Origin of the sequence: Paracidovorax wautersii, assembly GCF_031453675.1 — a bacterium.
Taxonomy (GTDB): Bacteria; Pseudomonadota; Gammaproteobacteria; order Burkholderiales; family Burkholderiaceae_C; genus Paracidovorax.
The window spans coordinates 3,749,105-3,863,727 of record NZ_JAVIZX010000001.1; the positions used below are offsets into that span (position 1 = coordinate 3,749,105).

At 67.8% G+C, this 114,623-nt stretch carries 99 protein-coding genes and 3 pseudogenes (2 of these 102 running past the window's edge); 46 read left to right on the forward strand and 56 right to left on the reverse strand.

Features of this window, described 5'->3' with window-relative positions:
* The 6 genes from ligA to QE399_RS16895 all read right to left on the reverse strand — a co-directional run.
* Positions 1-1,707, reverse strand: the 5' portion of a protein-coding gene (gene ligA, locus QE399_RS16870; RefSeq protein WP_309830502.1) for an NAD-dependent DNA ligase LigA. 504 nt of this gene lie to the left of the window's left edge; only the first 1,707 of its 2,211 coding nucleotides appear in the window; it begins with the start codon at positions 1,705-1,707; the stop codon falls past the left edge of the window.
* Between the two features lie 92 nt (positions 1,708-1,799).
* Complete coding sequence (locus tag QE399_RS16875) at positions 1,800-2,327, reverse strand: hypothetical protein (protein ID WP_309830504.1); 528 nt, start codon at positions 2,325-2,327, stop codon at positions 1,800-1,802.
* Between the two features lie 10 nt (positions 2,328-2,337).
* On the reverse strand, positions 2,338-3,453 hold the full coding sequence (locus tag QE399_RS16880; protein ID WP_309830506.1) for a cell division protein FtsZ: 1,116 nt from the start codon (positions 3,451-3,453) through the stop codon (positions 2,338-2,340).
* A 38-nt stretch (positions 3,454-3,491) separates the two neighbouring features.
* On the reverse strand, positions 3,492-7,019 hold the full coding sequence (gene smc / locus QE399_RS16885; RefSeq protein ID WP_309830508.1) for a chromosome segregation protein SMC: 3,528 nt from the start codon (positions 7,017-7,019) through the stop codon (positions 3,492-3,494).
* Between the two features lie 211 nt (positions 7,020-7,230).
* Positions 7,231-7,566 carry a YnfA family protein gene (locus QE399_RS16890; RefSeq protein ID WP_309830510.1) on the reverse strand — a complete coding sequence of 112 codons (336 nt, stop codon included), beginning with the start codon at positions 7,564-7,566 and terminating at the stop codon, positions 7,231-7,233.
* Between the two features lie 25 nt (positions 7,567-7,591).
* Positions 7,592-10,735: a bifunctional diguanylate cyclase/phosphodiesterase gene (locus QE399_RS16895; protein WP_309830511.1), complete on the reverse strand. Its 3,144-nt coding sequence runs from the start codon at positions 10,733-10,735 to the stop codon at positions 7,592-7,594.
* 398 nt (positions 10,736-11,133) lie between these two features.
* Here QE399_RS16895 and QE399_RS16900 point away from each other — a divergent pair, with 398 nt between their 5' ends.
* Positions 11,134-11,700, forward strand: a complete 567-nt coding sequence (locus QE399_RS16900; protein ID WP_309830512.1) for a hypothetical protein — start codon at positions 11,134-11,136, stop codon at positions 11,698-11,700.
* A gap of 34 nt (positions 11,701-11,734) precedes the next feature.
* Here the strand turns inward: QE399_RS16900 and QE399_RS16905 are convergent, their stop codons facing one another.
* The 3 genes from QE399_RS16905 to QE399_RS16915 form a co-directional block, all read right to left on the reverse strand.
* Positions 11,735-12,070: a DUF3325 domain-containing protein gene (locus tag QE399_RS16905; RefSeq protein WP_309830514.1), complete on the reverse strand. Its 336-nt coding sequence runs from the start codon at positions 12,068-12,070 to the stop codon at positions 11,735-11,737.
* On the reverse strand, positions 12,063-13,751 hold the full coding sequence (locus QE399_RS16910; protein ID WP_309830516.1) for a PepSY-associated TM helix domain-containing protein: 1,689 nt from the start codon (positions 13,749-13,751) through the stop codon (positions 12,063-12,065). Before QE399_RS16910 ends, QE399_RS16905 begins: the two co-directional genes overlap by 8 nt.
* An 87-nt stretch (positions 13,752-13,838) precedes the next feature.
* A complete protein-coding gene (locus tag QE399_RS16915) occupies positions 13,839-14,135 on the reverse strand; it encodes an iron uptake protein (RefSeq protein WP_309830518.1) in 297 nt (98 codons plus the stop codon).
* A gap of 274 nt (positions 14,136-14,409) precedes the next feature.
* Between QE399_RS16915 and QE399_RS16920 the strand changes: the two genes are divergently transcribed.
* The 3 genes from QE399_RS16920 (at position 14,410) to QE399_RS16930 (ending at position 20,355) form a co-directional block, all read left to right on the forward strand.
* A complete protein-coding gene (locus tag QE399_RS16920; protein ID WP_309830520.1) occupies positions 14,410-15,078 on the forward strand; it encodes a hypothetical protein in 669 nt (222 codons plus the stop codon).
* 284 nt (positions 15,079-15,362) lie between these two features.
* Positions 15,363-17,198, forward strand: a complete 1,836-nt coding sequence (locus QE399_RS16925; RefSeq protein WP_309832152.1) for an ABC transporter ATP-binding protein — start codon at positions 15,363-15,365, stop codon at positions 17,196-17,198.
* A gap of 304 nt (positions 17,199-17,502) precedes the next feature.
* Entirely contained in the window at positions 17,503-20,355 is a 2,853-nt protein-coding gene (locus QE399_RS16930; RefSeq protein ID WP_309830522.1) for a PAS domain S-box protein, read from the forward strand.
* Between the two features lie 54 nt (positions 20,356-20,409).
* Here QE399_RS16930 and QE399_RS16935 read toward each other — a convergent pair whose 3' ends face one another.
* A complete protein-coding gene (locus QE399_RS16935; protein WP_309830524.1) occupies positions 20,410-21,699 on the reverse strand; it encodes a M20/M25/M40 family metallo-hydrolase in 1,290 nt (429 codons plus the stop codon).
* Positions 21,700-22,076: 377 nt separating this feature from the next.
* Here QE399_RS16935 and QE399_RS16940 point away from each other — a divergent pair, with 377 nt between their 5' ends.
* On the forward strand, positions 22,077-22,235 hold the full coding sequence (locus QE399_RS16940; protein ID WP_309830526.1) for a DUF3309 family protein: 159 nt from the start codon (positions 22,077-22,079) through the stop codon (positions 22,233-22,235).
* A 135-nt stretch (positions 22,236-22,370) separates the two neighbouring features.
* Here QE399_RS16940 and QE399_RS16945 read toward each other — a convergent pair whose 3' ends face one another.
* The 5 genes from QE399_RS16945 to QE399_RS16965 all read right to left on the reverse strand — a co-directional run bounded on the left by QE399_RS16945 (position 22,371) and on the right by QE399_RS16965 (position 27,422).
* Positions 22,371-22,949 carry an EF-hand domain-containing protein gene (locus QE399_RS16945; protein ID WP_309830528.1) on the reverse strand — a complete coding sequence of 193 codons (579 nt, stop codon included), beginning with the start codon at positions 22,947-22,949 and terminating at the stop codon, positions 22,371-22,373.
* A 230-nt stretch (positions 22,950-23,179) separates the two neighbouring features.
* Positions 23,180-23,773 carry a cysteine hydrolase family protein gene (locus QE399_RS16950; protein WP_309830530.1) on the reverse strand — a complete coding sequence of 198 codons (594 nt, stop codon included), beginning with the start codon at positions 23,771-23,773 and terminating at the stop codon, positions 23,180-23,182.
* A gap of 57 nt (positions 23,774-23,830) precedes the next feature.
* Positions 23,831-25,288: a D-serine/D-alanine/glycine transporter gene (gene cycA, locus QE399_RS16955; protein WP_309830532.1), complete on the reverse strand. Its 1,458-nt coding sequence runs from the start codon at positions 25,286-25,288 to the stop codon at positions 23,831-23,833.
* Positions 25,289-25,426: 138 nt separating this feature from the next.
* A complete protein-coding gene (locus QE399_RS16960) occupies positions 25,427-26,413 on the reverse strand; it encodes a hypothetical protein (RefSeq protein ID WP_309830534.1) in 987 nt (328 codons plus the stop codon).
* A 142-nt stretch (positions 26,414-26,555) separates the two neighbouring features.
* Complete coding sequence (locus tag QE399_RS16965) at positions 26,556-27,422, reverse strand: LysR family transcriptional regulator (protein ID WP_309830536.1); 867 nt, start codon at positions 27,420-27,422, stop codon at positions 26,556-26,558.
* Between the two features lie 170 nt (positions 27,423-27,592).
* Here QE399_RS16965 and QE399_RS16970 point away from each other — a divergent pair, with 170 nt between their 5' ends.
* From QE399_RS16970 to mmsB, 6 genes are all read left to right on the forward strand, one after another.
* Entirely contained in the window at positions 27,593-29,116 is a 1,524-nt protein-coding gene (locus QE399_RS16970; protein WP_309830538.1) for a CoA-acylating methylmalonate-semialdehyde dehydrogenase, read from the forward strand.
* Positions 29,117-29,300: 184 nt separating this feature from the next.
* Positions 29,301-29,678: a lysozyme inhibitor LprI family protein gene (locus tag QE399_RS16975; protein WP_309830540.1), complete on the forward strand. Its 378-nt coding sequence runs from the start codon at positions 29,301-29,303 to the stop codon at positions 29,676-29,678.
* 42 nt (positions 29,679-29,720) lie between these two features.
* Positions 29,721-30,887 carry an acyl-CoA dehydrogenase family protein gene (locus QE399_RS16980; RefSeq protein WP_309830541.1) on the forward strand — a complete coding sequence of 389 codons (1,167 nt, stop codon included), beginning with the start codon at positions 29,721-29,723 and terminating at the stop codon, positions 30,885-30,887.
* A 72-nt stretch (positions 30,888-30,959) separates the two neighbouring features.
* Positions 30,960-31,535 (forward strand): MOSC domain-containing protein, encoded by a 576-nt coding sequence (locus QE399_RS16985; protein ID WP_309830543.1) that lies wholly within the window; start codon positions 30,960-30,962, stop codon positions 31,533-31,535.
* Between the two features lie 2 nt (positions 31,536-31,537).
* Complete coding sequence (locus tag QE399_RS16990) at positions 31,538-32,029, forward strand: TfoX/Sxy family protein (RefSeq protein ID WP_309830545.1); 492 nt, start codon at positions 31,538-31,540, stop codon at positions 32,027-32,029.
* Positions 32,030-32,279: 250 nt separating this feature from the next.
* A complete protein-coding gene (gene mmsB / locus QE399_RS16995; protein ID WP_309830547.1) occupies positions 32,280-33,176 on the forward strand; it encodes a 3-hydroxyisobutyrate dehydrogenase in 897 nt (298 codons plus the stop codon).
* A gap of 144 nt (positions 33,177-33,320) precedes the next feature.
* On the opposite strand, the gene QE399_RS17000 is transcribed toward mmsB, so the two are convergent.
* Positions 33,321-34,256, reverse strand: coding sequence for a GSU2403 family nucleotidyltransferase fold protein (locus QE399_RS17000; protein ID WP_309830549.1), 936 nt, complete (start codon positions 34,254-34,256; stop codon positions 33,321-33,323).
* A gap of 88 nt (positions 34,257-34,344) precedes the next feature.
* Positions 34,345-34,914 (reverse strand): retropepsin-like aspartic protease family protein, encoded by a 570-nt coding sequence (locus tag QE399_RS17005; protein WP_309830550.1) that lies wholly within the window; start codon positions 34,912-34,914, stop codon positions 34,345-34,347.
* Positions 34,915-35,069: 155 nt separating this feature from the next.
* Between QE399_RS17005 and QE399_RS17010 the strand changes: the two genes are divergently transcribed.
* Entirely contained in the window at positions 35,070-37,346 is a 2,277-nt protein-coding gene (locus tag QE399_RS17010) for a TonB-dependent receptor family protein (RefSeq protein WP_309830552.1), read from the forward strand.
* Positions 37,347-37,407: 61 nt separating this feature from the next.
* Here the strand turns inward: QE399_RS17010 and QE399_RS17015 are convergent, their stop codons facing one another.
* Entirely contained in the window at positions 37,408-38,331 is a 924-nt protein-coding gene (locus QE399_RS17015) for a LysR family transcriptional regulator (protein WP_309830555.1), read from the reverse strand.
* A 110-nt stretch (positions 38,332-38,441) separates the two neighbouring features.
* On the opposite strand from QE399_RS17015, the pseudogene QE399_RS17020 reads away from it, so the two are divergent.
* Positions 38,442-39,335, forward strand: a pseudogene (locus tag QE399_RS17020) (MBL fold metallo-hydrolase); the annotation flags it as partial.
* Positions 39,329-40,084, forward strand: a complete 756-nt coding sequence (locus tag QE399_RS17025) for a DsbA family protein (protein WP_309830556.1) — start codon at positions 39,329-39,331, stop codon at positions 40,082-40,084. The pseudogene QE399_RS17020 and the gene QE399_RS17025, both read left to right, overlap by 7 nt.
* A 143-nt stretch (positions 40,085-40,227) precedes the next feature.
* Here the strand turns inward: QE399_RS17025 and QE399_RS17030 are convergent, their stop codons facing one another.
* The 8 genes from QE399_RS17030 to QE399_RS17065 all read right to left on the reverse strand — a co-directional run bounded on the left by QE399_RS17030 (position 40,228) and on the right by QE399_RS17065 (position 48,453).
* Positions 40,228-41,220, reverse strand: a complete 993-nt coding sequence (locus QE399_RS17030; RefSeq protein WP_309830558.1) for a Bug family tripartite tricarboxylate transporter substrate binding protein — start codon at positions 41,218-41,220, stop codon at positions 40,228-40,230.
* 146 nt (positions 41,221-41,366) lie between these two features.
* On the reverse strand, positions 41,367-42,422 hold the full coding sequence (locus tag QE399_RS17035; RefSeq protein ID WP_405043828.1) for an SMP-30/gluconolactonase/LRE family protein: 1,056 nt from the start codon (positions 42,420-42,422) through the stop codon (positions 41,367-41,369).
* Positions 42,423-42,548: 126 nt separating this feature from the next.
* A complete protein-coding gene (locus QE399_RS17040) occupies positions 42,549-43,649 on the reverse strand; it encodes a lactonase family protein (protein WP_309830560.1) in 1,101 nt (366 codons plus the stop codon).
* A 29-nt stretch (positions 43,650-43,678) separates the two neighbouring features.
* Positions 43,679-44,974, reverse strand: a complete 1,296-nt coding sequence (locus tag QE399_RS17045; RefSeq protein ID WP_309830562.1) for a TRAP transporter large permease — start codon at positions 44,972-44,974, stop codon at positions 43,679-43,681.
* Positions 44,975-44,978: 4 nt separating this feature from the next.
* The gene (locus QE399_RS17050) at positions 44,979-45,467 is read right to left on the reverse strand and encodes a TRAP transporter small permease (RefSeq protein WP_309830563.1); all 489 of its coding nucleotides are present in this window, start codon (positions 45,465-45,467) and stop codon (positions 44,979-44,981) included.
* 165 nt (positions 45,468-45,632) lie between these two features.
* Positions 45,633-46,598: a TRAP transporter substrate-binding protein gene (locus QE399_RS17055; RefSeq protein ID WP_309830566.1), complete on the reverse strand. Its 966-nt coding sequence runs from the start codon at positions 46,596-46,598 to the stop codon at positions 45,633-45,635.
* An 86-nt stretch (positions 46,599-46,684) separates the two neighbouring features.
* Positions 46,685-47,635, reverse strand: coding sequence for an SMP-30/gluconolactonase/LRE family protein (locus QE399_RS17060; protein ID WP_309830568.1), 951 nt, complete (start codon positions 47,633-47,635; stop codon positions 46,685-46,687).
* 5 nt (positions 47,636-47,640) lie between these two features.
* Complete coding sequence (locus tag QE399_RS17065; RefSeq protein WP_309830570.1) at positions 47,641-48,453, reverse strand: NAD-dependent epimerase/dehydratase family protein; 813 nt, start codon at positions 48,451-48,453, stop codon at positions 47,641-47,643.
* Positions 48,454-48,519: 66 nt separating this feature from the next.
* Between QE399_RS17065 and QE399_RS17070 the strand changes: the two genes are divergently transcribed.
* From QE399_RS17070 to QE399_RS17095, 6 genes and pseudogenes are all read left to right on the forward strand, one after another.
* Entirely contained in the window at positions 48,520-49,314 is a 795-nt protein-coding gene (locus QE399_RS17070) for a FadR/GntR family transcriptional regulator (protein ID WP_405043831.1), read from the forward strand.
* Between the two features lie 291 nt (positions 49,315-49,605).
* Positions 49,606-50,571 (forward strand): Bug family tripartite tricarboxylate transporter substrate binding protein, encoded by a 966-nt coding sequence (locus tag QE399_RS17075; RefSeq protein WP_309830574.1) that lies wholly within the window; start codon positions 49,606-49,608, stop codon positions 50,569-50,571.
* 66 nt (positions 50,572-50,637) lie between these two features.
* Positions 50,638-51,550, forward strand: a pseudogene (gene kdgD / locus QE399_RS17080) (5-dehydro-4-deoxyglucarate dehydratase).
* A 188-nt stretch (positions 51,551-51,738) separates the two neighbouring features.
* Positions 51,739-52,200 (forward strand): nuclear transport factor 2 family protein, encoded by a 462-nt coding sequence (locus tag QE399_RS17085; protein WP_309832156.1) that lies wholly within the window; start codon positions 51,739-51,741, stop codon positions 52,198-52,200.
* Between the two features lie 113 nt (positions 52,201-52,313).
* Positions 52,314-53,309 (forward strand): 2-hydroxyacid dehydrogenase, encoded by a 996-nt coding sequence (locus QE399_RS17090; protein WP_309830576.1) that lies wholly within the window; start codon positions 52,314-52,316, stop codon positions 53,307-53,309.
* 142 nt (positions 53,310-53,451) lie between these two features.
* Positions 53,452-54,195, forward strand: coding sequence for a lectin (locus tag QE399_RS17095; RefSeq protein ID WP_309830578.1), 744 nt, complete (start codon positions 53,452-53,454; stop codon positions 54,193-54,195).
* Between the two features lie 134 nt (positions 54,196-54,329).
* On the opposite strand, the gene QE399_RS17100 is transcribed toward QE399_RS17095, so the two are convergent.
* Positions 54,330-56,558, reverse strand: coding sequence for an NADP-dependent isocitrate dehydrogenase (locus QE399_RS17100; RefSeq protein ID WP_309830580.1), 2,229 nt, complete (start codon positions 56,556-56,558; stop codon positions 54,330-54,332).
* 83 nt (positions 56,559-56,641) lie between these two features.
* The gene (gene icd, locus QE399_RS17105) at positions 56,642-57,901 is read right to left on the reverse strand and encodes an NADP-dependent isocitrate dehydrogenase (protein WP_309830581.1); all 1,260 of its coding nucleotides are present in this window, start codon (positions 57,899-57,901) and stop codon (positions 56,642-56,644) included.
* Positions 57,902-58,089: 188 nt separating this feature from the next.
* Between icd and QE399_RS17110 the strand changes: the two genes are divergently transcribed.
* Positions 58,090-58,344, forward strand: a complete 255-nt coding sequence (locus QE399_RS17110) for a hypothetical protein (RefSeq protein WP_309830583.1) — start codon at positions 58,090-58,092, stop codon at positions 58,342-58,344.
* Positions 58,345-58,474: 130 nt separating this feature from the next.
* The gene (locus tag QE399_RS17115) at positions 58,475-58,963 is read left to right on the forward strand and encodes a DUF192 domain-containing protein (protein ID WP_309830585.1); all 489 of its coding nucleotides are present in this window, start codon (positions 58,475-58,477) and stop codon (positions 58,961-58,963) included.
* A gap of 115 nt (positions 58,964-59,078) precedes the next feature.
* Here the strand turns inward: QE399_RS17115 and QE399_RS17120 are convergent, their stop codons facing one another.
* The gene (locus QE399_RS17120; RefSeq protein WP_309830587.1) at positions 59,079-59,660 is read right to left on the reverse strand and encodes a superoxide dismutase; all 582 of its coding nucleotides are present in this window, start codon (positions 59,658-59,660) and stop codon (positions 59,079-59,081) included.
* 167 nt (positions 59,661-59,827) lie between these two features.
* On the reverse strand, positions 59,828-61,168 hold the full coding sequence (gene xseA / locus QE399_RS17125; protein ID WP_309830589.1) for an exodeoxyribonuclease VII large subunit: 1,341 nt from the start codon (positions 61,166-61,168) through the stop codon (positions 59,828-59,830).
* Positions 61,169-61,529: 361 nt separating this feature from the next.
* On the opposite strand from xseA, the gene QE399_RS17130 reads away from it, so the two are divergent.
* The 6 genes from QE399_RS17130 to adk all read left to right on the forward strand — a co-directional run bounded on the left by QE399_RS17130 (position 61,530) and on the right by adk (position 65,750).
* A complete protein-coding gene (locus QE399_RS17130; RefSeq protein ID WP_309830592.1) occupies positions 61,530-62,171 on the forward strand; it encodes a MotA/TolQ/ExbB proton channel family protein in 642 nt (213 codons plus the stop codon).
* Between the two features lie 36 nt (positions 62,172-62,207).
* Positions 62,208-62,633 carry an ExbD/TolR family protein gene (locus QE399_RS17135; RefSeq protein WP_309830594.1) on the forward strand — a complete coding sequence of 142 codons (426 nt, stop codon included), beginning with the start codon at positions 62,208-62,210 and terminating at the stop codon, positions 62,631-62,633.
* Between the two features lie 3 nt (positions 62,634-62,636).
* A complete protein-coding gene (lpxK, locus tag QE399_RS17140; RefSeq protein ID WP_309830596.1) occupies positions 62,637-63,644 on the forward strand; it encodes a tetraacyldisaccharide 4'-kinase in 1,008 nt (335 codons plus the stop codon).
* A gap of 112 nt (positions 63,645-63,756) precedes the next feature.
* Entirely contained in the window at positions 63,757-63,939 is a 183-nt protein-coding gene (locus tag QE399_RS17145; RefSeq protein ID WP_309830598.1) for a Trm112 family protein, read from the forward strand.
* 96 nt (positions 63,940-64,035) lie between these two features.
* A complete protein-coding gene (kdsB, locus tag QE399_RS17150; protein WP_309830600.1) occupies positions 64,036-64,827 on the forward strand; it encodes a 3-deoxy-manno-octulosonate cytidylyltransferase in 792 nt (263 codons plus the stop codon).
* A gap of 266 nt (positions 64,828-65,093) precedes the next feature.
* Positions 65,094-65,750 carry an adenylate kinase gene (adk, locus tag QE399_RS17155; protein WP_309830602.1) on the forward strand — a complete coding sequence of 219 codons (657 nt, stop codon included), beginning with the start codon at positions 65,094-65,096 and terminating at the stop codon, positions 65,748-65,750.
* Between the two features lie 73 nt (positions 65,751-65,823).
* On the opposite strand, the gene QE399_RS17160 is transcribed toward adk, so the two are convergent.
* Positions 65,824-66,831, reverse strand: a complete 1,008-nt coding sequence (locus QE399_RS17160) for an asparaginase (RefSeq protein ID WP_309830604.1) — start codon at positions 66,829-66,831, stop codon at positions 65,824-65,826.
* 84 nt (positions 66,832-66,915) lie between these two features.
* Here QE399_RS17160 and lexA point away from each other — a divergent pair, with 84 nt between their 5' ends.
* From lexA to QE399_RS17175, 3 genes are all read left to right on the forward strand, one after another.
* On the forward strand, positions 66,916-67,590 hold the full coding sequence (lexA, locus tag QE399_RS17165; RefSeq protein WP_309830606.1) for a transcriptional repressor LexA: 675 nt from the start codon (positions 66,916-66,918) through the stop codon (positions 67,588-67,590).
* Positions 67,591-67,834: 244 nt separating this feature from the next.
* On the forward strand, positions 67,835-68,260 hold the full coding sequence (locus QE399_RS17170) for a hypothetical protein (protein ID WP_309830608.1): 426 nt from the start codon (positions 67,835-67,837) through the stop codon (positions 68,258-68,260).
* Between the two features lie 541 nt (positions 68,261-68,801).
* Positions 68,802-69,455: an alternative oxidase gene (locus QE399_RS17175; RefSeq protein ID WP_309830610.1), complete on the forward strand. Its 654-nt coding sequence runs from the start codon at positions 68,802-68,804 to the stop codon at positions 69,453-69,455.
* A gap of 143 nt (positions 69,456-69,598) precedes the next feature.
* Here the strand turns inward: QE399_RS17175 and hrpA are convergent, their stop codons facing one another.
* Positions 69,599-73,720 (reverse strand): ATP-dependent RNA helicase HrpA, encoded by a 4,122-nt coding sequence (gene hrpA, locus QE399_RS17180; protein ID WP_309830612.1) that lies wholly within the window; start codon positions 73,718-73,720, stop codon positions 69,599-69,601.
* A 645-nt stretch (positions 73,721-74,365) separates the two neighbouring features.
* Here hrpA and QE399_RS17185 point away from each other — a divergent pair.
* From QE399_RS17185 to argA, 3 genes are all read left to right on the forward strand, one after another.
* Positions 74,366-75,526, forward strand: a complete 1,161-nt coding sequence (locus QE399_RS17185) for a porin (protein ID WP_309830614.1) — start codon at positions 74,366-74,368, stop codon at positions 75,524-75,526.
* Between the two features lie 34 nt (positions 75,527-75,560).
* Positions 75,561-76,553, forward strand: coding sequence for a Bug family tripartite tricarboxylate transporter substrate binding protein (locus tag QE399_RS17190; RefSeq protein ID WP_309830616.1), 993 nt, complete (start codon positions 75,561-75,563; stop codon positions 76,551-76,553).
* A 162-nt stretch (positions 76,554-76,715) separates the two neighbouring features.
* A complete protein-coding gene (gene argA, locus QE399_RS17195; protein WP_309830618.1) occupies positions 76,716-78,062 on the forward strand; it encodes an amino-acid N-acetyltransferase in 1,347 nt (448 codons plus the stop codon).
* Between the two features lie 17 nt (positions 78,063-78,079).
* On the opposite strand, the gene blaOXA is transcribed toward argA, so the two are convergent.
* Positions 78,080-78,886, reverse strand: a complete 807-nt coding sequence (gene blaOXA / locus QE399_RS17200; RefSeq protein ID WP_309832158.1) for a class D beta-lactamase — start codon at positions 78,884-78,886, stop codon at positions 78,080-78,082.
* 20 nt (positions 78,887-78,906) lie between these two features.
* Positions 78,907-79,812: a class A beta-lactamase gene (gene bla / locus QE399_RS17205; RefSeq protein WP_309830620.1), complete on the reverse strand. Its 906-nt coding sequence runs from the start codon at positions 79,810-79,812 to the stop codon at positions 78,907-78,909.
* 112 nt (positions 79,813-79,924) lie between these two features.
* On the opposite strand from bla, the gene QE399_RS17210 reads away from it, so the two are divergent.
* Positions 79,925-80,791 (forward strand): LysR family transcriptional regulator, encoded by an 867-nt coding sequence (locus QE399_RS17210; protein WP_309830622.1) that lies wholly within the window; start codon positions 79,925-79,927, stop codon positions 80,789-80,791.
* A 126-nt stretch (positions 80,792-80,917) separates the two neighbouring features.
* A complete protein-coding gene (gene trhO / locus QE399_RS17215) occupies positions 80,918-82,570 on the forward strand; it encodes an oxygen-dependent tRNA uridine(34) hydroxylase TrhO (protein ID WP_309830624.1) in 1,653 nt (550 codons plus the stop codon).
* 194 nt (positions 82,571-82,764) lie between these two features.
* Here the strand turns inward: trhO and QE399_RS17220 are convergent, their stop codons facing one another.
* From QE399_RS17220 to QE399_RS17255, 8 genes are all read right to left on the reverse strand, one after another.
* Positions 82,765-83,295, reverse strand: a complete 531-nt coding sequence (locus QE399_RS17220; protein WP_309830626.1) for a disulfide bond formation protein B — start codon at positions 83,293-83,295, stop codon at positions 82,765-82,767.
* A gap of 150 nt (positions 83,296-83,445) precedes the next feature.
* Positions 83,446-84,570: a sulfate/molybdate ABC transporter ATP-binding protein gene (locus QE399_RS17225; RefSeq protein ID WP_309830628.1), complete on the reverse strand. Its 1,125-nt coding sequence runs from the start codon at positions 84,568-84,570 to the stop codon at positions 83,446-83,448.
* Between the two features lie 25 nt (positions 84,571-84,595).
* Positions 84,596-85,504 (reverse strand): sulfate ABC transporter permease subunit CysW, encoded by a 909-nt coding sequence (gene cysW / locus QE399_RS17230; RefSeq protein ID WP_309830630.1) that lies wholly within the window; start codon positions 85,502-85,504, stop codon positions 84,596-84,598.
* On the reverse strand, positions 85,501-86,397 hold the full coding sequence (gene cysT, locus QE399_RS17235; protein ID WP_309830632.1) for a sulfate ABC transporter permease subunit CysT: 897 nt from the start codon (positions 86,395-86,397) through the stop codon (positions 85,501-85,503). Before cysT ends, cysW begins: the two co-directional genes overlap by 4 nt.
* 3 nt (positions 86,398-86,400) lie before the next feature.
* Entirely contained in the window at positions 86,401-87,411 is a 1,011-nt protein-coding gene (locus tag QE399_RS17240; RefSeq protein ID WP_309830634.1) for a sulfate ABC transporter substrate-binding protein, read from the reverse strand.
* A gap of 252 nt (positions 87,412-87,663) precedes the next feature.
* Complete coding sequence (locus QE399_RS17245) at positions 87,664-88,242, reverse strand: RBBP9/YdeN family alpha/beta hydrolase (protein ID WP_309830636.1); 579 nt, start codon at positions 88,240-88,242, stop codon at positions 87,664-87,666.
* Between the two features lie 221 nt (positions 88,243-88,463).
* On the reverse strand, positions 88,464-89,183 hold the full coding sequence (locus QE399_RS17250; protein ID WP_309830639.1) for a hypothetical protein: 720 nt from the start codon (positions 89,181-89,183) through the stop codon (positions 88,464-88,466).
* 180 nt (positions 89,184-89,363) lie between these two features.
* Positions 89,364-90,302: a LysR family transcriptional regulator gene (locus QE399_RS17255; protein WP_309830641.1), complete on the reverse strand. Its 939-nt coding sequence runs from the start codon at positions 90,300-90,302 to the stop codon at positions 89,364-89,366.
* Positions 90,303-90,432: 130 nt separating this feature from the next.
* Here QE399_RS17255 and QE399_RS17260 point away from each other — a divergent pair, with 130 nt between their 5' ends.
* Positions 90,433-91,080, forward strand: a complete 648-nt coding sequence (locus QE399_RS17260; RefSeq protein ID WP_309830643.1) for an FMN-dependent NADH-azoreductase — start codon at positions 90,433-90,435, stop codon at positions 91,078-91,080.
* A gap of 173 nt (positions 91,081-91,253) precedes the next feature.
* On the opposite strand, the gene QE399_RS17265 is transcribed toward QE399_RS17260, so the two are convergent.
* The 4 genes from QE399_RS17265 to QE399_RS17280 all read right to left on the reverse strand — a co-directional run bounded on the left by QE399_RS17265 (position 91,254) and on the right by QE399_RS17280 (position 95,474).
* Positions 91,254-92,009 carry a sulfurtransferase gene (locus tag QE399_RS17265; RefSeq protein WP_309830645.1) on the reverse strand — a complete coding sequence of 252 codons (756 nt, stop codon included), beginning with the start codon at positions 92,007-92,009 and terminating at the stop codon, positions 91,254-91,256.
* 83 nt (positions 92,010-92,092) lie between these two features.
* Positions 92,093-92,947, reverse strand: a complete 855-nt coding sequence (locus QE399_RS17270; protein ID WP_309830647.1) for a MinD/ParA family protein — start codon at positions 92,945-92,947, stop codon at positions 92,093-92,095.
* 10 nt (positions 92,948-92,957) lie between these two features.
* Complete coding sequence (locus QE399_RS17275) at positions 92,958-93,701, reverse strand: GGDEF domain-containing protein (protein ID WP_309832160.1); 744 nt, start codon at positions 93,699-93,701, stop codon at positions 92,958-92,960.
* Between the two features lie 90 nt (positions 93,702-93,791).
* The gene (locus QE399_RS17280) at positions 93,792-95,474 is read right to left on the reverse strand and encodes a SulP family inorganic anion transporter (RefSeq protein ID WP_309830649.1); all 1,683 of its coding nucleotides are present in this window, start codon (positions 95,472-95,474) and stop codon (positions 93,792-93,794) included.
* A gap of 184 nt (positions 95,475-95,658) precedes the next feature.
* Here QE399_RS17280 and QE399_RS17285 point away from each other — a divergent pair, with 184 nt between their 5' ends.
* The 3 genes from QE399_RS17285 to QE399_RS17295 all read left to right on the forward strand — a co-directional run bounded on the left by QE399_RS17285 (position 95,659) and on the right by QE399_RS17295 (position 97,717).
* The gene (locus QE399_RS17285) at positions 95,659-96,120 is read left to right on the forward strand and encodes a BON domain-containing protein (protein WP_309830651.1); all 462 of its coding nucleotides are present in this window, start codon (positions 95,659-95,661) and stop codon (positions 96,118-96,120) included.
* Between the two features lie 60 nt (positions 96,121-96,180).
* Positions 96,181-97,419: a PLP-dependent transferase gene (locus tag QE399_RS17290; RefSeq protein WP_309830653.1), complete on the forward strand. Its 1,239-nt coding sequence runs from the start codon at positions 96,181-96,183 to the stop codon at positions 97,417-97,419.
* 100 nt (positions 97,420-97,519) lie between these two features.
* On the forward strand, positions 97,520-97,717 hold the full coding sequence (locus QE399_RS17295) for a hypothetical protein (RefSeq protein WP_309830654.1): 198 nt from the start codon (positions 97,520-97,522) through the stop codon (positions 97,715-97,717).
* Positions 97,718-97,792: 75 nt separating this feature from the next.
* Here the strand turns inward: QE399_RS17295 and QE399_RS17300 are convergent, their stop codons facing one another.
* A complete protein-coding gene (locus QE399_RS17300; RefSeq protein ID WP_309830655.1) occupies positions 97,793-98,458 on the reverse strand; it encodes an arylesterase in 666 nt (221 codons plus the stop codon).
* 13 nt (positions 98,459-98,471) lie between these two features.
* Here QE399_RS17300 and QE399_RS17305 point away from each other — a divergent pair, with 13 nt between their 5' ends.
* Positions 98,472-99,188 (forward strand): ABC transporter ATP-binding protein, encoded by a 717-nt coding sequence (locus QE399_RS17305; RefSeq protein WP_309830657.1) that lies wholly within the window; start codon positions 98,472-98,474, stop codon positions 99,186-99,188.
* Positions 99,189-99,270: 82 nt separating this feature from the next.
* On the opposite strand, the gene QE399_RS17310 is transcribed toward QE399_RS17305, so the two are convergent.
* The 4 genes from QE399_RS17310 to QE399_RS17325 form a co-directional block, all read right to left on the reverse strand.
* The gene (locus QE399_RS17310) at positions 99,271-100,161 is read right to left on the reverse strand and encodes a pirin family protein (protein ID WP_309830660.1); all 891 of its coding nucleotides are present in this window, start codon (positions 100,159-100,161) and stop codon (positions 99,271-99,273) included.
* Complete coding sequence (locus QE399_RS17315) at positions 100,158-100,604, reverse strand: OsmC family protein (protein ID WP_309830662.1); 447 nt, start codon at positions 100,602-100,604, stop codon at positions 100,158-100,160. Before QE399_RS17315 ends, QE399_RS17310 begins: the two co-directional genes overlap by 4 nt.
* Positions 100,605-100,657: 53 nt before the next feature.
* Positions 100,658-101,212, reverse strand: coding sequence for a flavodoxin family protein (locus QE399_RS17320; RefSeq protein ID WP_309830664.1), 555 nt, complete (start codon positions 101,210-101,212; stop codon positions 100,658-100,660).
* 117 nt (positions 101,213-101,329) lie between these two features.
* Positions 101,330-102,031, reverse strand: a complete 702-nt coding sequence (locus QE399_RS17325) for a pirin family protein (protein WP_309830666.1) — start codon at positions 102,029-102,031, stop codon at positions 101,330-101,332.
* A 105-nt stretch (positions 102,032-102,136) separates the two neighbouring features.
* Between QE399_RS17325 and QE399_RS17330 the strand changes: the two genes are divergently transcribed.
* The 5 genes and pseudogenes from QE399_RS17330 to QE399_RS17350 all read left to right on the forward strand — a co-directional run bounded on the left by QE399_RS17330 (position 102,137) and on the right by QE399_RS17350 (position 107,258).
* Positions 102,137-103,075, forward strand: a complete 939-nt coding sequence (locus QE399_RS17330) for a LysR family transcriptional regulator (protein ID WP_309830669.1) — start codon at positions 102,137-102,139, stop codon at positions 103,073-103,075.
* 87 nt (positions 103,076-103,162) lie between these two features.
* On the forward strand, positions 103,163-104,263 hold the full coding sequence (locus QE399_RS17335; protein ID WP_309830671.1) for an NAD(P)/FAD-dependent oxidoreductase: 1,101 nt from the start codon (positions 103,163-103,165) through the stop codon (positions 104,261-104,263).
* A gap of 159 nt (positions 104,264-104,422) precedes the next feature.
* Positions 104,423-105,391, forward strand: a pseudogene (gene gluQRS, locus QE399_RS17340) (tRNA glutamyl-Q(34) synthetase GluQRS); the annotation flags it as partial.
* A gap of 6 nt (positions 105,392-105,397) precedes the next feature.
* Positions 105,398-106,168: a tRNA (guanosine(46)-N7)-methyltransferase TrmB gene (gene trmB / locus QE399_RS17345; protein ID WP_405044139.1), complete on the forward strand. Its 771-nt coding sequence runs from the start codon at positions 105,398-105,400 to the stop codon at positions 106,166-106,168.
* Between the two features lie 37 nt (positions 106,169-106,205).
* Positions 106,206-107,258, forward strand: a complete 1,053-nt coding sequence (locus QE399_RS17350) for a GGDEF domain-containing protein (RefSeq protein WP_309830673.1) — start codon at positions 106,206-106,208, stop codon at positions 107,256-107,258.
* Between the two features lie 131 nt (positions 107,259-107,389).
* On the opposite strand, the gene alaS is transcribed toward QE399_RS17350, so the two are convergent.
* The 5 genes from alaS to QE399_RS17375 all read right to left on the reverse strand — a co-directional run.
* Positions 107,390-110,026 (reverse strand): alanine--tRNA ligase, encoded by a 2,637-nt coding sequence (gene alaS, locus QE399_RS17355; protein ID WP_309830675.1) that lies wholly within the window; start codon positions 110,024-110,026, stop codon positions 107,390-107,392.
* Positions 110,027-110,143: 117 nt separating this feature from the next.
* Positions 110,144-111,430, reverse strand: a complete 1,287-nt coding sequence (locus QE399_RS17360) for an ABC transporter substrate-binding protein (protein ID WP_309830676.1) — start codon at positions 111,428-111,430, stop codon at positions 110,144-110,146.
* A complete protein-coding gene (locus tag QE399_RS17365; RefSeq protein ID WP_309830678.1) occupies positions 111,427-113,025 on the reverse strand; it encodes a sensor histidine kinase N-terminal domain-containing protein in 1,599 nt (532 codons plus the stop codon). Before QE399_RS17365 ends, QE399_RS17360 begins: the two co-directional genes overlap by 4 nt.
* Positions 113,022-113,735, reverse strand: a complete 714-nt coding sequence (locus QE399_RS17370) for a response regulator transcription factor (protein WP_309830680.1) — start codon at positions 113,733-113,735, stop codon at positions 113,022-113,024. Before QE399_RS17370 ends, QE399_RS17365 begins: the two co-directional genes overlap by 4 nt.
* A 1-nt stretch (position 113,736) precedes the next feature.
* On the reverse strand, positions 113,737-114,623 hold the 3' portion of the coding sequence (locus QE399_RS17375) for an adenylate/guanylate cyclase domain-containing protein (protein ID WP_309830682.1). It continues 67 nt past the right edge of the window; the window shows 887 of its 954 coding nt (coding positions 68-954); its start codon lies beyond the right edge, outside the window — the gene reads right to left on this strand; the stop codon is at positions 113,737-113,739.

The following is a 114,623-nucleotide window of genomic DNA, read 5'->3' on the forward strand; positions in this document are numbered from 1 at the left end:
CGGCAGCGTCGTCTGCTTGGACTTGTCCAGCGCGGCCAACACGTTCTGCGCGGACTTCTCCGCCATGCGGTCGAGTGCGGCCAGTGACGTGAGGCCCAGCCGGTACAGGTCGGGCAGCGTGCGGATGACGTTGCCTTCCACCAGCTGGTCCACCAGCTTGTCGCCCAGGCCCTCGATGTCCATCGCCCGGCGCGCGGCGAAGTGCAGGATGGCCTCCTTGCGCTGCGCGGCGCAGAACAGGCCGCCCGAGCAGCGGTGGTTCATCTCGCCCGGCTCGCGCACCACGGCGCTGCCGCAGATGGGGCACTGGCGTGGCATGCGGAAGTTGGGCACATACGGTTGACGCGGCGCGGCGCGCGTGGCGTCTGGCACCGTTCCATCGGCAGCGGCGGCTTCATCGACCAACGCATCAGAGCCAGCCAACTCCTTGGCTACCGGAACCAGGGCGGCAGGCACGGCGCCCACCACCTCGGGAATCACGTCCCCCGCGCGGCGCACGATGACCTGATCGCCCACGCGCACGCCCTTCTTGCGGATCTCGAACAGGTTGTGCAGCGTGGCGTTGGTGACGGTGACGCCGCCCACGAACACGGGCGCCAGCCGCGCCACGGGCGTGAGCTTGCCGGTGCGGCCCACCTGCACGTCGATGCCCTCCACGCGGGTGACCATCTCCTGCGCCGGGTACTTGTGCGCCACGGCCCAGCGCGGCTCGCGGGTGACGAAGCCCAGCTGCCGCTGCAGCGCCAGGCTGTTGACCTTGTAGACCACGCCGTCGATGTCGTAGGGTAGCTGGTCGCGGGAGGCGCCCACCTCTTGGTGGAATGCTACCAATTCTGCAGCACCCTGCACAGTCCGTACCTGGGCTGCAACCGGAAAACCCCATGCCTTCAGCTGCTGCAGCATGGCGTAGTGCGTGGCGAAATCCGGGCCGCCCTCCGCCGCCGGCGTGATGTCGCCCAGCCCGTAGGCGAAGAAGCTCAGGGGCCGCTGGGCGGCAATGCCCGAGTCGAGCTGCCGCACCGCTCCGGCCGCCGCATTGCGCGGGTTCACGAAGGTCTTGCCGCCGGCCTCGCGCTGACGCTCGTTGAGCGCATCGAAGTCCGCCCGGCGCATGTAGACCTCGCCGCGCACCTCCAGCACCGGCGGCACGCCGTGCTTCTTGCCGGTGGGCAGCGTGAGCGGGATCTGCCGGATGGTGCGGATGTTGTGCGTCACGTCCTCACCCACCTCGCCGTCGCCGCGCGTGGCGGCCTGCACCAGGCGGCCGTTCTCGTAGCGCAGGCTCATGGCCAGGCCGTCGAACTTGGGCTCGGCCACGTACTCGACGGGCGGGGCATCGGCGGGGAGCTTCAGTTCGCGGCGCACGCGGGCATCGAAGGTCTCGGCGCCGGTCGCCTCGGTGTCCGTCTCGGTGCGGATGCTGAGCATGGGCACCTGGTGGCGCACCGGCGTCAGCCCTTCCATGACGGCGCCGATCACGCGCTGCGTGGGCGAATCGGGTGTGACGAGATCGGGGTGTGCGGCCTCCAACGCCTGCAGTTGCTGGAACACGCGGTCGTATTCCGCATCGGGCACGGTGGGCGCATCCAGCACGTAGTACTGGTGCGCCCAGGCATTGAGCTGCGCGCGCAGTTCTTCGATTTTGATAGCTGCCTGCGCTTGCCCATCCTGCGCTGGAGCCGAAAAAAGGTCTAAGTTATCGGCCATGGCCTGCGGTCCTTGCGCCGCCGGCCCAAGCGTCGGCGGCGTTCATCATGTCATCAGGCAGCCCGCCAAGCAGGCCGGGCTGCGGCAGTGGATCAGTAGTCGTCGCCCCGGATCGAGGCAAACGCCGTGGGCGGCTCTTTCACGGTGACGGGGACGCGCGCCGGCATCTGGCGCTGCACAAAGTCGACGATGCGCTCGTCGTGGCGCCCGTAGCTCACCTGAAAGCGCACGGGCTCCCCGTGGCGCCGCTCGAAGACGAAGTGGCGGCGGAAGGCATCGCCCAGCACATTCAAGGCCTTCACCTCGCGCAGGTTCACCTCCACCTGCTGCGGCATCAGCCGGGAAGGCAGTGCGAAGAAGGCATTGCCATCGTGGATGCGCACCACCGGCCTGCCCCGTGGGCCAAACCTGCGGTTGTCGGCCCATTCGCGCCAGCCCAGCCAGGCGGCGATGGCCAGATAGACCACTCCCATGCCGTAGAGCTGCCCGAAGGCGATCACGCCCACGCCGGCCACTGCCAGCACGGTGGACTTGATCACGGCCAGACGGCGCTGGCCCGCCCGGTACAGGGCGCCGTCGTGCGCCACCAGCGGCGGCATAAAAAAGTCGCGCAATGCCATGCCGCGCTCCTCAGCTGAACACGCGCCGCGCCAGCGCGGAGCCCGCCGACAGTTCGCGGCTGTCCAGCTTGTCGTAGAGCAGTTCCAGATCGGCGGCGATCGGGTCCATCGTCATGGCCGGCAGCGGCGTGCCGTTCTGGTCGCAGAGCACGCCATCCATGGCCTGGCCCAGCGCCGCGGCCACGTCCCGCAGCTGCTGGAAGGGCTGTTCGGTACGGTACACCTGCGCCACGTCCAGGCTGAGCGTGATGTCGCGGATGGCCGACTGCTCAGGATCGTCCGACAGCGCGGCCTGGGTGTCGTAGGCCAGGGTCAGCACAGGCGGCAGGCCCGGGCCGCTGGCCGCCGGCAGCACCAGGCGGCCAGGGATGGCACCGGGCGTGAAACCCTGGCGCACCGCGTTCTGCTGGACGTAGCCGGGGCTCCAGGCGGCATGGCGGGCGCGCAGCACGAAGTTCAGTTGCGCATCGTGTTCGCTGGCGAACTGGTCCAGCTCCCGGGCGCGGGCCACTTCGTGCAGCATCTCGGGAAAGTCGGCAGCGGCGTTGATGGCGTCGGCAAAGCCCTGGGCCTTGACGACGAATTCGGAGAACTCGATCTCATTGAGCGCTCCCACGCGGTTGGCCAGCTGCACGCCGGCCTGGAAGTGGGTGTAGCGCTGGCCCGGCACGGGCGTCTCCCATTGCTGGCTGGCGTCGTTGAAGCCCTCGATGGCGAAGGGCTTGCTCCCGGCGCGCCGCGTGGGCGGCAGCGCGGCCAAGGCGGCGTCGCCCGAGACCTGCTGCTCGGCCACCAGGGGCGCGATGGCATCGATGAGCGGGTCCAGCCCACCGCGGCGCTCGGCCGGCGGCACGGGCAGCCGCAGCGCATCGTCCAGGTCCACCGCATGGCCGTCGAGCGACGGCTCCGCCTCGCCCCGCTCCTGCATCGCGCTGCCCTCGGGGAGCGGCCCGCCTCCTGCGTCGAAGGCCGGCTCCTGGCGCAGCGTGGGCTCGGCCGAGGCATCGGCCTCGTCCGGACGCGCCCGCTTGGGCGCATTGCGATGGGTGGACCAGGCGTTGTAGGCGACGATCACCGCCAGCACGACGCCGCCCGCGATGATGAGACCGAGTTGGAAGTTGCTCATGGGATCGGAAGGTGTGGATGCGTTGGAGGAGAGACCGCTCAGGTATCGGCCATCGACAGGGCGGACTCCATGTCCACCGCCACGATGCGCGATACGCCCTGCTCCTGCATGGTCACACCGATGAGTTGTTCCGCCATTTCCATGGCGATCTTGTTGTGGCTGATGAAAAGGAACTGCGTGCCGCTGCTCATGCTGGCCACCAGCTTGGCATAGCGTTCGGTGTTGGCGTCGTCCAGCGGCGCATCCACCTCGTCCAGCAGGCAGAACGGCGCGGGGTTGAGCTGGAAGATGGCGAACACCAGGGCGATGGCCGTGAGCGCCTTCTCGCCGCCCGACAGCAGGTGGATGGTCTGGTTCTTCTTGCCCGGCGGCTGCGCCATCACCTGCACGCCGGAGTCGAGGATCTCGTCGCCCGTCATGATGAGGCGCGCCTGCCCGCCGCCGAACAGTTCGGGGAACATGCGGCCGAAATGGCCGTTCACCGTGTCGAAGGTGCCCGACAGCAGGGTGCGCGTTTCGGCGTCGATCTTGCGGATGGCGTCTTCCAGCGTGGTCATGGCCTCGGTCAGGTCGGCCATCTGGGCATCGAGGAAGGTCTTGCGCTCGCGTGCCAGGTTCAGCTCGTCGAGCGCGGCCAGGTTCACGGCGCCCAGGGCGGCGATCTCGCGGTGCAGGCGGTCGATCTCGCCCTGCAGGCCGCCGATGCGCACATTGCCTTCGGCGATGGACTGGGCCACGGCCGCCAGATCGGCCTGGGCATCTGCGAGCAAGGTGGTGTACTGCTCCAGGCCCAGGCGCGCGGCCTGCTCCTTGAGCTGGAATTCGGTGATGCGGGCGCGCAGCGGATCAAGCGCGCGCTCCAGCTGCATGCGGCGCTCGTCGCTCGCCCGCAGCTTGGCCGTGAGGTCGTCGTACTCGCTGCGCTGGGCGCCGAGCGCCTTCTCGCGCTCCATCTTCAGCTCCAGCGCCTGCTGCAGCCCGCCCTGCGCGGCCGCGGCGGACAAGCGCCCCATTTCCTCGCGCGCCCTCTCCTGCTCGTCGGCCAGGGCCGTGGCCTGCTGGCGCGCGGTGTCGATGGTGCGGGCCAGTTCGCCCCGGCGCGCCTCCAGGCTGCGCTGCGAGAACGTCGCCTCCTGCGCCTGGCGCTCCAGCGCGCGCTGCTGCTCGCGGCATTCGGCCAGCTTGCGCTCGGCGCCGATCACGTGCTCGTCCAGCTGGGCGTGGCGCTCCTGGCTGTCGGCCAGCTGCATGTCCAGCTTCTCGAAGCGCGCTTCGGCGCCCACGCGCCGCTCCTGCAGATCGGACAGCTGGGCCTCGACCTCGGCCAGATCGGCGCCGATCTGCTCACTGCGGGCCCGGGTCTGCTCGGCCAGCTGCGTCAGGCGCAAAGTCTCCACCTGCAGTTCGTGGGCGCGGCCCTGCGCATCGGTCGCCTCGCGGCGGGCGGCCACCAGGCGCTGCGAGGCGTCGGCATAGGCCGCCTCGGCGCGCACCAGGGCCGTGCGGGACTCTTCGGCGATGAGGTGCTGGGCGCGCAGCTCCTTCTCCAGGTGTTCGATCTCCTGCGCCCGCGCCAGCAGGCCGGACTGCTCGGAATCCTGGGCGTAGAAGCTCACGCCGTGGGGACTGACCGCATGGCCGCTGGCCACATAGACCACCTGGCCGGGCTGCAACTGGGCACGCAGCGCCAGGGCCTCTTCCAGCGAGGCGGCCGTGAAGCAACCGTGCAGCCAGTCGACCAGCACGGCGCGCAGACCGGCATCCTGCAGGCGCAGCAGGTCGGACAGGCGCGGCAGCGCGGTGCTGCCGCCTTCCGGCGTGCCGGCCGGCGGCGGGCTGTAGAAGGCCAGGCGCGACGGCGGCGCGTCGTTGCCGCCGGCCCCCAGGAAGCCGCGCACCATGTCCAGACGGCCGACTTCCAGCGCGCCCATGCGTTCGCGCAGGGCGGCCTCCAGCGCGCTTTCCCAGCCGGGCTCGATGTGGATGCGGCTCCACAGGCCTTGCAGTCCGTCCAGCCCATGCTTGGCCAGCCAGGGTTGCAGCTTGCCATCCGTCTTGACCTTCTCCTGCAGCGCCTTGAGCGCCTCCAGGCGGGCGGACAGCTCTGCCTGGCGCGCGCTCTCGGCATTCACCGCCTGCTGCCGCGTGCGCCGGTCGTCGTCCAGCTGCGGCACGGATTCCTGCAGCTCCGCCAGACGGGCCTCGGCGGTTTCGGCAATCTCCTGCGCCTCGGCCAGCTGTTCGCGCAGGCCGTCCAGGCGCGCTTCATCGGGCGCCGCCAGCGCGTTGCGGTCGGTGCGCAGGCGCTCGTAGCGCACATCCAGCGCACGGCTTTGTTCGTCGATGCTACGCTGCTCGGCGGCCAGCACCTGGATCTGCTGCTGCACCTGTACCACCGTGCCGCGTTGGGTGTTGGCCTCGTGCTGGGCGCGGCGCAGGGCTTCTTCCAGATCGGGCATCTGCTGGGCCTGCTCCTCCACCTGGGCGGCCAGCAATTCGGCGCGTTCCTCGGCGTCCACGCCGGTGGCGGCCAGGTTCTCCATCTCGGTCTCGGCCTCTTCCTTGCGGGCGGACCACTGGGCGATCTGCTCGGCCAGCTGGGCCAGGCGGGTCTCCACACGCTGGCGGCCTTCGACCACGTAGCGGATCTCGGCCTCCAGCTTGCCCACTTCCGCGGTCGCCTCATAGAGCCGGCCCTGGGCCTGGTTGACCAGATCGCCCGCGGCGTAGTGGGCCTGGCGGATGGTTTCCAAATCGGACTCCACCGCGCGCAGGTCGGCCATGCGCGACTCGAGATCGTTGACGGCCTGCAGTCCCTCGGTGCGCACGCGGGCCTGCTCGGCCTCGGCGTCGGTCCGCTTGAGGAACCACAGCTGGTGCTGCCGGAGCGTGACGTCGGCCTGCAGCGCGTTGTACTTGGCGGCCACCTCGGCCTGCTTTTCCAGACGCTCCAGGTTGGCGTTGAGTTCGCGCAGGATGTCTTCCACGCGCGTCAGGTTCTCGGCCGTGCCGGACAGGCGGTTCTCGGTCTCGCGCCGGCGCTCCTTGTACTTCGAGACGCCCGCGGCCTCCTCCAGGAACAGGCGCAGTTCCTCGGGACGCGATTCGATGATGCGGCTGATGGTGCCCTGGCCGATGATGGCGTAGGCGCGCGGGCCCAGCCCGGTGCCCAGGAACACGTCCTGCACATCGCGGCGGCGCACCGGCTGGTTGTTGATGAAGTAGCTGCTGTTGCCTTCGCGCGTGAGCACGCGCTTGACGGCGATCTCGCCGTACTGGCTCCACTGGCCGCCCGCGCGGTGGTCCGCGTTGTCGAAGACCAGTTCCACGCTCGCACGGCTGGCCTGCTTGCGGCTGGTGGTGCCGCTGAAGATCACGTCCTGCATGGACTCGCCGCGCAGTTCGCTGGCCTTGCTCTCCCCCAGCACCCAGCGCACGGCGTCCATGATGTTGGACTTGCCGCAGCCGTTCGGACCCACCACGCCCACCAGTTGGCCTGGCAGCATGAAGTTGGTGGGCTCGGCGAACGATTTGAAGCCGGCGAGTTTGATGGAGTTGAGACGCACGGGTCAGCGATGGGCGAAGAAAAGCGTGGCGCTAGGGAAGTCCTGATGTCGGTCGTGCGGCACGCGGGCTACGGGCCCGCAGCGCACGTGGCAGGTGGGGATGATACCGTGGCGCCGCCCGCCTTCCGCTGCCAGCACGGCGCAGGGGCATATGGAGCCAAATCAGCCTCTAGCGCTTGCTGTACTTGCGCAAGCAGCTATCGAAACCATATCACCCCGCGCTGCGTGGCGCGAAGGCGATGATGGCCATGCCGGCCAGCGTGACCCCCACGCCCACCACGTCCCACAACCCGGGCCGGATGCCGTCCACCAACCACAGCCAGGCCAGGGCCACCGCCACATACACGCCACCGTAGGCGGCATACACCCGGCCGGCAGCCGCCGGATGCAGCGTGAGCAGCCAGGCGAAGAGCGCCAGGCTGGCCGCCGCCGGCACCAGCAGCCAGGCGCTGCGGTCCTGCCGCAGCCACAGCCACGGCAGGTAGCAGCCGACGATCTCGGCCACGGCGGTCACCAGGTACAGGGCGAGGGTCTTGAGTCCAGGCATGGGCAAACGGGTCCATCGCGGCGCGTCAGGCCGTGGCGGCGCCGGCGCGTTCGGCCACGAGCGCCTCGAAGGCCGGTGCCACGAGCGGCGGACTCAGCAGATAGCCCTGCCACGCATGGCAATGGTTGCGCTCCAGGAAGGCGCGCTGGGCTTCGGTTTCCACCCCCTCGGCGATCACGCGCAGGCCCAGGCTGGTGCCCAGGCCGACGATGGTGCGGGCGATGGCGGCGTCGTTGGGGTCGGTGAGCACATCGCGCACGAAACTCTGGTCGATCTTGAGCTCGTCCAGCGGCAGCCGCTTGAGGTAGGCCAGCGAGGAATAGCCGGTCCCGAAATCATCGAGCGAAAAACCGACGCCGTAGGCGCGCAGCTGGGCCATCTTGGCGATGGTGTCTTCCACGTCCTGCAGCAGCAGGCCCTCGGTCAGCTCCAGCTTGAGGCGCCGGCCGTCCGCGCCCGTGCTGGCCAGCGCCGCCAGGACCTGGGCGACGAAGCCGCTCTGGTGGAACTGGCGCGGGCTGACGTTCACGGCCAGGCCCAGCGTTGCCAGGCCGGGCTGGTGGGCCCACTGGGCGAGCCGCTCGCAGGCGGTGTGCAGCACCCATTCCCCCAGCGGCAGGATGAGTCCGCAGTCCTCGGCCAGTGGAATGAACTCGGCCGGGGAGACGAAGCCCTTGAGCGGATGGCGCCAGCGCAGCAGCGCCTCGGCCCCGGTGATGCGGCCCTGCACCACCTGCGGCTGGTAGAACAACTCGAACTGTCCCTGGGCCAGGCCCGCCCGCATGTCGGACTCCAGCGCCGCGCGGGCCTCCACCAGCGCCTGCATCTGCGGATCGTAGAACTGCAGGGTGTTGCGGCCCGCGGCCTTGGCCTGGTACATGGCCAGCTCGCCGCGCTTGAGCAGCTCTTCGGCCGACTCGCGCTGGCCCTGGAAGATGGCGATGCCCATGCTGAGCGTGCTGTGGTGCGCCTCGCCGTCGAGCACGAAAGGCTCGCGCAGCGCCGCCAAGATGCGCTGGCCCGCCTCTTCCGCCCGCGCGCCGGCTTCCTGCGGGGTGTCGTCCAGATCCTCCAGCACCACCACGAACTCGTCGCCGCCATGGCGGGCGACGGTGTCCTGGCCCTGCAGGCAGCCGCGCAGGCGCAGCGCCACCTCGCGCAGCAAGGCATCGCCGCGGTCCAGCCCGCGGGTCTCGTTCAGGGTCTTGAAGTTGTCCAGGTCCAGCATCAGCACCGCGCCGCAGCGCTGGCGCCGGGCGCTCACGGCCAGGGCTTGCTGCAGCCGGTCGAGCAGCAGGCGGCGGTTGGGCAGCCGGGTGAGCGGGTCGTAGTACGCCAGGGAATGGATTTCCTGCTCCGCGGCCTTGCGCTGGCTCAGATCCACCATGGTCACCAGGTGGTCCTCGCCGAGCATCACGCCCGAGACCTCCACGGTGCGGATCTGTCCATCGCGCCCGGTGAGCATGTATTCGCCGGGCGCGATGGAGCCGTCGCCTTCCTGCGCGGCCGTGCGGGCGCGCTGCCACTCGCCGCGCGCGACGGCACGGCGGTCCGGGTCCGGGAAGGCCAGGCGCCACCAGCTGTCGGCATTGGGCGCGACGTCTTCCCCGTAGCCGCAGATCTGAAGGTAGCGTTCGTTGCGGAAGCTGATGGTGCCGTCCTTCTGAACGAGGCACACCCCGACCGGCATGCGCAGCAGGATGCCGCGCAGGCGCTGCTCGCTGGTGCGCAGGGCCTCCGCCATCTCCTTGCGGGCCGTGATGTCCTGCACCACTGCGATGTGGAACTCGGAGCCGCCGCCCGGCATGCGCATGGGCGACACCGTGAGCTCTGCCCAGACGACATGGCCGTCCCGGTGCAGATAGCGCTTCTCCATGTGGAACTCGGGAATCTCGCCGCTCGCCAGGCGCCGCGTAAGGTCGAGATCGGCCCCTAGGTCGTCGGGATGCGTCAGGTCCTGAAAGCGCATGCGCTGCAGTTCCTCGACGCTGTAGCCCATCAGCTGGCTGAATTTCTCGTTGACGCGCACCAGCTGGCCCGTGTCGGTCCGGGTCTGCGCCACGCCGACGGCGGCCTGGCGGAACACGGTGCGAAAGCGCTCCTCGCTGTCCTGCAGCGCGCCGCCCGCCACGCGGACGTCGTTCAGCGCCTGGGCCCGGCGCAGCACCAGCAGCGTCACCAGGGCGGTGAGCAGTGCCGTCACCACCAGCCCGCCCAGCGCCAGCAACCAGGGCAGCTGACGCTCGGAGGACGACAGGAAGTCCGACAGCGGCTGGAAGCTCAGGCGCCAGCGGCGGCCGCCGGCGTCGATCTCGCTGTCCAGGCGCGCGGACGAATACACCGTGCCGGTGTCGCGCGGCAGCAGCGTGCTCGGCGTGGCCGCGGGGGCGTCGACGGAACCCAGATCCTCCAGGCTCAGGGCCACGCCCTTGAGATAGCCTTCTTCGCGCAGCGAGCCGACCATGTCGTGGGCGCGGATGGTCGCCCCCACCGCGCCGATGAAGCGCGGCGCGCCGCCGGGCGTGTCGATGAACACCGGAACGCGGATATTGAACCCCGTGCGGTGCTCCCGCTCCTGCACCAGGTCGAAGGGTGCGGACATGGCGATCCGGCGCGTGTCCCGGGCGCGCTGCAGCGACTCCAGATTGGCGGGCTGCGAAACGATATCCAGGCCCAGCACCCCGTCGTTGCCGGTACGGGGCCAGAGATAGTCCACCACGTAATGCTCGGGCCGGTCGCCAGCCGGGTGGATCGCGAAGTCAGGGTACAGCCGGCCGTCTGCCGAGGCATCGGTGCGCGCCCGCGCCTCGAAGGCGGCCTTGGCCGACGCGGGCACATAGCGTGTGAACGCCACGTTGCGCACGCTGCCGCGGTAGCGGGTCAAGTCGAGGTCACGCGCCACGCGCTCGAAATCGCGCCGGTTCAGGTCCGGATTGATGGTGAAGAGGTTGGCCAGGCCCGTCAGCAGCTCGGTATGGGCGCCGAGCCGCAGCTGCAGCGCATCGGAGAAGGACCGCGCCTCCTGCGTGAACCGCACCTGCGCCATGGCGGAGACGGAAGTGGACTGCTGATGCCACAGCGCATAGGTGGCGGCCAGGCCCGCCAGCGCAACGATCACGCCCGGCATCCAGTGCCAGAACGATGGGCGCGGCGTAGAAGAAACCGTCATTGCGGGGAGTCAGGCCTTGGCGAGAACCAGCGCCTTACCTACCACGCGGGGCACCGGGAATTCAAAGAAGGGTCCAAGGATAGCGGCAATTGCAGAAGGGCCAGGGCAAATACCGCAGCCTGGAAAGAAAAAGAAAACAATGGAACTGCAGGCCGCGATAAGCGTTGCCTTCTTGCTATTGGAATGAGAGCAACGCCAGGCAGCGTACTCACAGGCCCGGACCGGCAGCAGGCGGAGTACCCGCTGCAAGCGCCGCAACGGCAAGCCCGCCGCGGATGGGCTATCGTCACGTGCTCGTCGGATGGTGATCGCCCAAGCCCCCCTTAGGTGACCCACGGAGCCCTTCCTGCCACACTTTGCGCCGGACCGACCCAGCTCAGGCACGGAGGTAAGTGACGATGACGGCGCGCAATCTGCTCTTCATGGCCCTGCCGCCGCCGGCCGTGCGCGAGGCGTTGCTGAAGCAGGTGCGCCTGAACCGGTGGGATCACCGGCTGGGCGGTGCGATGTTCCCCGCCTGCAACTGGCACCAGTCCCTCTCCGGCCTACATGGCGCCACACCGGAAATGCGCTCGTGCATGCTCCGCGCCGGAGCGAAGGTGGCTGCGCACGCCTGCACACTGCTGCTCGACGAGATGACCAGTGAGGCGCACGGCAGCACGTGGTACTGGACCTTTCGGGCCCGGGCCCGGCCGCCGGGGTTCGGGCCGCTGCTGGCCTCCGTCGCCGCGGCCCTGGCCGCTGAGGGCATCGAGACCCTCTCAAGCCATACCCCGCACGTGACGCTGAGCTACTGGGCGCCAGAACCGCTGGGCACATGGCGGATGGAGCCCATTCCCTGGACGCTGACCGAGCTTCGGCTGGTGGTGAGCGGCGGCCATCCCTACACTTACAAGACACTGGGCCAATGGCCGTTGCTGCCTGCGCGGGACAATCCACCGCCAGCGCAGGCGGCACTCTTCTAGGCGCGCAACCTGTCCAAACGCCTGAAGCAGCGCCTCAGGCGGCCGGGGCCCGACCCGCCCCCACCCAGGCCACCAGCGGGCGCAGCACGCGCGGACGCCACGACAGCGTGAAGGCGATGCCAAGCGCGGCGCCCGCCAGCGTCATGAACCACACCAGCGACGCCATCGAAGCGTGGTCGACCGCCAGGCACAGCAGCAGTGAGGTGAACAGTCCCAGACCGCCCAGCCAGCGCAGTTGCACAACCGTGCGCCGCGGCAATGGATCGGTGCCGCGCGCCTGTTCCCAGTGCACGTCCATCGACAGCGCCAGCCAGCCCATGGCGGCGATGTTGGCCGCCACGGCGGCAGCGAGCAGCAAGGTGTCAGGCACGGGCAGTCTCCACGGAACGACGGGCGGGATCAACGGCACGCCCGGGAGCGGCGGGCGCGCGCTGGGAGCGCCGGCGGAGCGTGCGCGCCGCCAGCACGGCAACGGCGGCGCTGGCCAGGATGGCCAGGTCCACACCGGCCACAGGCCAGTAGCCGTTACCGATGGTGCGCAGCAAATGGTCGCCCGTGGTCGCCCAGTTGAGCAGCACCGCCGCAACGGCGAGCACAGCCACGGCCCAGCATTGCTCGGCCCATGCCGGCGCCATGCGCGCCTGGGCCACGGGCGCGGTGCGCCAGATGCCGTGCAGGAAAGCCAGCACCCAGGCACCCCAGAAAACATACTTTTCCCAATCGCCGCGGGCGGGCAGGTCCAGCGGCAGGAGCCGGTTGCCGATCAACATGGCGAAGGTGGCGATCAGCATGCCCGTCACCGTGGACACGGCGAAGGCGTCGACCCAGCGAGAGCCGCTCACGCCCTGCTTGGCGTGCTGCTTCTTGCGCTTCTCGACGAAGAAGATGAAGCCGGTGGCGATGCACACGCAGCCCGCCAGCCCGCCCAGCACATACAGCCAGCGCAAGAGCCAGTGGCGGAAGTGCTGCAGGTGCAGCCCCGTGAGGAAGGTGTTGACGCTGGCCACGGCCGTCTGTGGCGGGTCTTCGCGCAGCACCTCCCCGGTGGACGCCTTGAAGTGGATGCCGTTGCCCACCAGGGCGATACGGTCCGTGCCGGCGCGGTACACGCTCACATAGCTGTTGGCGTCGCCCACGTGCTGGACGTTCAGGAAGCCCACATCGCCGGCCATGCCCTGCGCGGCCCAGCGGCGCTGGGCCTCGGCCACCATCGCATCTACGGAAGCGAGCGGGCCTGCCACGCCGGCGCGGTCGTGCGGCAGGCCGGTCTCGGCCGCCTCGTGCTTTTCATGCAGTTCATGCAGCGGATGCAGCTGGGTGTGCGTGACGGGGAAGTAGACACCGCCGAAGATCACCAGCCCCGAGAACGCGAAGATGAAGTGGAACGGCAGCGCCACCACGCCCGTCAGGTTGTGCAGGTCGAGCGCGCTGCGCTGCGTGTGCTTCTTCGGTCGGAAGGTGAACAGCTCACGGAAGAGCTTGCGGTGCATGACCACGCCGCTGACCAGCGCCACCAGCATGATGAGCGCGGCGAAACCCACGATCCACATGCCCAGGTCCTTCCAGTGGAAGTTCAGGCTGTAGTGCATGGGGTAGAAGAACTGGCTGCCGATCTTCAGGTGGTCGTCCGGCAGCGACTGGCCGTTGCGCGGGTCGATGGTGCGGTTGCCCCAGACGCTGTCTTCAGGGTCTTTCGCGTTGGGCAGCTCGTAGCTCGAGAACAGGCCCAGCACCGGGTCGCGGTGGGTGGTGTAGGCGCCCCAGCTCTTGGTCACGGGGAAGGTCTCGGCCATCGGGCCGTTGACGCGGCCCTTGGCCAGTTCGATGGCCTGCGGGCTGGGCTTCATGTCTTCGAATACCGGCTTGAGCACCTGGTCGAATGACGGCATGGGCTGCGGCTCGAAACGGCTGGCCGGAATCGCCCAGCGGTCGATCTCACGGTCGAACACCGACAGCGAACCGAAGAAGAACACCACCATGAGCACGAAGCCCAGCACCAGGCCGAACCAGGTGTGGAGCCAGGCCATGGACAGCCGGAAATTCTGGAACACGGGGCGGGACTCCTTAAGGGGCAGCGGCGGCGGAAAGACGAGGAGAGGAGGACGGGGTTCGGCGCAGCGGCGCGTTCGGTGCAGCGGCTAGACCAGGGCCTGCTGCACCAGCCAGGCCGCGCCGGTCATGAACGCGCCGCCGCCTGCCAGCACCAGCCAGACCCGGCCCACGCTCTTTGCGCAGAAGGCCCACAGGAAAGCCACCAGGAAGATGAGAAAGCCCAGGATGTAGCCCAGCGCCTCGGCGTCGTGGAATTCCATCTGCGCCGCAAAGCCCACCCCCACCAACAGCGCGATGAACCCCCAGGTGAACGCATAGCCGCCGAGGACCCCCGCGCCAATGCGGGAGACGATGTTCAACGGGGTGACTGCTGGGGTGGCCATGGCTTTAGAAACGGGAGTGATTCGCAATTATGCCCTCCGCTGCGGCCATTTCTGGTTTGCCCCTGTGCGCAGAATCTGTTCAAGGTCTTTTCGGGGATCGCCTTGCGTCGGAGCCCGGCAAGAGGCTTGCACGCCCCCGAAAAGAACTTGAGTCGGTTCCCAGAGGTCGGCCCCCCAGACCTTTCTGGGGTCTTGGCACATGCCGCACGGGTGCTGGCGATATGCTGGTGTTTCGCCCGCCCAGCACCCGTCATTCATTCCCTGAACCCGTCCCATGCGCGTCCGCTCCCGCCCTCTCATCGTGCTCGCAGCCGCAGCGCTGCTGGGAGCGGTCGCTCTGGCCGGGTGGGCCTTTGCCAGATTGCATTCCGCCAACGAGCAGGTGGCCCAGTTGCAGCAGGAGGTGACCTCCCGTACCGAGCAATTGCTGGGTTACACGCGCTACACCAGCTACCTCACGGTGGGCCAGCAGTCGCTGGCCGAGCAGATGAAGCTGCTCACGGCCACGGTGGTGCGGGAGGAAGGCGCCACGCAGATCGTCGAGAAGTCGGTCCTGGGCTTGGCGTCCACCGGTGTGGTCGCCATCTGGTACACGGCCGAGTACGCCTTCGGCTACGACCTGCGGCCGGGGCAGTACGAGCTGCGCCCCACCGCCCAGGGCTTGGAAGTGCACCTGGCGCGCCCGGCCCTGGTGGCGACGCCGGCCATCAGCCAGTTGCGGCACCGCGTGCTGAGCGGCGGCCTGCTGACGGACGACAAGGGCGCCGTCATCCGCCTGCAGCAGGAAGCGGCACGGCGGGCCGAAACCCAGGGCCGCGCCCTGGCCGCCGATCCGGCCGTGCTCGCCCTGTGCGAGAAAAGCCTGACCAGCTTCCTTGCCGACTTCCTGGCACGCCAGCCCGGCGTGCGGGCGGTGCCGCGCATCACGGTGGTGTACCGCTGAGAACCTGGTCACGCCCCCGCGATGCGGCAGCGATAGCCGAGCGATTGCGAGGATGGGAAACGCGGCAGACCTCGCCAGGCAGAGCGATGCAGCGCGCGTAGCTTGTTCAGCACAGCCCCAAGTCCCGGCGGGCGTTGCGCCAAGCATGCGGCCGGTACCGGGATTGCGGGTGGTCACGCCCGCCACGTCATCCAAGGCCTTGCACCAATGTGGGGCTCTGCCGCGGCGCGGAGCATCGCCCTGCGCGGGACCGTACCATCGGCGCCCAAGGAGTGAGCCCCGTGTTGTTCCGGTTTTTTGAAAAGCGCGTCCCCCCCTACCCCGCCGACGAACCCACCCTGCCGCCGAAGGCCTTCATGCCCTTCGTCTGGGCGGGCACGCAAGGCTTGCGCGGCTATGTGCTGGGAATGGCCGGTCTGTCGGCCGCCATCGCGGTGTACGAAGCGCTGCTGTTCGCGGTGCTCGGGCGCGTGGTGGACTGGATCTCGCAGGGGCCTCCGGCGCAGTTCTGGGCCGAGCGCAGCGGCATCCTGACCTGGATCGCCGGCATGCTGGTCGCCAGCATCGTGCTGGTGGCAGTGCAGACCAGCGTGAAGCACCAGACGCTGGCCATCAATTTCCCCTTGCGCCTGCGCTGGAACTTCCACCGCCTGATGCTGGGCCAGAGCATGGCCTTCTATGCCGACGAGTTCGCCGGGCGCATCACCACCAAGATCATGCAGACGGCACTGGCCGTGCGCGACATGATCTTCACCACCACCGACGTGGTGATCGGCATGGGCGTGTACCTGGTCACCATCCTCGTGCTGGCCGCGGGCTTCGACGTGCGCCTGCTGGTGCCGTTCCTCGTCTGGATCCTGTGCTACGCGGCGGCCTGCTGGTACTTTGTGCCGCGCCTGGGCAAGGTCGGCAAGGCGCAGGCCGATGCACGCTCGGTGATGACCGGGCGCATCACGGACGCCTACACCAACATCGCCACCGTCAAGCTGTTCTCGCACACGCACCGCGAGGCCGAGTTCGCGCGCTCTGCCATGGATGCGTTCAAGCTCACCGGCTATGCGCAGATGCGGCTGGTGAGCCTGTTCGAGATCGTCAACCACACGCTGGTGGTCGGCATGATCCTGGGCGCCTGCGGCTCCGCGCTGTGGCTGTGGTCGCAGGGCCAGGTGGGTGCCGGCGCCGTGGCCGCCGTCACCGCCATGGCGCTGCGGGTGTCGGGCCACGCGCACTGGGTGATGTGGGAGATGACCACGCTGTTCGAGAGCGTGGGCACCATCCAGGACGGTATCAACACCCTGACCAAGCAGCGCACGGTGGTCGACGCGGCCGACGCCCGCCCGCTGACCGTGCCGCGCGGCGAGGTGCGCTTCGAGCACGTCACCTTCGGCTACCAGGGAGGCAAGCCGGTGATCGACGACCTGAACCTGGTGATCCGCCCGGGCGAGAAGATCGGCCTCATCGGCCGCTCCGGTGCGGGCAAGTCCACGCTGGTCAACCTGCTGCTGCGCTTCCATGATGTGCCCGCGGGCCGCATCCTGATCGACGGCCAGGACATCGCCCACGTCACGCAGGACAGCCTGCGCCAGCACATCGGCATGGTCACGCAGGACACCTCCCTGCTGCACCGCTCCATGCGCGACAACATCCTGTACGGCCGGCCCGACGCGACCGAGGACGATCTGCACGCCGCCGCCCGCCGGGCCGAGGCGTCGGACTTCATCGCCACGCTCACCGACCTGCAGGGCCGCACGGGCTACGACGCCCACGTGGGCGAGCGCGGCGTCAAGCTCTCCGGCGGCCAGCGCCAGCGCGTGGCCATTGCCCGCGTGATGCTGAAGGACGCGCCCATCCTGCTGCTGGACGAGGCGACCAGCGCGCTGGACTCCGAGGTGGAGGCCGCCATCCAGCAAAGCCTGGACACGCTGATGCAGGGCAAGACCGTGATCGCCATCGCGCACCGCCTGTCCACCATCGCGGCCATGGACCGGCTCATCGTGCTCGATGCCGGCCGCATCATCGAGGAAGGCACGCACGCGCAGCTGCTGGCCCACGGCGGTGTGTACGCGCGGCTGTGGGGCCACCAGAGCGGCGGCTTCCTGGGCGAGACGGCGGAAGACTGAGCAGCGCGGCGGCCGGCCCGCGCCGGGCCGCGAGGGGTCTGCACGCCGTCCACTGCGCTATGCATACGCTAGCAGGCTGCGCTTGCCCCGCCTGCAACTGCGGCCCGTTTCAATCGGAAACCGTTTGCTACGGCGGGCGGGTTGCTCTCATTATTGATATGCGGTAAGCGGCGCAGCGTATCCGCCGCTTTGGCGCCTTCGCGCCGGCGCAGAGGTAGGACAAGGCCGCACGATGCGGGCCGGAACGCGGTTTTTACACGCTCGGCACCTAAACTTCGCGCTCCGGTCATCTGCCCATTCACCCATGTCCAGCCTGCCCATCCAGCCTTCCGAGATGCCGCCCTTCCTGCGGGGCGGCAGCATCATGGGAGGCCTGATCGCCGAGGTCGACTGGGCCGCCACGGCACTGGGCCCCCTGGAACAGTGGAGCCCGTCGCTGCGTGGCACCGTCGCGCTCATGCTGCGCGCCGATGTCCCCATGGCACTGCTGTGGGGCCGCACCGGCGTCATGCTCTACAACGACCCGTACATCGACATCGCCCACCAGCGGCACCCGGTGTGCCTGGGCGTCTCGGTCTTCGACGCGTGGCCCGAGGTGGCGGGCTTCAATCAACGCGTGATCGAACACTGCCTGGCCGGCCGCACCCTGCGCTACACCGACCAGGAGTTCACCTTCCTGCGCCGCGGCACGCCCGAGCAGGTGTGGCTGGACCTGAACTATTCCCCCGTTCCCGATGAGGACGGCGAACCGGCAGGGGTGCTGGTGCTCCTCACCGAAACCACCGAACGCGTGCGAGCCGACCAGCAGGCGCAGAACGAGCGCGAACGCCTGCGCCATATGTTCGCGCAGGCACCGGGCTTCATGTGCCTGCTCTCCGGGCCCGAGCACGTGTTCGCGCAGGCCAACACCGCCTACATCCAGCTCGTGGGCGGCCGTGATGTGATCGGCCAGCGGGTGCGCGACGCGCTGCCCGAACTGGCCGGCCAGGGCTTCCTGGAGGCGCTGGACACGGTCTACACCACCGGCGCGCCAATCCACGGCGAAGGCCGCCCCGCCCTGCTGCAGCGCGAGCCCGGCGGGCCGCTGGAAACGCGGTACGTGGACTTCGTGTTCCAGCCCATGCGCAACGACGACGGTTCGGTGGTGGGCATCTTCGTGCAGGGCTCAGACGTCACCGAGCGCCACAGCGCGCAAGAGGGCTTGCGCCTGAGCGAAACGCGGCTGCGCAGCCTGGTGCAGGCGATGCCGCACCCGGTCTGGAACGCCGGCGCCGATGACCAGGTGTTCTGGGTCAACGACCGCATGGCCCAGGCCACGGGTCTGGCGGCGGAGCAGCTGCTGGGCGAAGGCTGGGCCGCCATCGTCCACCCGGACGACCTGCCCGCCGTGCAAGAGAGCTGGGCCCAGTCCCGCGCCCACGGAACAACGCAGGAAATCGAATGGCGCATGCGCTGCGCCGACGGCAGCTACCGCTGGCACCTGGCACGCTCGGTGCCGGTGCGGGGGGAAGACGGGCAGGTGCTGAACTGGGTCGGCACCCACACCGACATCGACGACCAGAAGTCCGCCGCGCACATGCTTGGCAACCTGAACCAGCTGCTGGAGCAGCAGCTGGCCGAGCGCACCGCCGACCGCGACCGCATGTGGCAGCTATCCACCGACGTGATGGTGGTCACCGACCTGGGCGGCCACGTGCTGTCGGCCAACCCGGCCTTCACCCGGGTGCTGGGCTGGACCTCCTGCGAACTGCTCGGCCGCGAGCTGTGCTCCCTCCAACACCCTGACGACGCCCAGCGCAGCCTCGAGCTGTGGAACGCGCCCAACCCCTGCCCCACCACGCTGCGCTGGGAGAGCCGCTACCGCCACAGCGACGGCAGCTACCGCACGCTGGAATGGGTGGCCGTGCGCGATGCCCACTACATGCACGGCGTGGGCCGTGACGTGACGGCCGACCGGGCCGCCGCGGCCACGCTGCGCCGCACCGAGGCAGCGCTGTACCAGGCGCAGAAGATGGAAACCGTGGGCCAGCTTACCGGTGGCGTGGCACACGACTTCAACAACCTGCTGCAGGTCATCTCCGGCAATCTGCAACTGCTGTCGCGCGTGGCGAAGCTCGACGATCGCTCCAGCAAGTTCGTGTCGAACGCGCTGTCGGGGGTGCAGCGCGGGGCCAAGCTGGCCAGCCAGCTGCTCGCCTTCGCCCGCCGCCAGCCGCTGGAGCCGCGCGCCGTCCACCTCGGCCGTTTCATTGCCGGCATGGAAGAGATGCTGGGCCGCACCCTGGGCGAGGCGGTGGAGATTTCGACCGCCAGTGCCCCCGATCTGTGGCATTGCGCCGTCGACCCGAACCAGGCCGAAAACGCCGTGCTCAACCTGGTGCTGAACGCGCGCGACGCCATGCCCCAGGGCATGGGCCGCATCACGCTCACGGCTGCCAATGCGCACCTGGACGAGGCGGCCGTGCGCGCGCACCCGGAGCTGCAGGCCGGCCCCTATGTGATGCTGTCCGTGGAAGACAACGGCAGCGGCATGGCGCCCGACGTGCTCGCCAAGGTGTTCGAACCCTTCTTCTCCACCAAGCCAGACGGCAAGGGCACGGGCCTGGGCCTGTCCATGGTCTACGGCTTCGTGGCGCAGTCGGGCGGCCACATCGCCATCGACAGCGTGGAGGGCCAGGGCACGACCGTGCGCCTGTACCTGCCATGCACCGACGCACCGCCCGAGGAACCGGCCCCGCTGCCCGTGCCCGACGACACGCTGGGCACCGGCACCATCCTTGTGGCCGAAGACGACGAGGCCGTGCGCCAGGCCGTGGTGGAGATGCTGTCGCACATGGGCTACCGGGTGCTGCAGGCCCGCGACGCGGCCTCGGCGTTGGCCATCGTGGAGGCCGGCGAGTCCATCGACCTGCTGTTCACCGATGTGGTCATGCCCGGACCGCTGCGCAGCCCCGAACTCGCCCGCCGCGCCCGCGAGCGGCTGCCCGGCCTGGCCGTGTTGTTTACCTCGGGCTACACCCGCCAGGCCATCGAACACGACGGTCGACTGGACGCCGGCGTGGAGCTGCTCAGCAAGCCCTACACCGAAGAGGCCCTGCGCCAGCGAGTCCGCACCGTGCTCGCCCAGCAACGCGCGATGCCGCCGCAATCGGCCTGACGGCAAGGCCGCCGGCGCCCGTGCCGGCCCAGCGCTGCACAGGCGCGCTGGCCGTTACTTCAGCTTGCCCGTGGACAGATCCATGATCATGCGCGTGGCCAGGTACAGGCGCGGCACGATGGTGTTGATCTGCACGTACTCCGCATCGTTGGAATGCGCGCCATAGCCCGACAGGCCCATGCCCTCCACCACGGCGCCCTTGGTCTTCAGCGCCGCAAAGGCCGCGTCGGTGCCGCCCCCCGTGGCCTTTTCCACCACGTTCAGCGACATGCCCAGCTCTTGGTAGATGGTCTTGCCGTAGCCGGCGATGCGGCGGGAGGCGTCGGTCGCTTCCAGCGGCGGGCGGCGCACCTCGAACTTCAGGCTCACCTTGGCGCCGGGCACCACGGTGGTCTTGATCTTTTCCTGCAGTGTCTTCTCCAGGCCGTCGAAGTCAGCGACCTTGAGCGCGCGCGCGTCGGCCTGGGCCGTGGCTTCGGCGGGGATCACATTGCGGTTGGTGCCGGCCTTGGAGACCGTCCAGTTCAGCTTGAGGCCCTGATCGGGCTTGGACAGGTCCTTCATCTGCACCAGCTGGTGCGACAGCTCGTACAGCGCATTCACGCCGTCTTCGGGCTTGGCGCCCGCGTGCGACGACTTGCCCTGCACCGTGAGGTAGGCCGAGCCGATCCCGCTGGTGGCCAGGCGCAGCGTGCCATCGGTGCCGCCGCCCTCGAAGGAAAACACGGCATCCTGGTCGGCCGCCACGCGGGTAATGGTGCTGCGCCAGCCGGGCGAGCTGATTTCCTCGTCGCCGTTGATGAGCACCGTGAGCGTGCCGTAGTCCTTGAACTTCAGCTGCTGCAGCATGGCCACGGTGTGCAGGATCAAAGCAACGCCCTGCTTGTCGTCGGCAATGCCCAGCCCGTAGGCCTTGTCACCGTCGATGCGGAAGGGCTGGTCCTTCAGCATGCCCTTGAGGTAGACCGTGTCCATGTGGGCGATCAGCATGATCTTCTTGCTGCCCGTGCCCTTGAACACGGCCTGTACGGCCGGGCCCACCTTCTCGGGCGTGTCGTCCAGCTTGTAGATGTCGGAGGTCTGCAGCACCTCAGCCGTGCCGCCCAGTTGCTTGAGCTGGCTGGCGATGCGCTCGGCGATCTGGTTCAGGCCCTCGATGTCCTTGCTGCCCGATTCGATATGCACGAGGTCGCGCAAGGTGTCCAGCAGCGGCTGCTGCTGCTTCTGGGCCAGGGCGTGCACGTCCGCAACCGGGGCCGACTGCGCCATGCCGGCCAGCAGCGCCAGCGCCAGCGAGACCACCAGCGGGCGGACGAACGAAGGGAGGGAAGTGGTGGTGTGCATGGGCGGCGGTCCTTTGGAGGGGAAAAGCGTTGAGTATGGCTAGCTGCAACGACTATTGCAGCCAGGCAAGCCAATCGCAATATCTATGCCAAAAACGTCTCCCACCCAAGTTCTATAAGCGCAGCTACACATTCGATAGCGCATGCCGTCACGCACGTGTCAAACCGGTGCGAGCGAACACAGCAGCGGACGTACCGGCCCTGCACCTTGCTGCGCCGTTCGACGCGTCCCACGCCCCACGTCGGAAAACGCTGACGCCGCCGCAGGCCCACGGACTGCCAACCATCCAGGGGCGCCCTCGAACAATGCACCCATCCGTTTGAATTGGTTCACACGGTGGAATTCACAACGAGTCACAACGAACAAAGGAACTCACCATGTCGATCTCCCTGCTGCTGCTCATCATCCTGATCCTGATCCTGATCGGCGTGCTGCCCACCTGGGGCCACAGCCGCTCGTGGGGCTACGGTCCCAGCGGCGGTATCGGCCTGGTGGTGGTGATCCTGCTGATCCTGCTGCTGATGGGACGGATCTGACCCTGACCGGGTGGCGCCACCACGGCGCTCGCCCGGTCCGATGTACCCAAGCAAAACGGCGCCGTCGGCGCCGTTTTTGCGTGCGGGGATAGCCTTAAGCGGTAGGCCATTCACAGGATGCAATGTGTCCCCGGCTCAGGCCACCCGGCGGGTGTGTGCGTCGGCAAAAGCGGTGGTGAACTGCGCAAACTCCTGCGCGCTGACCTCGCCATTGGCATCGCCCGGGCGGTCCATCAGCCGCATCAGCGCCTGAGAGAAATCGGTCTGCCCCTGGCTGCCCCGCGTCTGGGCCAACCCCTTCAAGAACTCCGCCTGCGTGATCGTGCCGTCCTGGTTGGCGTCGAAGCCGGCAGTCAGCGCGGCCTTCTCTTCCTCGGACGCGCCGAAGCCGGCCAGCAGCTCCTGGAAATCTTCCTTGGACACCGCGGCCGCGTTGGCGTCCCATGCGGCACCGCCCTCGGTGCGGGCCGGCCCGACAAACGGCGTCTTGGTCAGCGAGCCCTGCAGCGGGCGTGACGCCACGGCGATGCCCCGGTCCGCAAAACCGGCGATGGTGGCCGCATCCTTGCTGAGGGTGAGCACCGCGGACGGGCCGGCCTCGGCGGCATCACCCGCACCGCGCGCACTGGCAGACGGGGATTTGGCGTTGCCCGAGGACACGTTGTTGAAGACGGTCGAGGCCAGCGTCAGCAGGCCGGAAACGAGAGGGGTCATGGCAGCAGCACTCCTGCATCGGAGCAACCCCGCGGCCGCCTGCACCACGCAGGCACGGACCGGGCTCACCCCGTCGCCAAGGGTAGTAGGAGCCGCCAGCGCTCAGTGGCCGGAAAAGCCGCCGCTTCACCGGTCTGATCCACGGACCGGTGGTCGGTCGCCTGTCGCAAAGCGGCGTGGGCACCGAACGACCGGGCGGAGCCGCTGTGCCGCCCGTTCACGCCAACCGATCAGGCCGCCACATCCAGCGCCTGGGCTGCCACCAAGGTCACCCGGGGCCCGAAGCTGGAGATGTTGGGCAGCGTGGCGTTGTGGTGCGCAATCACCTGCTGCGGCGTGATGGCTGCATTGCCGGCCGAGGTGTGGGCATCCGCCACGAGCGTGACCGGGTAGCCCAGCGCCAGCGCCTTGCGCACGGTGGTGTCCACGCAGAACTCGGTGTGCATGCCGCACACCACCAACTGGGTCACTCCGTTCGCCAGCAGCTGGTCTTGCAGGTCGGTACGCAGGAAGGAGTCCGGCGTGGTCTTGCGCACGCGCAGATCGGAGGCTTCGATCTGCAGCCCCTGGGCCAGCTGCCAGTCCGCCGAACCGTGCTCAAGGTAGCCCGGCTCCTCAGACTCATGCTGGATGAAGACGACCGGCCGCCCCGCGGCCCGCGCCTTGGCCGTCACCCCGTTGATGCGCTCGATGGTGCCAGCGCAGTCGTGCGCGGCATCCGGGCCTTCGCACAGGCCCTGCTGCATGTCGATCACGAGGATGGCCGTGTTGCCCGCCGTGGGGGCGTCAGCCGCGGGAGTGGGAGGTATGGTCGTCGAAGTCATGGAAGGCATTGCACCATGAAACCCGCCATCCTCTAGCGCGCCCCACCCGCGGTGGCCTCAACGCTCCACCGGCAGCGCCGCAGCAGCATGAGGTGCCTCACCTGCCGGCGCACCGCCCTGCCCCCGCCGGCGCACGAACTGGTAGGCCACGGCCAGCAGCACGAACCACAGCGGCGTGACGATCAGCGCCTGCCGCGTGTCGGCCTCCAGCGCCAGCAGGCCCAGGATGAAGACGAAGAACACCAGGCACGCACCGCACATGAACACGCCGCCCGGCATCTTGTACTGGGACGCCGCATGCAGCGCCGCGCGCTGGCGGCGGTAGCTGATGTACGACAGCAGGATCAGCGACCACACGAACATGAAGAGGATGGCGGACACGGTGGTCACCAGCGTGAACGCCTCGACCAGATCCGGCACCACCCACATCAGGAAGGCGCCCGCCAGCAGACAGATGCACGAGAACAGCAACCCGCGCGACGGCACGCTGCTCGCCGACAGGCGGCCGAACGACTTCGGCGCATCGCCCTTGAGCGCCAGCCCGAACAGCATGCGGCTGGTGGAAAACACCCCACTGTTGGCCGACGAGGCAGCCGACGTCAGCACCACGAAATTGATCACGCCCGCAGCCGCCGGCAAACCGGCCAGCACGAACAGTTCGACGAACGGGCTCTTGCCCGGCACCACATCACGCCACGGCGTGACGGCCATGATGGCGATCAGCGCCAGCACGTAGAACACGATGATGCGCACGGGGATGGAGTTGATGGCGCGCGGCAGCGTGCGCTCCGGGTCCTTCGCCTCGGCCGCCGTGGTGCCCACCAGCTCGATGCCCACGAAGGCGAACACCGCGATCTGGAACCCCGCGAAAAAGCCCATCACGCCATGCGGAAACATGCCGCCGTCATTCCACAGATTCGCCAGGCTGGCCGTGCGGCCTGCAGGCGACTGGAACGCCGTGCCCACCATGTACAGGCCGGTACCCACCAACGCCACGATGGCCACGATCTTGATCATGGCAAACCAGAACTCGATCTCGCCAAACAGCTTCACCGTCAGCAGGTTGAGCGACAGCAGCAGCCCGACACAGCCCAGCGCCGGCGCCCACTGCGGCAACGTCGGGAACCAGAACTGCGTATAGGCCGATATCGCGATCACATCGGCGATGCCGGTGACGATCCAGCAGAACCAGTACGTCCACCCCGTGAAGAACCCCGCCCACGGCCCCAGCAGATCGGCCGAGAAGTCGATGAACGACTTGTATTGCAGGTTGGACAGCAGCAGCTCGCCCATGGCCCGCATCACGAAGAACAGCATCACGCCGATGATCGCGTAAACGAAAACGATGGACGGGCCGGCCAGACTGATGGTCTTGCCCGAACCCATGAACAGGCCCGTGCCGATAGCACCTCCGATGGCGATGAGCTGGATATGGCGGTTGGTGAGATTGCGCTGCAGGTCGTCGGGGGAAGCGACGTGCGAGCCCGGGCCGGATGGCGGGGCTGGGTGGGACATGGGGAGACTCCGTCAGGTCTGGCGAAAAACTAGTAATCCTAGGCTAAAAAATCGCCGAATTTACTTTATGAAAAAATCGAGCCCCAATCATACGACACGTGAAAACCAAAAAATGCGAACTGCGACTATGACATACAGTCATTTCAAATAGTCGGACGGATTTTCAGAAAACTCAACCTCCAGAGAATTAGCTCTTGCCCACATAAATACCGTCGGCACCATCCAAATCAACAAACAAAATACAAACAACACTCCAACACCATCAACATATAACTCACCCCCACAGTCCGAAATTGTGTTAAACACCGCCATAAACAACGCAAATAAAGCAATCTCTATTACAACAATAAAAACGGAATTTGAATGCTCCCGCAGGTGAGTATAGGTATCACGAACATCTCTGGCGCCCTTCATTCTACGGGCTTTAAAAATTTTCGCATAAAACGCAAAGAAAGCCTCTCTTTCATGCAGCAATCTATACAAAACAAAATATTGCCCAATGAGTATCCAAAAAACCGGCAAAGAAAGGACCCACCACTGCCGACTTGTTTCACTCAATCCTGCACCAAAGAAATCGAAGACGCGACCCAAAAATCCCCAAAAAAATAGACACCAAATGACAATAAATAAGAGAAAAGCGAAACGAGGGTGCGTCTTATCAACCGGCTTATCGTTCTTTATCAAAGTCAAAAACATTGAAAATGTCGATGCCGCTATTGCAATTCGCTCCAGCACCGGATTCCTACCCAACCTGTCTACGCCAATCGCCAACATAAAAATGCACAACACAATCCATGCAAACCAAAAATGACGCGAATGCCCATCAAACCATCCTCGACGATACCGTCCGGCGTGCAATACAGTTATTGGTGTGCTTGCTATATAACAAAAACCCAAACCCAAAATTGCTACAAGCAAAACAATGGAGCTCCAGTCCGGCTTAATCGATGTAAGTCCAGGTCCCGACAGATAGCCCAATAAGCGTCCAATAATTTCGAGCTTTACCCCAACAAAAAGAACACAAGAACACCCGACGATAAAACCCAAAAAATACCTCACCAAATAGGACTCCCACCATCGAGTGCTTGGTATTTCCGCGGAATCACTTTTCACAGCGCCGTTCACAATATTTATTGATCTAAATTTTTTCATTTCAACCAAAGAAACATATAGGAAATTCGAATGGCAAAAAACGAAACAGCAGAACTCGTTCAGTGCGCAACAGATGCTTACACAAATACCTTACGCCAATCTTGTAGTGCCATGCTCAGTAAGTAAATCCTGTTTTTAAGAATTCCCACACCGCCTGCATCCGCGCTTGGTGCTTTGCCTCCCCCGGCATGCTCATCCAGAACGTGCGCGTGAAGTTCGCCTCTTCCGGCAACACCCGCGCCAGCTCCGGGTCCCGGTCCGCGAGAAACGCCGGCAACACCGCCAGCCCAGCCCCTGCCCGCACCGCCTCGTACTGCGCCGTGATACTGGTGCTGCGAAAGGCAAACCGCTCTGGCGGGTGCAAGGCATCCAGAAACTGCAGCTCCTTGGTGAACAGCAGATCGTCCACATAGCTCACGAAGGCGTGGTGACGCAAATCATCCCGCGTGCGGATCAGGGGGCGGCGGGCCAGGTACTCGCGCTGGCCGTAGAGGTGCAGCGTGTAGTCGGTCAGCTTGGTGACGATGACGGAGCCGCGCGTGGGCCGCTCCAGCGAGATGACGATGTCGGCCTCGCGGCGGCTCAGGTGCAGCATGCGCGGCAGGGCCAACAGGTCGATGGTGAGGCCGGAGTGTTTTTGCGTGAACTGGGCCAGGTGGGGGGCGAGGATGAGCGTGCCGAAGCCTTCCGTGGCGCCCACGCGCACCACGCCCGTCGGGCCGCCGCTGGCATCGGGCACCGCGCGCTCCACGCCGAGCACGGCGGTCTCCATGGCTTCTACCGCCGGCAGCAACTGACGACCGGCTTCGGTCAGGCGGTGGCCGCCGGCCTCGCGGGCAAAAAGAGCGGCGCCCATCTGCTTTTCCAGCGCCTGGATGCGGCGCGCGACCGTGGTGTGCTCCACGCCCGCGCGGCGCGCGGCGGCGGCCAGCGTGCCGCTGCGGGAGAGTTCGAGGAAGTAGCGCAGGTTGTCCCAGTCCATGGCGTGTTCTCCTTCTTGGCTCATTCATTCAAGCCACTTGCCGTGCAAATTTGCAAAGACTGATTGCATGCGTAGCTATTGCCCCGGCAATTTCGCACGGCTAGTATGCCTTTTAGCCCTGCAAGCCTGCCGGGCCGCAGACATCCATGACCGATGCAGGAGACAAACCCATGAACGCCCCCCAATCCACCGCCGTGCTGGCGCCCACCGTCAAGCTGCTGATCGGCGGCCAGTTCGTCGAATCGAAGACCACGCAGTGGCGCAATGTGGTGAACCCCGCCACGCAGGAGGTGCTGGCCCGCGTGCCCTTCGCCACGCCCGAGGAGATCAATGCGGCCGTGGCCTCGGGCAAGGAGGCGTTCAAGACCTGGAAGAAGACGCCCATCGGCGCGCGCTCGCGCATCTTTCTCAAGTACCAGCAGCTGATCCGCGAGAACATGGCTGAGCTGGCCGCGCTGCTCACGGCCGAACAGGGCAAGACCCTGCCTGACGCCGAGGGAGACGTGTTCCGCGGCCTGGAGGTCGTGGAGCACGCCAGCGCCATCGGCAACCTGCAGTTGGGCGAGCTGGCCAACAACGTGGCCAATGGCGTGGACACATACACGCTGATGCAGCCGCTGGGCGTGTGCGCGGGCATCACGCCCTTCAACTTCCCGGCCATGATTCCGCTGTGGATGTTCCCCATGGCCATCGCCACGGGCAACACCTTCGTGCTCAAGCCCTCCGAGCAGGACCCGATGGTGACCATGCGCCTGTGCGAGCTGGCGCTGGAAGCCGGCGTGCCCGCGGGCGTGCTGAACGTGGTGCACGGCGGTGAGGATGCGGTGAACGCCATTTGCGACCACCCGGATATCAAAGCGATCAGCTTCGTGGGCTCCACCAAGGTGGGCACGCATGTGTACAACCGCGCCAGCCTGAACGGCAAGCGCGTGCAATGCATGATGGGCGCGAAGAACCACGCCATCGTGCTGCCCGACGCCAACAAGGAGCAGACGCTCAACGCCCTGGCGGGCGCGGCCTTCGGTGCCGCCGGCCAGCGCTGCATGGCGCTGTCGGTGGTGGTGCTGGTGGGCGAGGCACAACAGTGGATTCCGGACCTGGTCGCCAAGGCCCAAACGCTCAAGGTGAGCGGCGGTACCGAAAAGGGCACAGACGTGGGCCCGCTGGTCTCCTGCGCTGCCAAGGACCGGGTCGAGGGCCTGATCGAGCGCGGCATTGCCGATGGCGCCACGCTGGAACTGGACGGCCGCAAGCCGCAGGTGGCCGGCTACGAGAACGGCAACTTTGTCGGCCCGACGGTGTTCAGCGGCGTGAAGCCCGGCATGAGCATCTACGAGCAGGAAATCTTCGGCCCCGTGCTGTGCCTCGCGGCGGCGAAAGACATCGACGAGGCCATCGCGTTCATCAACGCCAACCCCAACGGCAACGGCACGGCCATCTTCACGCAGTCGGGCGCGGCGGCGCGCAAGTTCCAGGAAGAGATCGACGTGGGCCAGGTGGGCATCAACGTGCCGATTCCGGTGCCGGTGCCGCTGTTCTCGTTCTCGGGCTCGCGCGCTTCCAAGCTGGGCGACCTGGGGCCCTACGGCAAGCAGGTGGTGCTGTTCTACACGCAGACCAAGACGGTGACGGCGCGCTGGTTCGACGACAGCACGGTCAGCCACGGTGTGAACACGACGATTAGTTTGAAGTGACATCCCCCTGAGCGGCTGCGCCGCTTCCCCCTTCTCTCGCGCTGACGCGCGGGAAGGGGGACGTAGCCAGCGCGGCGGGGCGGCCCTTGCGCGGCTGCCGCTGGCTTTGGGCCGCGCCAGTAGCGCCGGGCAGTGGTACAAGCGAAGGATGGATATTTCCAATACCCCCAAGCGATGGGTGCTGATGGCAACCGCGACCACCGCCCTGCTCTGCAACGCAAGCGTCCACGCCCAGGCCGGCGCGGCCTGCAAGCCCGACGGCACGGTGGCCGAAACCAATGCCTGCGCGGTGCAGACCTTCCAGAAGACGGACACGGACATCTCCATCCTCTACGGCGACGTGATGCGTGCCCTGTCGGCCCACGAACGGCCGCAGCTGCGGCAGGAGCAGGCCGCCTGGCAGCGCGAGCGGATCATGCTGTGCAAGCAGAGCACGCAGGCCACCGAATCGGCGCCCGAGTGGCCGCGCCTGTACCACGCCTGCCTGACGGCAGAGACCGAGGCACGGCGCAAGGGCCTGATGCGCTGGCTGACGCTGGACCATCCGTCGGCCAGGCCCTGAACCGCGCACCGGCTACCCACAACAACGAGATGGAGACGATCCATGGACTTTGAGCTGACCGAAGAGCAACGCGCCTTTGCCGAGACGGCCCGCGACTTCGCCCGCGCCGAGCTGGCGCCGCACGCCGCCGAGTGGGATGCAGAGGGCATCTTCCCGCGCGAGGCCATCGGCAAGGCGGGCGAGCTGGGCTTTTGCGGCCTGTACGCGCCCGAGAACGCCGGCGGCCTGGCCCTGCCCCGGCTCGACGCCACGCTGGTCTTCGAGGAGATGGCGGCCATCGACCCCTCCACCACCGCCTTCATCACCATCCACAACATGGCGACGTGGATGCTGGGCACCTGGGCCACCGATGCGGTGCGTGACCACTGGGGTCCCCTGCTGACCAGCGGCGAGAAGCTCGCCAGCTACTGCCTGACGGAGCCGGGCGCGGGCTCGGACGCGGCCTCGCTCAAGACGCGGGCCGAGCGGGTGGGGCATGAGTACGTCATCAACGGTGCCAAGGCCTTCATCAGCGGTGCGGGCAGCACCGACGTGCTGGTGCTCATGGCCCGCACGGGCGCGGCCGATTCCGGTGCGGGCGGCATCAGCGCCTTCGCCGTGCCGGCGGATGCGCAAGGCATCCAGTACGGCAAGAAGGAAGCCAAGATGGGCTGGAACAGCCAGCCCACGCGCACCATCAGCTTCGACAACGTGCGCATCCCGGCCGACCACCTGCTGGGGCGCGAGGGCGAAGGCTTCAAGATCGCCATGAAAGGCCTGGACGGCGGGCGCATCAACATCGCCACCTGCTCGGTAGGCGCGGCCCAGGGCGCGCTGAACGCTGCGCAGCAGTACATGCAGGACCGCAAGCAGTTCGGCAAGGCCATCGCCAGCTTCCAGGCGCTGCAGTTCAAGCTGGCCGACATGGCGACCGAGCTGGTCGCCGCGCGCCAGATGGTGCGGCTGGCCGCCAGCAAACTCGACGCCGGCGCGCGCGACGCCTCCACGTACTGCGCCATGGCGAAGCGCTTCGCCACCGATGCAGGCTTCAACGTGGTGAACGAGGCGCTGCAGCTGCACGGCGGCTACGGCTATATCCGCGAATACCCGCTGGAGCGCCTGCTGCGCGACGCCCGCGTGCACCAGATCCTGGAGGGCACGAACGAGATCATGCGTGTCATCATCGCCCGGCGCATGCTGGACGGCGACGCGCCGGAAGCCATTCGCTGAGACAAATTACTACTCTTTGATAGCTATCTGCGCTTGATACATAAGCGCCAGAGTCTGATTTCATTCAAACCCATGGCCGCCGCCCCGCTGCACACCACCGTCCTGGCCGTCCACCGCGACGCCGCGCACCAGTTCTCCAAGGAGACGGTGCCGGCCATCGTGCTGGAGGCCGGTCTGGGTGTGGCGGGCGATGCCCACCACGGCCGCACCGTGCAGCACCGCTCGCGCGCCAAGGTGGACCCGCACCAGCCCAACCTGCGGCAGGTGCACCTCATCACCGCATCGCTGCTGAGCCACCTCGTGGACCAGGGCTTCGTCGTGGCGGCGGGCGAGCTGGGCGAGAACATCACGCTGCAGTCCGCCCCCGGGCTCCAGTGGGAGGAACTGATCGCCCTGCCCGTGGGCACGCAACTGCACTTTGCGCAAGGCGCAGTGGTCGAGCTGACCGGCCTGCGCAATCCCTGCAGCCAGATCGACCGCTTCCAGCGCGGGCTGATGGCCGCCATGCTGGACAAGGACGCGGCCGGCAACGTCGTCCGCAAGACGGGCGTGATGGGCATCGTGCTGGCGGGCGGCACCGTGGCCGGCGGCGATACCGTTCAGGTCGTGCTGCCCGCTCTGCCCCACCGGCCCATGGAGCGCGTGTAGCGATGCCGGCCCGCCCGCTCTCCGACGAGACGCTGCACCTCATCGACGCCGTGCGCGACGGGCTGGCGCAGCGCTGCGGCGCGGCGGCGCTGGAAGAGCGCACGCTGTTCGGCTGCTGGGCCTTCTTCGTTCAAGGCAAGCTGTGCATCGGCGTGAAGGGCGAGGACCTGCTGGTGCGCCTGCCGCCCGAACGGCACGGCGAATTCCAGGAGATGCAGAACACGCGCGAGCTGTCGCCCGGCGGCGGCATGCAGGGCTACTTCTGGGTCGAGCCGCACGGCTATGCGCGCAGCGCGCAGTGGGCGTTCTGGCTGGACGAGGCTGTGGCGTACAACCCGCGCGCCAAGGCCAGCCCCAAGCGCCGGCCGGCGGGCACGGCCCCCGCCGCAGCCGGCGCTACGCCACGCAAGGCGACGGGCAGCGTCCGCCAGAAGAAGCCGTCCGCACTACCCACGGGCCCGCGCCGCCACAGCATTTTCGAGGCCGACGACTGAGCGCCCCGCAGCCGGCCCCACGCTTGCCCATCTATCTACACCATGCCTCTTCGCACCGTCCGCCTCGGCAGCCTGCACGCAGCGGGCGAAGGCGCGCGCATCGGCACGGTGCGGCGCACAGGTGCGGGCGCCAGCTGCTGTAGTTCAAACCATTTCGGCCTGCAGCGCTTGATCTACCTGCGCAGGCTGCTATCAAGAACATAAGCACCACCCTCCAAGCAACCATTTACCCACCAAAAGGAGACAACACATGAAGATCGCATTCATCGGCCTGGGCAACATGGGCGGCCCCATGGCCATCAACCTGCACAAGGCCGGCCACGACGTCAGCGCGTTCGACCTGTCCAAGCCCGCCTGCGAGAAGGTCGCGGCCGACGGCGTGCGCATCGCGGCCGACGCGGCCAGCTGCGTCAGCGGCGCCGAGGTCGTCGTCAGCATGCTGCCCGCCAGCCCGCATGTGGAGGCGCTATTTCTGGGCAACGGCCAGCAGCCCGGCCTGCTGCCGCTGCTGGCGGCCGGCACGCTGGTCATCGACTGCTCGACCATCGCCGCAGCCACCTCGCGCAAGGTGGCCGAGGCGGCGAAGGCGCGCGGTATCGCCTTCATCGACGCGCCGGTCTCCGGCGGCACGGGCGGCGCCATTGCCGGCACGCTGACTTTCATGGTGGGCGCCGAAGCTGCCGACCTGGAACGCGCCCGCCCGTTGCTCGAAAAGATGGGCGCCAACATCTTCCACGCCGGCAGCGTGGGCGCCGGCCAGACGGCCAAGATCTGCAACAACATGCTGCTGGGCATTCTGATGGCCGGCACCAGCGAGGCCATCGCCCTGGGCGTGGCCAACGGGCTGGATCCGAAGGTTCTCAGCGAGATCATGCGCCGCAGCTCCGGCGGCAACTGGGCGCTGGAGAAGTACAACCCCTGGCCCGGCGTGATGGAAGCGGCACCGGCCAGCAAGCAGTACGCCGGCGGGTTCGGAACCGACCTGATGCTCAAGGACCTGGGCCTGGCCCAGGAGAACGCCATGGCCGTGAAGGCGTCCACGCCGCTGGGCGGGCTGGCGCGCAACCTGTACGCATCGCACAGCCTGGCCGGGCACGGGGCGCTGGATTTCTCCAGCATCCTGTTCTCGGTGCAGAAGAAGAGCTAGGGACTGTTCACACTAGTTGTGCCAGATGCGTTGCGATGCCCATGGGCATCGCAACCCGAAGGGAAGGCCTCCCGAAGCCCGGTATTTGCCGTCCTGCAACGGGTCGGAACAAGGCCGCCCGGGAACAAGCCGGGCGCAGGCTCTTCAAGGCAGATAGCCGTCCAGCAGTTGCTGCACGGCATCCGCCTGCAGGACGTCCCGCCGCCGCTTGAGCGGATCGCGGTCTCTCTGCGTAGCCATCCAGCGTTTGAACTGGACAAACGTGGCGGGGTCGACAGTGTTCATGCGCGCCATGCTGCCATTGGTCGCCACGACGATGGCCGAAAAGCCCGGAGAGTCGAGCAACACGCTGGCGCGGCGGGCCTGGGCGACCCAGAAGTCTTCATCGTCCTCGCTCAGCTTGATGGGATGCGGGTCATCCGCTGTACGTTCGCGGCGGATGATGTCTACTTCAAAGCCGTCGCTGTTGACGGCGGTGTATTGCTGGCTTCTGCGAATGCGGAAACTGCGATCCACCTTCTTGAGAACACCCAGCATGGAGCTGTCGACACGCGCCAGTTGGGTGGCGAACTGGATCCGCTTGCGCGTGTCCCACAGCAGGTCGATATCGCGGGTGGCCAGTGCGTCCGAGTCCAGCCGCACGCCCGCTGCCGCCTCGTACGCATACAGCGCGTGCGTGCCGACCACGCGAAAGTGGGGGCTGAGCCGGGTGTCCGACAGGCGCGCCAGAAGGCTGGTCACCAATGGATCGACCCGGCCCACGCGCAGCGCCCGGTTCAACCGCCGGTGCTGTTCCAATGCGGCCTTGAGGCCTGCCATACGCTCCGCGCTGTCCTTCTTGCGTTGCATGAAACGCTCGTAGATGGCTTCGTTTTCGGGGCTGATCGCACCCAGACTGGTTTCGCCCCCCGAAGACGTGGTGCGGACAAGATAGCGGGTTTCCGGCGACGATGCCGGCCCTGCATGCCAGTACATGCCGCCACGCAGTTGCGCAGCCTCCTGCTGGGCCTCTTCCCAGGCCTCAAAGGTGGCGACGGCATCGATGTACTGCCGCGCGGCAGCGGCATTCAGATCCTGCATTTCGGTATTTTCTACACTAATTTGAATTTATACCGAAAATCCAATTGAAACAATGACTTAATTTGACCATAGATGCGCATCCGCGCCCTTATCGCGGATGCAGCACCATCCTGTCGCTCTTGATCTCAACGTCGAAGTGCCGCAGGAAGTTCTGGCCCAGCAGCGCGTCACCGTCCTCGTCGCCGGTGTAGCCGGTGCCCACGCGCAGGCCGGAGACCACCAGTGAGCGCACGGCCACCGAGTCGGCCGTGGTGACCCAGCCCTCGCGCGTGCCGTTGGCCGTGCGGAACGTGGTGCGCTCGCCGCCCGACAGGCCGGCCTTGCGGGCCAGCGCGTCGGTCACGCTGACCAGGCTGGCGCCCGTGTCCACCAGGAAGTTCACCGGCTGGCCGTTGATGCTGCCGGACACGCGGAAGTGCCCGTCGCGGTGGCGCGGAATGACCAGCGCGCCATCGGCCTGCACCTGGCTGGCGGCAGGCCGCTGCCAGTGCTGCATGGCCAGGTAGAGCGCGCCCATCACCACCAGCCAGAAGGCCAGGATGCCCAGCGTGCCTGTGCGAGCGAAAGCGCGGGTGCGACTCGCACCGGCCTCTTGCGCGTCTTCCACCTCGGCGGCGCGTGGGGGCGGCTTGCGCCAGCGATCGGGAAGATTGCTCATAGGGTGCGGATGGATGAATGAGAGGGCGGGCGGGGCCGCGGGCCTCAGGAGTATGGCAAAGGTGGCACGCCGCTCTGCGTAGGAGGCCGGCGTTCCCTGCCCGCGGGTGATCGGCTGACAGCGCGGCCCATGCGGTTGCGATACTCTGCGCCCCCATGCTCCAGACCACCACCAGCGCCCCGGCGGCGCCTGCCGCCTGCGTGCGGCCCCAGCCCCCCGCGCCGCGCGCCCACCGCAATCCCCTCCGCCCCCCGTTCCGTGCCGCGCTGGTCTACGGCTGCGCCCTGGCGGCGGCCGGTGCCACCGCTTTTCCCGCCGCCGCACAAAGCGACGACGCCGCCACGGTGACGACCACAGCCGCCGCATCCAGCGGCGGCGCCCTGCCCGCCGTGCAGGTGCAGGGCAGCGCCGAAGCGCAGCGCCGCTTCGACGCCGCCGCCAGCCACACCAGCGTGGCGGTGGATGGCTTCACCGCGCCCACGCCGCTCGTCAATCTGTCGGAACTGCTGGCGGGCCAGGCCGGCGTGGTGGCGCTGGACCGGGGCAACTACGCGCAGGATCTGCAGATCGCCGTGCGCGGCTTCGGAGCGCGTTCCACCTTCGGCGTGCGCGGCGTGCGCATCCTGGTGGACGGCATCCCCGCCACCATGCCCGACGGCCAGGGCCAGGCCGCCACCGCACAGCTGCAGTCCGCCGCGCAGGTGGACGTGCTGCGCGGCCCGCTGGCGCAGCTCTACGGCAACGCCGCCGGCGGCGTGTTGCAGGTGACGACGCGCGAGCCGCGCGAAGGCACGGGCGGGCTGAGCGGCGCCCAGGTGGGCGTGGCCGCGGGCTCGTCCGGCCAGCGGCTGCTGGATGCCTCGCTCGACTTCGGGGACCGCACGCTGGGCGGGCTGATCGATGTGTCGCAGTTCGAGACCGACGGCTGGCGCGACCACAGTGCTGCGCGGCGGGTGCACCTCAACGGCAAGCTGGTGGCCCGCCCCAGCGCGGACACGAAGATTACCGCGCTGGTGAACCTGTACGACCAGCCCAAGGCGCAGGACCCACTGGGCCTGAATCGTGCCCAGTTCAACGCCAACCCGCGCCAGGCCGCCAGCGTGGCCGATACCTTCGACACGCGCAAGTCCGTGGCGCAGAACCAAGTGGGCGTCGTGCTGGAGCACCAGTTCAACCCGGCCGACAGCGTGCGAGTGCGCGCCTATGGCGGCACGCGTGACCTGCGCCAGTACCTGTCTTTCAGCGGCGCCGCGGTCAACAGCGCCGGCGGCGTGGTCGACCTGGACCGCGACTACTACGGCCTGGGCCTGGCCTGGACGCACGCCACGCGCATGCCCTCGGGCCTGCCGCTGACCTGGACGGTGGGCCTCGACGCCGACCGCTTGGCCGAGCGGCGCCAGGGCCTGGTCAACAACAACGGCACGGCGGGCGACCTGCGCCGCAACGAGCGCGACCAGGCCGGCAACACCGACCTGTTCGCCCAGGTGGACGCCTGGATCGCCCCCACCCTGCGCGCCGTGGCCGGCCTGCGCGCCAGCCGCGTGCGCGCCGAGGTGGACGACCGCTACATCACCGCCGCCAACCCCGACGACAGCGGCAGTCGCAGCTGGCGCCAGACCAGTCCGGCACTGGGCCTCGTCTGGGCCGCGACCGAGCAATTGAACCTGTACGCCAACGTGGGCCGCGGATTCGAAACGCCCACGCTGGCCGAGATGGCCTACAGCGCCGGCAACACCGGCCCCAACTACGCGCTGGGCGCCTCGCGCAGCTGGCAGTGGGAGCTGGGCGCCAAGTGGCAAGGCACGTGGCAGGGTGTGCCGCAGCGGCTGGACATGGCGTGGTTCGACGCACGCAGCCGCGGCGAGATCGTGCCCGCGGCCACCGTCAACGGACGCACCGTGTTTCAGAACGCCGACAACGTGAGCCGCTGCGGCTTGGAGCTGGCCTGGAGCGCGCAGGCCGGGGCCTGGACGCCGCGCGCCGCCTACACCTATCTGGACGCCTTCTTCGGCAGCGCCTACACCGGTGCCGGCGGCGCACAGGTGCCCGCCGGCAACCGCCTGCCGGGCACGGCCCGCCATGTGGCGCAGCTGGCGCTGGATTACGCCCCCACGGCGGCGTGGCAGCTGGGCGCCAGCGTGGACCTGTCGGGCAAGGTGTTTGCCGACGACCGCAACACCGAGTCCGCCCCTGGCTTTGCCGTGGTGGGCTTGCGCGCGGGCTACACGCTGCGCGGCCCTGCGAGCGGCGGGCAGACAGGCGGCGGCAAGGAAGCGGGGAGCGCCCCGCGCTGGCAGCTGTGGGCGCGGCTCGACAACCTCTTCGACCGGCGCTATGCGGGCTCGCTCATTGTGAACGACGGCAACCAGCGGTTCTTTGAGCCGGCGGCGGGGCGGCGCATCATGGTCGGCCTGCGGGCACAGTTCCTGTAGCCGCCGCAGACTTCGAGCAAAAATGGCCTCCAGCGCTTATGCATCAAGCGCAAGCAGCTACTCAAACCATAGCAAATGATGCGCCGGGTGCCTGCCCGGGCGCGGCCTCGCCCCAGGCCTGGGCCAGAAAGTCCAGCATGCTGCGCAGCGTGGCCGGCAGCCGCTCGCGCGAGGCGTAGAGGCCGTAGATGCCCATGGCGGTGGGCTGCCGTCCCGGCAGCAGCGCCACCAGCTGGCCGGACGCGATGTAGGGCGCGGCCGAGTACACCGGCTGCAGGCTGATGCCGGCGCCCGCCAGCGTGGCGTGCAGCAGCACCACGGACTCGTTGGCGCTCAGGTTGCCGCCCACCGGCACCTCGTCCGCGCCCTGCGCATCGTCAAAGCGCCACAGGCTGCGGCCGAAGTACGAATACGTGAGGCAGTTGTGCACGGCCAGGTCGTGCACGCCCTGCGGCGTGCCGCGCGCGGCCAGGTAGGCGGGCGCGGCGCACACCACCGAGTCGCACCGGCCCAGCGGCCGGGCAATGAGGCCCGGGTCCAGCGCGTTGGTGATGCGGATAGCCAGGTCGATGCGCTCCTCCACCAGGTTCACCGTGCGGTTGCTGATCTGCAGATCGACCGCCGTGTGGGGGTAGCGGCGCAGGTACTGCGCCACCAGGGGCGCCAGGCGGGCCTCGGCCAGCGACTGCGAGCAGGCGATGCGCAGCATGCCCCGCGGCTCGTCGGCCTGGGTGTCCGCCGCGGCGGGCATCTGCCCGGCCAGCGCCAGCAGCTCGCGGCAACGCGCCAGCGTGGCCTCGCCCGCGGCGGTCAGCCCCAGGCGCCGCGTGGTCCGGTGCAGCAGGCGGGCACCCGCCCAGTCCTCCATCTCGGCCAGGTAGCGGGTGACCATGGCGCGCGACATGTCCAGCGCCTCGGCCGCGCCGGCCAGACTGCCCTTGTCCACGATGGTGGCGAAGACCTGCGCGGCGGTGATGCGGTCCATGATTTGTTCGATCCATGCAATTCAACAGGCCGAATTCTGGGGTTTTTTGATCGATCCGTGCAATCTACAGTCGCTCCATCGTTCGAAAACCCCTGGAAAGGTCTGCTGCCATGTTCCGTCGCACCCTGCTGCTGTCCGCCCTCGCCGCCTCGGCGGCCCTGCCTGCCGCACCCGCCTTCGCCGCGGCCCCGCCGCTGCGCCTAGAGGTCTTCAACCCCGGCGCGGCCTCGCTGTTCCCGGTCACCTCGGTGCTGGTCACCGGAAAGCGCGACGCCGTGCTGATCGACGCGCAGTTCCAGCGCAACGACGCCGAGGCGCTGGTGCAGAAGATCCGCGCCAGCGGCAAGCGCCTGACCACCATTTACATCAGCCACAGCGATCCGGACTTCTACTTCGGGCTGGACGTGGTGCATGCGGCCTTCCCGCAGGCCCGCATCGTCGCCACGCCGTCCACGCTGGCGGCCATCCGCGCCTCGCGCGACGGCAAGATTGCGCACTGGGGCCCCATCCTCAAGGCGAACGCGCCGCAGGCGCTGGTCGAGCCCCAGCCCCTGAAGGGTGACCACCTGCTGTTGGAGGGCCAGAAGCTCCAGGTGGTGGGACTGGACGGCCCGACGCCCGCGCGCACCGTGCTGTGGATCCCTTCGATCCGCGCCGTGGTGGGTGGCGTGCCGGTGTCGGCCAACATCCACCTGTGGGTGGCCGACACGCAGACGCCGGCCCAGCGCATGTACTGGCAGCAGACGCTGGACGGCATCGATGCGCTGCAGCCCCGCACGGTGGTGCCCGGCCACTACCTGCCCAACGCCGACGGCAGCCTGCCGCACACGCCGGCCTCCGTGCAGTTCACGCGGGACTACCTGCGCGCCTTCGACGCCGAGGCCGCCCAGGCCGCGGACTCGCGCGCGCTGGTCGCTGCCATGCAGCGCCGCTACCCGCAGTTGGGCGAATCGGCCTCGCTCGACCTGAGCGCCAAGGTCATCAAGGGAGAAATGCAATGGCCGAAGTGATCGCCCTGCCCCACGGCGCCACGTTGCACTACATCCACGACCCGCTGTGCGGATGGTGCTACGCCGCCGCGCCGCTGGTGGAAGCCGCGCGCCACGTGCCCGGCCTGGCGGTGCGCTGGCATGCCGGCGGCATGATGGCCGGCCCCGGGCGGCGCGGCATCACGCCGCAGTGGCGCGACTACGTGATGCCGCACGACCGCCGCATCGCGGCGCTCACGGGCCAGCCCTTCGGCACCGCCTACTTCGACGGCCTGCTGCGCGACACCACGGCGGTCATGGACTCCGAGCCGCCCATCACCGCCATGCTGGCCGCCGAAGCCCTGCACCCCGGCAGCGGCGGGCTGGACATGCTGCACCGGCTGCAGACGGCGCACTACGCGCAGGGCCGCCGCATCGCCGACAGCGACGTGCTGCATGCCCTGGCGGCCGAGGCCGGCTGGGATGCGGCAGCGTTCGCCCTGGCCCTGGCCCAGGCGCAGGGCGAGCCCACGCAGCAGCACATCGCACGCAGCCGCCAATGGCTGCGCACGGTGGGCGGCCAGGGCTTTCCCACGCTGGTGCTGGAAGCGGCCGACGGCACGCTGGAGGTGCAGGACCTCTCGCCTTGGCTCGGTCAGCCTGCGCGGTGGCAGCACCACCTGGCGCAGTGGGTCGCCGAGCAGCGCCGGGAGGCAGCCGCATCCGCACCGGGAGCGACGCCCGCCCTGGTGTGCACGCCTGGCGAAGGCTGCGGGCCCGCGTAGCCGCAGCTGCGGGCCGACGCAAAAAAGCCCGCTGCGCACGGTGGCGGCAGCGGGCAATTCACCTCCGGACAAAACGGGGTGCCGGCGGTAGGCGCCCAGGGCCGATGGCCCCTGCGCCTGTGCCGGCCGGGGCCGGGGCCGGGTCAGTCGACCTTGATGTTGGCCGCCTTGATGACCTGCGCCCACTTCTCCACTTCGGCCTTCTGGAAGGCGGCGATCTGCGCGGTGGTCAGGTCGGCGGGCTCCATGCCGAAGCTCTTCAGGCGGCTTTGCATGTCGGGCTGGGCCAGGATCTTGCGGATCTCGTCGTGCAGGCGCGTGACGATGGGCGCGGGCGTGCCGGCCGGCACGAAGATGGCCTGCCACGACTGCACCTCGAAGTCCTTCAGGCTGGCCACGCCGGACTCGGCCACCGTGGGCACATCGGGCATGGACGACAGGCGCTTGGCCGAAGTGACGGCGATCGCGCGCAGCTTGCCGCTCTGGATGTGCGGGGCCGCCACCACGGTGGTGTCGAACATCATGTCCACTTGGCCGCCGATCACGTCCTGGATGGCCGGGCCGCTGCCCTTGTAGGGCACGTGCGTGAACTTCACCCCCGACTTGTACGACAGCAGCTCCAGCGCCAGATGCTGCGAAGTGCCCGTGCCGGCCGATGCCGACGACAGGCCGCCCTGGCGGCTCTTGGCAGCGGTCAGCACGTCCTGCAGCGTCTTGTAGGGGCTGCTGGCGGCCACCACCAGCACCACGGGGTTGGTGCCGATCAGCGTCACGGGCGCGAAGGACTTGATCGGGTCGTAGCCCAGCTTGGGGTACAGGCTCACGTTGATGGCGTGCGAGCTGATGGTGCCGCCCAGCAGCGTGTAGCCGTCCGGCGCGGCGCGCGAGGCGATCTCAGACCCCACGCTGCCGCCGGCCCCGCCCTTGTTGTCCACCACCACCGTGGTGCCCAGCACCGGCCCGAGCTGCTGGCTGATGAGGCGGCCCAGCGTGTCGGTGGTGCCGCCCGCGGCGAACGGCACCAGGTAGGTAACGGTCTTGCCCGTCGGCCAGGCGCCCTGCGCGGCCGCCGGCAGCGCCCAGAGGGCTCCGGTGGCGGCGAGCACGGCGGTGCCGATGAGGGATCTGCGTTGCATGGTGGATGTCTCCTGAGATGTGAAAGAAAAGAAAAAGAAACAGGGAAAAAGAAATCGGGGTGGCTGCAGGTGCAGGCCGCCAGCCCCGGCTGCGCTCGCAGACGAGCGAGGCCGGGTTGCGGCGCAGCGGACGGCGGGCAGCGGGCTCAGACGGCTCCGCGCACCTCGACGTACAGCGCGTAGATCGAGTGGCTGCTGGCCATGAACAGCCGGTTGTTCTTGGCACCGCCGAAGCACAGGTTGGCGCAGCGTTCGGGCAGGCGGATGTGGCCGATGGCCTTGCCTGCGGGGTTGAATACCATCACGCCGTCCAGGTCGGCGGCGACGGAATCGGCCCCGCCGTTGCTGCCCCAGCCGGCCCAGATGTTGCCGTCTTCATCGATCTTGAAGCCGTCCAGCGCGCCCGTGGTGCTTTCGACCACGACCGTGGGGTTGGCCAGCCCGCCGCGCGCCGTCACGTCGTAGCGCTGCAGCTGGCGGCGGCCTTCGGCGGTGCGGGCCACCAGGTACAGCTGCTTCTCGTCGGGCGTGAAGGCCAGGCCGTTGGGGAAGCGCGCTTCCATCACCCGGTCCAGGCGGCCGTCCGGGTCGATGCGGTACAGCGCGTGCGGAAGCTCGGACTGCGCCTTGTCGCCCTCCCAGTGGCCACCGATGCCGAACGGCGGGTCGGTGAACCAGATCGAGCCGTCCTTCTTGCAGACGATGTCGTTGGGCGAGTTCAGGCGCTTGCCCTCGAAGCGATCGGCCAGCACGGTGATGCTGCCGTCGTACTCGGTGCGGGTGACGCGGCGCGTCAGGTGCTCGCAGGCCAGCAGCCGCCCCTGGCGGTCGCGCGCCAGGCCGTTGGAGAAGTTGGACGGGTTGGGGAACACGCCCGTCTGGCCCGTGGTCTCGTCCCACCGCATGATGCGGTTGTTGGGAATGTCGGACACCAGCAGGTAGCGGCCGTCGGCCACCCACACCGGGCCTTCGGCCCAGCGCAGGCCGGTGGCGATCTGCTCCACGCTGCTGCTGAACAAACGGTACTTGGTGAAGGATGGATCCAGCACCTGCACGGCCGGGTCGGGGTAGCGCTGGTTCGGCTTGAAGTCGAAGGCCTGGGCCTGGGCCACGCCCGTGGCAGTGGCGGCCAGGGCACCGGCCATGAAGCGACGGCGCGAAGCAGCGCCGGCGGGGGTCTGGGGGGCGTCAGCATGGGGCATGAAGGGTCTCCTCTGGTTCATGGATGGGCCACGCGAAGGGCGCGGGCGCACCCGGGTGGCAACGTTGTCAAAATGCGCTGCGCCGGCGGGGCGATGGCGGTCCGCCCCGCTTGGGTCAACGCACGTTCAAGGCAGATCGACGATTTCGACCCAGTTGGGGTTCTTGCCCGCAGGGAAGCGCTGCGGCGTGCCCGGCACGCCCGTGGCGGGATCGATGGGGTGCACGGACACGCTGTGCGACTCCTGGCCCGCGGCGATCAGGAAGCGTCCCGAACTGTCCACGGCGAAGCCGCGCGGCGTCTTCTCGGTGGGCACCTGGGCCAGCAGTTGCAGCTGCCCGCTCGCCGCATCCACGCGGAAGGCCGACAGCGTGCTGGACGTGCGTTCCGACGTGTACAGCGTGCGGCCATCAGGCGACAGGTGCAGGTCTGCCGCCCAGGGCTTGCCGGTGAAGCCGGCAGGCAGCGTGCTCAGCCGCTGCAGATCGCGCAGCGCGCCGCGCGCCGCGTCGTACTCCAGCACGTGCACGCTCGCGTCCAGCTCGTTGAGCAGGTACATGCGGCGCTGGGCCTTGTCCCAGGTGAAGTGGCGCGGGCCGGCCTTGGCGGGCGTGATCGACGTCAGGGCCGGGTCGTTGGCGGTCAGCTGGCCGGTGTCGGGGTTGAACCGCCAGCTGGAGAGGTTGTCGCCCCCCAGGCTGGTGGCGAACACGTAGCGGTTGGCCGCGTCGGCATGGATGGCGTGTGCGTTGGGCGAGGTCGGAATGTTCTGCACCACGGGGCCGGCCTGGCCGTCCACGCCGATGCGGTTGACGGTGATCTTGTTGCCGCCGTACGAGGCGGCGAACAGCCAGCGGCCCGTCGCATCGGTGTCGATGTTGGCCATGCTGTCGGCCAGGGGGGACTCGCCCAGTTTGCGCAGCCGGCCGTTCTCCGGGTCGATGGCCAGGCTGACCACGCGGTACGGCTGCGAGCGCAGTGCCACGTACAGCGTGCGCTTGTCGGGCGACACGGCCATGGGCATGGCCTGGCCGCCCAGCGGCACCGTGTCGGCATGGCGCAGCGCGCCGGCCGCATGGTCGAGCTGGTAGACCGACAGGTCCTGGCTGTCGGCGTTGGACACATACACCCAGGTGGAGGGCTGCGTGCCGGTGCTGCCGCAGGCCACCAGCAGCGCCGCGGCGGCGGCCACGGGCACGAGGGTCTTGAGGAGGAAACGAGCGGTCATGGAAAACCCACTTTCTCAGCGCGTAGCTGTCATTTGACGACCATGAAGAGGCTGGGCAGCCAGGTGGAGAAGGCCGGCACGAAGGTCACCAGCCCCAGCGCGAAGATCAGCGCCCCGTAGAACGGCCAGATGGTGCGCATCACCGTGCCGACCGATACGCCCCCGATCGCGCACCCCACGAACTGCGTGGTGCCCACCGGCGGGGTGTTCAGCCCCAGCGCGCAGTTGATGAGCATGACGATGCCGAACTGCACCGAGGTCATGCCGTACTCCTGCGCGATGGGCAGGAAGATGGGCGTGCACAGCAGGATGGTGGCGGCCATGTCCAGGAACGTGCCCAGCACGAACAGGATGATGTTGATCAGCAGGAACACCATCCAGGGCGTGGTCGTCACTTCGGCCAGCATCTTGCCCGTCAGCTCGGCCACGCCGTACAGGCTGATGAGGTAGCCGAAGGTGCTGGAGATGCCGATCAGCAGCAGGATCACGCCCGTGGTGCGCACGGCCTTGGAGGCCGCCTTGATGAAGTGCTCCCACTTGAGCGACTTGTACAGAAAGATCGTGAGACCCAGCGCGTACAGCACCGCCACGGCCGCCGATTCGGTCGCCGTGAAGATGCCCGACAGGATGCCGCCCAGGATGAGCACCACCACGAACAGCCCCGGCAGTGCCGCGGCGAACGAGCGCGCCACGATGTCCCAGCCCGGGAACGTGCCCTTGGGGTAGCCGCGCTTCACGGCCACGGCGTAGGCCGCCACCAGGTTGGAGATGGTCAGCACCAGCGCCGGCACCAGCGCGGCGAGGATCAGCGCCGCGATCGACACCTTTCCGCCCGCGGCCAGCGCGTAGATGATGATGTTGTGGCTGGTGGGCATGAGGGCGCCGACCAGGGCCGCATGCGTGGTCACGTTGACCGCGTAGTCGGCGTGGTAGCCCTCCTTCTTCATCATCGGGATCATCACCGCGCCCATGGCGGACACGTCGGCCACCGGCGAGCCCGAGACGCCGCCGAACAGCGTACAGGCCACCACGTTGGACATGCCCAGCCCCCCGCGCACATGGCCGATCAGGTTGCGCGCGAAGTTGACGATGCGGTCGGCAATGCCGCCGTACAGCATCAGCTCACCGGCGAAGATGAAGAACGGAATGGCCAGGAACGAGAACACGCCCATGCCCGAGGTCATTTGCTGGAAGCCGACCTCCAGGGGCAGGCCCTCGTACAGCAGGGTGGCCAGGGCCGACAGGCCGATGGAGAACGCCACCGGCACGCCCAGCAGCAGGAACAGCGTGAACGACACGCTCAGGATCAGCAATGGAACGGTCATGACTTCAGCCCCAGGCAGGTTCGACTTCGCGGCCTTGGGCCAGAGCGATGATGTGTTCGATGGAAAACAGCGTGATCAGCGCGCCGGCGATGGTCGCCGGCACGTACTTCCAGCCTTCGGAGATGCCGAGCGTGGGCAGCTTGTAGTCCCAGACGGAGCCGGCCAGCGAGGCGCAATTCCAGGCCATGGCCAGGCCGAACACCAGGATCAGCGCGTGGATGAGGTATTCCATCTTGATGCGCAGCCAGTCGGGGGCCAGCACCAGGAAGGACTCGAGACCGATGTGGCCGGCGTCGCGCACGCCCACGGCCACGCCGAACATGGTCACGTACAGCACCAGCAGCAGGGCCAGGCTTTCCGCCCAGGTGGGCGTGTTGTTGAGCACATAGCGGCCGAACACCTGCCAGCTCACCGCGCAGATGACGGCGACCAGCCCGATGATGCCCAGCCACATGCACAGCCGCGCCAGGGTGCGGCAAATCTTGGTATACATGGTTTTATGATTAAAAAGTGGCTCTAGCGCTTATTCAGCAAGCGCAGACAGCTATCAAATTTGATGCATTGACGCACCGGCGCAGGCGGCCGGCGGGCCCGGCGGCGCCCCACGTCCGACAGGAACGCGGGGCGACGCCGTGGGCACGCCAGCCGGCCGGAGCCGTTACTGCGTGTCCTGCACGCGCTTGACCATGTCCTTCAGGCGCGCGTCGGTGATGAACTTGTCGTACACGGGCTTCATGGCGGCCTGGAACGGCGCCTTGTCGACCTCGATGATCTCGGCGCCGCCGGCCTTCACCGTGGCCAGGGCCTTGGCTTCGCGCTCGGCCCACTGCTTGCGCATGTGGGGCACCGACTCCTTGGCGGCCTGGCGGACCCAGCCCTGCTCCTCGGGCGAGAGGCGGTCCCACGCGCGCTTGGAGAACAGCAGCATCTCGGGCGCCATCGAATGCTCGGTCTTCGAGAAGTACTTGGCCACCTCGAAGGCGCGGGCGCTTTCGTACGTGGGGTAGTTGTTCTCGGCCGCGTCGATCAGGCCGGTCTTCAGGCCCGTGTACACCTCGCCCATGGGCATGGGCGTGGCGTTGGCGCCCATGGCCTCCAGCATGCTCACCCACAGGTCGGACTGCTGCACGCGCACCTTCAGGCCCTTCATGTCGGCCAGGCTCTTCACCGGCTTCTTGGCGGTGAACATCGAGCGCGCACCGCTGTCATAGAAGGCCAGGCCCACGAAGCCCTGCTTCTCGCAGGCCTTCAGGATCTCCTGCCCCACGGGGCCGTCGAGCGACTTGTGCATGTGCTCGACCGACTTGAACAGGAACGGCATGGTGGGCACCAGCGTCTCGGGGCAGATGTTGTTCATCGCGCCCACGTTGATGCGCACCATCTGCAGCGCGCCGATCTTGGTCTGCTCGATGGTTTCCTTCTCGCCGCCCAGCGCGCCGTTGGGGTACACGCGCACGGTGTGCTTGCCACCGGACAGCTGCTTGAGCCGCTCGCCCATGAATTTCACCGCGGTGACGGTGGGGTAGTCGTCGGGATGGATGTCCGCGGAGCGGAACTCGGTGGCGTGCGCCCCGAGCGCGGCGATGCTGGCCACAACGGCGGCCACGAGGGTCTTGAGTTGCATGTGTCTACCTCTTTCTCTTCTCTGTTGGAATGGTGGATGGCGGCGGGGCAAGTGGACTCGTGATGCTGCGCCCCGCCGCAGACACGCTAGGCGTGCTGCTTGAACCCCGGCTCTGCCAAGCCCTGGGTGCCCGGGCGCAGCGCGAACACGCCGCCGGCCAGGGGTTGGTCGGCCAGATCCACGCCGGCAGGCCGGATGGACGTGACATAGAGGGTGTCGAGCCGCGGCCCGCCGAAGGCGCACATCGCCGGCTTCTTCACGGGCACTTCCAGCGAGCGGTCCAGCCGGCCGTCGGGCGTGAAACGGTGCACCAGGCCGGCATCGTTGCCGCAGATCCAGTAGCCGCCGTCCACGTCGATGGCCGCGCCATCCGGGCGGCCCGGCAGCGGCTTCATGTCGGCGAACACCCGGCGGCTGTGGGGCGTGCCCGTGTCGGTGTCGTAGTCGAACGCCCAGATGGTCTGCACCTGCGGATGCGAGTCCGACAGGTACATCGTGCGGCCGTCGGGGCTGAACGCGATGCCGTTGGGCACGATCAGCTCGCCCAGCAGCAGATCCACCGGCGCGGCGCCGGCCGCCGCTTCGGCAGCACCGTAGCGGTAGACCTTGCCCACGCGGGCGGCAGCGCCCATGTCCAGCAGCATGGTGCCGGCGACGAAGCGGCCCTGCCGGTCGCAGCGCCCGTCGTTGAAGCGCATGCCGGCAGCGGCGTGCGCCACCGCCGCCAGCGGGCGCGCGGAGAGGGCGTCCACCGGCCCTGCCCCGTCAGCAGCGGGCAGCGACAGCAGGAACAGGCCGCTCTCCAGGCCCGCAATCCATTGCCCGGGCGCACCTTCGCAGGCGGCCATGCAGGCCAGCATCTCCGGCGCCCGCCACTGGCGGTGCTGCCCGGCGGCATCGACTTCGCCCGCGGACCAGCGGTGCAGCAGGCCCTGGGGAATGTCGGCCCAGTACAGGGCTTGTTCGGCGGCTCGCCAGACCGGGCTTTCGCCGGTGGCGCAGCGGGCGTCCACAACCAATTCGGCAAGGCTGCCCATGGTGCTCAGCCCTCGAAAGGTCCTTGGGCGGTGAACGCGCCGCCCTGGTACACGGCGGCCGGATCGGTCGCCGCGGGCGCCGGCTGGGCCTCGACCTTGGCGCGGAACGGCTCCGAGCTGTCCTTGGGCGCGTAGCCGAGATGGGCCGCGGCATGGTTGTCCCACCACAGGTCGCGGTTGGCCGAAGCACCGTAGACCACCGTGTGGCCGACATCGGGCGTGAACAAGGCCTTCTCGACCAGCTGCGTCAGGTCGTCGTAGCTGAGCCAGGTGCTCATCATGCGACGGTCCTTCGGCTCGGGGAACGACGAGCCGATGCGCAGGCTGACGGTCTCGATGCCGTAGCGGTCGAAGTAGAAGCTCGCCATGTCCTCGCCGAACGACTTGGACAGGCCGTAGTACCCGTCGGGCCGGCGGCGCGCGTTGGCGTCGATGCACTCGTCCTGCTTGTAGAAGCCAATGACGTGGTTGGAGCTGGCGAACACCACCCGCTTGACGCCATGGCGGCGGGCGCCCTCATAGATGTGGAAGATGCCTTTGATGTTGGCTTCCAGGATCTGTTCGAACGGCCGTTCGACGGACACGCCGCCCAGGTGCACGATGGCGTCGCAACCCTGCACCAGGGCGTCGACGGCGGCCTTGTCGGCCAGATCGCAGGGCACCACTTCCTCGCCCGCGCCGGTGGCAGGCGCCATGGGGGCGACATCGGAGAGGCGCAACACGTCGGCCAGGGGGCGCAGCCGCTCCCGCAGAACGACGCCGAGCCCGCCGGCGGCGCCGGTCAGCAGAAGGCGATGGAGACGGTTTTCTGGGTGCATGGAGGATTCGCTAGGCACAATTGTTATAAGTTGTCGTACAACACGCAGGGGATTATCATCAGACTCATGAGCACGCTGCCAAAGGGATTACCCGCATACCCCCACGGGGCCGAATTGACGGTCGGCACAGCCGTGCCGGTCGCCCCCCCCGTGCGCCGCGTGCGAGGCTTGGCCAACGTGCTGGTGGAAAACGTCAGCGCACAGATCCGCGACCGCCTGCTGACCCCTGGGGACAAGCTGCCCACCGAGTCGGAACTGATGCGCGCACACGACGTCAGCCGCACGGTCGTCCGCGAGGCCCTGTCCAAGATGCAGGCCGCCGGCCTGGTGGAAACGCGCCACGGCATCGGCACCTTCGTGCTGCCGCCGCGCACCTCGGGCGTGTTCCGGCTGGACCCGTCCGAGCTGGCCGCCTCGGTGGATGTGCTGGCGGTGCTGGAACTGCGCATCAGCCTGGAAACCGAATCCGCCGGCCTCGCCGCCCAGCGCCGCACCGACGAGCAGTTGCACGCCATGCGCGACGCCCTGGATGCCTTCGCCCGCAACGTGGCGGAGCACGGCGACACCGTGGCGCATGACTTCCGCTTCCACCTGCACATCGCCAAGGCGACGGGCAATCCGTATTTCGCGGACATCATGAACCACCTGGGCACCACGCTCATTCCGCGCACCCGCATCGCAGCTATCAGCAAGACCGACCCCGGCAATGCCTACCTGCACCGGGTGAACCGAGAACACGAAGAGATCTACATGGCCATCGCCCGCCAGGACCCCGAGTCGGCGCGGGCCGCGATGCGCATCCACCTCACCAACAGCCGAGAGCGCCTGCGGGCCGCGCAAGAGGCCGCTAAGGTCAGTTGATCTACGCGCCTCGGCGCGCACCGCCAGGGCACCACGCCCGGGCGACGGAGAGCGGGCCTTGGCAGCCGCGAATATGCCGCGCGGTGGTTAGGCGTGCGGGCCGCTGACCAGTGAAATCGGCCAGTCTTCGAGGTTCGAAAGGCCGGGTGACCATGCCGCTATCCCACTCGTCGCCGCTGCCGACGCCTTAAACCGCAGTCATCGCACCACAACCCCGGGCCAACCCTATTGCATCTCCAGGATTTTCAGTTGTATGATGACTTACAACATAACCTCCCAAGGAGACATTGGATGACCACCACCCGCCGCCTCGCACTGCTCGCCGGTGCCGCCCTGTTGTGCTGCAACGCCATGGCCCAGACCGCCTGGCCTGCCAAGCCCATTAAGCTGATCGTGCCCTACCCGCCGGGCGGCAGCTCGGACATCATCGCCCGCTCGATCAGCCAGCCGCTGTCCGAGGCGCTGAAGCAGCCTGTCATCGTGGAGAACAAGCCCGGTGCCAACGGCAACCTGGGTGCGGACTTCGTCGCCAAGGCCTCGCCGGACGGCTACACCCTGCTGTTGTGCGACGTGGGTGCGCTGGCCATCAGCCCGTCCGTCTACACCAAGCTGCAGTTCGACCCCTCCAAGGACCTGCGCGGCGTGACCATGCTGGCCTATTCGCCCCACCTGCTGGTGGTGCATCCCTCGGTCAAGGCCAACAACCTGAAGGAACTGATCGCCCTGTCCAAGACGTCCGATCTGAACTTCGCCGTGACAGCCACCGGCAGCGCCCCTCACCTGGCAGGCGTGGCGCTGGAGCGTGCCAGCGGCGCCAAATGGCAGTACGTGCCCTACAAGGGTGGCGTGACCGCCATCCAGGACACGGTCGCCGGCCAGACGCAGATCCTCATGAACGGCATGCTGGCCACCTGGCCCCATGTGCAGAGCGGCAAGCTGAAGGTGCTGGGCGTCTCCAAGCCCACGCGCATGCCGCTGATCGGTGACGTGCCCACAATTGCCGAGCAAGGCATCACCGGCTTCGACTCCGGCACCTGGCAAGGCATCCTGGCGCCCAAGGGCACGCCAGATGCGATCGTCCAGCAGGTCAACAGGGCGCTGATCTCCGTGATCCGCTCGGCCGACATCCGCTCGCGCCTGGCCGGCCAGGGCGCAGAAGTGGTCACCATGACGCCGCAGGAACAGGATCAGTTCTTCGCCAAAGAACGCGCACGCTGGGCCCAGGTGGTCAACGCCGCCCAGATCCGCCTGGACTGATTTCCCGCTCTTCCATAACAACAAAGCCCCCTTTCGTTTTTCCCTCCTCTCTCTACGGACCGCGCTATGCAACCTCAAGAACTCAAGACCATCATGGGCTCCGGCCTGCTGTCCTTCCCCGTCACCGACTTCGACGCGCAAGGCAACTTCAACGCCAAGTCGTATGCTGCCCGCCTTGAATGGCTGGCACCCTACGGCGCCAGCGCGCTGTTCGCGGCCGGCGGCACGGGCGAGTACTTCTCCCTGTATGGCGATGAGTACAGCCAGGTCATCAAGACGGCCGTAGACACCTGCCGCGGCAAGGTGCCGATCATTGCCGGCGCCGGCGGCCCCACCCGCACCGCCATCGCCCATGCCCAGGAAGCCGAGCGCCTGGGCGCCCACGGCATCCTGCTGCTGCCGCACTACCTGACCGAAGCCGGCCAGGAAGGCCTGATCGAACACGTGGCACAGGTGTGCAACAGCGTGAAGTTCGGCGTCATCGTCTATAACCGCGACCGCACCAAGCTCACGCCCGAGTCGCTGGCCATCCTGGCCGAGCGCTGCCCCAACCTGATCGGCTTCAAGGACGGCGTGGGCAACATCGAGACGATGTCCTCCATCTTCATGAAGATGGGCGACCGCTTCTCCTACCTGGGCGGCCTGCCCACGGCAGAGGTCTACGCCGCTGCGTACAAGGCGCTGGGCACCCCCGTGTACTCGTCGGCCGTGTTCAACTTCATCCCCAAGACGGCGATGGACTTCTACAAGGCCGTAGCCACGGACGACATGGCGACGCAGCACAAGCTGCTCAAGGAATTCTTCAATGCCCTACCTGAAGATCCGCAACCGCGTCGAAGGCTACGGCGTCAGCATCATCAAGGCCGGCGCCAAGATCGTCGGCCACGATGCCGGCCCGGTGCGCGCCCCCCTGTCCGATCTGAAGCCTTCCGAAGTGGAAGAGCTGAAGGCGCTGATCGACAAGCTCGGCCCCCAGTAAGCCGCCACGAAGGCCGCACACTGAATTGACAAAGGTCGCCCCGGCGGCCTTTGTCGTTCACGGCGTGCGGCCGGCAGTCATCGCCAGCCGCCTCGGACGTGCACGGGCGGCTGGCGTGGTTCGTCCGGGCACGCGTTCTTTCTTCATCCACCAATTCACAGACAACAGAGGAGATAAAGATGATGATGATGATCCAGCGAAAGGTTTGCGCGGCGGCTGCCGCCGTGGCACTGCTCGTCCTGAGCGGCTGTGCCACGTCCACGGCCGGCTCTGGCGCCTCGGCGGAACAGGCCGTGGCCACCGCCTCGGAACGCCTGCGCATCGCCATGATCGACCCCACCCCGGCGGCACTGGGCCAGCTGGTGGCCGATGACCTCAGCTACGGACATTCGGGCGGCCGTGTCGACACCAAGAGCAGCTTCATCGGTGATCTGGTCGCCGGCAAGTCCGACTTCGTGACCATCGTCATCACGGACCAGACCGTCAAGGTGGTGGGTGATACCGCCATCGTGCGTCACACGTTGACCGCCGACACCAACGACTCGGGCAAGCCGGGCAAGGTGCAGATCAAGATCCTGGGCGTCTGGCAGAAGCAAGGTGCCGACTGGAAGCTGCTGGCCCGCCAGGCGGTGCGCCCGCCCGCCGCCTGACGGGCACGCTTCCCCGGCGGCGTCTCGTCTGCTGCCGCGGATCCAGGGCTGCCATCGCGCAGCCCTTTTTTCTTCCTTCTCCGCTGTTCTCATTTTCCACCGTACCGCACGCCATGAGCTCACCCTCGCGCCCCCGCCTGCTGCAGATCGCCCGCCTCCCACTGCCCGTCCTCGAAGCCGACCTGGCGCAGCAATACGACGTCTCGTGCCTGGCGGACCAGGCCGATCCCGCAGCGTTCCTCGCGGAGCATGGCGCATCGTTCTCGGGTCTCGTCACCTCGGCACCGGTCGGCGCACGCAACGACGTGCTGGCCGCTTTGCCCCATCTGCGCGTCATCAGCAGCTTCGGTGTGGGTTTCGACGCGCTGGACATTCCCTATCTGCAGTCGCGGGGCATCCAGGTGGGCTACACGCCCGACGTGCTCAACGACTGCGTGGCCGACCTGGCCTTCGCCCTGATGCTCGATGTGTCGCGCGGTGTATCGGCCAGCGACCGCTTCGTGCGCGGGGGCGGCTGGTCGGCGGGGCGCTTCCCGGTCCAGACGCGTGTGTCGGGCAAGCGCCTGGGCATCGTGGGCCTGGGCCGCATCGGCCAGGCCGTGGCAGAGCGGGCCCAGGGCTTCCGCATGGAGGTGTCCTACTTCAACCGGCGCCCCGTCCCCGGCAGTCCGTACCGCTACGCCGAATCGGTGGTGGAGCTCGCCCGCTGGGCAGACTACCTGGTGCTGACGGTGGCGGGCGGCGCCGGCACGCGCCATCTGGTCAACCGGGCGGTGCTGGATGCCCTCGGCCCCCAGGGCTTTCTCGTCAATGTGGCCCGTGGCACGGTGGTGGACGAGACGGCGCTGGTAGACGCGTTGTCCGAACGCCGCATCGCCGGCGCAGGCCTGGATGTGTTCGAGCACGAGCCTCAGGTGCCGGCCGCGCTGCTCGCACTCGACAACGTGGTGCTGACGCCGCATGTGGCCAGCGCCACCCACGAGACCCGCCGCGCCATGGCCGATACGGTGCTGGGCAACCTCCGGTGCTTCTATGCCACCGGTACGGTACGCGTTCCGGTGCCGGGCTCCAGGGGCTCCGCAGCCGCTGCCGGCCAACAGCAGGGCTGAGCGGCACGGCAGCGGTGTCGCAAGGCGATTCCGTGCAAGTGCAAGCATTGGCAATAAGTGGGAGCGCGCGTCGCATCCCAGCCGCAGGCGCGAAGGCCGGGGCCACAATCGCGTGGATTTGCAATTGCCCTACGGAGAATCCATGCGCATGCGCCCTACCAACGCCGCCACTCTCAGCCTGCTCGCCGGCACGCTGGCGCTGCTGCAGACGACGCCGGTCCATGCACGGGAATTCGGCGTCGAACTGCAAGCCCAAGGCGGCTACCAGTCCTATCCGCTCCCGGAAGGCACGAACCATGTCGAACTTGAGCAGCCGTTGTCCGATGGCTGCCGCCTCAACCGGACCTGGGGCTACGACCTCCGCTCGCGCACGCTCTGGGTGAGCGGGGGCTGCGGCGCGCGTTTCCGCATCTATACCCAGGACCGTCCGGGCCGCTATGGAGGGTTCGGCGAGGCGCCGGACCGGTACGGCGAACCCTATCCCTATGGCGCGCCCGCCGTTGTCGCACCGCCCGGCGGCGGCCAACTCCTGCGTGGGCAGAACGGGCTGTGCCTGGACGTGGCCGGCGGCCTGCGCGCCGGCAACCCGCTCATCGCGTACCGCTGCGCGGGCGGCGACAACCAGCGCTTCACGTGGACACCTTATGGCGAACTGCGCGCCGGACATCTGTGCCTGGATGTGGAAGGCGGAAGCCAGCGCGAAGGGGCCCGCGTGATCGCCTGGGAGTGCCGCGACCAACCCAACCAGAAATGGGCGTGGGACCGCGGCTCGATCCGGAGCCAGTACACCGGCATGTGCCTGGACATCCAGGGCGGGCGCGCACGCTCCGGCCAATCCGTGGTGATGTGGCCCTGCTCGGGGTCCGCCAACCAGCGCTGGAATTAAAAAAACCCCCGGATGCCAGCGCGTCCGGGGGCTTTCTCATCAGGTGGAGCGTGCTCCGCGCGGCCTGCAAAGGCCGACATGCTGGCAGACACCATGGGCACCGCAAGGTGCCGCACGGCCAACCAGCCGCCCGCTCAGGCAGCCAGGATGCTGTTGAGCGTCTTGCTGGGGCGCATCACGGCGGCCAGCTTGGCATCGTCGGTCTTGTAGTAGCCACCGATGTCCGCGGGCTTGCCCTGCACATCAGCGAGTTCCTTCACGATCGCCTGCTCGTTCTCCGTCAGGGCCTTGGCCAGGGGAGCGAAACGCTGCTGCAGCGCGGCGTCTTCCGTCTGCGCGGCCAGTTCCTGGGCCCAGTACATGGCCAGGTAGAACTGGCTGCCGCGGTTGTCCAACTGACCGGTCTTGGGCGACGGGTTCTTGTTGTTGTCCAGCAGCTTGCCGGTTGCGGCGTCCAGCGTCTTGGCCAGGATCTTGGCCTGGGCATTGTTTTCCTTCAGCCCCAAGTCTTCCAGGCTCACGGCCAGGGCCAGAAACTCGCCCAGCGAATCCCAGCGCAGGTGGTTCTCTTCCACCAGCTGCTGCACGTGCTTCGGAGCCGAACCGCCCGCACCCGTTTCGTACATGCCGCCGCCGGCCATCAGGGGCACGATGGACAGCATCTTGGCACTGGTGCCCAGTTCCATGATGGGGAACAGATCGGTCAGGTAGTCGCGCAGGATGTTGCCCGTGACCGAGATGGTGTCCAAGCCGCGGATCACGCGTTCCAGCGTGTAGCGCATCGCGCGCACCTGGCTCATGATCTGGATGTCCAGGCCGGCCGTGTCGTGGTCCTTCAGATAGGTCTTGACCTTCTTGATGACCTCGTTTTCGTGCGGACGGTACGGGTCCAGCCAGAACACGGCGGGCATGCCGGAGTTGCGGGCGCGGGTCACGGCCAGCTTCACCCAGTCGCGGATCGGGGCGTCCTTGACCTGGCACATGCGCCAGATGTCCCCCTGCTCCACGTTCTGGCTCAACAGCACTTCGCCCGTGGCGAGGTCGACGATGTTGGCCACGCCGTCTTCCGGCACCTCGAAAGTCTTGTCGTGCGAGCCGTATTCCTCGGCCTGCTGCGCCATCAGGCCCACGTTGGGCACGGTGCCCATGGTCTTCGGGTCGAAGGCGCCGTGCCACTTGCAGAAGTTGATGATCTCCTGGTAGATGCGGGCGAAGGTGGACTCGGGCATCACGGCCTTGGTGTCCTTCAGGCGGCCATCGGCGCCCCACATCTTGCCGCCGTTGCGGATCATCGCCGGCATGGACGCGTCCACGATCACGTCGTTGGGCGAATGGAAATTGGTGATGCCCTTGGCCGAATCGACCATGGCCAGCTCGGGGCGGTGTTCGTGGCAGGCGTGCAGGTCGCGCTTGATCTCGTCCTGCTTGGCGCTGGGCAGCGCTTCAATCTTGTTGTACAGATCGACCATGCCGTTGTTGACGTTCACGCCCAGCTCGTCGAACAGCTTGCCGTGTTTCTCGAACGCTTCCTTGTAGAAGATGCGCACGCAGTGGCCGAACACGATGGGGTGCGAGACCTTCATCATCGTGGCCTTGACGTGCAGCGAGAACATCACGCCCGTCTTGTGCGCGTCGTCGATTTCCTTCTCGTAGAACGCGAGCAAGGCCTTCTTGCTCATGAACATGCTGTCGATGATCTCGCCGGCCTGCAGGGCGACCTTGGGCTTGAGCACCGTCGTCTTGCCGGACTTGCCGATCAGTTCCATCTTGACGTCGCGCGCCTTGTCGAGCGTGATCGACTTTTCGCCATGGTAGAAGTCGCCATGGTGCATGTGCGAGACGTGCGAACGCGATGCCTGGCTCCACTCAGCCATGCTGTGCGGGTTCTTGCGGGCGTATTCCTTCACAGCCTTGGGGGCGCGGCGGTCGGAGTTGCCTTCGCGCAGGACAGGGTTCACCGCCGAGCCCGTGCACTTGTTGTAGCGCGCACGGATTTCCTTTTCCTCGTCCGTCTGCGGGTTCTCGGGGAAGTCAGGAATCTTGTAGCCCTTTTCCTGCAGTTCCTTGATGGCCGCCTTCAGCTGCGCGACCGACGCGCTGATGTTGGGCAGCTTGATGATGTTGGCTTCGGGCTTCAGCGTGAGCTTACCCAGTTCGCTCAGCGTGTCGGGCACGCGTTGCTCTTCGGTCAGGTAGTCGGGAAACTGGCCCAGGATGCGGTTGGCCACAGAGATGTCGCTCGTGTCCACCTTGACGCCCGCAGGTTCGACGAACTTGCGGATGATGGGCAGGAAGGAAGACGTCGCCAGCAGCGGGGCCTCGTCGGTCAGGGTGTAGATGATGGTGGGCTGCTGGGTACTCATTGAATCTCCTGTAATGGCGCGAGGCCTTGGGATGCTAGGGAAACGAAGGTGCGCGGGGCCGGCGGCCGCGGGCGCACCGGAAATCACATGTTCTCGATCATGACCTTGCCGAAGCCGGAGCAGCTCACCTGCGTGGCGCCCTCCATCATCCGCGCGAAGTCATAGGTCACCTTCTTGCTCAGGATCGACGCCTTCATCGACTGGATGATGAGATCGGCCGCTTCAGGCCAGCCGATATGGCGCAGCATCATCTCGGCCGACAGGATCTCCGAGCCCGGATTGACGTAGTCCTTGCCGGCGTATTTCGGCCCGGTGCCGTGCGTGGCCTCGAAGATGGCCACGGAGTCGGACATGTTGGCGCCGGGCGCAATGCCGATGCCGCCGACCTGCGCAGCCAGCGCGTCGGACAGGTAGTCACCGTTGAGGTTCAGCGTGGCGATCACGCTGTACTCCGCAGGGCGCAGCAGGATCTGCTGAAGGAAGGCGTCGGCGATGCTGTCCTTGAGCGTGATGTCCTTGCCCGTGCGCGGATTCTTCAGGCGCATCCAGGGGCCGCCGTCGATGAGTTCGGCGCCGAACTCCTTGGCGGCCAGGGCATACGCCCAGTCACGGAAGCTGCCTTCCGTGAACTTCATGATGTTGCCCTTGTGCACCACCGTCACGCTGGGCTTGTCATGGTCGATCGCGTACTGGATCGCCTTGCGCACCAGCCGCTCCGTGCCTTCGCGCGACACCGGCTTGATGCCGATGCCGGACGACTCGGGGAAACGTATCTTCTTGGTGCCCAGATCGTTCTGCAGGAACTGGATCAGGCGGCGCGCCTTCTCCGACCCCGCCTCGAACTCGATGCCGGCATAGATGTCTTCCGAGTTCTCGCGGAAGATCACCATGTTGGTCTTGTGCGGCTCCTTGAGCGGAGAAGGCACGCCGTCGAAATACTGGATGGGCCGCAGGCACACGTACAGGTCGAGCTCCTGGCGCAGCGTGACATTCAGCGAGCGGATGCCGCCACCCACCGGCGTGGTGAGCGGGCCCTTGATGGACACCACATGCTCGCGCACGGCCTGCAGGGTCTCGTCGGGCAGCCACACATCGGGGCCGTAGACGCGCGTGGCCTTCTCGCCCGCATAGATCTCCATCCACTGGATCTTGCGGCGCCCGCCGTAGGCCTTGGCCACGGCGGCGTCCACCACCTTCAACATGACCGGGGTGATATCCACCCCGGTGCCGTCGCCTTCGATGAAAGGAATGATCGGCTGGTCGGGCACATTCAACGTCAGATCGGCATTGACTGTGATCTTCTGGCCTTCGGCCGGCACTTCGATGTGCGCGTAACTGGTCATGGAAACGGCTTTCTCCGATGAATGGCTGAGGAGCCCCTCGACACGCAGGCAGGCTGTCTACAGCCGGTCGATTCTAGCGACAAAAAAATAGCACCTTTCCTGTCAACGCCGCGCGCGCAACTGCCGTTGAAAGCGGGCTTCGCGGCTCCTCGCGGGCGCCCACCCGAACCATCAAGGAAATGGCATATATGAAAAAACTCCTCGCTGTCCTGGTCTCCGGTCTGTTCGCTGCAGGTGCGTTTGCACAGGCTCCGGCAGCACCCGCTACTCCTGCCACCCCTGCCGTGACCGCAGCCCCTGCCGCCGCTGTCGCCGCACCCGACGCCGCGCCCGCCCCCACGGCCAAGGCCAAGAGCGCCAAGAACAAGCACGCCAAGGCCACCAAGAGCCACAGCAAGAAGGTCGCCAGCAAGAAGACCAAGAAGTCCAAGGCCACGGCCTGATCGCCCTGCGATGACGGCCTGCGCCGTCCGTGATGAAATAGCCCGCCTGTGCGGGCTTTTTCACGCCTGCGCCCTGTTTTTCCCGCGCCGGTGCCCCTACCGACGACCAGCCGACCACGAAACCGATCCGATGACTGCTTTGCGCCCGTTTGCATTTGCTCCCCTTCGCCACCTGCTGCGCGCCTGCGCGGGGCTGGCATTGGGGCTCGCCACTACCGGCCCGGGATGGGCCCAGGAGGGACCGCAGCTGCAGTTGCAGCGCGTGGAGATCGTCGCGGGCATGCACCGCATCGACGCCCAAGTGGCCGTGGCACCGCAGGAGCGGCAGATCGGCCTCATGCACCGCAAGGAGATGCCGCAGCAGGAAGGCATGCTGTTCGTGTTCGAGCAGCCGGCCACGCAGTGCTTCTGGATGAAGAACACACTGCTGCCGCTCACGGCCGCCTTCGTGGCGGACGACGGAACCATCGTGAACCTGGTGGACATGAAGCCGCAGTCGCTCGACTCCCACTGCTCCGCCCAGCCGGTGCGTTACGTGCTGGAGATGAACCAGGGCTGGTTCGCCAAACGGGGATTGAAGGCCGGCTTCCGCCTGGCCGGCGCGCCTTTCAGCCGCTGACGGCGGTGCTGCGCGGCAACCAGCGCGCTCGCCCTCAATGTCCAAAGAAAAAACGGCCCCGCGGGGCCGTTGTGCTTTGCGTGGGCGCTTGGCGCCCGCCGCTCGCCGCCTTCGCTCAGGCGAAGTTGGATTCGGCGAACTTCCAGTTCACCAGCTTGTCCAGGAAGGTTTCCACGAACTTGGGACGCAGGTTGCGGTAGTCGATGTAGTAGGCATGCTCCCAGACGTCCACCGTCAGCAGGGCCTTGTCAGCGGTGGTCAGGGGCGTGCCGGCGGCGCCGGTGTTGACGATGTCGACCGAGCCATCGGCCTTCTTCACCAGCCAGGTCCATCCGGAGCCGAAGTTGCCCACGGCGCTCTTGACGAAGGCTTCCTTGAACGCGGCGTAGCTGCCCCACTTGGCGTTGATGGCATCGGCCAGCGCGCCGGTCGGCTCGCCGCCGCCGTTGGGCGCCATGCAGTTCCAGAAGAAGGTGTGGTTCCAGATCTGGGCCGCGTTGTTGTAGATGCCGCCGCTGGACTTCTTGATGATTTCTTCGAGCGTCATGCTCTCGAATTCGGTGCCCTTTTGCAGGTTATTCAGGTTCACCACGTAGGCGTTGTGGTGCTTGCCGTGGTGGTACTCCAGGGTTTCCTGGCTGTAGTGCGGGGCCAGTGCGTCGATCGCATAGGGCAGCGGTGGCAGGGTATGTTCCATGGTGAAGTCCTTCGTGGGTTGAAATTCTGAAAACGGTTGCGCACCCGCGCGGCACAGCCGTCGCGGGCGAAAGGGCATTGTAGAAAGTTATAGCAGCCGCCGCTGTAAGCGATGGGCGACTCCCCTGCCGCAGGGGGGCCAAGCGGCCGAGCCCCGCGGCGCCGTCACTACAGGAGCCGGCGCTGCGACACAGTCAGGTCGATGGCCCCTTCTGCCATGGTCGCCACGACGGCATCGCCCGGCTGCACCTGGGCGGGCCGCACCACCGGCTGGCCGGCCACGTCGGTGAGCAGGGCGTAGCCACGCTGCAGCACCAGCCGTGGATCCAGCAGCTCCAAGCGCAGCGCCGCCCGCTCGACGCGGTCCGCCCGCTGCTGCAGGTTGCGCGCCACGCTTTGAGGCAAATGTGCCTCCAGCGCGCTCTGCGCTTGCGCAAGCCGCTGCGTTTTCAATAGCACCGCATGGCGTAGCCGCTGCGCCAGGCGCGCCAGCTGCAGCTGTTGGCGTCCCACCAGGCCCGAGGGCCGGCCCAGCCGCTGGGCGACATGGTCCAGCCGCTGGTGGCGCTGGTCGAGCTGGCGCTGCACGCCGTCGTCCAGCCGGTCGCGCAGCAGCTCCAGCGCCCCCAGCCAGACCGAGCGCGGCTGCGATACCAGCTCAGCCGCCGCGGTGGGCGTGGGCGCGCGCAGGTCGGCGCAGAAATCGGCAATGGTGAAGTCGGTCTCGTGCCCCACGCCGCTGACCAGCGGGACCGGGCTCTGCACGATCATGCGGGCCAGCTGCTCGTCATTGAAGGCCCACAGGTCTTCGATGGAGCCGCCGCCGCGCACCAGCAGGATGGCGTCGATAGGCGGAGCATCCGGCACCGGCGCATGTGCCGAATCGCCCTCCAGCCCTTGTCCCTGCTGCGCGAGGCGATACATTTTCGATAGCGCCGCGCAGAGCGACGCCGGCGCCTGCGCGCCCTGCACCAGCGCGGGCACCAGCACCACGGGAATGTGCGGCACGCGCCGGCGCAGGGCCGTGACCACATCGTGCAGCGCGGCCGCGCCGGGCGACGTGACCAGGCCGATGCCGCGCGGCATCAGCGGCAGAGGCCGCTTGCGGTCGGCATCGAACAGGCCTTCGCCTTCCAGCTGCGCTTTCAGCCGCAGGAACTGCTCGAACAGCGCGCCCTGCCCGGCCCGCTGCATGCTCTCGACGATCAGTTGGAGATCGCCCCGCGCCTCGTACACGCCGATACGCCCGCGCAGCTCGACCAGTTCGCCGTCGCGCGGCTGAAAGTCTAGCAACGTGGCGGCCCGGCGGAACATGGCGCAGCGGACCTGCCCCTGCCCGTCCTTGAGCGTGAAGTAACAATGCCCGCTGGACGCGCGCGAGAAGCCGGTGATCTCGCCGCGCACCGCGACGGGGTTGAAGCGGGCCTCCAGCGCGTCAGCAATGGCGCGGCACAGCGCCCCGACTTCCCAGATTCGCGGCGCCACGCCTGGGTTCGGGCGGTCAAACACAGGCCACCTGCGCCTTCCCGGGCCAGGCCGGCACCGCGGTAGTCCACAGCGCGGAGCGAGCGGGAGCATTGCGGGCCGGCCCCGCGGCATGCCCCGCAAAGCCACAGAGGCACGTGCAAGTCATTGATTTCAAACAAATTTCCGGTGCGCGATTTTTCATCAATCTGTCAAACGCGTGATCCGGCGCCGCTTTGGAGCACTTGCCCCATCGGTTGCCCACTAAGTTATCCACAGGAACTGTGGGAAGAATCCGACGCGAAGCGCCCGTCTGCAGCAAGGTGGCAAGACATCCGCGCTTGCGGCGGTGGCCGGTGCCGGCTAGGCCATAATCGCCCGTTGCCTTTTCCGTGCGGAGTGAGAATTGCTGTCGATCATACAAGCCGCGGGCTGGCCCATCTGGCCCCTGATTGCCTGCTCCATCCTGGCGCTGGCCCTGGTCTTCGAGCGCTTCACGGCCCTGCGCACCGCGCGCGTGGCGCCGCCCAAGCTGCTGGACGAAGCCATCTCCGTCTCCTCTCGCGCCGTGCCTTCGCCGGACGTGGTCAACCAGCTTGCGCAGAACTCCGCACTGGGTGAGGTGCTGGCCACCGGCCTGCGCACGCTCAACAGCCATCCTCAAAGCTCCGAGGCCGATCTTCGGGCCGCCATGGAAGGTGCCGGCCGCGCCGTCGCCCACCGCCTGGAGAAGTACCTGAGCGCGCTGGCGACCATCGCCTCGGCCGCGCCGCTGCTGGGCCTGCTGGGCACGGTGATCGGCATGATCGAGATCTTCGGCTCGCAGGCGGGTGCCGGCGGCGCCGGCCAGGCCATGGGCGGGGGCAACCCGGCCCAGCTGGCGCATGGCATCTCGATCGCCTTGTACAACACGGCCTTCGGGCTGATCGTGGCGATCCCGGCGCTCATCTTCTGGCGCTATTTCCGCAGCCGCGTCGATGCCTACCTGCTGACGCTGGAACTGGCTTCCGAGCAGTTCCTGCGCCACATCAGCCGGCTGCGCAAGTAACCACCACCTAGTGAAGAAGAGGAAGAGCGCGCGGCCATGAACTTCCGTCCCCGTCCCAAAGAGGAACCGGAGATCAACCTGATCCCGTTCATCGACGTGCTGCTGGTCATCCTCATCTTCTTGATGCTGTCGACCACCTACAGCAAGTTCACCGAACTGCAGCTCACGCTGCCGGTGGCCGACGCCGAACAGCAGCGCGACCACCCCAAGGAAGTGATCGTCTCCGTGGCCGCCGACGGCCGCTACGCCGTCAACAAGACCGCGCTCGACGGCAAGAGCACCGACGTGCTGGCGCGCGCTCTCTCGGCTGCGGCGACCGCCGGGCGCGACAGCGTGGTAATCATCAGCGCCGATGCGGCGTCGCCGCACCAGGCGGTGGTGACGGTGATGGAAGCGGCCCGCCGGGTCGGACTGTCGCAGATCACCTTCGCCACGCAATCCTCGGCCGGCGCGCGCCGCTAGCGCATGGCAGAGGCAGCGCTGCAGCGCGCCTGGAAGCACCGCGGCCCGCTGGCCGTGGCGCTGTGGCCCCTCTCCCTGCTCTACGGCCTGCTGGCCGGCACGCGGCGGTGGCTCTACCGAGCCCGAATTCTGCGCAGCGAGCGCCTGCCCGTGCCTGTGATCGTCGTCGGCAACGTGATCGCCGGCGGCGCAGGCAAGACACCCGTGACCCAGGCGGTCGTGCGGCACCTGCAAAGCCGCGGCTGGCAGCCCGGCATCGTCTCGCGCGGCTATGGCCGCCGCACCACCGACTGCCGCGAAGTGCTGGTGGACAGTACCGCCGCCGAGGTAGGCGACGAGCCTGCGCTGCTGGCCCGCAGCACGGGCGTGCCGGTGTTCGTCGCCGCACGCCGCGCCGATGCGGGCCGCGCCCTGCTCGCGCGGCACCCCGGCACCGACGTGATCGTGTGCGACGACGGCCTGCAACATGGGGCGCTCGCGCGCGACGTGGAGATCTGCGTCTTCAACGACGATGGCATCGGCAACGGCTGGCTGCTGCCCGCGGGCCCGCTGCGCGAGCCCTGGCCGCGCAAGGTGGACCTGGTGCTTCACGCCGGCACCCGTCCGCCTGGCGGCGCCGCGCCCGGCTTCGCGCTGCGCCGCGTGCTTGCACCGTGGGCCCTGCGAGCCGATGGCACGCAGGTGCCGCTGCAGGCCTTGCAGCAGGCGCCGGGCTGGCACGCCGTGGCGGCCATTGCCCGCCCACAGGACTTCTTTGCCATGCTGCGGGCACAGGGCGTGCCCCTGGCGCAGACGGAAGCACTGCCGGATCACTACGATTTTGATAGCTGGATACGCAATCAGGACGGGCGCCATGGGCTGATTTTCACCGAAAAGGACGCGGTCAAGCTCTGGCCACGCCATCCGGACGCGCTGGCCGTGCCGCTGCAACTGGAGCTGGACCCGGCCTTCTGGCCCGCGCTGGACCGCCGACTGGCAACCGCCGGCGCACCGCGCCCCGCCGCGGCGTGAACAGGGTCTCGGCCCGCGCTCGCCCCCCCGCCCACTGGCTATCATCCCAACCCCTGACAACCCCCGCCCGAGAGCACACACGCTGCCTTCCGCGCACCACCGGACCCACCGCATGGACCCCAAACTGCTTGAACTGCTGGTCTGCCCCGTCACCAAGGGCCCTCTTTCCTTCGACCGCGAGCGTCAGGAGCTGGTCTCGCGCAGCGCCCGGCTGGCCTACCCCGTCCGCGACGGCATTCCCGTGCTGCTGGAAAACGAGGCACGCACGCTGACCGACGCCGAACTCGAAGCTTGACGCCCCCCAACGCCAGCCGAACGATCCGCCGCCTGCGGACCGCTTCCTGCGCTTTCCGCCCGCAGGGCTGCGCCCTTCACCCTCTCTTCACTGGCCATGAGCACCGCACTGCCTCCGTTCACCGTCATCATCCCCGCGCGCCTGGCCTCCAGCCGCCTGCCGAACAAGCCGCTGGCGGACATCGCAGGCCTGCCCATGGTGGTGCAGGTCGCGCGCCGCGCTGCCCGCAGCGGCGCCGCCCGGGCCGTGGTGGCGGCGGACGATGAACGCATCGTCGAGGCGTGCCGCACCCATGGCGTGGAGGCGCTGCTGACCCGCAGCGACCACCCCAGCGGCAGCGACCGCCTGGCTGAGGCCTGCGAGCTGCTGGGCCTGGAAGGCGACGACATCGTGGTGAACGTGCAGGGCGACGAGCCCCTGATCGACCCCGCCCTGATCGATGCGGTCGCAGCCCTGCTGCCCCTGCGCAGCGACGCCAGCATGGGCACGGCGGCCCACGCCATCCACGCACCGGAAGATGTGGCCAACCCCAACGTGGTGAAGGTGGTGCTGGATGCACGCGGGCTGGCGCATTACTTCAGCCGCGCGCCGATTCCCTTCGCGCGCGACCACGCACCCGGCAGCGCGTGGTGGCAGGCCCAGGCCGCAGCGCCAGCCCTGCAGGGCTTCGCGCCGCTGCGCCATATCGGCCTGTACAGCTACCGCGCCGGCTTCCTGCGCGAGTTTCCGCTGCTGGCTCCCGCTCCCACGGAGACGATTGAGGCGCTGGAACAGCTGAGAGCGCTGTGGCACGGCCACCGCATCGCCGTGCACGTGACCGACGCGGCACCCGGGCCTGGAGTCGACACCCCCGCCGACCTGGAACGCGTGCGCGCCATGATGCGCTGATGCACAGGCGCTGCACCACCGCGCACCAGGAGGCCTTTGCCGCTCCGGGACGATGCCCCACCCGTGTGCCCGATGCGATGGTCACCGCCGTCCACCGCCGCGCGATGCGGTGCCGGGCGCCGTACCACCGCCACGCGTCACCCGTGTGACGGGCGTCAGGTCCGCGCGGGGATCGCATGCTATCCTCGCCCGCGACCAAGAGCACACGCCCGGGCCTGCATGCGCCCAGCCATCGTGCCGCCGAATTCAACATTAAGAGGACTTCCATGAGATTGATTCTGCTGGGCGCCCCCGGTGCCGGAAAGGGCACGCAGGCGACCTTCATCTGCCAGAAATACGGCATTCCGCAAATCTCGACCGGCGACATGCTGCGCGCCGCCGTCAAGGCCGGCACGCCCCTGGGCGTCCAGGCCAAGGCGGTCATGGATGCCGGCCAGCTGGTCAGCGACGATCTCATCATCAACCTGGTCAAGGAGCGCATCGCCCAGCCCGACTGCGCCAACGGCTTCCTGTTCGACGGGTTTCCCCGCACCATCCCCCAGGCCGACGCGCTGAAGACGGCCGGCGTCAAGCTCGACTACGTGCTCGAGATCGATGTGCCCTTCGATGCCATCATCGAACGCATGAGTGGCCGCCGCTCGCACCCCGCCAGCGGCCGCACCTACCACGTGAAGTTCAACCCGCCCAAGGTCGAAGGCAAGGATGACGTGACGGGCGAGGAGCTGATCCAGCGCGAAGACGATAAGGAAGACACCGTCAAGAAGCGCCTGGACGTCTACAGCGCGCAGACCCGACCGCTGGTGGACTACTACTCCGGCTGGGCCGCCCAGGACCCGGCGAACGCGCCCAAGTACCGCAAGATCAGCGGCACCGGCAGCGTGGAAGACATCACGCAACGCGCCCTGCAGGCCCTGGCAGGCTGACCGGGTGCGGCGCCGCCAGCCGGCGGCGACCACACCTCTCTTCGACGCCCCGCCCTGCGGGGCGTTGTTGTTTTCAGCCGGCCGCGGGCCCCTGCGCTGTGCGACGCGTCCGGTACAGCTCCAGCCACAGCGCGATGCGTGCCTTCACCGGGCTCAGTCCCTGCGCATCGACAGGCAGGGCATCCGTCGGCCTGGCAAGCACGCGGCCCAAGGTGCAGCGCGTCGTCACCCGCACGGCCACGCCCGCGGCCTGCGCGCGCAGCAAGGCAGCCTCCAGCGCGTGGTGCAGCGTGCCGTTGCCCGTGGCCGCCACCACCAGACCCGCCACGCCGTCGGCCACCAGCAGATCCACCACACGGCCATCGGCGCCGGAATGGTTCATGACGATCTCGACGCGCGGCCAGACAGGCAAAGCGGAAGGCGCCGCGGTCCCTTCAGAGGAGCCACCCGTGACGCCCGGGCCCAGGGCGGCGTTCACCGGCCAGGCGTGCGCCATGCGCACCCGCCCCTCCTCCACCCAGCCGAGCGGCCCCTGCTCTCCCGAGTCGAACGCATCGATGCGATAGGGATGCACCTTGCGCACCGAAAGCGCGCCGTGCACGGCGCCGGCCGCCACCACCACCACGCCACGGGCGCCGGGCATGGCGGCCACGGCCACCGCATCCAGCAGGTTCTGCGGGCCGTCCGGCACGAGGGCCGTCGCCGGCCGCATGGCGCAGGTCAGCACCACGGGCTTGCGCGCATCCAGCAGCGCATGCAGGAACCAGGCGGTCTCTTCGATCGTGTCGGTGCCGTGCGTGATGACCAGACCCGCAACGGCCGGATCGGCCAGATGGTGCGCGCAACGGGCGGCCAGCGTCAGCAGCACGTCGAACGGCATGTCCTTGCTGTCCACCTGCGCCACCTGTTCGGACACCAGCGCGCCACCCGCCAGCGCCGCCAGGACGGGGACGGCATCCAGCAACTGCTGCACACCGACCTGCGCCGCGGTGTAGCCGATGTTGTCGCCCGCATTCGCCGCCGTGCCGGCGATGGTCCCGCCGGTGCCCAGCACCACAATTTTTCCTGCGCCCACTTGCATCCCTTAAAAAACTGGTAAAAAATACAGGTACTGGATTAAAAAACAGTCCAGCCAGCCCACTCTTTGAACGCACTGGAACACCCCATGCTCGACAGTCCCAAGCTCACGGCCCGCCAGCAGCAGATTCTGGACCTGATCCAGACCGCCATCGCCCGCACCGGCGCGCCGCCCACCCGGGCCGAGATCGCCGCAGAGCTGGGCTTCAAGTCGGCCAACGCGGCCGAAGAGCATCTGCAGGCCCTTGCCCGCAAGGGCGTCATCGAGCTGGTCAGCGGCACCTCCCGGGGCATCCGGTTGCGCAGCGATACGGTTCGCTCCATCAACGCCGCCCGCGGCACCCAGTTCCATCTGCCCATTCCCGGCCTGTCGCAGCTCGTGCTGCCCTTGGTCGGCCGCGTGGCGGCAGGGTCTCCGATTCTCGCCCAGGAACATGTGGACCAGAGCTACACCATCGAGGGCAGCCTGTTCCAGCACAAGCCCGACTACCTGCTCAAGGTGCGCGGCATGTCCATGCGCGACGCCGGCATCATGGACGGCGATCTGCTGGCCGTGCAGTCCACACGCGACGCGCGCAACGGCCAGATCATCGTGGCCCGCCTGGGCGACGACGTGACGGTCAAGCGCCTGCGCCGCACGGCCAGCGCCATCGAGCTGCTGCCCGAGAACCCCGACTACCCCGTGATCACCGTCCACCCGGGCGAACCGTTCGAGATCGAAGGCCTGGCGGTCGGCCTGATCCGCAACACCATGCTCATGTAGGCGTCCCCGCAGCGCGCCGTAGGTGGCGGGCGTCTGGTCGGGTGGAGGCCGAGTGCGGTAACCGTACTCAGTTCCCACCGGTCAACCCTGCGGCATCGCGCTGTTCGCAAATCCTGCCTGTGTTCAATCCTCCTGGCTGAAGCAAGTGGGCCATCGAGAGAAATCTCCCTGGGCGGTACGAACCCGGGGCGGTGGAACTCGCTCGTCCGCATGCCCAGGCATCAGCAACCGCTGGAGTTTTCACATGGCAATGGCCTTGCTCACCATCTCTTCCCTCTCTCAACCTGTGCGCGCCCTGGGCCGCTGGTTCAGCCGCAATCTGCCGAATGCCGGCAGCCAGGCGAAGCGCACCTCTCCCCCGGCTGCCAGCGCACTGCGGCCTGCCACGGCGCAGCACGGTCCGGGGGTTCACCGGCCAGGTCTGTGGATGGCGTTGCCCGGCTCATGCGTCGCTACCGACGGACGCTCCCGCGCTGCCGCCAATGCCGAACGCTTCGGTACGCCGGCGCCCATTGCCACGCTGCGGCCCGCCGCGTCCCCACGCCGTACGGTGCGCGTGGTACGGCACACGAACGCCGGCGATCCCAGCCGGCTCATGATCTCAGGCCGCATGGCCGACGTCTGCGCTGAACTGGACCGGCTCGTCGCGCGCGAAGCGGCCCAGCGGTAAGCCACCGCCTCCACCCGCGCTGCCCGCTGCGCGTCGCTGGCTGGCTGGTTGCTGGTCGGTCGAAGCGGAAGTCGGGCCACCGGGCCGCTCTGCAGCCCTGCAGTCCGCAGTGAAGCGGCCCCGCAAGCAGCATGCCGGCCCCCCATCGCCCCGACGCGATGCCGAGCGCACGGACGCCAACAGCCGATCAGGCCTGCATCCGGTCCAGCGTGACGGGGCTCTTCCAGAACGGCTTCACGGTGAAGCCACCGCCCGCATACCAGCCTCGCTCCCAGCCACGGTCCGCTTCTGGCGCTGGCTCTGGCTCTGTGCTAGCCCCAACGGAGAGCCGCATCGGCCTTCGCCTGTGACTTCGCTGCGCGGTCTCATCGCTTTGCTGCTTTGCTTTGCTGCTCCGTCGTTGTGCCGTGGTCAGCCTCCACCGCCTGAGTCACTTTGCCCCATTGAGCGGTCGCAATAAATATTCATAATCGATGCATGTTTAAGCGGCGCGATAGACATCTTTGAAGCAGCGTCAAAGCCCAGACCACGAAAGACCGGTATGACCGACTCCACCTCTCCCCGCCCTCTTGAAATCCACCACCCTGTCTCTGGCCTCTCGGACCGGATCGCCCGGGGCACCACCTTGGCCCTTCGCTTTTTGGCGGACACCTTCTTCGCCAAGCGCTACGGCAACCGCGCCATCGTGCTCGAGACCGTTGCGGCGGTGCCCGGCATGGTGGGAGGCATGCTGGTCCATCTGCGCTGCCTGCGCTGGATGATCGACGACCACGGATGGATCCGCACCTTGCTCGACGAGGCGGAGAACGAGCGCATGCACCTGATGGTGTTTTTGGAGATCGCCAAGCCCAACTTGTTCGAGCGGTTCGTGATTCTGACGGTGCAGGCCCTCTTCTTCGTCTTCTTCTTCGCGCTCTACCTGTTCTCCTCCCGCACGGCGCACCGTCTGGTGGGCTATTTCGAAGAAGAAGCGGTCGTCAGCTACACGCGCTACCTGGCTGAAATCGACGCAGGGCGGGTGGAGAACATCGCGGCGCCGCAACTCGCCATCGACTACTGGCATCTGCCCGCCCAGGCCCGCCTGCGTGACGTCGTTCTGGCGGTGCGCCTGGACGAGGCGGGCCACCGCGATGTCAACCATGGGTTCGCCGATGTCCTCGCCCGCGGTGACAAGCTCGGGTCGGTCGCGCACTGAGACGGACCACGGCCACCGCCCGCAGCGCGGCACGGTGTCTGGCGGCCATCGCCGGGCGCACGCCGCAGGAGTGACGGCGCCGGGTGCGCGCCGGCAGAGGCGCCCCTTTCAAGCGAGCCCGTCCGCCCCGGTTGCGCCGCCGCTCAGCTGTTGAGCTGCGCCCACAGCTTGTCCAGCCGCTTCACGCTCACGGGCTGCGGCGTCCGCAGCTCCTGGGCGAAGAAGCTCACGCGCAGTTCCTCCAGCAGCCAGCGCAGCTCTTGCATGCGCACATCGACCGCGCCTTTGCGCTCTGCCACCAGGCGCCAGTAGCGCTGCTCCTGCGGGCGCAGTTCGGCCAGCTTGGCCGCATCGCGGGCCGGGTCTGCGCGGTATTTGTCCAGGCGCAGGGTGATGGCCTTGAGGTAGCGCGGAAAGTGCGCCAGCTGGGCCCACGGCGCCGCGGCGATGAATGTCTTGGGCATCAGCCGCTGCAGTTGCTGCTGCGCGTCCTGCGTGGCGTCGGGCGCATTCTTGGTGTCCTTGATCTTGCGCACGGCGGCGGCGTACTCTACCAGGATGGTGCCCGCCAGGCGGGCGACCTCGTTGGCGATCAGCGTCAGCCGGCCCCGGCCCTCGTCCACCCGGCGCTTGAAGTCGGCCTCGTTGGTGGGCAAGGGGTCTTGCAGGAAGGCGCGGTCCAGCGCCACGTCGATGATCTGGGCGCGCAGTTCTTCCTGCGTGCCCAGCGGCATGTAGGCCACGGCCATCTTCTGCAGATCTGGGATGTTCTTTTCCAGGTACTTGAGCGCATCCTTGATCTGCAGCGCGAAGAGACGCCGCAGCCCGGCACGGTGCTTGGCCGCGGCCACCTCGGGCTCGTCGAACACCTCGATGGTCACGGCGTCGCCGCCGTCGATGAGCGCCGGAAAGCCGATCAACGTCTGGCCGGCCTTGCGGATCTCCATCAGCTCGGGCAGTTCGCCGAAGGTCCACGCGGTGTAGCGCGCGTCGGCCCTTTGCGCGACCTTTTCCGCGGGCGCCGCCGTGCGGGCGGCCCCCGCAGGCGAAGCGCCGGCGGGCTTGCCTGACGCTATGCTTTTAGTAGCTTCATGCGCTTTTCCACCCTCAGATTCACGGTCTTTCGTATCTGAATTGCCCTGTACACCAGCGCCTCCAGCTATCTTTAATGAAGCAAGCGCCTGGAACGCGCCGCGCGCCTTGGCGCCCCACTCGGCCTTCAGGGCCCCCAGGTTGCGGCCATGGCCCAGCTGGCGACCGTGCTCGTCCACCACGCGGAAGTTCATGAACAGGTGCGGGCTCAGCATGTCGAGCTTGAAGTCCGCCCGCTTCACGTCGAGCGAGGTTTCATCGCGCACCTGCTTGAGCAGCGCGTCCACCAGGCTGCCGTGGCCGAAGCGCTCGGGCGCGTTGAACAGCTCCGCGATGCGCGCCGCGCTCTCGGGCAGCGGCACGAAGCGGCTGCGCGGGCGCTGCGGCAGGCTTTTCAGCAGCGCCTGGACCTTGGCTTGCAGCATGCCGGGCACCAGCCACTCGCAGCGCTCTTCGCTGACCTGGTTGAGCACGAACAGCGGCACGGTCACGGTGATGCCGTCGCGCGCATCGCCGGGCTCGTGCAAATAGCTGGCGGCGCAGTCCACGCCACCCAGGCGCACGGTCTTGGGGAAGGCGTTGCCGGTGATGCCGGCCGCCTCGTGGCGCATGAGCTCTTCGCGCGTGAGCTTGAGCAGGTCGGGGTTACCGCCCGCCGCATCGCGGTACCAGGCCTCGAAGCCCGCGCCCGTGCACACATCCGCCGGCAGCTGTTGGTCGTAGAAGGCGTAGATGAGTTCGTCGTCCACCAGCACGTCCTGGCGGCGCGACTTGTGCTCCAGCTCTTCCACCTTGGCGATGAGCTTATGGTTGGCGGCCAGAAAAGGCAGCCGGGTCTCCCACTGCCCGTTCACCAGCGCTTCGCGGATGAAGATGTCGCGCGCGGCGTACGGGTCGATCTTGCCGAAATTCACCCGCCGGTTGTTGTAGATGACGATGCCGTACAGCGTGGCACGCTCCAGCGCCGAGACCTGCGCGGCCTTCTTCTCCCAGTGCGGGTCCAGCATCTGCTTCTTCAGCAGGTGGCCGCCGATCTGCTCGATCCACTGCGGCTCGATGGCGGCGATGCCGCGGCCGAACAGGCGCGTGGTCTCTACCAGCTCGGCCGCCACGATCCAGCGCCCGGGCTTTTTGTTCAGGTGCGCGCCCGGGTGCTTGTAGAACTTGATGCCGCGCGCGCCCAGGTACCAGTCTTCCTCGTCGCTCTTCACGCCGATGTTGCCCAGCAGGCCGGCCAGCATGGACAGGTGGATCTGCTCGTAGCTCGCGGGATTCGTGTTGAGCTTCCAGCGGTGTTCCGTCACCACGGTCAGCAATTGCGTGTGGATGTCGCGCCATTCGCGCAGCCGGCGGATGCTGATGAAGTTCTGCCGCAGCAGCGACTCGTACTGCCGGTTGCTGAGCTTGTGCGTGGGTTGCTGAGCCGCTGTGACTGCGGCCGTGTCCGCCGGTTCATGCGCGGCCGTCAACCGCTGCGCCACGGGCAGGCTGGCCTGCGCGCGCGTACCCTGCTTCGCGGCCTTGATGGCGGCGTCTTTCTGCGCGCGGGCCGAAGGCAGCGTGGGCACCCCGCCGCGCGCCTCGTTGATCCACTTCCACAGCTTCAGGTAGCCGCTGAATTCGCTCTTCTCGTCGTCGAACTTGGCATGCGCCTGGTCCGCCTGCTGCTGCGCCTCCAGGGGCCGGTCGCGCACGTCCTGCACGCTCAAGGCGCTGGCGATCACCAGCACCTCGTCCAGCGCCTGGCGGTCGCGCGCTTCCAGAATCATGCGGCCCACGCGCGGGTCCAGCGGCAGGCGCGACAGCTCCACGCCCATGGGCGTGAGCTCGTTGGCGTCGTCCACCGCGCCCAGTTCGCCCAGCAATTGGTAGCCGTCGGCAATCGCGCGGCCCGACGGCGCCTCGATGAAGGGGAACTGCGACACGTCGCCCAGGTGCAGCGACTTCATGCGCAGGATGACGCCGGCCAGCGACGAGCGCAGGATTTCCGGGTCGGTGAAGCGCGGCCGGCTGTTGAAGCCCGCCTCGTCGTACAGGCGGATGCAGATGCCGTTCGCCACGCGGCCGCAGCGGCCGGCGCGCTGGTTGGCCGCGGCCTGGCTCACGGGCTCGACCAGGAGCTGCTCCACCTTGCTTCTGAAGCTGTAGCGCTTGACGCGCGCGGTGCCGGCATCGATGACGTATCGCACGCCCGGCACCGTGAGCGACGTCTCGGCCACGTTCGTGGCCAGCACGATGCGCCGGCCCGTGTGGCCGTCGAAGATGCGGTCCTGCTCGGCCTGCGACAGGCGCGCGAACAGCGGCAGCACCTCGGCATTGCGCATCACGGGCTGGTGCGCCAGGTGCTTGCGCAGGTGGTCGGCTGCCTCGCGGATCTCGCGCTCGCCGGGCAGGAAGACCAGGATGTCTCCGCTGGCGTTGCCCGCCCAGAGTTCGTCCACCCCGTCGGCAATGGCCTCGTTCAGCCCGTAGTCGCGCGAATCCTCGAACGGGCGGTAGCGCTGCTCGACCGGGAAGGTGCGGCCCGACACGTAGATGATGGGCGCGGGACCTTTGGTGGACTCGAAGTGCTTGGCAAAACGGTCTGCATCGATGGTGGCCGAGGTGACGACCACCTTCAGATCGGGCCGGCGCGGCAGGATCTGGCGCAGGTAGCCCAGCAGGAAGTCGATGTTCAGGCTGCGCTCGTGCGCCTCGTCGATGATGATGGTGTCGTAAGCCTTCAGCAGCGGGTCGGTCTGCGTCTCGGCCAGCAGGATGCCGTCCGTCATCAGCTTGACCGAGGCATCGCGCGACAGGCGGTCCTGGAAGCGCACCTTGAAGCCGACCACGTCGCCCAGCGGCGTTTTCAGTTCTTCGGCGATGCGCTTGGCCACGCTGCTGGCGGCAATCCGGCGCGGCTGCGTGTGGCCGATGAGCTGGCCCTTGGTGCCCGGTTTGGCGTTGCACTTGCCCCGCCCCAGCGCCAGCGCGATCTTGGGCAGCTGCGTGGTCTTGCCGGAGCCCGTTTCGCCGCAGACGATGATCACCTGGTGCTGCTGCATCGCAGCCATGATTTCGTCACGCTTGCCCGATACGGGCAGCGACTCGGGGAACTCGATACGCAAGGGGGCGGTGGTGGCGCGCTGCGGTGCGCCGGAAGGCGCGGAAGAGGATGGCACGGATTCGGTCATGAAGGACGGCATTATCCAAGTCCGCCTACCCCGGCGTGCGCGCGGCCGCAGTTGTCACGCCGGCCATCGGACTTTAGGGCCGCAAGCGCATGCACCCGTTTGCGGATCTGCAGACCTAGAGCTTCTACCAACACACTCCTTCAAAAATAAAAATAGACTCTATCCGTTAGCCACATTAACGATGCGCCGACGAAATCAATTGTCATGATACAGCGGGCGCGCAAGCCCAGCGCAGCGTGGCACAAAGGAGCCAGGATGACAGCTTCAGCGACTCCGCAGGCATCACGAAGACGGCGCCCTACGCGCCTGACGGCACCGCCCCCTTCGGCGGGGACACCGCACGCAGGCCGATGTCGGCGCTCAGACGGCGCCATGCGGATGCGTGACGCCTGATCGGACCCCGGGCGAGCCACGCCGGCGACACCTGAGCCGCGGCGCCCATCCAGTCCGCGCAAGGGCCCCACAAGGCCCCATCAGGCGCGGGTGAACACACCGACCACCACCTCAAACCGGGCACAGCCCACGGTTTGCGCCCCACCTACGGAAGGGCCGGCCCTCCGGCCGCCCCAAGCCGTGACCTGCAGCGCCGGCGCCGTCGCGCACGGCATGGACGACTGTTTGCCCCCAGATCGCAAGGAGACTCCCATGACCCCGAAGAGACAGCTGAGGCGCCGCTGGTGTGCGGCCCTGGTAGGCACCACCGCCACGTTAGCCGCCCATGCTCAAACCGCCCCGCCTCCCGCGCCGCCATCGGGCGTGAATGTGTATGGGCTGGTGGACATCGGCGTGGAGCGTGTGAACAACGTGGGCGCCAGCGGCAGCGGGCTGACCCGCATGCCCAGCAACACCGGCTCCCTGCCCTCCCGCCTGGGGTTCCGTGGCAGTGAGGACCTGGGCGGCGGCCTGCGCGCCGTGTTCACGCTGGAAATGGGTTTCGCCCCTGACCAGGGCACGCTGGCCCAAGGGGGCCGTGGCTTCGGCCGGCAGTCGTTCGTCGGGCTCGCAGGGCCCTGGGGGACCGTCTCCGCAGGCCGGCAGTATTCGATGATCTTCCTGTCGATGCAGGACGCGGACGTGATCGGCCCGGCCGTGTACGCACTGGGCTCGCTCGACAGCTACATCCCCAATGCGCGCGCCGACAACGCCATCGCCTACCGAGGCACCTTCAGCGGACTGACGCTGGGCACGCAATACAGCTTCGGCCGCGACACGGTGAACTCGGGTCCGAGCCCCGTGGGCACCAACTGCGCCGGAGAAAGCGCGGGCGACAGCCGCGCCTGTCGGCAGTGGTCCGCCATGGCCAAGTACGACAGCGCCCAATGGGGAGCGGCCGTGGCCTACGACCGCCAGAACGGGCGCAACACGGCCTCTGCCACCGACATCGTCTTCGGCAACCTGAACCGCAGCGACCGCAGCGATGAACGTCTGGGCGTGAACGGCTACGTGAAGTGGGCCGGCGCCAAGTTCGGCGGCGGCGTCATCCGCCGGGACAACGACGGCGATGTGGCCAAGCCACGCAGCCACCTCTGGTACGTGGGCGCGTCCTACCCGTTGACGGGCGCCCTGACCTTGGACGGCCAGTACCTGCGGCTGAACTACCGGGCGGTGGACGATGCGGATTCGCAGATGCTGGTGGCCCGGCTCGTCTACAGCCTGTCCCGGCGCACCGCGGCCTACGTCCAGGTGGGCCACATCCGCAACGACCGGCGGGCCGCCGTGTCGGTGAGTGGGGGCGCCGCCGGCAGCACCCCTGCCGTCGGCGCATCGCAGACCGGTCTCAATGTGGGGTTGCGCCATGCCTTCTGACGCACATCCCCTGTCGGACCTGCGAGGTGCTTCCATGGCGCAACGCCGTCTTTTCATCCAGGCGCTCGGCTCGGCCGCCGCACTCGGGGGCTTCGCTCCCTGGACCGCGCAGGCGCAGTCGATGGACACCGCCCGGGTCGTGGTCGGTTTTCCGCCGGGCGGCACGGCCGATGTGCTGTCCCGCCGCGTCGCCGAGCGGCTGGCGCCTGCGGGCTACGTGCGCAGTGCCGGGCTGGTGGACAACAAGAGCGGCGCCGGGGGGCGGATTGCGGTGGAGACCGTGAAAGCCGCAGCGCCCGACGGAGCGACCCTGCTGCTGACGCCGCACTCGGTCCTGACGGTGTATCCCGGCATCTACCCCAAGCTGTCGTACAAGCCGTTCGAAGACCTGACGCCCGTGGCGCTGGGTGGGACGCTGTCGCACGCACTGGCCGTGGGGCCCATGGTGCCGGCCAGCGTGAAGAATGTGGCCGACTTCCTGGCCTGGGCGAAGGCGCACCCGAAGGACGCCAGCTACGGCTCGCCGGCCGCGGGCTCGATTCCGCACTTCATCGGCGCCCTGCTGTCCAAGCACAGCGGGATCGATCTGCGGCACGTTCCCTACCGGGGCTCGATTCCGGGGGTGACCGATACGGTGGGAGGCCAGATCCCTGCCATGGTCACCCCCGTGGGCGACTTCATTCCCAACGCCAAGAGCGGCAAGCTGCGCATCCTGGCCACGTCGGGGCCGCAGCGCACGCCGTTCACCCCCGACGTCGCCACGTTCTCGGAACAGGGCTTCGACTACATCCGCTTCGACGAGTGGTACGGCTTCTACGCACCGGCGCGCACCCCGGCGGCCGTGGTGTCCGCCGCCAGCGCGGCCATCAACAAGGCCTTGCAGGACAAGGTGGTCATCGACAGCCTCGCCACCTTTGGCGTCATTGCGGGCGGATCGACGCCCGCAGAGCTGGGCGCGATGACGCACCAGGAGTCCGAGCGGTGGGCGCCGATCGTCAAGCAGATCGGTTTCACCGCCGAGTCGTGAGGCAGCCCGGCCGGCGGGCACGGGCGCGGCCCTCCGCCGCCCCCGGCTTCGCGGGCCCCTCTGCCGCAGCCGGGGCCATGGCCGCTGTCACCCGCAGCCACTATCATTCGGCGCTTGCCCCGCACTGCACTGCGGCCCGCCCTGCCCGCTCGACCGTTCTCCATGTCCGCTGTCTTCAACTTCACCTTCGTCCCCTGGTTCCGGTCCGTCGCGCCTTACATCCACAAGTTCCGCCACCAGACCTTCGTGATCGGCCTCACGGGCGAGGCGATCGCGGCGGGCAAGCTGCAGAACATCGCGCAGGATCTGGCCATGATCCAGGCGATGGGCGTGAAGATCGTCCTGGTGCACGGCTTCCGGCCGCAGGTCAACGAACAGCTGCGCGCCAAGGGGCATGAGGCCAAGTACTCGCACGGCATCCGCGTGACCGACTCGGTGGCGCTGGATTGCGCGCAGGAGGCCGCAGGACAATTGCGCTATGAGATCGAGGCGGCCTTCAGCCAGGGCCTGCCCAACACGCCCATGGCGGGCTCCACAGTGCGGGTGATCTCGGGCAACTTCCTGACGGCGCGGCCCGTGGGTATCGTCGATGGCGTGGATTTCCAGCACTCCGGCCTGGTGCGCAAGGTGGACACGGCGGGCATCCGCCGCTCGCTGGAGATGGATGCACTGGTGCTGCTGTCGCCGTTCGGCTTCTCGCCCACCGGCGAGGCCTTCAACCTCAGCATGGAAGAAGTGGCGACGTCGGTGGCGATCTCGCTCAAGGCGGACAAGCTGGTGTTCGTCTCCGAGGTGCCGGGCATCCGCACGCAGCCCGAAGCACCCGAGAGCGACGACAACCCCATCGACACCGAGCTGCCGCTGGCCCTGGCGCGCCAGATGCTGGCCACCCTGCCCCCGGCGCAGAAGCCGACCGACACCGCGTTCTACCTGCAGCACTGCGTGAAAGCGTGCGAGGCCGGCGTGGAGCGCAGCCACATCATTCCATTCGCGGTCGATGGCGCGCTGCTGCTGGAGATCTACGTGCACGACGGCATCGGCACCATGATCGTGGACGAAAAGCTCGAAGAGCTGCGCGAGGCGACGCCCGACGACGTGGGCGGCATCCTGCAGCTGATCGAGCCGTTCGAGAAGGATGGCACGCTGGTCAAGCGCGACCGCACCGAGATCGAACGCGACGTGGCCAACTACACCATCATCGAACACGACGGCGTGATCTTCGGCTGCGCCGCGCTCTACCCCTACCCGGAAGCCGCCACGGCCGAGATGGCCGCCGTGACCGTGTCCCCGCAAAGCCAGGGCACGGGCGACGGCGAGAAGCTGCTCAAGCGCATCGAGCAGCGCGCACGCATCATGGGCCTGAAGAGCATCTTCGTGCTGACCACCCGCACCATGCACTGGTTCATCAAGCGGGGCTTCCAGCCGGTGGACCCGGACTGGCTGCCCGAGGCCCGCAAGAAGAAATACAACTGGGACCGCAAGAGCCAGGTGCTGGTCAAGAAGCTGTAGGACCACCGGGCTGGCGCTCAAGGCGCGAGAGTGGTGACCAGAGAGGCCCAGTCCTGCTTCAGCGCATCGCGCACGCGCAGACCATGGGGCGTGTCGTGCACCTGGGTGTCTTGCGCCAAGCGCGCAAAAGCCAGCACACGCCCGCCGCGCACCGCCCAGCCCACAAACCAGCCGTAGCCGCGCGCCGTGTCGGACACGCCATCGGCCCTGCGCGGAAAGGCCGTACCGGTCTTTCCGTGCACCTGCCAACCCCCTGGCCACGGCCCTATCGCCGTGATTTGCGCCGTCATCCGCACGGCCTGCGCGCTGACGGGCAATTCCCCCTGCACTAGGCGACGCAGAAAAGCGACCTGTTCACGGGCAGAGACCTGCAGCGATGAACTGATCCAGGCCCGGTCCAGACCGTTGTTGCGACCCGCATCGCCTGACAGGTCTGCATTCCCATAACCGAAAGCCTGCACATAACGCTGCAGCGCAGTGGCCCCCACTGTATGCGTCAAGCGCTGCGAAAACCAGACCACCGACCACTGCATCCAGCGCGCAGGGTCTGCAGGCAGCAACCAAGCCGGGCCGCCCCAATCTGGATCACCCGGCCGAAACTGGAAAGTTGGCGCATGGGCGTTCTGCAGCACACCAGCGTCAAAGCCGATCAGACTGAGCGGGATCTTGAAGGTCGATGCTGGGGTCACGCGGGTGTCGCAGCCCCCTTGCTCCACCACCGTCCGGCCGCTGTGCGCATCCACGATGAGTGTGCAAGCCAGACGCTGCGCGTGGGCCGCAAACACGCCTAGCAACAGGCCGAGGCTGACCCCAGATCGCAGCAGCGCCCGGCACCGGCCTCCGCTCACGCCCCCACCGCCTGCACCACGTGGCGCGCCACCTGGGCGATGGCGGCGTCGCGCACCTCCGGCGCCGCCGGCACGCCCGTCATGTAGCAGGTCACCAGCACGGGCGCGCCGCCGCCCGGCGGCCACAGCACGCCGACGTCGTTGGACGATCCGTTGGCCCCCGTGCCCGTCTTGTCCCCCACCTTCCAGCCGGGCACGCCTGCGCGCAGGCGCTTGTCACCGGTCTTGCTGTCCACCAGCCACTGCGTCAGGATGGCGCGCGACGCCGGAGACAGCGCATCCCCCAGCACCAGCCTGCGCATCGTCTGCAGCATGGCGAGCGGCGTGGTGGTGTCGCGCGGGTCGCCCGTCAGGGCCTCGTTCAGCCCGGGCTCGTTGCGGTCGAGCCGGGTGTGCGTGTCGCCCAGCGCGCGGACGAAAGCGGTGAACCCAGCGGGGCCGCCGTGGCGCGCCAGCAGCAGGTTGGCGGCCGTGTTGTCGCTCAGGGTGACGGTGGCCTCGCACAGCTCCCCCACGGTGATGCCGCCGGCGCCGGTGTGCTTTTCCGTCACGGGCGAGTGAGGCACCAGCGCGCTGGCTTCGTAGTGCACGCGGTTGACCAGCGCCTCCTGGCCGCGGTCCACACGCTCCAGCATCCAGCCGGCCAGCACCAGCTTGAAGGTGCTGGCCATGGGAAAGCGCTCATCCTGCCGCCAGCCAGCCGCACGGCCGGTGCCGGTGTCCAGCACCGCCACGCCGAGCCGGCCGCCCTGCAAGGTGGATTCGACGGCCTGCAGTGCGGTGCGCCAGGTGCTGTCGCCGTGGACAGCCGCCGCGGCCGGGGTGGCGGACCACGCTCGGGGCATCGCGGCCAGCAGGCCCAGCCCGGCCATCAGCTCAAAGGAAAATTGGCGTCTTTTCATTATGTCGGTCCTCGGGTGAAAGTGATGGACCGAACGATAGAGGGCGGCAGGCCTTTGCACCAGCGACAATAATCGCGGCGAACCCCAAGAAAAACTGATTACTCCCGCTGCCATGCACCTGCCCCTGAATGCCTTGCGCGCCTTCGAGGTCTCCGCGCGCCACCTCAACCTGACCCGCGCGGCGCAGGAGCTGAACGTGACCCAGACGGCCGTGAGCCAGCACATCCGCAATCTGGAGGACCGGCTGGGCACCCCGCTGTTCCGCCGCCTGCCGCGCGGGCTGGCGCTGACCGACGAGGGCCAGGCCCTGCTGCCCGTGCTGGCCGAGTCCTTCGCACGCATCGCGCAGGCGCTGGAGCGCGTGAGCGACCGCCGCCCGCGCGAGGTGCTGACCGTGGGCGCGGTGGGCACCTTCGCCGTGGGCTGGCTGTTGCCGCGTCTGCGCGACTTCCAGCAGGCCCACCCGTTCGTGGATCTGCGCCTGCTCACGCACAACAACCGCGTCGATCTCGCCGCGGAAGGGCTGGACTACGCCATCCGCTTTGGCGACGGCGCCTGGCACGGCACCGAAGCCGACCGCCTGCTCGACGCGCCGCTCTCCGCCATGTGCGCCCCCGCCATCGCCGCGCGGCTGCGCGCCCCGGCCGATCTGGCCCGCGAATCGCTGCTGCGCTCGTACCGGGCCGACGAATGGGCCACCTGGTTCGCCGCAGCCAGCGTGCCCTGCCCGCTGGTGCGCGGCACGGTGTTCGACTCGTCGCTGGCGCTGGCGGAAGCCGCGGCCCAGGGCGCCGGCGTGGCACTGCTGCCGCAGCGCCTGTTCACCCGGGAACTGCAGCAGGGCCGGCTGGCACAGCCTTTCGGTACCGAGATCGCGCTCGGCGCGTACTGGCTCACCCGGCTCAAATCGCGGCCGCCGGGCGCGGCCATGGAGGCGTTCCGCTCCTGGATGTTGGCGGCCTGCGCGCAGGAAGCCTGAAGCGATTGCTACCAAATTCATAGCTAAATGCGCTTTATCCACGGGCGCCAGAGGTATATTTCATTCAAATTCTCAGGCGCTACGCTGCAACGGCACCTGGGTGCCGGCCGGTATCATCGGCGCCCCATGTCCGCCCCCTACCTGACTGCCGCCCTCTACCAGTTCGTCGATTGGCCCGACTACGCCGCGCTGCAGCCGCCGCTGCAGGCCGTGTGCGATGCCCATGGCGTGCGGGGCACGTTGCTGCTGGCCCCCGAAGGCATCAACGGCACCATCGCCGGCCGGCCCGAGGACGTGCAGGCGGTGCTGGCCTGGCTGCGCAGCGACGCGCGGCTGGCGCAGCTGAAGCACAAGGAAGCCTGGGGCGACCGGCTGCCGTTCTACCGCATGCGGGTGCGGCTCAAGCGCGAGATCGTCAGCCTGGGGGTGCCCGGGCTGAACCCCGCCGCGCAGGCCGGAACGTACGTGAAGCCGCAGGACTGGAACGCCTTCATCGACGACCCCGACGTGGTCGTGATCGACACCCGCAACCACTACGAGGTGGGCATCGGCGGCTTCGAGCGGGCGGTGGACCCCGGCACGCGCAGCTTCACGGAATTTCCCGCATGGGTGGAGCAGCAGAGCGCGCCGGGCGGCGTGCTGGCGGGCAATCCACGCGTGGCCATGTTCTGCACCGGCGGCATCCGCTGCGAGAAATCCACCGCGCTGCTCAAGTCGCGCGGCTTCGACGAGGTCTACCACCTGGAGGGCGGCATCCTCCAGTACCTGGAGACCGTGCCGCGTGAGGACAGCCGCTGGCAGGGCGAGTGCTTCGTGTTCGACGAACGCGTCGCTGTGGGCCACGGCTTGGAACCCGGGTCGCACAGCCTGTGCCGCTCCTGCCGCATGCCGCTGTCCGCCGAGGACCGCGACACGCCGCAGTATGTGCAAGGCGTGAGCTGCCCCTACTGCCATGGCACCCGCAACGAAGCGGAACTGCAGGCGCTGGCGGAGCGAGAGCGCCAGATGAAGCTGGCCGCGCAGCGGGGCCAGGAGCACATCGGCGCACGGCTGGACAGCGCTCCACCCCGCCCGGCCGCGGTCGCAGCGCCTGCGGCACTGCAGGGCCCGCAAGCTGCGCCCGCTGGCGATCGGCCCGTGCTGTACTCCTTCCGCCGCTGCCCTTACGCCATGCGCGCCCGGCTGGCATTGGCCGTGAGCGGCACCACCTGCGAGCTGCGCGAGGTCGTGCTGCGCGACAAGCCGGCCGCCCTGCTCCAGGCGTCGCCCAAGGGCACGGTGCCCGTCATGGTGCTGCCGGACGGCGCCGTGCTGCAGGAAAGCCTGGACATCATGCTGTGGGCCCTGGAACAGAACGACCCGCAGCGCTGGCTGCAGCCGACCCACGGCACCCGTGACGACATGCTCGCCCTCATCGCCGACGCCCAGACGCGCTTCAAACCCGTGCTGGACCGCTGCAAGTACCCGAACCGCTATCCCGATGCCGATCCGGACCGGGCCTGGGTAGAGGCGCAGTCCTGGCTGCTGGCGCTGGAGGAGCGCCTGTCGCAGACGCCCCATCTGCACGGCACGCACGCCGCGCTGGCCGACATGGCGATCGCGCCCTTCGTGCGGCAATTTGCGGGCATCGATCCGCAGCGCTGGGAGGCCGGCCCCTGGCCCCAACTGCGGCGCTGGCTCGCCGACTGGCAGCAAGGCAGCCTGTTCACGCGCACCATGGAAAAGTACGCGGCCTGGCGCGAAGGCAGTCCGGTGGTGCTGTTTCCACCCGCCGCCTAATTCGGCCTTTCGCTTTTGCCGATCAGAAAACGAAAGCCATGGCACGCGGCGTGAACGCATGTATGGCCGCCGCGCTGTGCCTCCATCACCCCGCCGCGCTGGGCGTCCACCGTATGAAACGACACAGGGCGCCGTGAGCGCCCTGTCATGCAAGCAGATCGGCAGGCCGCCTGGTAGGCGGCGCCGGTTTCCGTTCAGGCGGCAGCCAGGCCGTCGCGCCGATGGCCGCGCCCCGCACGCACGAGCAGCACCACCAGAACGACGGCCATCGCGACGAAGCACAGGAACGACCAGTTGGCGATGGAGCCGCCCAGGAAGGTCCAGTCGATGGCCGCGCAGTCGCCCGAGCCGCGGAAGATCATGGGAATGGCGCGGCCGATGGGGAAGTGCTCGATCATTCCGTAGAAGTCACGGCCACACGTGGCGATCTCGGGCGGGTACCACTGCAACCAGGACTGGCGTGCTGCCACGAAGGCACCGAAGCCCGAGGCGACCAAGGCCAGCACCGCCCACGACATCCACCAGCCTTTTGTGCCTCTGACGCCCGCCAGTGCTGCGAAGACTGCTACACCAATGAGAGCATAGCGCTGCACGATGCACATGGGGCAAGGCTCCAGACCCACCACGTGCTGCAGGTACATGCCAAACGCCAGCATGGCCACGCAGGCCACGCTGATCAGCGCCAGCACGCGGCGCGGCGCGGTATCCAACCAGTTCAACACCATTTTTTCCCTCATCCAATAACCGCCGTCCGAGATGTGCCCCTCCCCACCAAACCGGCGCGCCCCCAGCCAGCAGACGGCCAGCAAGGGCCGCCCCGCAGCAAAGGCCGTCGTCCCCCTGGGGGGAAGACGCGAAGCGGCTCAGGGGGGAAGTTAAATCCCGGCGGCTTGATCGAGAAACACGCGGGCGCGGCGTGGGGTCACCACCAGCGTCTCACCCTCTTTGAAACCCAGCTCCCTGAACTCGGACGCGGGGATCTGCGCTTCGATCAGGGATTCCGGGGACGCATTGTCCGCTGGTTTGTGGTCGTCGGCCGGAATAAGTTCCAGCCGCGCGATGGGGCCCACGACGATCGCGCGCGAGAGCTGCGCCACGATGCCGCGCGGCCGGCCGGCAGAGTCCACGCCCTCGCCCGGCGAGTAGCGGCGCACGTCCAGGTCGTGGGGGCGCACATAGGCGAACGCCTTGGCATCCTGCGCGTCGGCATGCTCGGGCGAATCGATCTGCACGCCCTCGACATGCACCAGGCCTTCGTGCGCGCGGCCGCGGAACAGGTTCACATCGCCCAGGAAACCGTAGACGAACGGGCTGGCCGGCTGGTCCCACACTTCCTGCGGCGAGCCGCTCTGCTCGATCCGACCCTGGTTGATGACGACCACGCGGTCGGCCACCTCCAGCGCCTCTTCCTGGTCGTGCGTGACGAAGATGGAGGTGACGTGCAGTTCGTCATGCAGCCGGCGCAGCCAGCGGCGCAGTTCCTTGCGCACCTTGGCGTCCAGCGCGCCAAAGGGCTCGTCCAGCAGCAGCACCTTGGGCTCCACCGCCAGCGCACGCGCCAGGGCGATCCGCTGGCGCTGGCCGCCCGACAGCTGCGACGGGTAGCGATCGGCCAGCCAGTCGAGCTGCACCAGCTTGAGCAGGTCGGTCACCTTCTGCTTGATCGCGGCCTCGCTCGGGCGTTCGCTGCGCGGCTTCACGCGCAGGCCGAAGGCCACGTTCTCGAACACCGTCATGTGGCGGAACAGGGCGTAGTGTTGGAACACGAAGCCCACGTTGCGCTCGCGAACGTGCACATCGGTGGTGTCTTCGCCGCTGAAATGGATGCTGCCCACGTCGGGCGTCTCCAGGCCGGCGATGATGCGCAGCAGGGTGGTCTTGCCGCAGCCCGAGGGGCCGAGCAGCGCGATGAGTTCGCCGGACTGGATGTCCAGGCTCACGTCGCGCAGCGCCTGGAAGTCGCCGAACTGCTTGCTGATGTTGCGGATTTCAATGCTCATGGCTGTAGGCTCTTTTCAACGCAGTTCACTGCGGTGCGGCGGCCGGCGTGGGCCGCTCAGGGGGCAAATTGGCAGCGGCCTTGCGCTCGCGTTCGCTCTGCCACTCGGCGAAGGACTTGATGACCAGCGTGACCAGCGCCAGTAGCGCCAGCAACGAGGCGGCGGCGAACGCGGCCACCGACTGGTACTCGTTGTAGAGAATCTCCACGTGCAGCGGAATGGTGTTGGTCTGGCCGCGGATGTGGCCCGACACCACCGACACCGCGCCGAACTCGCCCATGGCGCGCGCGTTGCACAGGATCACGCCGTAGAGCAGGCCCCACTTGATGTTGGGCAGCGTGACGTGCCAGAAGGTCTGCCAGCCCGTAGCACCCAGCACGATGGCGGCCTGCTCCTCGTCGTTGCCCTGCGCCTGCATCAGCGGAATCAGCTCGCGGGCGATGAACGGGAAGGTCACGAACACGGTCGCCAGCACGATGCCGGGCACGGCGAAGATGATCTTGATGTCGTTGGCCTGCAGCCAGGGGCCGAACCACCCGTTGGCGCCGAACACCAGCACGTACATCAGGCCCGCCACCACCGGCGAGACCGAGAACGGCAGATCCACCAGCGTCGTCAGAAAGGCCTTGCCGCGGAACTCGTACTTGGCAATGGCCCAGGCCGCCGCCACGCCGAACACCAGGTTCAGCGGCACGGCGATGGCCGCGGTGATCAGCGTGAGCTTAATGGCCGACCAGGCGTCGGGTTCGCGCAGGCCGGCCAGGTACGCATCGACACCCTTGCGCAGGGCCTCGGTGAACACCGCCGCGAGCGGGAGCACCAGGAACAGCAGCAGGAAGAGCAGCGCGATCGTGATCAGCGTCCACTTGACCCACGGCGCCTCGGTCGTGCCTGCCTGGGCGCGGCGGACGGTACGGGAATGCGTCGAACTCATGCCGGGGCTCCCGCATGGCGGCGCTGCCAGGCTTGCAGCGCGTTGATGATGAGCAGCAGCACGAAGGAGATGGCCAGCATTACCACGGCGACCGCCGTGGCGCCCGCGTAGTCGTACTGCTCCAGCTTGCCGATGATGATGAGCGGCGTGATTTCCGAGATCATGGGCATGTTGCCGGCGATGAAGATCACCGAGCCGTACTCGCCGATGGCACGGGCGAAGGCCATGGCAAAGCCGGTCAGCAGCGCGGGCGTGATCGATGGCAGGATCACCTTGGTGAAGGTCTGCAGCCGCGTGGCGCCCAGGCTGGTGGCGGCTTCTTCAAGTTCCTTCTCGGCATCTTCCAGCACCGGCTGCACCGTGCGCACCACGAAGGGCAAGCCGATAAAGATCAGCGCGATCACCACACCCGCCGGCTTGAAGGCCAGCTGGATGCCCATGGGTTCCAGGTACTGGCCCAGCCAGCCGTTGCCGGCCAGCAGCGCGGTGAGCGAGATGCCGGCCACTGCCGTGGGCAGGGCGAACGGCAGGTCCACCAGCGCATCGACGATCTTCTTGCCCGGGAAGCTGTAGCGCACCAGCACCCAGGCGATCAGCAGCCCGAACACCAGGTTGACGAGCGCCGCGATCAGCGAGGCGCCGAAGGTCAGCCGGTACGACGCCAGCACGCGCGGCGCGCTGATGGCCACCCAGAACTGGTCCCAGGTCAGCGTGAAGGTCTTGAAGACCAGGGCCGACAGCGGGATCAGCACGATGATGCTGAGGTAGAAGATCGTGTAGCCGAGGGTGAGCCCGAAGCCGGGCAGCACCCGCTTGCCCCCACCCCGGCGCGTGCGCGCAGCACCGGGGGCCGCAGCGCCCGGCTGCGGCCTGACAGAAGACACCGTCGACATGGATCAGCGGCCGCCGGGCGTGTAGAGCTTGTCGAACTGGCCGCCGTCGTTGAAGTGCACCTTCTGCGCCTCACCCAGCGAACCGAAGTACTTGGCGACCGTGAACTGCTTGAGCGGCTTGAACAGGTCGGCATGCTTCTTCAGCACCGCCTCGGACCGGGGACGCAGCGCGTGCTTCGCAGCGATCTCCTGCGCCTCGTCGGAGTACAGGTAGTCGAGGTAAGCCTTGGCCAGCGGGCCGGAATTCTTCTTGGCTACCGTGCGCTCGACGATGGCGACGGGGTTTTCAGCGACGACGCTCACCGACGGGTACACCGCATCGACCTTGCCCTTGCCGAACTCACGGTCGATGGACAGCACCTCGGATTCGAAGGTGATCAGCACGTCGCCCGTGTTGCGCTGCAGGAAGATGCTGGTGGCATCGCGGCCGCCCTTGCCCAGCACGGGCACATTCTTGTAGAGCTTGCCGACGAACTCCGCCGCCTGCGCGTCGGTGCCACCGTTCTCGCGCACGTAGCCCCAGGCCGCCAGGTAGGCATACCGGCCGTTGCCGCCGGTCTTGGGGTTGACCACGACCACCTGCACGCCAGACTTGATCAGGTCGTCCCAGTCCTTGATGTTCTTGGGGTTGCCGTTGCGCACCAGGAACAGCATGGTCGAGGTGGTGGGCGAGGCGTCGTTGGGAAACTTCTTCGCCCAATCCTTGGCCACCACGCCGTTCTGCGCCAGGAAGTCGATATCGGTCGTCGTATTGAACGTCACCACATCGGCATCGAGCCCGTCGTTCACGGCGCGGGCCTGGGCGCTGGACCCGCCGTGGGCCTGGTCTACCTTCACGTCCTTGCCGGTCGTCTTCTTGTAATGGGCGACGAACGCTGCGTTGTAGTCCTTGTAGAACTCCCGGGCCACGTCGTACGACACGTTGAGCAAAGTGCTCTGGGCAGCAGCCGCGCCGCTGGCGGCCAGGACCAAAGCGGCCAAAAGGGTCTTGAGCGGAGTCGTCTTCGAGGTCATGGGTGGCATCTTCCACGTAGCTAAGTTGCAAGCGATTGTGGAGAGAGCCGCTTAAAACGCAAAAGAATATATTTTTGTTAATTAATCGATTGCAAGAATAAGCAACGGCGCTTGACGTCCGACGCCGCTGTGGCTGAGCGCAAGTGCCTGGGCTCAGACCAGACAAACCGCGCCGTCGTAAGAGATAAAAATGGGCTGTAGCGATTGCCTGCAAAGCGGATGATGCTATTTAAAAAATAGCATCTGCCCCATTCAAGCCGCCGAGCGCAGTGCACCCTGCGTCGGGCTGGACCAGTCGATCTGGTCCACCAAGGATTGCAGCAGGGCCCAGCCCAGGGGCCATTCGCCGTGGCCCGACTCGACGTTGATGTGCCCCGCCTGCTGCAGGCGCACGAACTCGCTTCCCCAGGCGCGGGCATAGGCCCCCGCCAAGCGTACGGGGCAGTACGGGTCGTTGCTACTCGCCACCAGGATGCTGCGGTAGGGCAGGACCGCATAAGGAACCGGAGCGAAGTCGCTCAGGACCGCTCTCCGCTCAGGGTCTGCAGGCGCCACCAGCAAAGCCCCTCGTACGCGCGCTGCGGCCTCTGCGCCCATGTGCGTGGTCGCGATGCAGCCCAGGCTGTGCGCGACGATCACCACCGGGTGGGGTGCGTCCAGAACCGTTTGTTCGAGCGTTTCCACCCAAGCGCGGCGCGTCGGGGTCATCCAGTCGTCCTGGCGCACGCGGATCGCGTGGGGCAGGCGCTCTGCCCACAGGCTTTGCCAGTGGCCGGCACCCGAGTCGCGCCAGCCAGGCACCACGACGACGGAAGTCTGCGGCTCCGTCATGCCGAGCCCTTCGAACCGTCGCAGAAGCTGAAACTGCGCGGATCAGGCCTGCCGACAGAGGCGTGACAGCGAGGCTCCAGATTCTGCTGACACGCAGATGGACTACAGGGGGCTGAAACAGCCATGGTGATCGCTCCTTTGCATGCAGGCATCGAGCGATTCTTCTCCCACCCCTTCAAAACCCAAACGAATATATGGTTCTGAATTAATGAAGAATTGATCTATTTAACGGGAGCAAGAGGAGCGCGCGGCGTACCCTGCAGCAGCACAAAGACCTGGCGTTGCGCCGCAACCAGGGCGATGTACGCAAACATCTCTGCCCATTCCTCCATGACCAGCGCCTGATCCAGCAAGGCATGCGGTAGCGCCACGCCCAGATGCCCTTCCGCGTAGGTGCTCAACACCCCGGCAAGCACCAACACCGCGAGCTCGGCCCAAGCGAACTGCGGCGAGCGCAACAGTTGCAGCACGACCCGGTACGCCCTGCAGCGCACGAAGATCCAGGCACACCCCGCCAGGACCATCGCGGCCAGCGGATACACCGCGGGCTTGTACCAAAGCACCGAGGAGGAATACACAGGACCGTCCTCCGAAAACCCGACCGGCGGCAGAAACACGGCACCCCAGCTCATCTCACGCGCCGCGAGCAGACACCACACCGGCACCAGCACCAGCGCCAAGCCCTTCACGGCGCGCCCAGGCCCGTCGTTCCCAACCACCTGCCGCGCAAAAACCGCAGCCATGACGGCCCCTGACAGCAGCACCACCACCTGCAGATCCTCCAGCCAGCCGTTCTCCCATCCGAAGGACACGGGCAGCAGCCGGGCCGCGGGGTAGCTGAGCGCCAGCCCCAGCAGCATCAGCACCAGCCATGCCCGCCGCCACCGCAGGGCTTGGGGCGAAACCTGGAAGGAAGCGGGAGCCAGTGGAGTGGCGTTCATGGAGCAGAGTCGGGAAAGGGATGAAATCAGGACGCGTTTGCCAGCGCGATCCTGCCGAGAAACCAGCCTGGGAACCAAGGCGATTAAGGCCGCAGACTGCTTCGTCTACAAATCAGACTGCACAGTCGCATGGGTTCACAGTGTATGCCAGGCAGGTAAACCCAGTGTGTACAGGGCCCGTCACTCCGGATTGCGTGCGCTCCCACCCAGAGCCACCAAATCACTATGCCCTGGGACCTTCTCCCCCAGGAAATCCAGGAATCGCCGGACGGAAGGCGCCAGTCCGCGCCGGGAAGGGAACACCGCGTGCACGACTCCGCGCGGAGTGGACCATTGCGGAAGCAGGCGCACCAACCGGCCTTCGTTCAGTTCGGCCTGGCACATGTAGTCCGGCAGCCAGCACATCCCCGTGCCGGCCACGGCAGCGAGCTTGAGCGTCAGCAGATCGTCGGCCACATAGCGCGGCGACAACTGCACGACTTCTTCGCGCCCGTCGGGGCCGATCAGGCGCAGGCTGCTGCGGCCATCCGCGGCCGACATGGCCATGCTGTCCAGACGCGACAGTTCGGCCAGCGTCTCTGGCGTGCCCCGGCGCGCCAACAGGTCGGGGCTGGCCACCAGCACCTGTCTGGCGTCGTCCAGGCGCTTGACGACCATGCTGCCACTGTCTTCGAGGTTGGCGCGCACCCGCAGGGCCACGTCGATGCCCTCTTCCACCAGGTTCACGACCCGGTTGGTCACCTGCATCTCCACGCGTACCTGCGGATGGCGCTCCAGGAACACCGGCATCAGTTCTGCCAGGACAGTTTGCGCGAGCGTGACAGGACAGGTCACGCGCACGGTGCCACGGGGCTCCGTCTGTACCTGCGCCACGGTGTCGGCAGCAGCCTGCGCGGCCTCGCGCATGGCCTGGCAGTGGCGCAGGTATGACTCGCCGACCTCCGTGAGCGAGAGCTTGCGCGTCGTGCGCTGAAGCAGGCGCACCCCCAATTGCGCTTCGAGGTCCGAAACGCGCCGCGAAAGACGCGACTTGGGAATGCCCAGTGCCCGGCCGGCTGCCGCGAAGCCGCCGCGTTCGACCACCTCGGCAAAGTAGAGCATGTCGTTCAGGTCTTGCATGGACACCCCTGCCTATTAATCACATCAATGGAACGATCTATCGTATCCGAGCGGTCTTATCGACCGATCATCAATACAGCACAATTCAATCAACGCCACGATGCTGTGGCCCCATTTCAGGAGAACTTCCATGCAACTGCTGCACATCGATTCCGCCATCACCGGCACCGTATCCGTTTCCCGCCAGCTCACGGCCCAGACCGTCGCCGCCTGGTTGGCCGCTCACCCAGGCACGCAAGTCCAGTACCTGGACCTGGTCACCCAGGCTCCAGGCCACTTCACCATGGATGCCATGGCACCGCGCACCGGCCAGACCGAAGGTCTGAGCGAAACCCAGTTGCGCGAGAACGCCGTATCCGAGCAACTGGTGAGCCAGTTTCTGGCCGCGGATGTGATCGTGGTCGGCGCGCCGCTGTACAACTTTGGCATCCCGTCGCAACTGAAGGCCTGGATCGACCGGATCGCCCAGCCGGGCCGCACCTTCCGCTATACCGCCACCGGACCGGAAGGCCTGGCCAAGGGCAAGACCGTGATCGTGGCATCGACACGCGGCGGCGTGTACTCCACCAGCGAAATGGGCCGCGCCATGGAGCACCAGGAGAGCTACCTGCAAACGGTGTTCGGCTTCTTTGGAATTACCGACGTGCGTTTCGTACGGGCTGAAGGCGTTGCCATGGGACCCGACGCGAAGGCCCTGGCTCTGAGCAGCGCCGAGCGTGACATCCAGGCCCATACGGCCATTTCGGCCAACCAGGGCGCGATGACGCAAGCAGCCTGAGAACGGCTTTTCCGTAGGGCGGCCCGATGGCCACGCACGCAGGCGTGGCCATCAGGCTTTTGGCTTTGACCGGATGGGCTACGAACAGCTAACCGCCACCTCACGGTCCGGCAGCCCGGTTCCTCGATCGCACCGCCTAAGCATGTGGAACTGCTAAACGCGCAGCGGTCCGCCTACTTCAAAGGGGCAGCACCAGGGCCGTCCACGGAGAGGTCCGCCCCCAGTACCCGGCGTTCGTCGAACACGAAACACCCGCCGTGGTAATGCGCGCCATCGGTCTGCTCGAAGTACTTGAGGATGCCGCCTTCAAGCTGATAGACGTGCTCCACGCCCTCTTCGCGCATCAGGATGGCGGCCTTCTCGCAGCGGATGCCTCCGGTGCAGAAGCTCACCACCGTCTTGCCTGCCAATTCGGCCTTGTGAGTCCGCAGCGCCGGAGGAAAGTCGGTGAATTTCTCGATGCGCCAGTCGATCGCCTGATCGAAGCTGCCATGGTCCACCTCAAAGGCATTGCGGGTGTCCAGCGTGACGACCGGTCGGCCGTCGTCATCGCGCCCGGCCTCCAGCCAGCGCCGCAGGGTGGGGGCATCCACGGACGGAGCCCGGCCATTGGCCGGACGGATGGTCGGGTGGTCCATGCGGATGATCTCGCGCTTGACCTTCACCAGCATCTTGCGGAACGGTTGCGTGGCCGACCAGCTCTCCTTCGGCTCCAGCAGTGCGAACCGGGAGTCCTGCTTCAACAGCGTGACGAAGCCACGCACGGCCTCTTCCGGACCGGCCAGAAAGAGGTTGATGCCCTCTTCCGCGAGCAGGATGGTGCCCTTGAGCTCCATGGGCACCGCCCGCTCATGGAGCACATCGCGCAGCTCGGCAGCGTCCGGCAGCGGAACAAAGAGATAGCTGGAGATATTGAGAATGTCGTTCACGGCAAGGAGCCGGCTGACAGGACGGCCACGGCCCGGCACAAGCCGCCGCCACCCCGGGCTGCGCCTTGCCCGGCCGCAGGCCGTCAGGTCACCGGGGTCAACAAAGTGGATTCGATCTTGTTGGCCAGCTGGGCGATGGCCAGCGCGGCTGGACAGCCGGGCATCTGCATCAGCAATAACTGCCGGCGCATGACGGCATCGCGGACCGATGTGTCGGCCGGAATGTCGCCCATGTGAATCAGCCGCATGGGGCGACCGGACTCCGTGCTGACGAACCGGTCGAGCACCTGCTGCAACTGGCTGGTGATAGCCCGTCCATCCCCCGGGCGCGCCGCCTGGTTGACCACCATGCGCACATGGTGGCGCTTTTGCTGCGTGGCCATCACTTTGATGGCGGCGTAGGCGTCGGTCAGCGAGGTGGGCTCGGGCGTCGCCACGACAAGCACCTCGGAGGCCAGGGAAATGGAGAACAGCACGACGTCTGAAATACCGGCACCCGTGTCCAGCAGCACCACGTCGTAGCGCGGCGCCAGGGTCTGGATGACATGCAGGAATTCATTGCGCACCTCAGGCGTCAGGCGCGAATACTCCACCATGCCGGAACCCGCGAGCACGACGGAAAAACCGCCCGGGGCTTCGATCACCGCATCTTCCAGATGGGCCTTGCCCGTGAACACGTCGTGCAGGGTGATCTTGGGGTGCAGGTTCAGCACCACGTCCAGGTTGGCCAGGCCCAGGTCCGCGTCCAGCACGAGAACGCGGTGGCCCCGCCGTGTGAGGGCGGCGGCCAGGTTGGCGGAAACAAAGGTTTTGCCCACGCCGCCCTTGCCGCTGGTGATGGCAATGATGCGGGCGCCGGCCGGCGCGGAGGCAGGAGGAGGCGCAGGCATGTGCGGGCCGGCAGGGGTGGTGGGTTGGGGGGACAGCGCGTCGGTCATCTCTGTGCTTTCAATAGGCGCTGCCTGTGGAGGAGGAATCCATGGTCGGGGGCAGATCGCCCCAACCGGACGGAGTGTATAGCGGCCCGAACAGCAGGCTCTTTTCTTCTGCGGTCACGGTACTGTCTGGCTGATCTTCAATGCTGACGCGGTTGCGCCCCGCCATCTTCGCCTTGTAGAGCTGGCTGTCGGCACGCTCGGTCCAAAGCAAGGTCGTGCTGCGGATCCACTGCAGGGCGAACGCGCCGCCGATGCTGACGGTAACGTGCAACTCTACCGAAGGAGAAATGCGGATCGGCGTGCTCTCCACCGCCTTGCGGATGCGTTCGGCCACGACGCGGCCAAAGCCGGCTTGGCAGGCAGGCAGCACCACGGCGAACTCCTCGCCTCCGTAGCGCGAGAGCGTGTCCATGGGGCGGACGCAGACGTTGAGCGTCCGAGCCACGGACTGCAGGACGATGTCTCCGGCCAGATGGCCATAGGTGTCGTTGACGCGCTTGAAATTATCGATATCCAGCATGAGCAGCAGCGCAGCTTCGCCGGCCCGGGACACGCGGTCGATCTCGCGCTCCAGGACGGTACGGAAATGGCGTCGATTGGCCAGCCCCGTGAGCGGATCCTTGAGTGAAAGTTCACACAGGCCGTCGATCAGGCTTTGCAGATACCGCATTGGAATGTCTTCGCACAGCGATGCCTCCGAACCCAGCGACTGCGCAACGAGGGCATGCGCTGTCGAAAGGCGCAGATCGCGCATGTTCACGAATTGGGGGGTCGCGGATTCAGTCACAAAATGCAACAAACAGGTGTCCGTAGAGTGTATCAGCGCCGCCCGCATTCCTAGGCTTCAAGACGATGCATTGGAATGCAAACTGTGTAGCGCCACCAGCGCTTCCGCGTCGGTGCGGTAGAGCGCCAACCCGGCGTCGCGGACCAGTGCACCGGAGCGGCGCAGGACCTGCTCCACCGGCAGCTTGATGCCGCTGACATGCAGCACACCGCCCGCTGCACGTATCAGGGACCGCAGCCGCATGAAGGTCTCGACACCGGTCACATCAATGCGGTTGATGGGCAGCGCGAACAGGCACACATGCCGCAGGTCCGGCCGCTCGGCCAGACGCTCGGATACCCATCGTTCCAGCGCAGCAGAAGAGGCAAAGTCCAATTCGGCGTCCAGGCGCAGTGCGAGCAAGCCCGGAGCAAGTGCCGGCAATTGCCACAGGTGACGATCCCGCAGGCTGCCGTCGGGGTGCATGCCAACCTCGATGATCCTCGGGTGCAGTCGCTGATAGAGAAAGTGGCTGAGGTTCATCACCAGCCCCACCAGCACACCCCAGTACATCCGAGGTGCTGTCGCCAACGTCAGCAGGAAGGTGATGCCACCGATGGCGGCCTCGACCCGCGACACGCGCCACAGGCGGAGCATGCTCGCAGGCTTGATCAGCCCCGTCACCGCCGTCACCACCACGGCCGCCAGCACCGACTGGGGAACGTGGTAGAGCGCCGGGGTGAGCCACAGCAGCACCGCCAGCACCAGGGCCAGCGCAAACAGCGTCGCCCATCCGCTGCGGGCACCGGCGTACAGATTGATGGCCGACCGCGAGAACGAGGCGCTGGTGGCGAAGCTGCCGCACAGCCCGGAGCTGATCTTGGCCATGCCGTGCGCGATGAGATCCTGGTTCTCGTTCCAGCGGGTACCGCCCTGCTGATGCTCGACCTTGGCACTGGAGGCCGTCTCTAGAAAGCTCACCAGCGTAACGACCAGCACCGGCATGAGCAGCGCGCCGAACTCGTCCCACGACAGCCAACCCGGCCAGTACGCCGTGGGCAGGCCCGCCGGCAGGTGTCCCACCACTGCGCCATGCGCATCGGCATAGCCCAGCGCCCAACTCGCCAGCGCCGCCAGCCCGACGATCACGATGGCGGCAGGAAACGTGGACCGCCAGCGGCGGGCCGCCACCAACAGCCCCAGGCTTGCCAAGCCAAATGCCAGGGCCGTGAGGTCGAAGTGGTGCACCGAGGGGCTGACGGCCAAGGCATGCCATGTGGTACGCAACCCGAGCAGCGCGGGTAACTGGGACGCCAGGATCAGCCATGCGGCCGCCTGGGTGAACCCGTTGAGGACAGGTGAGGTCACCAGATTGAGCAGCCAGCCGAACCGCACCACCCCTAACGCAAGTTGCAGCAGGCCGGACAACAGCGCCATCCATGCCGCCAAGGCCACCCACTGCGCACTGCCGGGCTCAGCCATGCCCGTGAGCGACGCGCCGATCAACAGGCTGGTCAGCGCCGTCGGGCCGACACCGAGCCGCGTGGATGAACTCCACAGTACGGCAACCAAGGCGGGAACCAGCGAGGCGTAGATACCCGTGATCAAGGGCATGCCGGCCAATGCGGCATAGGCCACGCCCTGAGGCACCAGCATCAGCCCTACGGTCATCCCTGCCCAGAATTCGCCTGCCAGCAACGTGCGGTTTGGCCGTGGCCACGCGAGGAACGGAAACCAGCGATGCAGGGCGCGCATATTCATCCGGCGATTGTCGCTGCGTCTCCCCAGTTCGCATGAACGATGCCGCAGGCAATCCATTCCATTGAGACCGCTGGCGCTCCATCAGCGGCTGGGGTTGTCCTACGGCAGCTTCGGCCGCGTCCGACCCACGCCCTCCCGCTAGCCCCCTACAGTCCGCACCATCGCCCACAGCAAGGAGAACCCCATGGAAGGTAGCCCTCAAACGCAGCAACGCCCTGCGTCCCGCGTGATCGGCATGATGGCCGTGCTGGCACTGGCCGGCGGGCTGGTGGCGTGCGACAAGAACGATGGGCAGACCGCCGGACAGCGGCTGGACTCGGCGGTCCAGAAGACGGAGCAAACGGCGGCCGATGCGCAGCGCAAAATGGAAACGGCTGCCGACCGAGCCGGCTCCGCCACCCGGGACGCGGCAGCCAAGGCCCTGGCTGTCATGGACGATGCAGGAATCACCACCAAGGTCAACGCAGGGCTGGCACAGGACCCTGACCTGAGCGCGGTGAAGATCGACGTCGACACCCGCAATGGCATCGTGACGCTGAACGGACCTGTGAAGTCGGCTGAGGCACGCGAACGGGCGGGCAAGATCGCCCAGGGGGTCGAGGGCGTGAATTCGGTGGTCAACCAGCTGACGGTCAGCGCCGGTTGATCCTGCGAGGCTCCCGGGGCGCCGCGTGGTGGCGCCCCGTGCGGCGCTAACATGCGGCGCATGACAGCCCCGAATCCTTCTTTCAGCAGCACCACCACACATCTCATTCACCACGGGTACGAGCCTCCCGCCGGCTTCGCGGCTCCCCAGCCCCCGGTCCACAAGGCATCGACCGTGATCTTTCCCAACGTGGCTGCCATGCGCGCCCGCGAGTGGAAAGACAAGTCCAGCTACACCTACGGTCTGCATGGCACACCGACGACCTATCAGCTCGAGGAACGCCTGGCCACGCTGGAAGGTGGACTGCAGTGCCTGCTCGTTCCGAGCGGCCTTGCGGCGATTGCGAATGTAGCCCTGGCCCTGCTGCGTACCGGCGACGAAGTACTGATTCCAGACAATGCCTATGGGCCGAACAAGTCCCTGGCGGAAGTCGAGTTGCGCCATTACGGGATCCGTCACGTGGTCTATGACCCGCTCGACCCTGCCGACCTGGAGGCGAAGATCACGTCCGCCACCAAACTGGTGTGGCTGGAGGCAGCGGGCTCCGTGACGCTCGAATTTCCCGACCTCATCGAGCAGGTGCGCATCTGCCGGCGGCATGGTGTGACCACGGCGCTGGACAACACCTGGGGCGCCGGCCTGGCCTTTGCCCCGTTCGATCTGCTGGGCGACGGGCAACTGGGGGTGGACATCTCGGTGCACGCCCTCACCAAGTACCCCAGCGGCGGGGGCGATGTACTCATGGGCAGCATTACCACCCGCGACCAGCCGCTGCACCTGCGCATCAAGCTGACGCACATGCGGCTCGGCCTGGGTGTGGGCGGCAACGATGTGGAAGCGGTGCTGCGCTCCCTGCCGAGCGTAGCGCTGCGCTACCACGCCCACGATGCAGCGACGCGGAGCCTGGCGCGGTGGATGAAGGGACAGCCCGGTATCGCCCAGGTGCTGCATCCGGCCCTCGAAGACTCACCCGGCCATGCGCACTGGAAGCAGCTGTGCGGGAAATCGAATGGCGGCACCGGCGCTGCCGCAGGCCTGTTCAGCGTGGTGATCGATCCGCGCCATGGACAGCAGCAGATCGACGCCTTCTGCGACGGGCTGCGCCTGTTCAAGATCGGCTACAGCTGGGGCGGCCCCATGAGCCTGGTGGTGCCGTACGACCTGCCGTCGATGCGCAGCGGACCGTCCCATCACCTGAAGCCGGGTACGGTGGTGCGCTTTTCCATCGGACTGGAGGCCGTGGACGACCTGCGCTACGACCTCGCGCAGTCGATGGCCCGCGCCTTTGCGGTTGCCTGAACGCTCACGCGCCGCCCCGGAAGGCCGGTAATTACGGACCCGCGACCGATCCGACGTGCCCCATGCTGTTACATTGATCCATCACTGAGAAGGACATACCTTGGCAACACCCAACTACGGCTACGAAAAACGCCAGCGCGAACTCGCAAAGAAGAAGAAGAAGGAGGAAAAGCTGCTGGCCAAGTCACAGCGCAAAACCGACGATTCCCACCCTGGACAAGAGTCTTCGGACGATGCGCCTATCAGCGATCGCGGCCATGACGGCGCTACCGCACCGGGGAGCGACAGCCAGGCCTGATGCGGCGTCTTCAGGCAGCGTCTCGGCTCGGCCGGCTCCGGCCTGCGCCAACCGCAGTCGCTCAGCGCAGGCCCGTCATGGCAGCAGCTTGCGCAGTTCCGGCCACACGTTGGCCAGCATGATCGGATGCGCATCCGCCCGCGGGTGGATGCGGTCCGGCTGGAACATGCGGGTCGGGTCCGGACCGTCCGCCACCCCCTTGAGGAGGAACGGGACGACAGGCACCTTCTGCGAGGCGGCCACCGACGCAAACAGCCCGGAGAAGCGCCGGGCGTAGTCGGTGCCGTAGTTCGGTGGTACCTGCATACCCACCAACAGCACCTTGGCCCCAGTCTGCTGAGCCGCGCGGGTCATGGCCACCAGGTTGTCCTCGGTGTTTTTCAGCGGTAGCCCGCGCAGCGCGTCGTTGCCACCCAGTTCGATCACTACATGCGTGGGCCGGTGCTGCGACAGCAGGGCAGGCAGGCGCGAACGGCCGCCCGATGTCGTGTCGCCGCTCACGCTCGCATTCACAACCCGGGCCGCAATCTTTTCATCAAGCAGCCGCTTTTCCAGCAGTGCCACCCAGCCGGTCCCGCGGGCGAGCCCGTACTCGGCGCTCAACGAGTCCCCCACCACCAGGATGACCGGCGATGCCTGCGCGCCCTTGCTCTGTGCCAGGGCGGGCGTAGAGCAAAGCCCCGCGAGCAGGCCGACTGAAGCTGCCAAGATAAAGTCACGCCGACGCTCTGTCCGATTCACTGCTGAACTCCTCATGTCCGATCATTCCTCCGTGCCGCTCCAGCCCCATGATTCCGCCGCCACCGCCATCATCGCGGTGGAACATGTGCACAAGTCCGTGACGGACTCCACGGGCACGCTCGACATTCTGCGGGATATCGATTTCCGCCTGGCGCCAAGGGAAACCGTGGCCATCGTCGGGGCATCCGGGTCGGGCAAGAGCACCCTGCTCTCGATCGTGGCGGGGCTGGACACGCCCACACGGGGGACGGTGCATCTCGATGGACAGGACCTGTTTGCACTCAGCGAGGATGAGCGTGCCGCGCTGCGCGCGCAGAAGGTCGGCTTCGTCTTCCAGAGCTTTCAGCTGATGGCCAATCTGACCGCACTGGAAAACGTGATGCTGCCGCTGGAGCTCGCCAACCGGCGGGACGCACGGCAATTGGCCGCGGACATGCTCGGCCGCGTGGGCCTGGGCCAGCGGCTGGGCCACTACCCGAAGGTGCTCTCCGGCGGGGAACAGCAGCGGGTGGCGCTGGCACGGGCCTTCGTGGTGCAACCGGCGGTGCTGCTGGCCGACGAACCTACCGGCAGCCTGGATTTCGCCACGGGCGAGACGATCATGCGGCTGATGTTCGACCTGAACCGTGAACTCGGCACGACCCTCGTGCTCGTCACCCATGACCGCGGCATCGCCGACCAGTGCGAGCGCCGGATCACCATCGAAGCGGGACGGATCGCACCGCATTGACGCTGGCCTGGCCTCGCTCTACGCGCCAGGCCCGGCGATCGGCCCTGGTCGCAAGCCATCCGCCGTGGGTGCCTGAGCAACCTCAGGGCTTAAAGCGGCGTTCGGGCAGCGGAATCCAATCCGTCTCGCCCGGCACCTGGCCCATCGCCTGGTCTTCCCAGTCCTGGGCCGCCTGCACGATGCGGTCCTTGCGACTGGAGACGAAGTTCCACCACATCTGCCGCGGCGCGTCGAGCGCGTCGCCGCCGATCACCATGCAACGCGCACCGGAGTCGCCCGTGGCCTCCAATGCCGTGGCCTCGCCCGGACGCAACGTGGCCAGGGTGTGTTCAGCGATGGGCTCGCCATCCAGCGCCAGCGCGCCGGACACGGTGTAGACCGCCATCTCCTGCGCCAGCGGCGGCAGCTCCCATCGCGCGCCCCGCTCCAACTGCACGTCGAGGTACAGCGTGGGCGACAACGTGGCGACCGGAGACACCTGGCCGAATGCCTCGCCGATCAAAACGCGCACGCGGCTGCCCTGGGCCTCGACCACCGGGATATCCCTGGCGGGCGTGTGCACGAAGGTTGGCGCGGTCTCTTCGTGCGCCAGCGGCAGCGCGGTCCAGAGCTGGATGCCGTGGTTCACGTAGGTACTTGCCGCCAACGACTCGGGACGGCGCTCCGAATGCACGATGCCGCGGCCGGCCGTCATCCAGTTGATGGCGCCCGGCTCGATCTGCTGCACCGAGCCCAGGCTGTCGCGGTGCATGATCGTCCCTTCGAACAGGTAGGACACGGTGGCCAGGCCGATGTGTGGATGGGGCCGCACGTCGTACTCGGCCGACGGCTCGACCGTGACCGGGCCGAAGTGGTCGAAGAAGATGAAGGGCCCGACGGAACGGCATTGCAGTGCCGGCAGCAGGCGCCGCACGGTAAAGCCGCCGCCCAGGTCCTTGTGGTGGCCGGTGAGCCGCAGCAGGCCCGGGTTCATGGCTGCACTCCCGCTGCGCCTGCCACCGCAGCGTCCTGCGGTGCCCGCTCGACGCGGGTGGTGATCTCGGTGGTCACCGCCGTCATCAGCTTGTGCACGGGGCACTTGGCGGCCACTGCTTCCAGCTCCGCGAGCTGTGCGTCGGTCAGGTCGCCCTGCATCAGCAGCCGGGTGGCAAGCCGGTAGGTGCCAGCCCGCTCTGCCGATGCATCACGGTCCACGGCCGTCCGCACATCGTCCACGGCCCAGCCCTTGCGGCGGGCGTACCACAGCACGGTCAGCGCTTTGCAGGCACCCAGCGCCGCGTCGTACAGGTCGTGCGGGCTGGGGCCGGCGTCGCTGCCGCCCTCCTCCACACTCCCGTCGGCGATCAGCGCATGGCTGCGAATGGTCACCGCCTGCCCCATGGGCAAATCGGCGATGCGTTGCAGTTGGACCGTCATGGGTGCTCTCCCGAAGGCAAAGGATGCAATCTAACCGGTCTGCAGTGCGGCGGTCAGCCGCGCAGCTTGGCGGCGATGTCGGCCACGCGCTTGCCGAACAGCTTGGCGGTGTCGAGGTCGCCCTGGGGGATCTCCGTCACGCTGGCGTCGGAGGGCGACTGCACCAGCAGGCCGACGGAGCCGCCCAGGTTGTTGACGTCCTGCCGCGTGGCGGCCTTGCTGTTGGCCGGCAGCAGACCCAGGCTCACCCAGATGCCGCCGTGCTGCGAGGCCAGCGTCTGCAGGTAGCCGAGCGTGACGGACTTGTCGCCGCTGAAGCTGGCGCTGTTGCTGAAACCGGCGAACACCTTGTCCTGCCAGCCGCGGGTGAACCAGGCCTTGGAGGAGGCATCGGCGAACTTCTTGAACTGCCAGCTCGGGCCGCCCATATACGTGGGGGTGCCGAAGACGATGCCGTCCGCGTCGGCCAGCTGTTCCCAGCCGCCGTCGGGCAGGTTGCCGTCCGCGTCGATCGCCAGCAGGTCGGCGCCAGCGCCCTCTGCCACATGCTGCGCAACGCGCTGGGTATGGCCGTAGCCGGAGTGGTAAACGACGACGATCTTTGCCATGGTGATTGCTCTCTTTGAAGGGTAAAGGTTAAAAGTCAACACTAACGGGAAGAATCACGGGCCAGCCCTTTGCCGGCGCCGCATGATGCTATCGAAATTGCATGAAGTCTGCCGAGGTCAGGCGGCAAGATCGAACACGATCACCTCGGCGTCCCGCCCGCCGGACAGTTCCAGCCGGGCATCGCCCTCCAGCAGGGCGGCATCGCCGGCCTTGAGCGCTGCGCCGTTCACATCCAGTGCGCCGCGCACCAGGTGCACATAGGCCTTGCGGGCCGGGTCCAGCGGCAGCGCTGCGGTCTCGCCGCCGTCGAAGAGGCCGGCATACATGGCGGCATCGGCGTTGATGCGGACCGAGCCCTGAGCCCCGTCCGGCGACGCGACGAGGCGCAGGTGGCCGCGTTTCTCGGCGTCCGGGAAGGTCTTCTGCTCGTAGCCGGGCGCCACGCCCAGCCGGTCCGGCTCGATCCAGATCTGGAAGAAGTGCGTCGTCTGGCCCTGCGCATGGTTGAACTCGCTGTGCATCACACCCGTGCCCGCACTCATGCGCTGCACATCGCCGGGCGGAATGGCCTTCACGTTGCCCATGCTGTCCTTGTGGGCCAACTCGCCCGACAGCACGTAGCTGATGATTTCCATGTCCTTGTGGCCGTGGGTGCCGAAGCCCGTGCCCGGGGCGATGCGGTCCTCGTTGATCACGCGGAGGTTGCCCCAGCCCATGTGGAGGGGATCGTAGTAACCAGCAAACGAGAAGCTGTGGTACGAGTGGAGCCAGCCATGGTCGGCGTGGCCCCGGTCCTGGGATTTGCGGAGGGTGAGCATGGAAGCGCTCCTTTCAATGCCTTCACTGTAGAAGCCGAACCCTCTCGCAAGGCAGAGCACGCTTGAAGAGATCATTCAAACGAATTGAACTAACATGCGCTCATCATGCAAAACGCCCGAGATGCCCTGACCCCGGACAGCCTGTCGATGCTGCAGGTGATCGCCGATACGGGCAGCTTCGCCGCAGCGGCGCGCCAGTTGGGGCTGGTACCCAGTGCCCTGACCTACCGCGTGCGGCAGATCGAGGACGCGCTCGACGTGCTGCTCTTCAACCGCAGCGCGCGGCAGGCGCGACCGACGGAAGCGGGCACGGAATTGTTGCGCGAAGGCGCACGCCTCTTGGCCGATGTGGACGCCGTGGCCAACCGTGTGCGCCGCGTGGCCACCGGCTGGGAGCCCCAGTTGACGATCGCCGTGGACGGAGTGGTCTCGCCCACGACCATGCTGGAACTGGTCGAGGCCTTCTACGCGCTGCAGCCGCCCACGCGCCTGAAGCTGCGCGACGACATCCTCAACGGCACGCTGGAAGCGCTTACCTCCGGCCACGCAGACCTGGCGATCGGTGTGGCCGTGCCGGCGGGCAACATTGCCGGGCTGCAGCAGGCGCCGCTGGGCGATGTGCTGTTCCATTTCGTCGTGGCGCCGCACCACCCGCTGGCCAGCGCCCCCGAACCGCTGACCGATGCCATGCTGCGCGAGCATCGCGTGATCGCCGTGGCCGATTCCGCGCAGCGCGGCGGCGTGACCATGGGCATCTTGGGCGGACAGGACGTACTGACTGTGGACACTATGCAGGCCAAGGTCCGCGCGCAGTTGCGGGGGCTCGGGGGCGGCTTTCTCCCGGAATCCATGGTCCGCCCCTACATCGACGCAGGCCGGCTCGTGGCGCGCCAGGTCGCGCGGCCGGGGCGCAGCGTGCGCGTGCACTACGCCTGGGGCGGGCCCGGCTTCTCGTCGCCCGGGCGGGCCCTGCAGTGGTGGCTGACGCAGCTGCAAAGCGCCACCACACGCAGCGCACTGCTGGAAAACCATCACCATTTCTGACGACTGCGCTGGCGCCGTTACCACTGGCCCGTGTAGAGTGGAATCGACATTCAACGTCCCGCATTCCCCTCGTCAGAAAGGCCTGCCATGACTTCTTCCTCGCCCCGCGCTTCCCACCGCCTGCGAACCGACACCAGCGGCACGGCAGGCTCGCCCCGGCGGTTCGCCATCATCGGCGCCGGCATGGCCGGCGTGGCCTGCGCCCGCACGCTGGTGCAGGCGGGGCATGACGTGCTGGTGTTCGAGAAATCCTCCCGCGCCGGCGGGCGCACGACGACGCTGGACTCGCCCTTCGGCGGCTTCGACGCCGGGGCACAGTACTTCACGGTGCGCGATGCACGCTTTCAGCAGGCGCTCGACACCGTGCCCGGCCTGTGCCGCCCCTGGAGCGCCAACACGGTGCGCGTGCTCGACGCGGCCGGCCGTCTGGCAGCGGCCGCGCCCCCGCCCGGCGAGCCGCACTGGGTGGCGGCGCCCGGCATGGAATCCCTGGTCACCACCTGGGCCGCACCGCTGCAACAGGCAGGCCGCCTGCTGACCGGCACCCAGGTCACCCGCATCGAACGCGACGCCCTGCGGCCGGACGGCTGGCAGGTGCGCACGGAGGCGCTCGACGGCTCGGTGCATGTCCACGCCGGCTTTGATGCGGTGCTGCTGTCGCAGCCCGCGGTGCCGGCCCGGACGCTGCTGGAGCTTTCCGGCGTTGACACGCCCCTGGTGCAGGAGCTGGCGCCGGTGGCCATCGCACCCTGCTGGACCTTGATGCTCGCTTTTGCGCAGGCCGTGCGCCCCGGCCTCACCACGCTAGGGCCGCAGTGGAATGCCGCGCGCAGCACCCACCATCGCATCGCCTGGCTGGCGCGCGAATCCTCCAAGCCCGGCCGCACACGCATCGAGCGCTGGACGGTGCAGGCCAGCCCGGCCTGGTCGCAAGAGCACCTGGAAGACGACGCCACCCGCGTGCAGGCCAAGCTGACCAACGGGTTCGCAGAGATCACCGGCATCCGTGCCGAGCCGACGCAGGCCATCGCCCGCCGCTGGCGCTACGCGCAGACCACGCAGCCGCTGGGCCGCAGCCACGCCTGGGATGCGGCGCGCGGCATCGGCGCGTGCGGCGACTGGTGCCTGGGGCACCGGCTCGAAGACGCCTTTCTCTCCGGCCTGGAACTCGCCCTCGCCGTGGCGTGATCGGCGGCATACTCGCCGCTGTCCGCTTCCTGCCTGCGGGCGTGGGCCTCCTGCCACCGCCCGCCTTCCCACCATGACACTGCCAGCGCTTCGGCCCCGCCGGGCCACCGCCGCACCCTGGTCCCAGCCGGGCGGGTGCCGGGCCGCCATGCTGATCCGATGAACAGGGACACTGCGGCCTATACCGGGCGGTTCGCGCCCTCGCCCACGGGCCCGTTGCACGCCGGCTCGCTGGTGGCCGCGCTGGCCAGCTGGCTCGACGCGAGGGCCGCCCACGATGGGCGTGGCGGGCGCTGGCTCGTCCGCATCGAGGATGTGGACACGCCCCGATGCGCGCCCGGCGCGGCCGAGCGCATCCTCTCGCAGCTGGCCGCCTGCGGCCTAGTGCCCGACGAGCCGCCTTGGTGGCAGTCCGCACGGCAGGCACGCTACCAGCAGGCCCTGGATGCGCTGGTGGCCGCCGGCCGGGCCTATCCCTGCGGCTGCTCACGCCGCGACATCGAAAAGGCCCAGGCGGCCCTGGGATTCCAGCGCAACCGCCATGTGGAGCTACCCTACCCCGGCACCTGCCGCCACGGGCTGCAGGGCCGACCGGCCCGGTCGTGGCGGTTTCACGCCACACAACAACAGGCAAATCAGCCTCCAGCCCTTTATAAGAAAGCGCAGCAAGCTATATTATTAATAGCAAACGATGGCATGCACTGGACGGACCGGCGCCTGGGCCGGCAGTACCAGGACGTGGCCCGCCAGGTCGGCGACTTCGTCCTACGACGCGCGGATGGTTTGTGGGCCTACCAGCTGGCCGTGGTGGTCGACGATGCCGACCAGGGCGTCACCCACATCGTGCGCGGCGAGGACCTGGCCGACAACACGCCCCGCCAGTTGCTGCTGCAGCAGGCCCTGGGCGTGCCCCACCCCACGTACATGCACATGCCCTTGGTGCGCGCCGATGATGGCGAGAAGCTCTCCAAGCAGCACGGCGCACCGCCCGTGGATGTGGCCCGGCCGCTGGAAGTGCTGCGTGCGGCAGCCCGCGTGCTCGGCCTGCCCGACGTGGCGCATCCTGACAACACCACAGTCGCGCAGGCGCTGGCGCAGTGGGTTCTGGCATGGCGACGAATCTACAATCCATGCGTGACAGAAACGCCTTCCCCTCTGGCCGCCAACGGCCCCTCCCCCGCCCCCTCCACGCCGTCGCCTCAGGAAGGCGGCGGTGCCGCGCCCGCAGACGTGGCCTTCCCCAAAACCATCCGCAGCTACGTGCGGCGCGCTGGCCGCACGACGACCGGCCAGGCCAAGGCTTTCGAAGACCTGGGCCCTCGCTTTCTTCTGCCGTATGCGCCGGTCCCGCTGGACGCCACTGCGGCCTTCGGGCGCCAGGCCCCGCTGGTGTTGGAGATCGGCTTCGGCATGGGCGAAGCCACGGCCCACATCGCCCGGGTGCGTCCGCAGGACAACTTCCTGTGCTGCGAAGTGCATGAGCCCGGCGTGGGCGCCCTGCTCAAGCGCATCGGCGAACACGGCATCGAGAACATCCGCATCCTCCAGCACGACGCCGTGGAGGTCATCGACCACATGCTGCCGCCCGGCTCGCTGGACGGCGTGCACATCTTCTTTCCCGATCCCTGGCACAAGAAGCGTCACAACAAACGCCGGCTCATCCAGCCGATGCTGGTCGCCAAGCTGGCCGCGCGCCTCAAGCCCGGCGGCTACCTGCACTGCGCCACCGACTGGCAGCCCTATGCGGAGCAGATGCTCGAAGTGCTGTCCGCCGAGCCTTCGCTCGAGAACACGGCCGAAGGCTTTGCGCCGCAGCCCGACTACCGCCCCCTGACCAAGTTCGAGAACCGGGGCCTGCGCCTGGGCCACGGCGTCTGGGACGTGGTATTCAAGCGGCGCGACTGACGCCACCGACCGCCCAACGACGGAACCACAGCACCCGATGAAGCCCATTCTTGACAATCTGGTGGAGATGACCGGTCATCGGGACCATCTCCGGCTGGAGGTTTCGGTACTTTCCACGCTGCAGAAACTGGCTTCCATCAAGGAGGTGCGGGCGCTGGAGGTCTTCCACAGGGACGGGGTGCAGTACGTGCGCCCCCGGACCTGGATCGATAACGGCCAGCTCGTGTCCACCGGCTCCGACGCCCAGAGCGACTCACGCCGGCAGCCCGTCAGCGACTACCCGGCGCTGCACGCGTGCATCGCACAGCGCGAGGCCAGCGCCAAGGACTCGTCCCGCAAAGGTACCTACACGCTGTGGTTACCCGTATGGATGCACGACGAAGTGCACACCTGCCTGGAGATCACGCAGTCGCGCCCGTTCTCGGCCCACAAGCTGGATGTGATCAAGGGCGTGTTCCACGTCTACCAGAACTACCAGAGCCTGCTCGACTACAGCGAACGGGATGCGCTCACCGGGCTGTTCAACCGCAAGACCTTCGACGAACAGTTCACCCGCCAGTCCGCGGCCGGCGATGGGGCCTATGCGGAGGCGAGCGAGCTGCTGGTCTCGCCCGACGACGGCACGGAGGCCGGCCAGGAGCCCGTGCGCCAGTGGCTGGCGGTGGTGGACATCGACCACTTCAAGCTCGTCAACGACCGCTTCGGCCATCTGTACGGCGACGAGGTGCTGATCCTGGTGGCCAATATCCTGCGCAGCTCGTTCCGCAGCCACGACCGCATCTTCCGCTTCGGCGGCGAAGAGTTCGTGGTGCTGCTGCGCTCGACCACGCTGTCGACGGCGTACAAGGTGTTCAACCGCTTCCGCCAGGCCGTGCAGGAATACCACTTCCCCCAGGTCGGCCAGGTCACCGTCAGCGTCGGCTTCGCCAGCACCCAGCAGGGCGCGCCCGTCGAGATCCTGGGCCGTGCGGACCAGGCGCTGTACTACGCCAAGGAGCACGGCCGCAACCAGGTGTGTTTCTACGACGAACTCGTTGCCCAGGGGCATCTGCAGGCCAAGGTCGCCAACGACGACGTCGAACTGTTCTGAGGCTCCCGCCCGCGGCTGCGACTCCGGCAGACACTCGCGCTGACAAGAAAAAAGGCCCGCAACTGCGGGCCTTTCTCATGGCGGGCTTGCTGCCGCCGCGTGGCGTCGGGCCGCAGCTGCGGCCCCCGACATCACAGCCGCTCGGCCACCCACGCCTGCACGGAGGCCAGCGCCGCGGGCAGCGCAGCCGCATCGGTGCCGCCGGCCATGGCCATGTCGGGCTTGCCGCCGCCCTTGCCGCCCACCTGCTGGGCCACGAAGTTCACCAGTTCGCCGGCCTTCACCTTGGCCATCACGTCGGGCGTGACGCCGGCCGCGATCTGCACCTTGGCGCCATCGACGGCCGCCAGCACGATGGCCGCGCTCTTGAGCTTGTCCTTGAGCTTATCCATGGTGTCGCGTAGCGTCTTGGCGTCCGCGCCCTCCAGACGGGCGGCCAGCACCTTCACGCCCTGGGCCTCGACGGCCTGGGCCGCCAGTTCGTCGCCCTGGCTGGATGCCAGCTTGCCCTTCAAGGCCGCGATTTCCTTCTCCAGCGCCTTGATCTGGTCGAGCGCCTGGCCGATGCGGCCGGTCAGCTCGCCGGCCGGGGCACGCAGGGCACCTGCCGCGCGGTTCACGGTGTCTTCGAGCTGCTGCACGTAGGCCACGGCGGCCTCGCCGGTAATGGCTTCCACCCGGCGCACACCGGCCGCCACGCCGCCTTCGGCGACGATCTTGAAGAGGCCGATATCCCCCGTGCGGGTGACGTGCGTGCCGCCGCAGAGCTCACGGCTGGTGCCGATGTCCAGCACACGCACGCTGTCGCCATACTTCTCGCCGAACAGCATCATGGCGCCGGTCTTCTGGGCGGACTCGATGTCCATGACGCGCGCACCCGTCGGGGTGTTCGCCAGGATCTCCGCATTCACGCGGCGTTCGATCTCGCGGATCTGTGCGTCGGTGATGGGGGCGTTGTGGGCGAAGTCGAAGCGCGTGCGCTCGGCATTCACCAGGCTGCCCTTTTGCTGCACATGTTCGCCCAGCACCTCGCGCAGGGCCTTGTGCATCAGGTGGGTCACCGAGTGGTTGCGCATGGTGGCCGCGCGCAGCTGGGTGTTCACCTCGGCGTCCACCCCATCGCCCACCTTCAGCGCACCGCTCTCCAGCGTGCCGTGATGGCCGAACACGTCGGCCTTGATCTTGATGGTGTCGTTCACGGCGAAGTGTGCCGAGCCGGTGCTGATGACGCCCTCGTCGCCCACCTGGCCGCCGCTCTCGGCGTAGAAAGGCGTGGTGTCGAGAACGACCACGCCGTCTTCGCCCGCCTTGAGCGCATCGACGCTGGTGCCGTTGACGTACAGCGCGACGATCTTGGCCGACTCCTTCAGCTGCTCATAGCCGCTGAAACGGTTGGACGCGCCGGTGTAGTCCAGGGCGCGGTCCATCTTGAACTTGCCGGCCGCGCGGGCCTGCGCCTTCTGGCGCTCCATGGCGGCCTTGAAGCCGGCCTCGTCCACCGACACGCCACGCTCGCGGCACACGTCGGCCGACAGGTCGAGCGGGAAGCCGTAGGTGTCGTGCAGCTTGAACGCGACATCGCCGGGCAGCACCTGGGCACCGCCGGCCAGGGCCGTGTCCAGAATGTCCATGCCGTTGGCCAGCGTCTCGAAGAAGCGCTCCTCCTCGGCCTTCAGCACCTCGGTGATGCGCTGCTGCTGCTCGCGCAGCTTGGGGTACGCATCGCCCATCTGCTCGGCCAGGTCCTTGACCAGCTTGTGGAAGAACGGCGTCTTCTGGCCCAGCTTGTAGCCGTGGCGGATGGCGCGGCGCACGATGCGGCGCTGCACGTAGCCCCGGCCTTCGTTGCTGGGGATCACGCCGTCGCTGATGAGGAACGAGGTGGCGCGGATGTGATCGGCGATCACCTTGAGCGAGGGATTCGCCAGATCGGTGGTGCGGGTCTCGCGCGCGGCGGCCTTGATCAGCGCATCGAAGATGTCGATCTCGTAGTTGCTGTGCACGTGCTGCAGGATGGCGGCCAGACGCTCCAGGCCCATGCCGGTGTCCACGCAGGGCGCGGGCAGCGGCGTGACGCTGCCGTCTTCCTTCATGTCGAACTGCATGAACACGTTGTTCCAGATCTCGATGAAACGGTCGCCGTCCTCGTCGGGGCTGCCCGGAGGGCCGCCGGGAATGTGCGCGCCGTGGTCGTAGAAGATCTCCGAGCAGGGGCCGCAGGGCCCGGTGTCGGCCATCATCCAGAAGTTGTCGGACTTGTAGCGGCCGCCCTTGTTGTCGCCGATGCGGATGATGCGGCCCTCTTGCTTCACGCGCTCGGGCGTCCAGCCGGCCTTGACGAAAATCTCTTCCCAGATGCCGTACGCCTCGTCGTCTTCCTGGTAGACCGTGGCGTACAGCTTGTCGGCGGGCAGTTTGTACACCTGGGTCAACAGCTCCCAGGCCCAATTCAGCGACTCGCGCTTGAAGTAGTCGCCGAAGGACCAGTTGCCCAGCATCTCGAAGAAGGTGTGGTGGCGGGCCGTGTAGCCCACGTTCTCCAGGTCGTTGTGCTTGCCGCCGGCACGCAGGCAGGCCTGCACCGACGTGGCGCGGTTGTACGAGCGCTTGTCGGTACCCAGGAACACGTCCTTGAACTGGACCATGCCCGAGTTGGTGAACATCAGCGTGGGATCGTTGCCGGGCACGAGCGGCGACGACGGGACGATGGTGTGGCCGCGCTCGGCAAAGAACTGAAGGAACTGGGCGCGGATTTCAGAGACTTTCATCCGGGACTTTCTGGCGGCTGCGGGCGGCGCGCCGGGACCCTGGAACGGGCCCGGACGCCACCATCGGCAGCGATCGCAACAATGGAATGGGAAGACGTCGGGAAACCGTCGATTATCTCACCGTTCCGCGCCTGGCCCGCCCCCCGGCACAGTGCCCATGCTGCTGGCCCAGGCCTGCAAAAAGCGCCGGCGCTTGAGCGGATCCAGATACACCAGCAACCCCAGGCCAGGCGCCAGCAGGCGCCAGGCGCTGGCCCCTGCGGTACCGTCCGCGCCCCAGGCGGACGCCGGCGCGCCCTCCCCGGCCGCGCTGTGCGCCAGATGGGCCATGGCACGGCCATCGCGCCCGGCAGCCACGGCCTGGCGGATGGGCAGCAGGCGCGTGTCGCGTGCCAGCACGGCCTGCCCTTCCGGCGACAGCAGGTCGTCCAGGAAGCTGCGGGCCAGGTCCGCCCGCGCGGCAGCAGCGGGAATCACCGCCGCGCGCGTGGTCAGCAGCGTGTAGTCCTGCGCCACCACCATGCGCAGCGGCGAGCCCGCCGCGATGCGTGCCTGCACGTACGAGGCCGGCACGTTGTAGACCAGCGCCAGCCGCCCCGCCTCCAGTTCATCCAGCAGCGGTTCGATGTAGTCGCCCAGCCGCACGCGGTTGGCGCCCATGGCGGCCAGCAGCACGCCGGCCGTGCTGTCGTAGCGCGCGTCCTGCGTGGCCAGCAGGTAGCCCAGGCCGCTGCGGGTGGCGTCGTAGGTGCCGATGCGCCCCATCAAGGGCTGGTCCGGATCGCGCAGCAGCGCCAGCAGCTGGCCGCGCGTCTGGGGGGCACGCGCTGGCGGCAGCAGGCGCGGGTGGTAGACCATCACCACCGGGTCGGCGCCCAGGCTGAAGACTTCGTCGCGCCACTGCGCGCCCTCAGGCAGCGCCCGGGTCTGCGCGGAGCGGTGGGGCAGCACGTAGCCGTCGTTGGCCAGCAGGGTCTGCAGGTCCAGGCTGCTGCTGATGAGCAGATCGGGGTTGGCGTCGTCCGGGCCGGAGGACAGTGCGCCGCCCCGCGCGCGCCGCAGCGCGCTGGCGTGCATCACCAGGCTCTGCCGGTCGGCGTAGCGCACGGCCACGCCGGGATGGCGCCGCTGGAAGTCGCGGATGGCCGGCGCGAAGAGCACCGTGTCGGTAGAGCTGTCCACCGACAGCACGGCCTGCTGCGTACCCTGCGCCGGAAACAGCGTGACCGTGCCGCCCGGCCAGCGCGTGCTTGTGGTGCCCGCCATGGCCGCCTGCGAACGCGCGTCCGCGGGCACGGCATGCGCCGCCGGGGCAGCGGCCTGCCACCCGGCCATGGCCAGCGCGGGCCAGGCGATGTGCCGCAGCGCCGTGCGGCGCGCGATGGCGTGCACCGTGCCGGTCATGCCGCGGCCTCCTGCGCCGTGGCGCCCTCGTCCTCTGCTGCACCGGGCAGCCACAGGGCCACCGACCAGCCACCGCCAGGGCGGTTGCCGGCATCGATGCGCCCGCCGTGGCTCTGCACCACGCGCTGCACGATTGCCAGACCCAGACCGGCGCCGCCCGCCGCCGCACCGTGGCCGCGCACGAAGCGCTCGAACAGACGATCCTGCTGCCCCACCGGCACGCCCGGGCCCTGGTCGGTGACGGCCACGCGCCAGCCCGGCGCGGAGGCTTCCAGGCCGTCTGGCGACAGAGGCGCCGCGTGCACGCGCACGTCGATGGGGCCTTGCTCCGGACGGCCATGCCGCAGCGCGTTGTCGACCAGGTTCTTGAACGCCTCGCGCAGCATCAGCGCATCGCCCTGCACCCAGGCCTGCGGAGGGAAAGACTTCAGCATGTTTTTGGCCTCCAGCGCAGGTGGGTATTGCGCAAGCAGCTCCTCTTTTGAAAGCAAATCTCCCTCTTCCGCGCCCCACCACAGGCACACCTGCGGCTGCGGTTCGGCGCGCGGCACCACGTCGCGCAGGGCTTCGCGCAGCAGCGCCACCAGTTCCACCCGGCCGAAGCGCTGCAAGTGCCCCTGGTGGGCCACGCTGGCGTCGCTGAGCAGCTGATTGAGCAGCCGCCGCAGCCGGGTGGCGTTGCGCTCGACCGCCTGCAGGCTGCGGCGCTGCGCCTGGGGGTCGTCGTCGTCCAGGCCCTCCTGGGCCTGGGCGATCAGCGCGGCCAGCGGCGTACGCATTTGGTGCGCCGCCTCGGCGATGAAGGTGCGCAGCGCATCCAGGTTGACCGCCAGCCGGCCCATGAAGCCGTCGAGCGCCCGCACCACCTGCGCCAGCTCCTGCGGCACCGGGGTGGCCACGGGCCGCAGATCGGACGCCGGGCGCGCCAGCAGCTCCTGCTCCAGCCGCGCCAGCGGGCGCAGCGCCCGGTGCACGCCCAGCCACAGCAGCAGGAACACCCCTGCCATCAGCCCCACGATGCCCGCTGTGGCACGCCAGACGATGTCGGCCGCCAGCGCATCGCGCGCCAGGCGCGTCTGCCCCACCTGCACCCAGACCTGGCCCGAGCCGGCGGCCCCGGCGATGTAGCGCGGCACCACCGAAAAGCGCACCGCCTCGCCCCGGTAGGTGGCATCGAAGAAGACCGCCGCGCCGTCGCCGGCACCCGCCGCCGGGCGCTCCGGCGGCGCAGGCAAATCGCCATAGCCGGTGATGGTCTGGCCGTCCGGCCCGGCGATGCGGTAGAAGGCCCGGTCCTGCGGCGCCATGGCGAGCAGATCCAGCGCGGCGTACGGCAGGTCCACCTGCCACTGGCCCTGCACGAAACCCACGCTGTCGGCCATGGAGAGGGCCGAGGCGCGCAGCAGGTGGTCGTACGAGCGGTCGGCGGCGCGCAGGCCGTAGCTGCGGGCGGCGAAGAACAGCGCCACCGTGGCCAGCAGGAAGAGCGTGCCGATGGAAACCAGCAGCATGCGCCGCACCGACGGCAGGCTGCGCGCCGCGGGGCGCGCAGTGTGCGCCCTTGCGCCGCCGTCGGCCTTGGCTGCAGCGCTCATGGCTGCGCGGGCGGCCGGGCCGCGCCTTCTTGCGCCGGCACGTCCACCTGCACATCGGCGCGGTAGCCCACGCTACGCACCGTGGTGATGTGCAGCTGGCTCATCGCGAGCTTCTTGCGCAGCCGCCCCACGTAGACCTCGATGGCGTTCAGGCCCACGTCCTCGTCGAAGTTGAAGAGCCGGCTGGCGATGTCGTCCTTGCTGACCACGCGGCCCATGCGGCCCACCAGTACCTCCAGCAGGCTGAACTCGCGGTTGGGCAGGTCCAGGTCGTCGCCCTGCCAGCTCACCTTGCGCGCGGCGCTGTCGATGCGCAGGCCACCCACCTCCCACACGCCGGAGGCCTGGCCCTGCGGGCGGCGCAGCAGGGCGCGGCAGCGGGCGTCCAGCTCGCGGAAGTCGAAGGGCTTGTCCAGGTAGTCGTCCGCGCCCACGTCGAGCGCGTTGACGCGGTCCTCGATGTCCGCGCGGGCGGTGAGCATCAGCACGGGCGTCTTGTTGCCCTGGCGGCGCAGCTGCGCCAGCAGCGTGAGGCCATCCATGCCCGGCAGGCCGATGTCCAGCAGGAGCAGGTCGAACGGCTCATAGCCCAGCACCTCGAAGGCAGCGCGGCCGTCGGACTGCCAGTCCACCGCATGGCCCTGGCGGCGCAGGCGGCGCGTAACGGCCTCGGCCAGGTCGGGATCGTCCTCGACAAGCAGGATGCGCATGTCAGACCGGCCCCTCGCCCACCGCAGCGGGCCCGGCCACGCGAAAGCGGACCGTTGGCGTCCCCGGGCCGTTCGGCGGGCCGCCCAGCGCCATCACCCCGGCGCCGTGCACCAGGCAGCTGTCGCGGCGCAGCGCCACCACCGTGTCGCTGCCATCGAAGCGCACCCAGGTGCCGAAACTGCTCAGATCGGTGAGCACGAGGGTGCCTTGCCGCGCCTCGATGCGCGCATGCAGTCGGGAGACGCGGGGGTCGGCCAGGCACACGGCCGCGTCGGTGGAGCGGCCGATCTGCAGGGGCAACTCCGGCACCGCGAACCTCCGCACCTGGCCGGGCCAGGAAAGCTGCAATTGCAACGGCACCGCCCCCGCCGCCTCGGTCCCCAGCGATGCGAGACGGCTGGGCAGCGCGGCCTGCTGGGTGAGCGAATCCGACTCCAGGTCCTCGCGCCAGGCCACCTGAAAGAGCACCAACGGATCGGCCTTGCCGCGCATCTCCAGCGGCCCCAGGCGAATGAACTGCGTGCCGGCCACCGCCCCCACCTGCTGCAGTGCGGCGGCAGTCGCCCAGATCTCATCAGCGCCGGCCCGCTCGCACAGGCGCGCGGCCACATTGACGGCATCGCCGAAGCAGTCCCCATCCACCTCCACCAATTCGCCGCGGGCCAGGCCTACGCGGATGCTCTGGCGCAGCCCATCCGGGCGGGCGGCCATCGCATCGCGGTGGGTGCGCATGACGGCGACCATGGCCGCCACGGCGGCGGACGGGTCGGCGAAGCGGCCCAGCACGCCGTCGCCGAGCGTCTTGACGACCTGCCCGCCGTGGGTCTGCATGGATTCGCCGATCCACTGCGTGAGCGCAGTCACGGCAGCCGCCGCACGCGCGTTGC

Coding starts and splice junctions, on each gene's coding strand:
- QE399_RS17260 (WP_309830643.1), top strand. CDS start 90,433: ATGCAACTGCTGCACATCGATTCCGCCATCACCGGCACCGTATCCGTT.
- QE399_RS17370 (WP_309830680.1), bottom strand. CDS start 113,735: ATGCGCATCCTGCTTGTCGAGGACGATCCCGACCTGGCCGAGGCCGTT.
- alaS (WP_309830675.1), bottom strand. CDS start 110,026: ATGAAAGTCTCTGAAATCCGCGCCCAGTTCCTTCAGTTCTTTGCCGAG.
- QE399_RS17305 (WP_309830657.1), top strand. CDS start 98,472: ATGTCCGATCATTCCTCCGTGCCGCTCCAGCCCCATGATTCCGCCGCC.
- bla (WP_309830620.1), bottom strand. CDS start 79,812: ATGAAAAGACGCCAATTTTCCTTTGAGCTGATGGCCGGGCTGGGCCTG.
- QE399_RS17250 (WP_309830639.1), bottom strand. CDS start 89,183: ATGAACGCCACTCCACTGGCTCCCGCTTCCTTCCAGGTTTCGCCCCAA.
- QE399_RS17330 (WP_309830669.1), top strand. CDS start 102,137: ATGCAAAACGCCCGAGATGCCCTGACCCCGGACAGCCTGTCGATGCTG.
- QE399_RS16990 (WP_309830545.1), top strand. CDS start 31,538: ATGCCGGCCCGCCCGCTCTCCGACGAGACGCTGCACCTCATCGACGCC.
- QE399_RS16890 (WP_309830510.1), bottom strand. CDS start 7,566: ATGCCTGGACTCAAGACCCTCGCCCTGTACCTGGTGACCGCCGTGGCC.
- QE399_RS17090 (WP_309830576.1), top strand. CDS start 52,314: ATGAGCTCACCCTCGCGCCCCCGCCTGCTGCAGATCGCCCGCCTCCCA.
- QE399_RS16975 (WP_309830540.1), top strand. CDS start 29,301: ATGGCAACCGCGACCACCGCCCTGCTCTGCAACGCAAGCGTCCACGCC.
- QE399_RS17005 (WP_309830550.1), bottom strand. CDS start 34,914: ATGAGCAATCTTCCCGATCGCTGGCGCAAGCCGCCCCCACGCGCCGCC.
- QE399_RS16970 (WP_309830538.1), top strand. CDS start 27,593: ATGAACGCCCCCCAATCCACCGCCGTGCTGGCGCCCACCGTCAAGCTG.
- QE399_RS17335 (WP_309830671.1), top strand. CDS start 103,163: ATGACTTCTTCCTCGCCCCGCGCTTCCCACCGCCTGCGAACCGACACC.
- QE399_RS16940 (WP_309830526.1), top strand. CDS start 22,077: ATGTCGATCTCCCTGCTGCTGCTCATCATCCTGATCCTGATCCTGATC.
- QE399_RS17360 (WP_309830676.1), bottom strand. CDS start 111,430: ATGACCGGCACGGTGCACGCCATCGCGCGCCGCACGGCGCTGCGGCAC.
- QE399_RS17285 (WP_309830651.1), top strand. CDS start 95,659: ATGGAAGGTAGCCCTCAAACGCAGCAACGCCCTGCGTCCCGCGTGATC.
- kdsB (WP_309830600.1), top strand. CDS start 64,036: ATGAGCACCGCACTGCCTCCGTTCACCGTCATCATCCCCGCGCGCCTG.
- QE399_RS17050 (WP_309830563.1), bottom strand. CDS start 45,467: ATGTATACCAAGATTTGCCGCACCCTGGCGCGGCTGTGCATGTGGCTG.
- QE399_RS17190 (WP_309830616.1), top strand. CDS start 75,561: ATGGCGCAACGCCGTCTTTTCATCCAGGCGCTCGGCTCGGCCGCCGCA.
- QE399_RS16915 (WP_309830518.1), bottom strand. CDS start 14,135: ATGGCCACCCCAGCAGTCACCCCGTTGAACATCGTCTCCCGCATTGGC.
- QE399_RS17065 (WP_309830570.1), bottom strand. CDS start 48,453: ATGCACCCAGAAAACCGTCTCCATCGCCTTCTGCTGACCGGCGCCGCC.
- QE399_RS16930 (WP_309830522.1), top strand. CDS start 17,503: ATGTCCAGCCTGCCCATCCAGCCTTCCGAGATGCCGCCCTTCCTGCGG.
- QE399_RS17120 (WP_309830587.1), bottom strand. CDS start 59,660: ATGGAACATACCCTGCCACCGCTGCCCTATGCGATCGACGCACTGGCC.
- QE399_RS16900 (WP_309830512.1), top strand. CDS start 11,134: ATGACGGCGCGCAATCTGCTCTTCATGGCCCTGCCGCCGCCGGCCGTG.
- lexA (WP_309830606.1), top strand. CDS start 66,916: ATGCTCGACAGTCCCAAGCTCACGGCCCGCCAGCAGCAGATTCTGGAC.
- QE399_RS17245 (WP_309830636.1), bottom strand. CDS start 88,242: ATGACGGAGCCGCAGACTTCCGTCGTCGTGGTGCCTGGCTGGCGCGAC.
- QE399_RS17175 (WP_309830610.1), top strand. CDS start 68,802: ATGACCGACTCCACCTCTCCCCGCCCTCTTGAAATCCACCACCCTGTC.
- QE399_RS17255 (WP_309830641.1), bottom strand. CDS start 90,302: ATGCAAGACCTGAACGACATGCTCTACTTTGCCGAGGTGGTCGAACGC.
- QE399_RS17040 (WP_309830560.1), bottom strand. CDS start 43,649: ATGACCGCTCGTTTCCTCCTCAAGACCCTCGTGCCCGTGGCCGCCGCC.
- icd (WP_309830581.1), bottom strand. CDS start 57,901: ATGACCAGTTACGCGCACATCGAAGTGCCGGCCGAAGGCCAGAAGATC.
- QE399_RS17210 (WP_309830622.1), top strand. CDS start 79,925: ATGCACCTGCCCCTGAATGCCTTGCGCGCCTTCGAGGTCTCCGCGCGC.
- QE399_RS17025 (WP_309830556.1), top strand. CDS start 39,329: ATGGCCGAAGTGATCGCCCTGCCCCACGGCGCCACGTTGCACTACATC.
- QE399_RS17240 (WP_309830634.1), bottom strand. CDS start 87,411: ATGACCTCGAAGACGACTCCGCTCAAGACCCTTTTGGCCGCTTTGGTC.
- mmsB (WP_309830547.1), top strand. CDS start 32,280: ATGAAGATCGCATTCATCGGCCTGGGCAACATGGGCGGCCCCATGGCC.
- QE399_RS17185 (WP_309830614.1), top strand. CDS start 74,366: ATGACCCCGAAGAGACAGCTGAGGCGCCGCTGGTGTGCGGCCCTGGTA.
- QE399_RS17220 (WP_309830626.1), bottom strand. CDS start 83,295: ATGGTGTTGAACTGGTTGGATACCGCGCCGCGCCGCGTGCTGGCGCTG.
- QE399_RS17225 (WP_309830628.1), bottom strand. CDS start 84,570: ATGAGCATTGAAATCCGCAACATCAGCAAGCAGTTCGGCGACTTCCAG.
- QE399_RS17030 (WP_309830558.1), bottom strand. CDS start 41,220: ATGCAACGCAGATCCCTCATCGGCACCGCCGTGCTCGCCGCCACCGGA.
- cysT (WP_309830632.1), bottom strand. CDS start 86,397: ATGTCGACGGTGTCTTCTGTCAGGCCGCAGCCGGGCGCTGCGGCCCCC.
- hrpA (WP_309830612.1), bottom strand. CDS start 73,720: ATGACCGAATCCGTGCCATCCTCTTCCGCGCCTTCCGGCGCACCGCAG.
- QE399_RS17055 (WP_309830566.1), bottom strand. CDS start 46,598: ATGCAACTCAAGACCCTCGTGGCCGCCGTTGTGGCCAGCATCGCCGCG.
- QE399_RS17100 (WP_309830580.1), bottom strand. CDS start 56,558: ATGAGTACCCAGCAGCCCACCATCATCTACACCCTGACCGACGAGGCC.
- argA (WP_309830618.1), top strand. CDS start 76,716: ATGTCCGCTGTCTTCAACTTCACCTTCGTCCCCTGGTTCCGGTCCGTC.
- QE399_RS17350 (WP_309830673.1), top strand. CDS start 106,206: ATGAAGCCCATTCTTGACAATCTGGTGGAGATGACCGGTCATCGGGAC.
- QE399_RS17325 (WP_309830666.1), bottom strand. CDS start 102,031: ATGCTCACCCTCCGCAAATCCCAGGACCGGGGCCACGCCGACCATGGC.
- QE399_RS17115 (WP_309830585.1), top strand. CDS start 58,475: ATGACTGCTTTGCGCCCGTTTGCATTTGCTCCCCTTCGCCACCTGCTG.
- QE399_RS17365 (WP_309830678.1), bottom strand. CDS start 113,025: ATGAGCGCTGCAGCCAAGGCCGACGGCGGCGCAAGGGCGCACACTGCG.
- QE399_RS16965 (WP_309830536.1), bottom strand. CDS start 27,422: ATGGACTGGGACAACCTGCGCTACTTCCTCGAACTCTCCCGCAGCGGC.
- QE399_RS17045 (WP_309830562.1), bottom strand. CDS start 44,974: ATGACCGTTCCATTGCTGATCCTGAGCGTGTCGTTCACGCTGTTCCTG.
- QE399_RS17085 (WP_309832156.1), top strand. CDS start 51,739: ATGATCCAGCGAAAGGTTTGCGCGGCGGCTGCCGCCGTGGCACTGCTC.
- QE399_RS17275 (WP_309832160.1), bottom strand. CDS start 93,701: ATGCGCGATCTGCGCCTTTCGACAGCGCATGCCCTCGTTGCGCAGTCG.
- QE399_RS17135 (WP_309830594.1), top strand. CDS start 62,208: ATGAACTTCCGTCCCCGTCCCAAAGAGGAACCGGAGATCAACCTGATC.
- QE399_RS17290 (WP_309830653.1), top strand. CDS start 96,181: ATGACAGCCCCGAATCCTTCTTTCAGCAGCACCACCACACATCTCATT.
- QE399_RS17010 (WP_309830552.1), top strand. CDS start 35,070: ATGCTCCAGACCACCACCAGCGCCCCGGCGGCGCCTGCCGCCTGCGTG.
- QE399_RS17160 (WP_309830604.1), bottom strand. CDS start 66,831: ATGCAAGTGGGCGCAGGAAAAATTGTGGTGCTGGGCACCGGCGGGACC.
- QE399_RS17145 (WP_309830598.1), top strand. CDS start 63,757: ATGGACCCCAAACTGCTTGAACTGCTGGTCTGCCCCGTCACCAAGGGC.
- QE399_RS16950 (WP_309830530.1), bottom strand. CDS start 23,773: ATGACTTCGACGACCATACCTCCCACTCCCGCGGCTGACGCCCCCACG.
- QE399_RS16980 (WP_309830541.1), top strand. CDS start 29,721: ATGGACTTTGAGCTGACCGAAGAGCAACGCGCCTTTGCCGAGACGGCC.
- QE399_RS16880 (WP_309830506.1), bottom strand. CDS start 3,453: ATGAGCAACTTCCAACTCGGTCTCATCATCGCGGGCGGCGTCGTGCTG.
- QE399_RS17110 (WP_309830583.1), top strand. CDS start 58,090: ATGAAAAAACTCCTCGCTGTCCTGGTCTCCGGTCTGTTCGCTGCAGGT.
- QE399_RS16945 (WP_309830528.1), bottom strand. CDS start 22,949: ATGACCCCTCTCGTTTCCGGCCTGCTGACGCTGGCCTCGACCGTCTTC.
- adk (WP_309830602.1), top strand. CDS start 65,094: ATGAGATTGATTCTGCTGGGCGCCCCCGGTGCCGGAAAGGGCACGCAG.
- QE399_RS17170 (WP_309830608.1), top strand. CDS start 67,835: ATGGCAATGGCCTTGCTCACCATCTCTTCCCTCTCTCAACCTGTGCGC.
- QE399_RS16935 (WP_309830524.1), bottom strand. CDS start 21,699: ATGCACACCACCACTTCCCTCCCTTCGTTCGTCCGCCCGCTGGTGGTC.
- QE399_RS17315 (WP_309830662.1), bottom strand. CDS start 100,604: ATGACGGTCCAACTGCAACGCATCGCCGATTTGCCCATGGGGCAGGCG.
- QE399_RS16895 (WP_309830511.1), bottom strand. CDS start 10,735: ATGACGGTTTCTTCTACGCCGCGCCCATCGTTCTGGCACTGGATGCCG.
- QE399_RS17270 (WP_309830647.1), bottom strand. CDS start 92,947: ATGACCGACGCGCTGTCCCCCCAACCCACCACCCCTGCCGGCCCGCAC.
- QE399_RS17320 (WP_309830664.1), bottom strand. CDS start 101,212: ATGGCAAAGATCGTCGTCGTTTACCACTCCGGCTACGGCCATACCCAG.
- QE399_RS17060 (WP_309830568.1), bottom strand. CDS start 47,635: ATGGGCAGCCTTGCCGAATTGGTTGTGGACGCCCGCTGCGCCACCGGC.
- trhO (WP_309830624.1), top strand. CDS start 80,918: ATGTCCGCCCCCTACCTGACTGCCGCCCTCTACCAGTTCGTCGATTGG.
- QE399_RS16985 (WP_309830543.1), top strand. CDS start 30,960: ATGGCCGCCGCCCCGCTGCACACCACCGTCCTGGCCGTCCACCGCGAC.
- QE399_RS17035 (WP_405043828.1), bottom strand. CDS start 42,422: ATGCCCCATGCTGACGCCCCCCAGACCCCCGCCGGCGCTGCTTCGCGC.
- cycA (WP_309830532.1), bottom strand. CDS start 25,288: ATGTCCCACCCAGCCCCGCCATCCGGCCCGGGCTCGCACGTCGCTTCC.
- QE399_RS17095 (WP_309830578.1), top strand. CDS start 53,452: ATGCGCATGCGCCCTACCAACGCCGCCACTCTCAGCCTGCTCGCCGGC.
- QE399_RS17280 (WP_309830649.1), bottom strand. CDS start 95,474: ATGAATATGCGCGCCCTGCATCGCTGGTTTCCGTTCCTCGCGTGGCCA.
- QE399_RS17075 (WP_309830574.1), top strand. CDS start 49,606: ATGACCACCACCCGCCGCCTCGCACTGCTCGCCGGTGCCGCCCTGTTG.
- QE399_RS17070 (WP_405043831.1), top strand. CDS start 48,520: ATGAGCACGCTGCCAAAGGGATTACCCGCATACCCCCACGGGGCCGAA.
- QE399_RS16875 (WP_309830504.1), bottom strand. CDS start 2,327: ATGGCATTGCGCGACTTTTTTATGCCGCCGCTGGTGGCGCACGACGGC.
- lpxK (WP_309830596.1), top strand. CDS start 62,637: ATGGCAGAGGCAGCGCTGCAGCGCGCCTGGAAGCACCGCGGCCCGCTG.
- QE399_RS16920 (WP_309830520.1), top strand. CDS start 14,410: ATGCGCGTCCGCTCCCGCCCTCTCATCGTGCTCGCAGCCGCAGCGCTG.
- QE399_RS17015 (WP_309830555.1), bottom strand. CDS start 38,331: ATGGACCGCATCACCGCCGCGCAGGTCTTCGCCACCATCGTGGACAAG.
- QE399_RS17310 (WP_309830660.1), bottom strand. CDS start 100,161: ATGAACCCGGGCCTGCTGCGGCTCACCGGCCACCACAAGGACCTGGGC.
- QE399_RS17000 (WP_309830549.1), bottom strand. CDS start 34,256: ATGCAGGATCTGAATGCCGCTGCCGCGCGGCAGTACATCGATGCCGTC.
- cysW (WP_309830630.1), bottom strand. CDS start 85,504: ATGAGTTCGACGCATTCCCGTACCGTCCGCCGCGCCCAGGCAGGCACG.